General features: G+C 36.4%; 98 protein-coding genes, 4 tRNA genes and 2 riboswitches (2 of these 104 cut by a window edge). Of the genes, 53 read left to right on the top strand and 49 right to left on the bottom strand.

The features are described from left to right. From mfd to pth, 7 genes are all read left to right on the top strand, one after another. Positions 1-973: the 3' portion of a transcription-repair coupling factor gene (gene mfd / locus RAH34_RS13070; protein WP_306596428.1), read on the top strand. It extends 2393 nt beyond the left edge of the window; only the last 973 of its 3366 coding nucleotides appear in the window; its start codon lies off the left edge, out of view; the stop codon is at positions 971-973. Between the two features lie 373 nt (positions 974-1346). Beyond that, positions 1347-2168 carry a hypothetical protein gene (locus RAH34_RS13065; protein WP_114819843.1) on the top strand — a complete coding sequence of 274 codons (822 nt, stop codon included), beginning with the start codon at positions 1347-1349 and terminating at the stop codon, positions 2166-2168. A gap of 2 nt (positions 2169-2170) precedes the next feature. Then, the gene (locus RAH34_RS13060) at positions 2171-2995 is read left to right on the top strand and encodes a hypothetical protein (protein WP_306596427.1); all 825 of its coding nucleotides are present in this window, start codon (positions 2171-2173) and stop codon (positions 2993-2995) included. 8 nt (positions 2996-3003) lie between these two features. Beyond that, positions 3004-3741 carry a hypothetical protein gene (locus RAH34_RS13055; RefSeq protein WP_114819845.1) on the top strand — a complete coding sequence of 246 codons (738 nt, stop codon included), beginning with the start codon at positions 3004-3006 and terminating at the stop codon, positions 3739-3741. A gap of 152 nt (positions 3742-3893) precedes the next feature. Then, positions 3894-4769: a hypothetical protein gene (locus RAH34_RS13050; protein ID WP_306596426.1), complete on the top strand. Its 876-nt coding sequence runs from the start codon at positions 3894-3896 to the stop codon at positions 4767-4769. Between the two features lie 99 nt (positions 4770-4868). After that, complete coding sequence (locus tag RAH34_RS13045; protein ID WP_114819847.1) at positions 4869-5801, top strand: hypothetical protein; 933 nt, start codon at positions 4869-4871, stop codon at positions 5799-5801. Positions 5802-5888: 87 nt separating this feature from the next. Beyond that, positions 5889-6452 (top strand): aminoacyl-tRNA hydrolase, encoded by a 564-nt coding sequence (pth, locus tag RAH34_RS13040; protein ID WP_114819848.1) that lies wholly within the window; start codon positions 5889-5891, stop codon positions 6450-6452. An 89-nt stretch (positions 6453-6541) separates the two neighbouring features. On the opposite strand, the gene RAH34_RS13035 is transcribed toward pth, so the two are convergent. The 9 genes from RAH34_RS13035 to RAH34_RS12995 all read right to left on the bottom strand — a co-directional run bounded on the left by RAH34_RS13035 (position 6542) and on the right by RAH34_RS12995 (position 15634). Next, positions 6542-7189, bottom strand: a complete 648-nt coding sequence (locus tag RAH34_RS13035) for a hypothetical protein (protein WP_306596425.1) — start codon at positions 7187-7189, stop codon at positions 6542-6544. Positions 7190-7714: 525 nt separating this feature from the next. Then, positions 7715-8350 (bottom strand): carbonic anhydrase, encoded by a 636-nt coding sequence (locus RAH34_RS13030; protein WP_034691487.1) that lies wholly within the window; start codon positions 8348-8350, stop codon positions 7715-7717. Positions 8351-8401: 51 nt separating this feature from the next. Then, positions 8402-9994: a SulP family inorganic anion transporter gene (locus RAH34_RS13025; protein ID WP_306596424.1), complete on the bottom strand. Its 1593-nt coding sequence runs from the start codon at positions 9992-9994 to the stop codon at positions 8402-8404. Between the two features lie 147 nt (positions 9995-10141). Continuing rightward, complete coding sequence (locus RAH34_RS13020; protein ID WP_076595975.1) at positions 10142-10441, bottom strand: hypothetical protein; 300 nt, start codon at positions 10439-10441, stop codon at positions 10142-10144. Between the two features lie 21 nt (positions 10442-10462). Next, on the bottom strand, positions 10463-11131 hold the full coding sequence (locus RAH34_RS13015) for a carbonic anhydrase (RefSeq protein WP_114819851.1): 669 nt from the start codon (positions 11129-11131) through the stop codon (positions 10463-10465). A 321-nt stretch (positions 11132-11452) separates the two neighbouring features. Beyond that, entirely contained in the window at positions 11453-12946 is a 1494-nt protein-coding gene (locus RAH34_RS13010; RefSeq protein WP_306596423.1) for a phosphoethanolamine transferase, read from the bottom strand. Positions 12947-13404: 458 nt separating this feature from the next. Further along, on the bottom strand, positions 13405-13959 hold the full coding sequence (locus tag RAH34_RS13005) for a serine O-acetyltransferase (RefSeq protein ID WP_306596422.1): 555 nt from the start codon (positions 13957-13959) through the stop codon (positions 13405-13407). 11 nt (positions 13960-13970) lie between these two features. Then, positions 13971-15119, bottom strand: a complete 1149-nt coding sequence (locus RAH34_RS13000) for a glycosyltransferase (protein ID WP_306596421.1) — start codon at positions 15117-15119, stop codon at positions 13971-13973. Between the two features lie 38 nt (positions 15120-15157). After that, positions 15158-15634 (bottom strand): DapH/DapD/GlmU-related protein, encoded by a 477-nt coding sequence (locus RAH34_RS12995; protein WP_227941083.1) that lies wholly within the window; start codon positions 15632-15634, stop codon positions 15158-15160. Positions 15635-15780: 146 nt separating this feature from the next. Here RAH34_RS12995 and RAH34_RS12990 point away from each other — a divergent pair, with 146 nt between their 5' ends. The 3 genes from RAH34_RS12990 to RAH34_RS12980 are packed head-to-tail and all read left to right on the top strand — an operon-like array spanning position 15781 to position 17771. Then, entirely contained in the window at positions 15781-16752 is a 972-nt protein-coding gene (locus tag RAH34_RS12990; protein WP_306596420.1) for a 3-oxoacyl-ACP synthase III family protein, read from the top strand. A gap of 27 nt (positions 16753-16779) precedes the next feature. Further along, a complete protein-coding gene (locus tag RAH34_RS12985; protein ID WP_114819856.1) occupies positions 16780-17013 on the top strand; it encodes a phosphopantetheine-binding protein in 234 nt (77 codons plus the stop codon). Then, positions 17013-17771: an SDR family NAD(P)-dependent oxidoreductase gene (locus tag RAH34_RS12980; protein ID WP_306596419.1), complete on the top strand. Its 759-nt coding sequence runs from the start codon at positions 17013-17015 to the stop codon at positions 17769-17771. Before RAH34_RS12985 ends, RAH34_RS12980 begins: the two co-directional genes overlap by 1 nt. Position 17772: 1 nt before the next feature. Here RAH34_RS12980 and RAH34_RS12975 read toward each other — a convergent pair whose 3' ends face one another. From RAH34_RS12975 to RAH34_RS12965, 3 genes are read right to left on the bottom strand one after another with little or no spacing between them, the layout of a single operon-like run. Further along, positions 17773-18927, bottom strand: coding sequence for a glycosyltransferase (locus RAH34_RS12975; RefSeq protein ID WP_306596418.1), 1155 nt, complete (start codon positions 18925-18927; stop codon positions 17773-17775). After that, positions 18927-19766 carry a glycosyltransferase gene (locus RAH34_RS12970; protein WP_114819859.1) on the bottom strand — a complete coding sequence of 280 codons (840 nt, stop codon included), beginning with the start codon at positions 19764-19766 and terminating at the stop codon, positions 18927-18929. The genes RAH34_RS12975 and RAH34_RS12970 overlap by 1 nt, the downstream gene beginning before the upstream one ends. Further along, positions 19763-20326 (bottom strand): DapH/DapD/GlmU-related protein, encoded by a 564-nt coding sequence (locus RAH34_RS12965; protein ID WP_228411927.1) that lies wholly within the window; start codon positions 20324-20326, stop codon positions 19763-19765. Before RAH34_RS12965 ends, RAH34_RS12970 begins: the two co-directional genes overlap by 4 nt. 148 nt (positions 20327-20474) lie before the next feature. Between RAH34_RS12965 and RAH34_RS12960 the strand changes: the two genes are divergently transcribed. Then, positions 20475-21509: an acyltransferase gene (locus tag RAH34_RS12960; protein ID WP_306596417.1), complete on the top strand. Its 1035-nt coding sequence runs from the start codon at positions 20475-20477 to the stop codon at positions 21507-21509. A gap of 39 nt (positions 21510-21548) precedes the next feature. On the opposite strand, the gene RAH34_RS12955 is transcribed toward RAH34_RS12960, so the two are convergent. The 18 genes from RAH34_RS12955 to RAH34_RS12870 all read right to left on the bottom strand — a co-directional run bounded on the left by RAH34_RS12955 (position 21549) and on the right by RAH34_RS12870 (position 40466). After that, complete coding sequence (locus RAH34_RS12955) at positions 21549-22487, bottom strand: glycosyltransferase family 2 protein (protein WP_306596416.1); 939 nt, start codon at positions 22485-22487, stop codon at positions 21549-21551. Positions 22488-22587: 100 nt separating this feature from the next. Next, positions 22588-23415: a glycosyltransferase gene (locus RAH34_RS12950; RefSeq protein WP_114819864.1), complete on the bottom strand. Its 828-nt coding sequence runs from the start codon at positions 23413-23415 to the stop codon at positions 22588-22590. Next, positions 23412-24233: a glycosyltransferase family A protein gene (locus RAH34_RS12945; protein WP_306596415.1), complete on the bottom strand. Its 822-nt coding sequence runs from the start codon at positions 24231-24233 to the stop codon at positions 23412-23414. The genes RAH34_RS12950 and RAH34_RS12945 overlap by 4 nt, the downstream gene beginning before the upstream one ends. Positions 24234-24248: 15 nt before the next feature. Beyond that, positions 24249-24917: a hypothetical protein gene (locus tag RAH34_RS12940; protein ID WP_306596414.1), complete on the bottom strand. Its 669-nt coding sequence runs from the start codon at positions 24915-24917 to the stop codon at positions 24249-24251. A 29-nt stretch (positions 24918-24946) separates the two neighbouring features. Beyond that, entirely contained in the window at positions 24947-25792 is an 846-nt protein-coding gene (locus tag RAH34_RS12935) for a glycosyltransferase (protein ID WP_306596413.1), read from the bottom strand. Next, positions 25785-26909 (bottom strand): glycoside hydrolase family 99-like domain-containing protein, encoded by a 1125-nt coding sequence (locus RAH34_RS12930; protein ID WP_306596412.1) that lies wholly within the window; start codon positions 26907-26909, stop codon positions 25785-25787. Before RAH34_RS12930 ends, RAH34_RS12935 begins: the two co-directional genes overlap by 8 nt. A 2-nt stretch (positions 26910-26911) precedes the next feature. Further along, positions 26912-27526, bottom strand: coding sequence for a DapH/DapD/GlmU-related protein (locus RAH34_RS12925; protein WP_306596411.1), 615 nt, complete (start codon positions 27524-27526; stop codon positions 26912-26914). Positions 27527-27559: 33 nt separating this feature from the next. After that, on the bottom strand, positions 27560-28702 hold the full coding sequence (gene rffA / locus RAH34_RS12920; RefSeq protein ID WP_306596410.1) for a dTDP-4-amino-4,6-dideoxygalactose transaminase: 1143 nt from the start codon (positions 28700-28702) through the stop codon (positions 27560-27562). Beyond that, positions 28699-29838 carry an acyltransferase gene (locus tag RAH34_RS12915; RefSeq protein ID WP_306596409.1) on the bottom strand — a complete coding sequence of 380 codons (1140 nt, stop codon included), beginning with the start codon at positions 29836-29838 and terminating at the stop codon, positions 28699-28701. The genes rffA and RAH34_RS12915 overlap by 4 nt, the downstream gene beginning before the upstream one ends. 5 nt (positions 29839-29843) lie before the next feature. Beyond that, a complete protein-coding gene (locus tag RAH34_RS12910) occupies positions 29844-30476 on the bottom strand; it encodes an acetyltransferase (protein WP_306596408.1) in 633 nt (210 codons plus the stop codon). Continuing rightward, positions 30473-31597: an acetyl-CoA carboxylase biotin carboxylase subunit family protein gene (locus RAH34_RS12905; RefSeq protein ID WP_306596407.1), complete on the bottom strand. Its 1125-nt coding sequence runs from the start codon at positions 31595-31597 to the stop codon at positions 30473-30475. The genes RAH34_RS12910 and RAH34_RS12905 overlap by 4 nt, the downstream gene beginning before the upstream one ends. A 44-nt stretch (positions 31598-31641) precedes the next feature. Beyond that, positions 31642-33501: a DCC1-like thiol-disulfide oxidoreductase family protein gene (locus RAH34_RS12900; RefSeq protein ID WP_306596406.1), complete on the bottom strand. Its 1860-nt coding sequence runs from the start codon at positions 33499-33501 to the stop codon at positions 31642-31644. Then, the gene (locus RAH34_RS12895; protein WP_306596405.1) at positions 33494-34816 is read right to left on the bottom strand and encodes a glycosyltransferase; all 1323 of its coding nucleotides are present in this window, start codon (positions 34814-34816) and stop codon (positions 33494-33496) included. The genes RAH34_RS12900 and RAH34_RS12895 overlap by 8 nt, the downstream gene beginning before the upstream one ends. 3 nt (positions 34817-34819) lie before the next feature. Further along, entirely contained in the window at positions 34820-36055 is a 1236-nt protein-coding gene (locus tag RAH34_RS12890; protein ID WP_306596404.1) for a polysaccharide ABC transporter ATP-binding protein, read from the bottom strand. Positions 36056-36089: 34 nt separating this feature from the next. Then, entirely contained in the window at positions 36090-36938 is an 849-nt protein-coding gene (locus tag RAH34_RS12885; protein WP_306596403.1) for an ABC transporter permease, read from the bottom strand. Between the two features lie 174 nt (positions 36939-37112). Next, positions 37113-37976 carry a glucose-1-phosphate thymidylyltransferase RfbA gene (gene rfbA / locus RAH34_RS12880; protein WP_306596402.1) on the bottom strand — a complete coding sequence of 288 codons (864 nt, stop codon included), beginning with the start codon at positions 37974-37976 and terminating at the stop codon, positions 37113-37115. 92 nt (positions 37977-38068) lie between these two features. Further along, positions 38069-39148: a dTDP-glucose 4,6-dehydratase gene (gene rfbB / locus RAH34_RS12875; RefSeq protein ID WP_306596401.1), complete on the bottom strand. Its 1080-nt coding sequence runs from the start codon at positions 39146-39148 to the stop codon at positions 38069-38071. Positions 39149-39152: 4 nt separating this feature from the next. Further along, on the bottom strand, positions 39153-40466 hold the full coding sequence (locus RAH34_RS12870) for a UDP-glucose/GDP-mannose dehydrogenase family protein (protein WP_306596400.1): 1314 nt from the start codon (positions 40464-40466) through the stop codon (positions 39153-39155). Between the two features lie 214 nt (positions 40467-40680). On the opposite strand from RAH34_RS12870, the gene rimP reads away from it, so the two are divergent. From rimP to pckA, 11 genes are all read left to right on the top strand, one after another. Further along, positions 40681-41148: a ribosome assembly cofactor RimP gene (gene rimP / locus RAH34_RS12865; RefSeq protein ID WP_114819879.1), complete on the top strand. Its 468-nt coding sequence runs from the start codon at positions 40681-40683 to the stop codon at positions 41146-41148. Between the two features lie 16 nt (positions 41149-41164). Beyond that, entirely contained in the window at positions 41165-42400 is a 1236-nt protein-coding gene (gene nusA / locus RAH34_RS12860) for a transcription termination factor NusA (protein WP_034691439.1), read from the top strand. A gap of 77 nt (positions 42401-42477) precedes the next feature. After that, complete coding sequence (infB, locus tag RAH34_RS12855; RefSeq protein WP_114819880.1) at positions 42478-45456, top strand: translation initiation factor IF-2; 2979 nt, start codon at positions 42478-42480, stop codon at positions 45454-45456. A 305-nt stretch (positions 45457-45761) separates the two neighbouring features. Next, complete coding sequence (locus RAH34_RS12850) at positions 45762-48608, top strand: SusC/RagA family TonB-linked outer membrane protein (protein ID WP_114819881.1); 2847 nt, start codon at positions 45762-45764, stop codon at positions 48606-48608. A 12-nt stretch (positions 48609-48620) separates the two neighbouring features. Next, positions 48621-50390 carry a RagB/SusD family nutrient uptake outer membrane protein gene (locus tag RAH34_RS12845; RefSeq protein ID WP_306596399.1) on the top strand — a complete coding sequence of 590 codons (1770 nt, stop codon included), beginning with the start codon at positions 48621-48623 and terminating at the stop codon, positions 50388-50390. 92 nt (positions 50391-50482) lie between these two features. Continuing rightward, positions 50483-52420: a putative porin gene (locus RAH34_RS12840; RefSeq protein ID WP_306596398.1), complete on the top strand. Its 1938-nt coding sequence runs from the start codon at positions 50483-50485 to the stop codon at positions 52418-52420. Between the two features lie 12 nt (positions 52421-52432). After that, entirely contained in the window at positions 52433-54019 is a 1587-nt protein-coding gene (gene bshC, locus RAH34_RS12835) for a bacillithiol biosynthesis cysteine-adding enzyme BshC (RefSeq protein ID WP_306596397.1), read from the top strand. Between the two features lie 38 nt (positions 54020-54057). After that, positions 54058-56025 (top strand): LysM peptidoglycan-binding domain-containing protein, encoded by a 1968-nt coding sequence (locus RAH34_RS12830; protein ID WP_306596396.1) that lies wholly within the window; start codon positions 54058-54060, stop codon positions 56023-56025. A 70-nt stretch (positions 56026-56095) separates the two neighbouring features. After that, positions 56096-56971, top strand: a complete 876-nt coding sequence (fabD, locus tag RAH34_RS12825) for an ACP S-malonyltransferase (protein ID WP_079240177.1) — start codon at positions 56096-56098, stop codon at positions 56969-56971. Positions 56972-56980: 9 nt separating this feature from the next. Further along, entirely contained in the window at positions 56981-57886 is a 906-nt protein-coding gene (locus RAH34_RS12820; RefSeq protein WP_306596395.1) for a GYDIA family GHMP kinase, read from the top strand. 127 nt (positions 57887-58013) lie between these two features. Then, positions 58014-59630: a phosphoenolpyruvate carboxykinase (ATP) gene (gene pckA, locus RAH34_RS12815; protein ID WP_306596394.1), complete on the top strand. Its 1617-nt coding sequence runs from the start codon at positions 58014-58016 to the stop codon at positions 59628-59630. A gap of 149 nt (positions 59631-59779) precedes the next feature. Here pckA and RAH34_RS12810 read toward each other — a convergent pair whose 3' ends face one another. Next, a complete protein-coding gene (locus RAH34_RS12810) occupies positions 59780-60187 on the bottom strand; it encodes a type II 3-dehydroquinate dehydratase (protein WP_114819888.1) in 408 nt (135 codons plus the stop codon). Between the two features lie 244 nt (positions 60188-60431). Next, a riboswitch (SAM riboswitch) is annotated at positions 60432-60530 on the top strand. Positions 60531-60613: 83 nt separating this feature from the next. Between RAH34_RS12810 and RAH34_RS12805 the strand changes: the two genes are divergently transcribed. Together RAH34_RS12805 and RAH34_RS12800 are read left to right on the top strand one after the other, a co-directional pair. After that, complete coding sequence (locus RAH34_RS12805; RefSeq protein ID WP_306596393.1) at positions 60614-63547, top strand: TonB-dependent receptor; 2934 nt, start codon at positions 60614-60616, stop codon at positions 63545-63547. Positions 63548-63565: 18 nt separating this feature from the next. After that, entirely contained in the window at positions 63566-65059 is a 1494-nt protein-coding gene (locus tag RAH34_RS12800; RefSeq protein ID WP_306596392.1) for a RagB/SusD family nutrient uptake outer membrane protein, read from the top strand. Between the two features lie 149 nt (positions 65060-65208). On the opposite strand, the gene RAH34_RS12795 is transcribed toward RAH34_RS12800, so the two are convergent. Together RAH34_RS12795 and RAH34_RS12790 are read right to left on the bottom strand one after the other, a co-directional pair. Beyond that, positions 65209-65940, bottom strand: coding sequence for a hypothetical protein (locus RAH34_RS12795; protein WP_306596391.1), 732 nt, complete (start codon positions 65938-65940; stop codon positions 65209-65211). Between the two features lie 498 nt (positions 65941-66438). Further along, positions 66439-66771, bottom strand: a complete 333-nt coding sequence (locus RAH34_RS12790; protein WP_306596390.1) for a hypothetical protein — start codon at positions 66769-66771, stop codon at positions 66439-66441. A gap of 634 nt (positions 66772-67405) precedes the next feature. Here RAH34_RS12790 and RAH34_RS12785 point away from each other — a divergent pair. From RAH34_RS12785 to RAH34_RS12690, 20 genes are all read left to right on the top strand, one after another. Beyond that, a complete protein-coding gene (locus RAH34_RS12785) occupies positions 67406-67729 on the top strand; it encodes a DUF6660 family protein (protein WP_306596389.1) in 324 nt (107 codons plus the stop codon). Positions 67730-67877: 148 nt separating this feature from the next. Further along, positions 67878-72239, top strand: coding sequence for a CusA/CzcA family heavy metal efflux RND transporter (locus tag RAH34_RS12780; RefSeq protein WP_306596388.1), 4362 nt, complete (start codon positions 67878-67880; stop codon positions 72237-72239). Between the two features lie 82 nt (positions 72240-72321). Continuing rightward, positions 72322-73551, top strand: a complete 1230-nt coding sequence (locus RAH34_RS12775; RefSeq protein WP_306596387.1) for an efflux RND transporter periplasmic adaptor subunit — start codon at positions 72322-72324, stop codon at positions 73549-73551. A 132-nt stretch (positions 73552-73683) separates the two neighbouring features. Then, positions 73684-74565, top strand: coding sequence for a bestrophin family protein (locus RAH34_RS12770; RefSeq protein ID WP_306596386.1), 882 nt, complete (start codon positions 73684-73686; stop codon positions 74563-74565). A gap of 16 nt (positions 74566-74581) precedes the next feature. Continuing rightward, on the top strand, positions 74582-75478 hold the full coding sequence (locus tag RAH34_RS12765) for a cation diffusion facilitator family transporter (RefSeq protein ID WP_306596385.1): 897 nt from the start codon (positions 74582-74584) through the stop codon (positions 75476-75478). Between the two features lie 17 nt (positions 75479-75495). Continuing rightward, positions 75496-75915 carry a Fur family transcriptional regulator gene (locus RAH34_RS12760; RefSeq protein ID WP_306596384.1) on the top strand — a complete coding sequence of 140 codons (420 nt, stop codon included), beginning with the start codon at positions 75496-75498 and terminating at the stop codon, positions 75913-75915. A gap of 45 nt (positions 75916-75960) precedes the next feature. Next, positions 75961-77943 carry a heavy metal translocating P-type ATPase gene (locus tag RAH34_RS12755; RefSeq protein ID WP_306596383.1) on the top strand — a complete coding sequence of 661 codons (1983 nt, stop codon included), beginning with the start codon at positions 75961-75963 and terminating at the stop codon, positions 77941-77943. A gap of 437 nt (positions 77944-78380) precedes the next feature. Next, the gene (locus RAH34_RS12750) at positions 78381-80987 is read left to right on the top strand and encodes a T9SS-dependent M36 family metallopeptidase (protein WP_306596382.1); all 2607 of its coding nucleotides are present in this window, start codon (positions 78381-78383) and stop codon (positions 80985-80987) included. A gap of 447 nt (positions 80988-81434) precedes the next feature. Further along, on the top strand, positions 81435-81797 hold the full coding sequence (locus tag RAH34_RS12745) for a hypothetical protein (RefSeq protein ID WP_306596381.1): 363 nt from the start codon (positions 81435-81437) through the stop codon (positions 81795-81797). A gap of 210 nt (positions 81798-82007) precedes the next feature. Further along, positions 82008-82283, top strand: coding sequence for a YHS domain-containing protein (locus tag RAH34_RS12740; RefSeq protein WP_306596380.1), 276 nt, complete (start codon positions 82008-82010; stop codon positions 82281-82283). Further along, the gene (locus RAH34_RS12735; protein ID WP_185144315.1) at positions 82270-82947 is read left to right on the top strand and encodes an SCO family protein; all 678 of its coding nucleotides are present in this window, start codon (positions 82270-82272) and stop codon (positions 82945-82947) included. Before RAH34_RS12740 ends, RAH34_RS12735 begins: the two co-directional genes overlap by 14 nt. A 189-nt stretch (positions 82948-83136) precedes the next feature. Further along, positions 83137-83811 carry a superoxide dismutase gene (locus RAH34_RS12730; protein ID WP_306596378.1) on the top strand — a complete coding sequence of 225 codons (675 nt, stop codon included), beginning with the start codon at positions 83137-83139 and terminating at the stop codon, positions 83809-83811. Positions 83812-83815: 4 nt separating this feature from the next. After that, positions 83816-84184, top strand: a complete 369-nt coding sequence (locus tag RAH34_RS12725; RefSeq protein ID WP_228411929.1) for a hypothetical protein — start codon at positions 83816-83818, stop codon at positions 84182-84184. Between the two features lie 173 nt (positions 84185-84357). Continuing rightward, positions 84358-85188 carry an MbnP family protein gene (locus RAH34_RS12720; RefSeq protein ID WP_114819906.1) on the top strand — a complete coding sequence of 277 codons (831 nt, stop codon included), beginning with the start codon at positions 84358-84360 and terminating at the stop codon, positions 85186-85188. Beyond that, positions 85181-86230: a cytochrome-c peroxidase gene (locus tag RAH34_RS12715; RefSeq protein ID WP_306596377.1), complete on the top strand. Its 1050-nt coding sequence runs from the start codon at positions 85181-85183 to the stop codon at positions 86228-86230. Before RAH34_RS12720 ends, RAH34_RS12715 begins: the two co-directional genes overlap by 8 nt. An 11-nt stretch (positions 86231-86241) precedes the next feature. Next, positions 86242-87189, top strand: coding sequence for a transporter (locus tag RAH34_RS12710; protein WP_306596376.1), 948 nt, complete (start codon positions 86242-86244; stop codon positions 87187-87189). Between the two features lie 90 nt (positions 87190-87279). Then, positions 87280-87465: riboswitch (cobalamin riboswitch) on the top strand. A gap of 109 nt (positions 87466-87574) precedes the next feature. Beyond that, positions 87575-89608 carry a TonB-dependent siderophore receptor gene (locus RAH34_RS12705; protein ID WP_306596375.1) on the top strand — a complete coding sequence of 678 codons (2034 nt, stop codon included), beginning with the start codon at positions 87575-87577 and terminating at the stop codon, positions 89606-89608. Further along, the gene (locus RAH34_RS12700; protein WP_306596374.1) at positions 89605-90738 is read left to right on the top strand and encodes a YncE family protein; all 1134 of its coding nucleotides are present in this window, start codon (positions 89605-89607) and stop codon (positions 90736-90738) included. Before RAH34_RS12705 ends, RAH34_RS12700 begins: the two co-directional genes overlap by 4 nt. Positions 90739-90752: 14 nt before the next feature. Further along, positions 90753-91946, top strand: a complete 1194-nt coding sequence (locus RAH34_RS12695; RefSeq protein ID WP_306596373.1) for a cell surface protein — start codon at positions 90753-90755, stop codon at positions 91944-91946. Positions 91947-91982: 36 nt separating this feature from the next. Beyond that, entirely contained in the window at positions 91983-94241 is a 2259-nt protein-coding gene (locus RAH34_RS12690; RefSeq protein WP_306596372.1) for a DUF5074 domain-containing protein, read from the top strand. 164 nt (positions 94242-94405) lie between these two features. On the opposite strand, the gene RAH34_RS12685 is transcribed toward RAH34_RS12690, so the two are convergent. From RAH34_RS12685 to RAH34_RS12645, 9 genes are all read right to left on the bottom strand, one after another. Beyond that, entirely contained in the window at positions 94406-95194 is a 789-nt protein-coding gene (locus RAH34_RS12685; protein ID WP_114819913.1) for a T9SS type A sorting domain-containing protein, read from the bottom strand. A gap of 225 nt (positions 95195-95419) precedes the next feature. Beyond that, positions 95420-96193, bottom strand: coding sequence for a T9SS type A sorting domain-containing protein (locus RAH34_RS12680; protein ID WP_306596371.1), 774 nt, complete (start codon positions 96191-96193; stop codon positions 95420-95422). A gap of 288 nt (positions 96194-96481) precedes the next feature. Then, positions 96482-96553, bottom strand: a tRNA-Glu gene (locus RAH34_RS12675). A gap of 63 nt (positions 96554-96616) precedes the next feature. Next, positions 96617-96688: transfer RNA gene (locus RAH34_RS12670), tRNA-Glu, on the bottom strand. Positions 96689-96771: 83 nt separating this feature from the next. Continuing rightward, positions 96772-96843, bottom strand: a tRNA-Glu gene (locus tag RAH34_RS12665). Between the two features lie 10 nt (positions 96844-96853). Further along, positions 96854-97108: a 30S ribosomal protein S20 gene (gene rpsT / locus RAH34_RS12660; protein ID WP_002983073.1), complete on the bottom strand. Its 255-nt coding sequence runs from the start codon at positions 97106-97108 to the stop codon at positions 96854-96856. Between the two features lie 66 nt (positions 97109-97174). Next, positions 97175-97495 carry a hypothetical protein gene (locus tag RAH34_RS12655; protein ID WP_114819915.1) on the bottom strand — a complete coding sequence of 107 codons (321 nt, stop codon included), beginning with the start codon at positions 97493-97495 and terminating at the stop codon, positions 97175-97177. Positions 97496-97865: 370 nt separating this feature from the next. Further along, a tRNA-Glu gene (locus RAH34_RS12650) sits at positions 97866-97937 on the bottom strand. A 60-nt stretch (positions 97938-97997) separates the two neighbouring features. Then, positions 97998-99284, bottom strand: a complete 1287-nt coding sequence (locus RAH34_RS12645) for an N-acetylmuramoyl-L-alanine amidase (RefSeq protein ID WP_185144316.1) — start codon at positions 99282-99284, stop codon at positions 97998-98000. 53 nt (positions 99285-99337) lie between these two features. On the opposite strand from RAH34_RS12645, the gene RAH34_RS12640 reads away from it, so the two are divergent. The 3 genes from RAH34_RS12640 (at position 99338) to RAH34_RS12630 (ending at position 102902) form a co-directional block, all read left to right on the top strand. After that, the gene (locus RAH34_RS12640; protein ID WP_114819916.1) at positions 99338-101923 is read left to right on the top strand and encodes a putative LPS assembly protein LptD; all 2586 of its coding nucleotides are present in this window, start codon (positions 99338-99340) and stop codon (positions 101921-101923) included. A 143-nt stretch (positions 101924-102066) separates the two neighbouring features. Then, positions 102067-102447 carry a RidA family protein gene (locus RAH34_RS12635; protein ID WP_034694591.1) on the top strand — a complete coding sequence of 127 codons (381 nt, stop codon included), beginning with the start codon at positions 102067-102069 and terminating at the stop codon, positions 102445-102447. Beyond that, on the top strand, positions 102447-102902 hold the full coding sequence (locus tag RAH34_RS12630) for a hypothetical protein (protein WP_034694594.1): 456 nt from the start codon (positions 102447-102449) through the stop codon (positions 102900-102902). Before RAH34_RS12635 ends, RAH34_RS12630 begins: the two co-directional genes overlap by 1 nt. Before the next feature lie 68 nt (positions 102903-102970). On the opposite strand, the gene RAH34_RS12625 is transcribed toward RAH34_RS12630, so the two are convergent. Continuing rightward, positions 102971-104500: a trypsin-like peptidase domain-containing protein gene (locus RAH34_RS12625; protein ID WP_306596370.1), complete on the bottom strand. Its 1530-nt coding sequence runs from the start codon at positions 104498-104500 to the stop codon at positions 102971-102973. 340 nt (positions 104501-104840) lie between these two features. Here RAH34_RS12625 and RAH34_RS12620 point away from each other — a divergent pair, with 340 nt between their 5' ends. Genes RAH34_RS12620 through RAH34_RS12605 form a run of 4 tightly spaced genes read left to right on the top strand, consistent with a single transcriptional unit; the run spans position 104841 to position 108315 of the window. Then, positions 104841-106202 carry a rhodanese-related sulfurtransferase gene (locus RAH34_RS12620; protein ID WP_114819918.1) on the top strand — a complete coding sequence of 454 codons (1362 nt, stop codon included), beginning with the start codon at positions 104841-104843 and terminating at the stop codon, positions 106200-106202. A 57-nt stretch (positions 106203-106259) separates the two neighbouring features. Continuing rightward, complete coding sequence (locus tag RAH34_RS12615; RefSeq protein WP_306596369.1) at positions 106260-107504, top strand: peptidase U32 family protein; 1245 nt, start codon at positions 106260-106262, stop codon at positions 107502-107504. Continuing rightward, positions 107504-107734, top strand: a complete 231-nt coding sequence (locus tag RAH34_RS12610) for a ferredoxin (protein ID WP_114819920.1) — start codon at positions 107504-107506, stop codon at positions 107732-107734. The genes RAH34_RS12615 and RAH34_RS12610 overlap by 1 nt, the downstream gene beginning before the upstream one ends. Positions 107735-107739: 5 nt before the next feature. Continuing rightward, positions 107740-108315 carry a 5-formyltetrahydrofolate cyclo-ligase gene (locus tag RAH34_RS12605; RefSeq protein ID WP_114819921.1) on the top strand — a complete coding sequence of 192 codons (576 nt, stop codon included), beginning with the start codon at positions 107740-107742 and terminating at the stop codon, positions 108313-108315. Here RAH34_RS12605 and RAH34_RS12600 read toward each other — a convergent pair. Together RAH34_RS12600 and RAH34_RS12595 are read right to left on the bottom strand one after the other, a co-directional pair. Further along, on the bottom strand, positions 108264-108845 hold the full coding sequence (locus RAH34_RS12600) for a hypothetical protein (RefSeq protein WP_114819922.1): 582 nt from the start codon (positions 108843-108845) through the stop codon (positions 108264-108266). The genes RAH34_RS12605 and RAH34_RS12600 overlap by 52 nt on opposite strands. Continuing rightward, on the bottom strand, positions 108829-110010 hold the full coding sequence (locus tag RAH34_RS12595) for a hypothetical protein (protein WP_114819923.1): 1182 nt from the start codon (positions 110008-110010) through the stop codon (positions 108829-108831). The genes RAH34_RS12600 and RAH34_RS12595 overlap by 17 nt, the downstream gene beginning before the upstream one ends. 183 nt (positions 110011-110193) lie before the next feature. On the opposite strand from RAH34_RS12595, the gene RAH34_RS12590 reads away from it, so the two are divergent. Then, positions 110194-110523: a hypothetical protein gene (locus tag RAH34_RS12590; protein WP_034694620.1), complete on the top strand. Its 330-nt coding sequence runs from the start codon at positions 110194-110196 to the stop codon at positions 110521-110523. A gap of 121 nt (positions 110524-110644) precedes the next feature. Here RAH34_RS12590 and RAH34_RS12585 read toward each other — a convergent pair whose 3' ends face one another. The 4 genes from RAH34_RS12585 to rmuC all read right to left on the bottom strand — a co-directional run bounded on the left by RAH34_RS12585 (position 110645) and on the right by rmuC (position 114672). After that, entirely contained in the window at positions 110645-111412 is a 768-nt protein-coding gene (locus tag RAH34_RS12585) for an RNA methyltransferase (protein ID WP_306596368.1), read from the bottom strand. Between the two features lie 20 nt (positions 111413-111432). After that, positions 111433-112224, bottom strand: coding sequence for a CPBP family intramembrane glutamic endopeptidase (locus RAH34_RS12580; RefSeq protein ID WP_306596367.1), 792 nt, complete (start codon positions 112222-112224; stop codon positions 111433-111435). A gap of 90 nt (positions 112225-112314) precedes the next feature. Next, entirely contained in the window at positions 112315-113154 is an 840-nt protein-coding gene (locus RAH34_RS12575) for a LytTR family DNA-binding domain-containing protein (RefSeq protein ID WP_306596366.1), read from the bottom strand. A 12-nt stretch (positions 113155-113166) separates the two neighbouring features. Continuing rightward, positions 113167-114672, bottom strand: a complete 1506-nt coding sequence (gene rmuC / locus RAH34_RS12570) for a DNA recombination protein RmuC (RefSeq protein WP_114819927.1) — start codon at positions 114670-114672, stop codon at positions 113167-113169. Positions 114673-114872: 200 nt separating this feature from the next. On the opposite strand from rmuC, the gene RAH34_RS12565 reads away from it, so the two are divergent. Then, positions 114873-115343 carry the 5' portion of a response regulator transcription factor gene (locus RAH34_RS12565; RefSeq protein WP_306596365.1) on the top strand. The gene runs 204 nt beyond the window's last position, so 471 of the gene's 675 nt are visible here — the first part of the coding sequence; it begins with the start codon at positions 114873-114875; its stop codon lies beyond the right edge, outside the window.

Genomic DNA, 115343 nt, shown 5'->3' with positions numbered 1-115343 from the left:
AGGACATGGGCAAATGGAAGGAAAACAGCTTGAAAAGAATGTTCTGGATTTTATGGAAGGGAAATATGACGTTCTTGTATCCACTACCATAGTAGAAAGTGGGGTAGATGTTCCGAATGCGAATACTATTTTTATCAATGATGCCCAAAGATTCGGGATGGCAGACCTGCATCAGATGAGAGGAAGGGTAGGACGTAGTAACAGAAAAGCATTTTGTTATCTGATTACTCCGCCATATGATATGATGACTTCCGATGCGAGAAAGCGTTTGGAAGCCATTGAGCAGTTTTCAGATCTTGGAAGCGGTTTCCAGATTGCGATGAAAGATCTGGAGATCCGGGGTGCCGGTGATCTTTTGGGTGCTGAACAAAGTGGATTTATCAATGAAATGGGGTTTGAAACCTATCAGAAACTAATGCAGGAAGCTTTAGAAGAGCTAAAAGATGATGCAGATTTTGAAAGCCTTTTTGAAAATGAAGAAGACAGACAGAAGCTTTTCAAATCTGTGAAGGATGTAAATATTGATACTGATTTAGAGTTGATGTTACCGGATTTCTATATTTCCAATACGGAAGAAAGATTATTGCTGTATCAGAAAATTGCTGAAATCACTAATGAAGCAGATCTTCATCAGTTTGAACTTGAGCTGATTGATCGTTTCGGAGCATTGCCGAAAGAAGCTGTCAATCTTTTGAAGAGTGTCTCCTTGAAGTGGCTTGCCGCTGATATTGGCTTTGAAAAGATTGTGATGAAAAACGGTGTGTTTTTAGGATACTTCCCGGGAAATCCTCAGGATAAGTTCTATCAGACAGACAGATTCAGGCATATTATTAATTATCTGACCCGAAATCCGGCTGAAGCCCAGCTTAAAGAAAAGTCAGGAAAAGAAGGTAATCAATTGATGATGAGGAAAGAAAGAGTGAAAAATGTGGATGAGGTGAATCTATTATTAAAGGCAATTATTCATGATTAAATTTTAATTCCTTTTTTATGGAAATAATATCATAAAAGTTATTAGAAACGTGTAAAAAGATTAATTTTTACACGTTTTTTTTGTGATTGTTATCATGTTTTTCTTTTGTAATATTCCTGCTGAAGAGAATTAAGGCTGTTTTTGAAGGGCTAAAATCACTTTCCGATGATAAAAAAAAATCTGTAAAACCCCGTACAGTAAGGGTTTGAGACGTTGTATTGTTTTTTTTATAAGTCGAAAGTAGAGTTATGTAGTAATAATTCTACTTTTTGGTATTATTAATTCTATGTTGTAATGTGTTTATTTCTATAGGTTTATAGATGTATAACTGGAATTTTTTGAACTTCGTTGTGTAACTTTGCAGTCCTTAATTATGAAAACAATTATACATTGCTGCGTGGCTGGACTTTTTTCGTTCTACGCCAACGCACAGGTGGGAATAGGCACTGCAAAACCCAAATCTGTTCTTGATGTGAACGGAAAAACCACCTTAAGAAAAGAACTTAGAGTAGGCGGTACGTCAACTCAGGCTGGAGATGCCGGGTTGAATGGCCAGGTGTTGGTTTCCCAGGGCGAGGGTTTGCCTCCTGTATGGAAATCTTTGAATGTTTCCTTTATGGAAGAGGGACAGTATAAGCTGATTAATTCTTATCTGTCATCTGATCAAACGGGTATTATATCACTTACAGATGGTGTTGCCGGTGATGGTATCTATACCAATAAAGTTGGAGATGCTATGACTGATATCACAAAAGGAAATTGGAAAAAGATAGGCGGGCTCGACAATACTTTTACCATCAAAAATGGAAAGAACAGACTTACCTATCAGTTCCAGACCGGAATTGAAATGAAAGCATCCACATCTACCACAATACAAAGTGTCAGATTTGCGTGTGGTGTTTTCAGAAACGGAGCACTGGTAGCGGTACGCCCGGACAGAATTGCTTCCAACAACAACAGTGGAAAAGCTGGTCTTCAGGATTATATCTTTACTCTTAATTATACGGAACAGAACGTTCCTGTAGGAGTTCACAATATTGAAATCGCGTGCAGAAAAATTGACACTTCAAGTTCTACATCACAATTTTCCATCGGACGTAATGTAGAAGCTTCCAATGGTGCTTCCAGTGCATTTACTCTGGAATCTACGATGAAGATGGATGTTATCGAATACGTGAGCTATAAAAACAACTAATGATGAAAAAACTATTATCAACGCTGCTTCTTAGCATAGGTCTTTTGGCGACAGCTCAGGTAGGAATAAAAACGGAAACTCCCAATGCAAAACTTGATGTAAACGGAGATGTGAATTTCAGAAATAAAATTGCTGTCCTTAATGCTACTGATAACAGCATATTTCAGGGAAATAATGACCAGCTTCTTGTTTCTCAGGGAGAAGGTTTTGCTCCGATCTGGAAATCACTCCGTATTCCTGAATATGAACCCAATAAATTTTATCTGATCTACAACAACTCCTTTTCTGATAAACTGGGAATTACCTTTTCGTCCTCAGAAAACTCCTCAGTAAGCATGACTTCGAGAGGAGGAACCTTTACAAAAGGGAAGGAGTATAGCACCCTTACAAATTTTAAGAAAATAAACGGACTTTCACAAACCATCACCGTTTACAGTACCCAAAGTAAGGCTTATTTTCAGTTTGAAACTGTGGTACAGGCAGATTTTGGGGGAGCAGGAAGTACAGACAATTCCATAGATTATGCATGCGGCATCTTTGTGGATGATAAACTGGTCAACCTGAGACAGAGAAACCTAAAGGCTATCACCACTTCATATCCTTTCCTTACTCATACCCAGATCGGGATTGTAGATAATCTTTCCCAGGGAAATCATTCGGTTTACGTTGCCTGTACAAGACTGGGGTCTTATGGCGCTTCAGGTGCGGGAAATACTCTTTCCATAGGAACCAATGTATATACTAATATCAATAGCTTTATTTCACAATCTTCTCTTAAAGTGGACGTGTATGAAGTTCCAGAAGTATTTAATACCATTATAAACTAAGACGGATTATGAAAAAAATATTATTTGTAACATCATTTTTATTAGCTGTTGCAACAAATGCCCAAGTGGGTATTAATACTCCTAATCCGACTAATATGCTGGATGTAAACGGAGATCTTAATATAAGAAAAGAATTAAGAACAGGAGGTACTGATGTACTCAAAGGATCTGCCGGAACAGCGGGAGATATATTTCACAATAACACGGATTTAGGTGCTAATGACTGGAAAGCCATCAAAATTGCCGACGGGCAGGGAAGTATGTCTGTATTTTCCATCAACACCGTTTCAGACAAAACCGGAGTAAGTTTTTCTGGAAGTAGCGGGGCAACTAATCCTTATACTGATGGGGAAGCCCTGACTGGTGGCTGGACTGTAATTCCCGGAACTGTGGATACATTCTCCGTAACCAATGGTACCAATAAGGCCACTTTCTCATTTCAGACAACGATTCAGAAAACAGGAACCAATTCTGCGAGTTTTGCCTGTGGAGTTTTTGTAGATAATGCCCTTAGAGCAGTGAGAACGGATGTATTACTGGGAGACAGTGGTGCGTACAAGATTTTCAATCTTAATGCTACTCTTACAAATCTTACTCCTAAAAATCAATATTCTGTTAAAGTTGCCTGTATAAAAAGAGCCATTGCAGGAACAACTCTCGGGATAGGAAGAGCAGTGGATAGTGCTTTTCTCAACAGTGATATGTCACAGTCTGTTTTGACAACATCCATATTACAACCTTATTAATTTTCGTCATCATACAATAATAGGAAATCTAAAAACGTTATGTTTTTAGATTTTTTTTGTTTATTAACTCTATTTCTTGTGAATTTGTTCAGATAAAGTAAAGTGTATTATCGAAAATTGAATTATATTTGGACAAGCTAAAAAAATTCTATATGGTAAAAAACTATTTTTTAAAAATGTTTGCCGGTATTGCTTTTCTTGGGCTGCTGACAGCATGTACTACTACCTCGGATCCCACAGAATCTATCCCAAATCCGGATGACGGACCACCTCCCAAAAAGATTTTATCAAAGGTTAGTTCGAATAATGTTTCTCAGGAAGAATATGTTACAACAGCTGTAACAGGAGATCTGCAGAGTGCAGTGTCTAAAGACGAGTCTTTTTCCGGGAGTGCTTATTATACGGGAACGGTTACCTATACCAATAAAAATATTACTAAAGTTAAATATGTAAGTTCAGCAGCATCCAGCCTTAGTTATGAATTTAATATTGTTCCTGATGCTACAGGTAAAAAGATTTACAACGCCACTTCTACAGCTACGGGGGCAACTCCATCCGCATCTGTGGTAAGTGACTATGCATTTACCTATGATCCGGTTAACAGTAGACTTAGCAAAATTCTAGAGAAGAGGAAAGAAGGAGGAATCAGTGCTTATAACAGGTTTATTGATTATTCTTTTGTATATAACGGAGAAAATATCATTCAGGTTGTTTGTTCCAAAGGTCTCCTGGATATCAACGGAAACCCGAATATGAGTACGGCAGTAATAAGCAAGTATAGTTTTCAGAACTATGATGCTCAGAAAAGCCCTTATTCTACACTTCCATCAGTATATTTCATCACGCGAAGCCTGATCAATCCTGCTCAATTTTATAAAATATCTCCGAACAATCCTACTTCTATGTTTATAGAATTGCCAGCACCAGCGACTCCTGTTAATACTTCTCAAAGTTATTCTTATGATAATCAGGGGTATGTGGTTGCTGAAAAAAATCAGAATGTAACTTTTACCTATAAAAATTTATAGAAGAAATATAGTTATTAATCTTACCGGAATATAAATAATAATATACTTTTTAGGCAAAAAAAAATTATATTTGTCAAAAAAATAATCAATTACAAGGAAATGAAGCAAATTTTCTATTTTATTTTACTCATCGCAGGTTTTTCCTCAATACATTCGTGCAAGGATATGCTGGATGAGGATGGGAATCCATTGTTGGATCTTAACAATACAGGAGGTTTAAGCGGCCCCAGAGCATTATACAGAGAAATTACAGATAAAGATACGATCGCAGAATACCAGTACAGCGGACTTCTTGTGACGAAAGTAATTACAGACAGTGCTTCCATCACAGATATTATGTACAGTGGTGATAAAATCAGCCAGATCAATTTCAATGGTTTCCTTGATCTTGACGGAAACGGAAAACTGGATAAAGACAGTGTATCTTACACACAATTGTTCACTTATGCAAATAATAACAGACTGCAGCTGATTTCTGAAAACCGTTCTATTTTCAGAAGAACTCCGCCTGTAATACCGGGAGATCCTCCTGGACCACAGACATTACTGAAAAAAGAGAAAACAGCTTATCAGGTTAAATACAGTACTGCTACAGGAAAACTGGATTCAATCATTATGAGAAACGGACCAGATGTTCCGGGAGCTCCTCTTACTTTCACAGATTATTCTAAAACAGCTTATACTTATGTAGGAGACAATGTATCTAAAGTGGTAAGACACTACGGAACAATGACAGGGGGAACGTTTGGTGCTGTTACGGGGAAATACAGCTACGAATATTATGCCTATGATGAGCAGGTAAGCCCGTTCACATTGCTGCCGCATGTATATAAAATTTCAAGACTATTATCTACAGTAATCAATGATAAAGAAAGTCTTATCTTATCTCCGAACAACCCTAAGAGATGGTCGGTAACAGATCTTACACCACCCATTCCAACACCGGTTGTGAAGAGTACCAATTACGTTTATGATCCTCAGACTTACATGACAAAAGGATATGGCGTTAATTACATCTATAAACCACAATAGAAGAATTTTTTTAACAATAATCAAACTCAATCTTTCATAAGATTGAGTTTTTTATTTTTTATACCTTAATTTTGCAAAAAATTTCTGATGAAATATTTAATTGTCGGGCTTGGTAACAAAGGCTCTGAATATGAAAATACACGACATAATATAGGCTTTAAAGTAGCTGAGAAAATAGCGGAAACTCTGGAAGTATCATTCAACACCTCCAATTTTGGCTGGCTGGCTGAAGGAAAGCACAAAGGCAGAAAAGTTTTTATTCTGAAACCGGATACTTACATGAACCTTTCCGGTAATGCAGTGAAATACTGGATGCAGAAAGAAAATATTCCTTTGGAGAATGTTCTTATTATAACTGACGATCTTGCTTTGCCTTTCGGGACTTTAAGATTGAAAGGAAAAGGTTCAGATGCAGGGCATAACGGACTTAAAAATATCAATGAAGTATTACAGACTCAAAATTATGCAAGGCTTCGCTTCGGAATCTCTGCTGATTTTACGGCAGGAAGACAGGTAGATTATGTATTAGGAACGTGGAACGAAGAAGAATCAGAAAAGCTTACAGAAAGAATTGAAACTTTTGCTAAGGCCGGTCTTTCTTTTGTTTTTGCAGGATTGAATAACACAATGTCCACTTTTAACGGGAAATAATTTCAGAAGGGAAAAAACTGCAATTACCATATAGTTTATAGAATAAATGACTGCCTTAAAAATAAGGCAGTCATTTATTTATATGTCTTTTAAAGTTTTTCTGCTGGTTTTATAATTAATTTATCGTCTTTCCTGATAAATAATACCCATATCCAGGGAATGAATGATAATATAAAAGATAGAATACTATTCTTCATAAATATTTCATTTGCTGAGGGGTTGTTTTGAAACTCAAATATCGCTTGATTAATGGTGAGGCCTTGTTTTACCAATAAAGCAATTACCGTGATAACATTGGCTACAAATATGCTTACAATATTTGTGAAGAAGATAATATATCTTGTTAGTTTTCCACGAAATCCTTTGAAATAATCATAGCCTAAAAAACCAACAAGAGCAATGGCAAATGCCATTCCTGAAGAAATTTCTCCTAAATATACAGCAAGTAAGACCCAAAGTATAATGGCAGGAATTGAAAACATAATGGCTCCTAAAAATCCTGTCAGATAGTTTTTCTCTTTTGAAATTCTTTCTTTTTCAACTTTATTGAACTTATTATCTGTCTGTTTAAAACAATCATCACAAAGGAGTACACCAGTATGGTTCAGATCGTAATAGGTGATTTTTTCATTTGTTTCACAACTATGACATCTGTTTTGCTCCGGTATGTTTAGTTTTTTTAATAAATCAACCACAAAATCAAAAAGAGCATAAACAGTCTTTATCTTAGTAGGCATTAAATTTTCAGTGAATTTAAAATAAATGGTATTTTCTCTGATTTCGAAGAGAGTGAATTTTAGCCGTTTTTTATTGATGGTTAGTTCTGTTTTGATTTGCTGCCTTTGCTCCTCCGTTACATAGCCGGTTGTTACCGAAACATATTTGAATTGTGGAGTGTGTATGATACTTGCGTCTGAAACGTTGAAAAAATAACCTTTGTAAAGTCCGAACACCTTATGGTTTGTTTTATGCCATCCAAGGTCTCTGCCTATTTTTTTTGCTTTTGGAAAAATCATACTCTTTTGAATTTGTGGTCATGGTTTATTGAATATATTATTTGAATTGCGCCAATATATAATTATTTTCCGATAATGAAAACAAACTCTTTTTAAAATAAATATACTAACTGTTTAAGCCAGTTTATTAACAAGATAGGTTTATAATTATCTTATTTTATGATGATATACGATAAAAAAATAAATGCCATCGGATTCCGATGGCATTTTGTGTAAATTATAATTGAATTTTAAAGAGTTGTACTTTTATAACCAGGTTACTGCACCAGTTTCAACATCGTAATTTGCTCCAACGATTTTAATTTTACCCTCGGCTTCCAGGTTTTTAAGTGTTGAACTTTGTTTACGGATATCTTCAATCGCACTTTTTACGTTTTGGTGGTTAAGTCTTTCAAGAAGTGAGCTGTTTTTTGATGAACGTTCTTCATTCTCTTCAATGATCTCATTAATGATCGGGTTGAAGTGATTGATAAGGTGGTTCAGGTTATCCATTCCCAGTCCTTCAATTTGTGCCGCGTCAAGACCTCCTTTCAAGGCTCCGCATTTGGTGTGTCCTAAAACGACAATAAGCTTGGAACCTGCAACATTACAGCCGAATTCCATAGATCCAAGAATGTCCTGGTTCACAAAATTACCGGCAATTCTTATACTGAAAACGTCTCCTAATCCCTGGTCAAAGATAAGTTCTGCTGAAGTGCGGCTGTCTATACAGCTTAAAACTACTGCAAAAGGCCATTGTCCTTCGCGGGTTGCATTCACCTGTTCAAGAAGGTCTCTGTTTGCTTTAAGGTTGTTAACAAATCTCTGGTTTCCCTCTTTTAAGAATTCCAAAGCTTTCTCAGGAGTAATAGTTGACTGTGTTTCGTATGTATGTGCTTTCATATTTTTATTATTTTCGAATTTAAAGTTAAAAAAATTAATTAATTATTGAGATTACATGGCTCTTTTGTGAGTCACCAAAATGTGGGAATCCTCACTTCTTTCGTAATCTCTGTATGAAGTTTTAAAGCCTGTAAGCTCTACATTGATATCCTGTTCCTTTGCACGGATATTGGCAAAGTCCTGAATCATTTCCAGTACATCGGTTGCAATGTAGGATGTGTTTCTTGCATCAATGATCACTGTAGAGTTGGGTTTTATATTTTTAAGAGTTTTTTTGATGGCTGCCTTATTTAAAAATGATACTTCTTCAGCAAGCTTGATATTAATTCCATCAGCATCGTCCAGCCTTTCCCTGCTTAAATAATAAGCTCTTTTCATATTTCCCTGAAGAATATAGAAAACGGAGATGGTAAGACCAATTCCTACACCCTTTAACAAATCAGTGGCCACTACCGCTACAACAGTTGCTACAAACGGAATAAACTGGAATTTTCCCAAGTGCCAGAAATGTTTGAACGTAGCCGGCTTTGCCAGTTTATATCCTACTAAAATTAATACCGCAGCCAGTGTCGCTAATGGAATTAAATTGAGAATAACAGGAATAGAAAGAACACAGATCAATAAGAAGACTCCATGAATGATTGCCGAGATTTTTGAGGTGGCCCCCGCATTGGCATTGGCAGAACTTCTTACCACAACAGAAGTCATTGGAAGTCCTCCGATAAAAGAACTTACAAGATTCCCGATTCCCTGGGCCTTAAGCTCAAGATTGGTATCTGTAATTCTTCTCTGTCTGTCTAACCGGTCTGAGGCTTCAATACAAAGTAATGTTTCAATAGAGGCCACAATTGCAATTGTTGCTCCTACGATCCATACTTTTGGATTAGTGAAACCATTAAAGTCCGGAGTCGTGATCAGATTTTTAAAATCATCAAAAGACTGTGGAACCGGCAGAGAAACCAAATGCTGGGTTTCGATAGCCAGAGAGCTTCCGGACATCTTAAAGAGTTGATTCAAAAGAATGCTTACAATAACGGCAACCAACGCTCCCGGAAGCATTTTCATTCTTTTCAGTACGTGGATTTTGTCCCATGCGATAAGGATCGCTACAGAAACCAGCGTAATAACAATGGCTCCTGGATGGATAGCTCCCAATAATTCAGTAAAGTATCCGAAGTTTAAACCATTATCAAAAATAGATTCATGACCTTCATAATCTTTATCGAATCCTAAAGCATGAGGAATCTGTTTTAAAATAATAATGATTCCAATGGCTGCCAGCATTCCTTCAATAACGTTATTCGGGAAATAGTTGGAAATACTTCCGGCTCTTACAAACCCTAAAACCAATTGAATAAGCCCAGCAATAATCCCTGCACAAAGGAAGAGTTCAAATGCGCCAAGATCTGTAATTGCTGTTAAAACGATAGCTGTCAGACCTGCAGCAGGCCCGGAAACTGAAATATTGGAATTACTGATTGTTCCTACTACCAGGCCGCCTACGATACCGGCAATAATACCGGATAATGGTGGAGCACCTGATGCTAAAGCAATTCCTAAACACAACGGAAGTGCTACTAAAAATACCACGAGTCCTGAAGGAAAATTTTCCTTGATTCCTCCTATTAATGATGTCTTTTTCATAATGTGAAGCTGTAAGGTATAGCCGGCTTATTTGTTTTTAAATAAGTCAGTTATAAAAAGTTGAGAAAAAATAATTTTTAATGTACATGAGTCTCCGATATCAAAAAATGATATGGAAATGGTATCAAAAAAATCTAACTATAGGAGTTACGCTTCCGGAGGAGGAGAAAATATAGTAAGTAATGGTGAAAGATGAAAAGAATCATCAATCAGAACAAAAGACATACCCTGAACATCAGGTTCTGAAAACTTCAGATAATCGAATACATCTAAAGGTTTCGGAATGGTCTTTTCGTAAACAATGAATGAGGATGGGTGAGAATGAGGTTCTTCTTCATTGATTATTACATTCGTTCTTGCAATATCCCAGCCCGCAACCGCAGCAATGCCCGGCAGCGCTGTAAAATTCAGAAAAAACGTTAATACAATAATACTCCAGAATTTCATTTTACCTTCTTTTTAGAAAAACTATTTCGTCTTTCTGCTCATTACCCAATCTGAACCTGTAAGATTATAGATCTTTTGGATGTCTTTTAAGATTTTCTCAAAATCAATTTCCAGATCAATGATTTTACCTGTTCTAAGGTCAAATACCCAGCCGTGAACAATAGGATACTCTTCTAAAATGTATCTTTCCTGCACACAGGCCATTTTGATCACGTTGATGCACTGCTCCTGAACATTAAGTTCTACAAGTCTGTCATAACGCTTGTTTTCGTCCTGAATAGAATCCAGCTCTGCCTGGTGTAATCTGTACACATCACGAATGGTTCTCAGCCATGGATTCAGTAATCCCAGGTCCTGAGGAGTCATCGCTGCTTTTACACCACCACAGTTGTAATGTCCGCAGACAATAATGTGTTTTACTTTCAGATGTTCTACAGCGTATTGAATAACTGCAGTAGAACTCATATCTAAAGTATTGACAACATTGGCAATATTTCTGTAAACAAAGACTTCACCGGGTTTTGCTCCCATTAATTCTTCTGCGGTAGCTCTGCTGTCTGAACATCCTATATACAGATAATCCGGATGCTGAGTTTTGGCAAGTTCATGGAAGAAATTCGGATCTTCAGCTACTTTGGACTCTACCCATTTTTTATTGTTTTCAAAAATAACTTTGTACGATTGTGACATAATTTTTAACTATATAATTATTCATTTCGTTTAAATTATTTCCGAAATCAATAGACTAAATCAATAATTATACAAAAATATAATTTTTGCCAAAGAATTAATCACTTTTAACAAAGTTTAATATTAAAATATGCTTAAAATCATATTTGAGATTCCAATATTCTTTGTATACCATCTATTGAGGAAATCCAAAACGTTTAAAAGATCAGGATAAAATTACGAAGTATAAATCAAAATTTGAGATTCGTGAATTAAAATATTCTTAATTTTTTGCAGTAAAAAGTAAATCCTCCCGGAATCGCCTGAGGATAAACAGTTTCATTATTCCGGAACCTCATCATATTCCATACTTCTCATATTCAGGTTTAAGTATTTATTTTCCTCGTTTTTATAATGCTGAGGAGCCTCAAGACCCATATATTTCATGATCAGAGGATAGATGTAAGTGGTTTGGGTTTGTTTGGATTCATGCCCTGTAATTCTGTAGTTTGCAGGTACTTGATCTCCAAACCAGACAAAAAACGGTACCTGAGTAGATTCTTTAGAGTCTATATGCAGTAATTTGTCGCCCTGTATTTTAAGCCCATGATCTGAGGCATAGATGACAACGGAGTTGGTGTTTTTCAGTGTATTGAAAATATTCTTGAAAACATAATCGGTGTATTTGATAGAGCTGTCATAGCAATTCAAACCACCCGAATTCCAGTTGGGAGGAAGTCTGTTACATGGATTAGGGTGGCTTCCCATGATATGAAGAACCACAAATTTATTTTCCCTCTTCTGAATAACATTTTTAAGCTCAGGAACAATTACTTCATCGTAGCCATTGATCCATTTTTTATTTTTAGACATGGAAGCTATGGCGGTAATTCCTCTTGCACTTGCCTGGGTACTCAGCCAGAAAGAATTGTACCCGCTTTGATTTGCCATATTAATGATATTGTAAGACAATTTATCATAACGATATCTGAACTCATCCGGATGGATACTGGATAACATTAGCGGGACACTCAGATTGGTAATTCCTGCGGGAGAAATAGCATGATCAAAAATCATCATATTTCCGGCCTGCTCATCTGTATATGGCGTTGTTTTCTTGTTATAGCCATATAATGACATATTTTGCTTTCTCTCAGATTCTCCAATGATGAGAATTACATTTTCTATTCCCGGCTGTATTTTTTTGATATTGAAAACCGGAACATTCTTTTTTATTTCATTAATGTCTCTCTGTATATTCAAAGCGGTATTGAAATCGGATAAATGGTAGTACACATTTTTGATCATCCTGCCTCCACCTTTATTGCTTACATAGGTGTGTTTAAGATGGTATCCGAAAGGTAAAATAAGCCACAGCAAGGCAAAAAAGATAAATTTGGCATCGGCTTTTACTACATTTTTCTTAAGGTAATTCACAGAGTACAATACCATTCCCAGAAAAATAAAAAACAAAATGCCCGGAAGAATAAACATATAAGACATGCTCATTGCCTCATCAGGATTGGATTCAAGAATACTGATGGCCATTCCTACATTAAATCCGGAATGATAAATAAGGAAACAGGATACTGATATCAGAAAGTTAATACTTAATAATAAGCAAAGAATGACAGCAATTACAGAGGTATACCTGTTCTTAAAAAGAAGTGCATTGAATACGAGAAAAGAACAAAACATAATTCCATACTCAAAAATATTCCGGATACTATCCAGTTTTTCAGGCCCGAAAAGATTATCAAAGATATAGGGGAATGAAACCAAAAAACCTGTCAGGTATATTATAATGAGGAGGATGGGAACTATTTTTTTGAACATGTTCGTAGGTACTTGTGCTGTTAAAATAAATTTTATATCATTTTCTTTACAGTTTTCTGAGTAAGAGCCAACGGACTATCAGAACCGTCGATTGCATGAAAAGAATTAGTAATTCTCCCATGGTAAGGTCAACTCAAAAAAACTTTTGAAGCTAAATTGTTGCGGGTCGTGTTTCCTTTTTATAGAGTTGACTGCGTAGGTAGGAATGGAGATGGTTGGGTTTGTGTTTTTTTCATCAAAAATTATTTTTTAATTAATAATAGGCTGGAGTTGTGTTTTTAATATTAAGCGATTACTTTCAGATCAAGTGTATTGAATCCTGGGATATCATCCGGATATAAAATAGGGTATTTTATATAAAATTGAATGATTGTGAAGTTTAAACAATACAATTTTTCAAATGTACAGGAAATTACCGATAAATACAAGTAGAATTTTTACGATAACTGTTGGGTTTACTACACTTTACGGTTGATATAATCTTGTGTTGCATTTTCAGTAGGGATGATTTTTGCGGGATTTCCTATAACGACAGAACCGGAGGGAACATCAAAATTGACATAAGAATTCGGAACAATCAAAACATCATTTCCAATTGTGATATTTCCTACAATAACGGCATTGGTTCCTATCCAGACCTCGTCGCCAATTACAGGATACCCTTCATTTTTTCCGCGGTTTTGCTGGCCTATGGTAACTCCATGAGCAATATTGCAGTTTTTTCCGATCACTGTTTTAGGATTGATGACAAGGCTTCCAAAATGTCCTAAATAAAAACCTTCACCAATCTGAGTTTCAGGATAAATCTGAAAACCGTATTTGATCTGATAATGTCTCAGGACGATTCTCCAGAAAGTATTCAAAAGAGGAGTTTTCTGATACTTCTGCGCTTTTCTCAGAATGTAAACAAAGTGGAGGTTGGGATTAATGCATTTTTTCCAGATCTGAAATGTTGAAAGCCACTTTCCGCTTTCCCGGTAAAAGTCTTTTTGAATGATAGAATAATCGGCCATCGTCAATAGGTTTATACTTCGTCAATTATTTTCTGAAGGTGTTCTACAGATTTTTCCAGAACAAACGGAAGCTCTGTTTCCGAGATCTGCTTTTTGTATTCTTCGGTGATATTTTTATCGGTAAGGAACTTTTTCATTCCTTCATAAATCCCTTCTTCGGAATTGGGAGTGATATTCCCGAGTTTTCCATCCTGCAGAAGATCTCTGATGCCGGAAATATCCGTTGCAGAAATAGGTTTATTCAGAATAAGAGCTTCGGCAATAATGGTAGGAAATCCTTCATGGCGTGAAGACATTATATAGAAATCCGCCTTTTTCATATATGGGTAGGGATTACTGCTGAAACCAAGCATTTTTGCAGTATCCTGAAGACCAAGTGTATTGAGTTGATCCTGAATATTATTAAAATCATACCCGTCGCCGATGATCAGAAGCTGATGTTTCAACCCTTCATCAATAAGTTTTTTATGCACATTAAGCAATCTGTCATATCCTTTCTGAGGATATACGGTTCCTACTGTTACAAAAGTGGGAAGATCATTGTTGAAAGGATAGTCATCTACTTCAATATCCGCCTTTCTTAGCGTATCATTTTTGTCAATCGGATTGAAGATCTTAATTACCGATGCTTTTTCAGCTTCATTTTTAGCCAAATCATGCATTCCTTCCTGAAGTTTATTGGAAATTACCAGAATTCTGTCGAATCTGAAAAACTGTCTGATGACTTCAGGAGTATATTCTTTTAAATTGAAAATATCATTCTGTACCCAAATGATCTTTTTAGAATCTTTTTGAGGACTGGATAGAATTTCCTGATGCATCGCATGGATGGCAGCAATCTCTACATCGTATTTTTTATTCTTTAAAACAAATTTATAAAGAAGGGAGGGGAACCAAAGAAACATTTTCTGATAGAGAACCCTGTAGGCTTTCACAGGAATATCCTGCGGCCTGTTGGTGGTTATCATTTCTCCTTTTGTCAAATAGTACAGCGTCACCCATGAAGGAACCTCTTTAATGTACAATCCTGAGTAGAGATTTACCAGAAGGTCAACTTCATATTTGTCAGCAGGCAGATTCTTCAAAAAGTTGATTAATACTTTCTCAGCACCACCATGACGTAATGAACCTATACGAATGAGGAGTTTTTTCTTTTTCAATTTGTTTTTTTCTTTTTTATGATTTTACAAGATTAAATTTATTTAATTTTTCTTGCTTTTTTATACTTGTGAGGAAGATTTTCTTTGATATAAGCATCCAGCTTTTTTCTGTCTTTCTCCAATTCACGGGGATATTCCGGGTTGTTTTTAAGAACAATATCTCCATAGTCTTCAATAGTACACAGAAATTGTGCCGGGTTTCCGATAAAGACCGTATTATCCGGCATAGATTGTGACAATACAGAGTTGGCTCCCAGAATACAGTTGTTTCCAATTTGTACATCCTGCATAATAACAGCATTCAGCCCAATGGTACAGTTATTTCCGATTTTTATTCTTCCCAGGATTCTTGCATCTTCATAACCGGGAAGTTTTCTAAGCAGCGTGGTTGTTCCACCGTGGTTAACAAACCTTACATCTCCTGCGATATTCACATTATCACCAATTTCAATAAGGTATGGCTCGGTTCCGAAATACACTTTATCAGGCATATTAAAGTTTTTTCCTACTTTCATACCTCTATATTTAGCCACTTCAAGACTGCCCCTGTTCAAAAAAGTATGATAGAGGGAGTCTATTTTTAATAGGATTCTGAATATAAAAATCATCACAAGTGTAAATTTGTTTTCGTTACTTTTGCAAAGAAAGAGAATTTATTAATATGATGAAAATTTCAAAAATAGAATATTATCTGCCTCAGCAGGTGCTCACTAACGAGGACCTTGAAAAGCAGTTCCCTGAGTGGAGTTCCGAACGTATCCAGGAGAAAGTGGGGATTTCCCAGCGCCATATTTCTTCTGACAGCGAAACCGTACTGGATATGGCTGTACAATCTTCAGAAAAAATTTTCGAAAATTATGACAGAAACAAGGTAGATTTTATTTTGTTCTGTACCCAGAGTCCGGAGTATTTTCTTCCTACAACGGCCTGTATTTTGCAGGACAGATTGGGGCTCAGAAAAAATATCGGAGCTATAGATTTCAATCTTGGCTGTTCAGGATTTGTGTATGGATTGGCTTTTGCAAAAGGACTGATTGCCGGTGGAATTGCAAAGAGTATTCTTTTGGTGACTTCAGAAACGTACACCAAACATATTCATCCTGATGATAAGGGAAACCGAAGCATATTCGGAGATGCGTCCGCCTCTGCTATTATTGAAAAAGCTGAAGGTAATGATTATCAGTTCTGTCTGGGAACGGACGGAAGCGGTGCAGAAAATCTTATCGTGAAAAAAGGAGCTTTCAAAAAAGACTTTGAACTGAATCCTGAACACGAATTCAGCCCTGAAAATATTTATATGAATGGCCCTGAAATTTTTAATTTTACGATTGAAAATATTCCGGGACTGGTAAAAGAAACATTGGAAGTGAATGGATTGATTATGGATGATATTGATCACTTTGTCTTTCACCAGGCCAATTCTTTTATGCTGAATTATTTAAGAAAGAAAACAAAAATACCGGCAGAAAAGTTTTATATTGACATGGAAAAAACAGGGAATACGGTTTCTGCAACGATTCCTATTGCTCTTAAAAATATGATGGATAAAGGAATGCTGAAAGAAGGAGATAAGGTTTTAATGGCAGGATTCGGTGTTGGATATTCATGGGGAGCTACCATAATGGAAATTTAAAAAACAAAACATTTAAAATTATAAAATATGAAAACATCCGTTTTTTTAGAAAAACTACAGGAAGAATTGGAAGAAGATGAAACATTGACTACTGAAACGAACCTGAAATCTTTAGAAAGCTATGACTCTATCAGCCTACTTTCTGTTATTGCGTTTGTAGACGAAAATTTCAGTAAAAAAATTGATACCAAGCATTTTAAGGATGTGGAAACCGTTGCAGATCTGATGAATGTTATAGGAAAAGAAAATTTTGAAGATTAATGGATGCTTTCTCATTAAAAAATAAAATTATTCTCATTACAGGCGCTTCTTCCGGAATCGGGAGAAGCTGTTCTGTAGAATGCAGCCATAGCGGTGCTGATCTGATTCTCGTAGGAAGAAACCAGGAAGAACTGATGAAAACCGTTTCTATGCTCAATCCGGAAACAAAAGTTCAAACCATTACTGAAGATATTACCCAATCTGAAAACCTTGAAGCAATGATTGCAGATAAAGTATCAGCTTTAGGGAAAATATCAGGATTTATTCACTGCGCCGGTATCGAAAAAACCTTACCACTAAAAAAGCACAATCCTCAGCTCTATCAGGACATATTTGCTGTAAATGTCATTGCAGGACTTGAAATTGCTAAAATTTTATCTTTAAAAAAATACAAAGACGAAAACTCCAGTTTCGTATTTATTTCTTCTGTTGCAGGAATGGTAGGAGAGGCCGGGAAGGCTGCGTATTCCGCCAGTAAAGGTGCTGTAATTTCCGGAGCCCGTTCTTTGGCTGTGGAGCTTTCACGAAGTAATATTCGGGTCAACAGCATTAGTCCGGCAATGGTTAATACCCCGATTTTAGAGAAAATGTTTGAAAATATCGGAGAAGAAGCTTCATCAGAAATCATAAAAAAGCATCCGCTGGGAATAGGTGAACCTAAAGATGTAGCGAATGCCTGTATTTTTTTACTTTCTGATGCCTCGAAATGGGTAACAGGGAGCAACCTTGTGATTGACGGTGGATATTCTGCTCAGTAACTTACTTTTTGTGCAGCGTTTCTATAATATTTTCTACGCTGTCAAATATTTTCTTATTGTCAAACTGGCTTTCAATTGATTTAAGATTCTCTCTGATGTGGAGAACAAGGTCGGGATCGGTAAGGAATGTCTTCATGGCTGAATACATTTCATCTACTTCATAACTGATGAGGTATCCTGTCTCACGGTCTTTGATCATCAATCCTACATCTCCTACTTCTGTGGCAATAATAGGTTTCTGAAGAATTAAAGCTTCAGCAATCACCAATGGCCATGCTTCAGACTCCGAAGGCAGAACAAAATAATCCGCTTTTTTGATATAAGGATAAGGATTCATTTGGTTTCCTACCAGAATAAATGTCTTTTCCACTTTATTAGCGGCTGCCTGATCCTTAAGGTTTTTCATTTCACCACCATCACCTATGACTATGATAGTATGATGGAAACCATCATTGATAAGCCTTGTGTGAGCTTCTATAAGCTTATGATATCCTTTTCTTGAATGAAGCCTTCCTATAGATACAAAGACAGGTCCTTCAGGAAAATTTTCAAGTTTTTCTTCTGCTTTGCGCTTAATTTCTTCGATAGGAATAGGATTGATAATGACACTCTCCGCCGGATAACTGAGATTCGGGTAGTATTCATGCATCATATCCTTTATTTTATGAGAACAGTAGACCATATGATCAAACTGTGGGAAACTTTTTAAAATATTGGGCACCAAAGGCTGAAATTGAGGAACATTGACTTCTGAGTGAAACCATCCGATTTTTTTTGAATTCTTATTGGTTGAATTCAGAATGGCATCATAGTCTCTGTAATCCATCCCGATCTCAACATCAAAAGTATCATTGATAAGATGATCTGCAATGGCAGGTGTATTTTTCAGTTTTCTCAGCTTTATTCTTCTTTTAACGAGCTGAAGTTTCTGTAAGATAGAATTGTGGGAAAAATCTTCTTTTCCGTCTGTAAGGTATATTTTTCTTACATGCTTCGGAAGCTCATCACGCAGTTTCCCCTGATTCAGGGTAAGACATACCGTCATTTCAAATTTGTCAGGATCAAGGTTGTTGAGAAGTCCTAATAGTACTTTTTCTACACCTCCCATTTCCATGGAACGGTGCCTGAACAAAATTTTTATTTTTTTTTCTAACATTATCCGAAGATTGATTGTAACGTAATTTTTATTTTTTTCATGATACGGAAAGGCAACTGATGCTGATACTGCAGCAGACCGAATATTTCATCTGCACCGGTATACTTTTCCGGAACTTTTTTTCCATTGATGGTAGTAAGTCCTCTGCGCTTCATAGTATTGAAAATCACCTGAGCAAAATATTCATGGGATTTCTTTTTATTGTCATTCTGAGAAATTCCGCCCTGATGCGTTCTGTAAAGATAGTTCGTTTCATTTATAAACTGAACGTTTCCTTTTTCATACATTTTAAGATATAAATCCTGATCTTCCCCTATTTTCAGATTGGGATTCATTTTTTCCGTCTGTTCATAAACTGCTTTTCTGAAGGTTACAAAATGAGCAATCTGAATCGGGAAATTGAAAAAACAAGGATCCCCATTCGGTACCTGCATAGCCGATCTGAACGGCGCTATAGGCTTTAGATTCTGATCACAGGTCATAAACCTTGAATAGGTAAGGACTGTATTTTTTTTAGCCTGAAAAATCTCCATACCTTTTTGAATTGCGGTAGGGGAAATAGCATCATCCGGATCCAGAAAACCACAGATTTCACCTTCGGCCAGTTCAATCAACTTACTTTTTGTAACTCCTACACCGGAATTTTTTTCATTTTCAAAAAACCTGAATCTTTTGTCCTTTGAAATCATTTCCTGTATTATTTTCTTCTCATTTTCAGAAGAGCCATCGTCTAAAATTACAGCTTCCCAGTCTGTATAGGTCTGTTGAAGAATACTTTCAAAGCAATCTTTAAAAAAAATGGCGTTGTTGTAATGGGCAATAAGGATAGAAAACTTCATGAACGTCCCTTGAATATTAGATCCTGATGATTGATAACAGTAGTATCAGACGGAATATCTTTATGAATGACACATCCTGCACCGATGATACAGTTGTCTCCAATAGTAACTCCTTTTAAGACGGTCACATTACTTCCAAGCCAGCAGTTGCTTCCTATTTTGATAGGAGCTGTAGTGAACTCGGAGGAGAACAGCTTAAATTCCGGCTGAGTCTGGTAAGCGTGATTGTGGTCATACAGCTTTACCCCTTCTCCGAATAATGTATTGTCTCCTATTGAAATCCTGTCGAGACAATTGATAGAGCAGAAATTATTCATGAAAAAATGATCTCCGATTTCTAAAGTGGCATTCTGCTGTACAAGAATATGTACATAATTTCTGAAACTCATGGAGTTCCCGAGTGTAACGTTTTTTAGATTTTCGTGCAGAACAAAATGATTGCTGATCCCAAGCTTTATCCCTTTAAAAGAAACATTAGGGTGTTTTTTGAGACGAGAAATCTGGCTTTTCCGTTGAATTTTTGCTAAAATTTCATCAAGCATACCTGAATTTATTTTCACATTTGTAGTTTACAAATATAATTTGTTTTAAATAATTATAATAATAAATCTTATTTTTGTGCCTTAAAAATTAATACTTTATACTTAATACAACAACTTTTCAGGTTGAGGTTGCTGAGTTTAGATAAAGTAAATCATTTGGTGTTCTGTGAAGATAAGTCAGATTACATTTACCCGGTTTGTTGCCGCAATGGCTATTGTAATTTCTCATTTCAATAAAGATCTGTTTTTATATAAGATAGATTATATTTCCAATCTTTTTCTGAGGGCTAACGTAGGAGTAAGCTATTTTTTTATTCTTTCAGGATTTATCATGATCATTGCTTATCACAAGAAAGATAAAATTGATTACCTGGAATTTTACAAAAACAGGTTTGCCAGGATTTATCCACTTTATATGCTGGGACTTTTGCTCTATTTTATCACAAGATATGAGATGTTCGATGGGTATAAACTGCTTTTATATGGATTGGGCATCCAGAGCTGGATACCGGGAGAAGCCATGATCCTGAATTTTCCGGGATGGTCGATTTCTGTAGAGTTCTTCTTTTACCTGCTTTTTCCGTTTTTGTATAATTATTTTTATGCCAGGAAAAACAAAATGATCTGGGTGTTTGCCATTGGTCTCTGGCTGATTACACAGGTGTTTTCTAATCTTTATCCGGTGTATGGTGCTTATGAAGGGCCTCATACGAAAAGCCATGAATTTCTTTACTATTTCCCATTCTGGCATCTTAATGAATTCCTTATCGGAAATCTTGCAGGGCTATTTTTTGTGAAAAATTACAGGCAGAAAAATTATGACCGCCAGGTTATCATCGTGTTCTTACTGATCCTTGTGTCTCTGATGTTTGTCCCACTTTTCTACCACAATGGGTTAATGGCATTGCTGTTTGTCCCTGCAATCCTTTTGATCTCTGCTAATAATGGAAAGATTTCCCGGTTCTTTTCAATGAAGCCACTGGAGTATCTGGGAGAAATAAGCTATGGTATATACATCACCCATATTCCTGTGCTTTACCTTGTTAGGGAGTTTTTGAAATGGCAGGAGTGTACATTCAGCATAGATATCGTATTTTTAATTTATATTATTGTAATGCTGTTGAGTTCCGCCGTTTTTTACCAGTTTATTGAAAAGCCGATGCGAAATCTTTTGAGAAAGATCCATTTTGTAAAGCGTTGATAGATAGGTTTTATTTTGAACTAAATATTTAGTTTGTCGTTAGAATAATTCATTTCTGAAGTTGATATTGTACAACCCTGAGCGTATGCTTTTATAGTCCGTCAACAAATACTTTGTGATCATTCCCCATTTTTTCAGGAGGGGAGCATTGGCAATCTGGAAACTTCTGTATACCCTTTTAATGTGAAGCTTAATATCCTCAGGAATGGTATTTTCATTTTCTGCCCAGTGGTTAACTTCCTTCCACAATACCACTCGTGTGGAAGCCGGTTTCACTTCTCCGGAATCTACTTTGGTAATTCTGTTATTCTCGTGAACACCTCTCACAGCTACAGCTTTGTCAAGGATTCCCGGATACAGATTGAGATAGTAGGAGAGTCTGAACAGGAATTCTGTATCCTGGTGAAGTTTTAAATGGGTTTTGAAAAAATATTCCATATTCTGTAAAGAACTCTTACGGATCGTTAAAGCATCAATACTGAAAAGTCCGAAAGTTCCTCTCATATTCAGCTGTCCCGGAAATACATCTTTAGGCAGATGTTCTTTATAAACGGTAGTAAGGCGGTCTCCAAATACTTTATAATACTGCTCCTTTGCCTTTTCAGAATAATAATGAACCCCAATAGCGCCATACACTCCATCTACTTCATGATTGATGAAAAGTTTTTTTTCTGCATCAAAACGGTTGGGAAGATAGTAGTCATCTGCATCAAGGAAAGCAATAAAATCTCCTTCAGCTTTTTCCATTCCAAGATTTCTGCTGGCACCTGCCCCATGATTTCCTTTGTCCGGATGCTGAAAGAGTTTTACCCTGGCATTTTTTTCAGCAAGTTCCCGGCACACCTGCAAGGCATTGTCCGGTGATTTGTCTTCTACCAATACCACTTCATATACCTCTTCAAACTGAAGAGCGGATTCTACAGCCTGAGCAACATATTTTTCGGCATTGTAGACGGGAATGATGACTGAAATTTTCATTTTTCGGATTATGCTTTTAATTTAATTTTCAAATAACGGGTAGCAGTTCTTTTGCCCCTATATCATCTCTGCAGGCTGTTAAGTTTCAACCCTGATGAATCTATCTTTTAAAAACTTTTTTCAGAATAAGTCCCATTACAAAGGGTACTCTGGCAATATTATGCTGAAGTGTTTTGAAGCGGTCTATTGTAAATTTTGTGTCTTCAGTCATTCCATATTCTGAAAAATCAACCTCAGGAACAGCTTTATGTTTAAAGGTAACATTCATCAGATTGTATTGGTGGATAATCTGTATATACATTTCCTTGCTGTCTTCCACAGAGAAATCCGGATAGTGACGATAACTATTGTGAGCTCTTTCTTTTAACATGGTTTTGAAGTTATCCACACTTTCTGCCAGACTTACAAATGGGTTTACGACCGCATTATATACATTTACGACCGCTTTACGATCCGGAAGCATTGTCAGCTGATATCCTCTTCTTAAGTCAATCACAAGATCATGAATCGGTTTAAAATGTTCCTGAACTGTTTTTACATAGTCCTGATGAAGCATGTCATCATTATCAAGTTCACTGGTGATAACAAATTTTGTGTCAGGAGTGAAGAATTGAGGAATTACTTCTACTGCTTTGGTTTTCATTACATCAAAATCCTCTACGAAAACGGCTCTGAAAACAGGATATTCTGCTTCGATTTCTTTGATGATTTTTCTGAACTTATCAGACGTATTTACATCAAAAAAGGTCAGCCAGATATAGTTTTGATTGGTTTGGTTTTTATAGGAAGGAAGTACGTAAGTTCTGAATAACTTGAACCGGTCATCCAGCCATTCTTCCGTTAGAGGTTTATATCCTGAACGTGTTTCGTTCCAACCTTTTGTGGGAACATTGAATCTTGTCATGATCACGTGTACAAACTGACTCATCTAAATAAATTTTTTAAAAAGTTAAATATTCTGTAAGGTTTACTGTTGTATATATTCTCCAGTTTTTTTTCATAAAATGTTTTTCTGTTTAAAAGGGCTATATAACTGGGGAAAAACTCATGAAACAGTGCTTTGTGTTTTTCATAAACGGCATGGTAGATAAACTCTTTTTTATCATTGCTGCCGGTGATATCTTTTATCATGGAAGTGTCGGGGTGAGACCTGTAATTGAAAACAACGTAATCAATTTTTGTGACGGGCTGGTTTCTGTGTGAAGATATAAGCTGTATCCAGAATTCCCAGTCTTCAAATCCATGTCTTAATTTTTCGTCATAAATAATGCCTTCATCAAAATACTTTTTGGCAAACATGGAGGTACAGTATAATTTATTTCCCAAAAGCAATTCCTTAAGGGTGAATGTTTCCTGTAAATTTGATTTTTTGCTGGTATGCCCAAAAGTAACCGTATCTGAAAAAACGATTAAAGTAGCAGGGTTCTGATCAAATACAGCCACCATCTTTTCTAAAGCAAGCGGATTAAGCGTATCATCTGCATCAAGAGGCAGAATATAATCTCCTATAGCATTTCTGATTCCTGTATTTCTGGCTCCGGAAAGACCTTTGTTTTCCTGATAAACATAGCGTATTTTATCATTTTCAAGTTTTCTGGATACTATTGCAGTATCATCAGTAGAACCGTCATCTACAATAATGCATTCCCAATTCGTATAAGACTGGCTCATCACAGACTGTATGCATTCTTCCAGATATTTTGCATGATTAAAACAAGGAACAATAATGGAAACTTTATTTGTCATTTGATATGTTTTGCTTTATAAATAGGCTGAAAATAATTTTTTTAGATAATTCTCAGAAGAAATGCCCGCAAAAAAAGATTCCGTGCGGGGATTGAATTCTATATTATAATAAGAACCTTCGTCAATATTTTCAAATACTGCTTTTTTTCCCAAATGCTGCTCCAGCTGAAACAAAATTTCCGGGAGAGAATACTGATAAGGGTAGGTGAGATTAATAATTTCATTGTTCAGTACATCCATATACTGTTTGGTAAACAGAGCAATATCATCAGTACCGATGAGAATTCTCTTTGCATTGTTGTGTATTGTGAATTGAGTTCCGGCCAGAATTGAGTTCTTAAGGAAGTTAATCAATGTGTTTGGATTTCCCCCACGTCCTACTGCATTTCCAATTCTGAAAATGACAAAGTTTTTGCAGTGTTCTGTAATGAATTTTTCAGCGTTAAGCTTATGATTAACGTATGGACTATCCTTTTTTGTAGGATCATAAATACTGCAGGTTGAAAAGTAAACCAGTTTTTTCTCAGGAAATTCTTCTGTCACTTTTGTTAACAGAGAAATCTCTCTTTCAAATTCTGCAGGGTTCTTTTCCAGAGAATTGGAAACCCCCGATGCAAAAAAAAGGATATCTTCTCTGTCATAAGGTCTTACGGCTGCCGCCAAAATTCCATTGCCAATAATCATATATTTTTATCTAAACGGTTTAAAAAATCTTACAGGTACCTGAAGATTTTAAATAGTCCAAGTTTATTTCCCAGTTTTGCCCATCGTGAATTCTTCACACGGTCCAGCTTATCAAGGGTATATTTGTATTTGTTTTTCGGAATATAGTTTTCCAGAAAAAGATCTTCAATATTGATGTTTCTTCTTTCTGCCATTTTAATAAGGGCTACCCAATGCCAGAAGAGTGCTTTTTCTGTATTTTTGGTGGTAGATATTCCATTTTGATGAATTCTGTACAGGTACAAATCTTCATCGATATACTGTACCGGAGCTACCTCGCACATTTTCATGTACCAGTCTTTATCTTCAGCGATTTTTAAAAACGGGTCAATACCGGAAGTCTTCTCGTATATCTTTTTTTTGAAAGTAGCAAAATGTGAAATCTCACCATTAAAGTTATAGTAAGAATGGTCCAACTCTGTAATCTGCTTCGCTTTATGTACTGATTTCGGATTAAGATGTTCATCACAAAATACCAGATTGGAATACACCATACCTGCTTCGGGATATTCGGCATGAGTTTTAATAACAAGCTCCAAGGCATGTTTTGTCAACGCATCATCAGGATCTAAAAAACCGCAAATTTCAGATTCAGCAAGCTGTATTAATCTCTTTTTGGTATATCCGATTCCTCGGTTCTGATCATTTTGATTGATTTTAACCCGCTGATCATTGCCTATAATTTTTCTTATGACTTCAAGAGAATCATCAGTAGAGCCATCGTCCAAAATGACTGCTTCCCAGTCTGTTTCAGTCTGAGCCATTAAACTCTGGTAACACTTTTCAAAAAAGTGACCATTATTATAATTGGCAATAAGTACACTGAATCTACTCATTTCTACTGTGTTTATTCAAGATTTTTTTTAATGCATTCAAATAGCCGAAGCCATTTTTTCTGTCCGGCTCCAGGATGTTTCCTTCTGCCCACTCATTCCAGGATTTAACAATAAGAAACTGCTCCGGATAATTTTTTTTATCTTCGAGATATTCTACCGCTTTCTCAACCTGCTTTTCGAATAGTTCGGGAGAATTATTAGCCAATATGATGCCTCTGTATCCGCTTCTTGGGGTATTGTCCCAATTAGGTAGTATACATGGATAGGTAGGAACATTGCTTTCTTCAAACTTCAAGTCATTTACGACCTCTTGAGCATCCTGAATCCTTACTTTAGGCTGTTCTTTTTTCTTAAATCCGATTAATCCCTTTATTCTATTTTTATAATATTGAGAATGTGAAATGTATTCCTTTTTATTAATATGCGGTACCCAGGCTTTCTGAAAAGCATTGGAAATTTTACTGTCGTATCCCATAGATTGAAAATCAATGGCATCAGAAAGTTTATTGGAAGCCATCACGTACAATCCGTCAAATCCGTTTTCTCTGGCAAGCTCTCTGAACTTTGAGATATAATGGGGATCGCCATCATTTAAATGGTTGGGATCATAGATGATAAAAAGAGGTTTATTATCCACTTTGATATACCTTTCATCTTTAAAGAAAGGAAGCAGATATTCGAAATGAGCAATTAAATCCTGCTCGTCAGGATAGGTCTGTTCTGCCAGTATTTTCTCTGACAATCCATGCCATATCCCTGACCATGTTTCATTGGCCCAGCAGAAACAGAAAGGGAAATCCGGTTTCCCTGATTTCAGTACATCATTGGCAACGCGTTCCAGCAATTGTTTGCCGCTGCCAAACCAGTAATGATAAAAGATAAACCCATGTACTCCATAATCTTTTGCCATTTGGGCCTGCTGTTCTCTTACTTCAGGAACACGCAGATCATAATATCCAAGATCTGCAGGAAATATGGGCTGTTCATGTCCTTCGAATAAAGGCTTGGCTTTGCTTACATTGGTCCATTCTGTAAATCCTTTTCCCCACCATTCGTCATTTTCCGGAACAGGGTGGTATTGAGGGAGATAAAATGCAAGGGGCTTTATTTTTTTCATAATCAGTTTTCTAATGTTTTTATTAATCTGGCGGGAATTCCAGCAATGACTGAGTTTTTTGGAAAACTTTTATTTACTACAGCGTTGGCACCTATAATGGAATTCTCCCCAATGGTAACCCCGGGAAGTATACATACGCCTTCACCAATCCAGACGTTATCTTCAATAATAACAGGACCTTTGGAATATAAGGGTCTTGTAGCAGGAGTCTTTTCCAGATCTTCAATCGTTATACCGCCATGAGAATGGTCAGAAATATAAATTCTGCTGGCCATAAGAACATTATTTCCTATGATAATTTTATTGACTGCTCCGATATGAACATCGGAGTTGCATACCACATTATCTCCAATTACAATTTCAGGATGAAATTCCTGTCCCTGAAAACGATCCCAGGCCTCTAATCGTAAATGAAATAAAGAGCTGAAGTTTTTACCTATTGAAATATATTTAGGATTTTTTATCCAGTGTTCTTCAGGTAATGCAGAATTCGTTCCGAATTTTTTGAAGCTCTTCTGAGCCCATGCATTCAGTTTGTTTTGCTGATGGGTTTTGTAAGCATTCGAATTCAATACATCAAATAAAAAACTGACAATATGTTTTTTTAAAAAATTCATGTTTTGTGATTGAGAAGTGATGAGGCAGTTATATTATTTTGTAAAAAAACTGTTAATCAGTTCTATGATTTTATGCTGCTCATTTTCAGATAATTCATAATAAAATGGAAGTCTTAGCAGACAATCTGTAAAATGATCAGAGTTGGGAATATCTATTTCAGGATTATTGGCCAGGAAAAAATCACTTTTATTCAAACTTAAATAATGGAAGACAGGGTGAATATCCTGGGCCTTTAAATATTGAATCAGATTTGTCCTTTCTTCATAGCTTCTGCAAACAATATAGTACATGTGAGCGTTGTTTGTTGCATAAGAAGGCATGTCCGGTAAGGTAATGAAACCTTTTTCCTGAAGTGCGAAAAGTCCGTTCTGATAATGGTTCCAGATTTCTAATCTTTTTTTCTGAATGGTTTCCAGATTCTCCAGCTGAGCATAGAGGAAAGCCGAGATAATTTCTGAGGGTAAGAATGATGAGCCGAGATCTACCCAGCCATATTTGTTTACTTCTCCTCTGAAGAAAGCACTTCTGTTTGTTCCTTTTTCCCGGATTACTTCAGCACGGTCAAAATACTGAGGATCATTGATGGCTAGCATTCCTCCTTCTCCGGCAATGATATTTTTTGTTTCATGGAACGAAAAAGCAGCAAAATGACCTATTGAGCCCAATGCTTTTCTGGTTCCGTCTGAGAAAGTATAATAGCTGTCAATGGCCTGTGCAGCATCTTCCACTACAAATAAATTATGCCTGTGAGCAAGGTCCATAATCTTTTCCATATCACATGCTACCCCTGCGTAATGTACAGGAACAATTACTTTTGTTTTTTCGGTGATATGTTTCTCTATTTCTACAGGATCAATATTGGGATTATCATGGCAGGAGTCTACAAAAACTATTTTTGCTCCTCTGAGAGCAAAAGCATTAGCAGAGGATACAAAAGTATAGCTGGGAACAATTACTTCGTCTCCCGGTTCTACATTACATAAAATGGCAGCCATTTCCAGTGCATCTGTACATGAGGTTGTCATCAGTACTTTTGGAAAATGATATTTCTGTTCAAAAAACTGCTGGCACTTTTTTGTAAACATTCCATCACCTGAAATTTTACCGCTCTTTACAGCTTCTTCAATATATGTAAGTTCTTTACCAATAATAAATGGCTTGTTAAATGGGATCATAGTGTTTTAAATTTTGAATCTTTGATGTTTATAAATTTTTTCTCAATGTATCTATACGAGCCATAACTGACTAAAATAGTGATGCCTGGTATAAACATCAATACACCAATATTAAATACAAATATATTATTATAAAATGTTAGTAGCTTATAAAAAACAGGGAATATTAAAAACATAATAAGAGGATGGTACATGTAAATCCCATAAGAGATAGTTCCCAAGAACGAAAAAGATCTGCTCCTTAATACTACTTTATTTGATGAGTTTATCGTTATTAAAATCAGTAATAAAAATACAAAGCCTAAAATAATATTCTGAATATACAGCTTAAAAACAGGAACAGAAATTAGAATTGCTATGAGCATTAATACAATAATATATAAGGTATTACTCTTTGTGTATTGGGTAAATTTGTCTGCCTTTTTGAAGTAGAAATATCCTCCCAATGCTCCAATAGCCATAAATTCAAATGGAATAATAGTAACAATTTTTCCTATCAGTGAGTTTGAAAATTGAAGATTAATAATCGCAAAAACAATCAAAATAGATAAGAAAATAAGGAGCATTGTTTTTCTTTTAAAAAAGGAAACAATGATAGGCCAAACAATATAAAACTGTTCTTCAACACCTACAGACCATGATTGTGTAGCTCCTACAACAACTTTTCCTGCTTTCAGTGCGAAATTGGGCAGAAACATAAAGTAGAGAAGAAAAGATTTTAAATCATAGTTTGATGCATCTTTTATCATTCGATAATAGGATGGTGTAATAGAAAATAACGGAGAATAAAAGACTAAAACGGGGATAATAATAAAGGATATAAAAATAATTATATAGTATAAAGGCCAGATTCTGAAAATCCTTCTTAAGTAAAACTTTTTAAGGTATACAGTTCTGTTTTTTTCTTTTTCAGATAACAGCAGGTAGGTAATGAGAAATCCACTAAGTACAAAAAAGAGAAATACTCCATTTTTGCCTAAATGTTCAATAAAATACTGGGTATATTTATAATCAAATAAACTTCCGAGTTGATCACGGTGTTTAAATAATTCAATATGATGCAGAATTACAGAAAGAGCTGCTATTGCCCGTAACTCATTTAGCCCTCCAAAAAATATATTTTTTTTTATTTTCATTTGGATTATCGTATAAATCTTACCGGATTTCCTACATATAAACCAGATTCGGAAATATTTTTAATAACAACAGCACCGCCGCCCAACTGTACTTTTTCTGAAATATGAATATTGTCAATAACAGTACTGTTTATTCCAAGAATACATTGTTGCGAAACAGATACAAAACCTGCTACAGCTACAGCTGGAGATAGAAAACAATGATTCCCGATCAATGAATCATGAGCTATTGAACAGGAAATATTGATCAATACATTGTCTCCTATTTTTACATTCTGATCAATCATACAATCCGGATAAATTACTGAGCCTTCTCCGATTTTGGCCGAAGGATCAATATAGCTTGCAGAATGAATAAAAGTATAAAAAGGAATTTTATTTTTAAAAGTTTCAAATATCTGCTTTTTAAATTCCAGATGGTTGTAACCGATAGCAATGATGATCTCGTCAAAGATATCTTGCTGGAAAACACTGATTACATCTTCTTTACCTCCTAAAATGGGAAGATCTTTAACGCTATTCCCTTTTTCCAGAAAATCATCAAAAAAGCCAACGACCTTATCATCGGTATCGGTTTGAATATGATGTAAAATCTGCTGTCCAAGATGGCCTGATCCGATTATCGCAATCCTTTTCATAACAATTCAATTTTTTTGTCCGATTGATAAATTAAATACCCGGATCGGTCGTTACTGGAATGTACATTTTGTAATGAAGGGTTGGTTATTTCTTTTTTTACAATATAATCATCCCATTGGCTTTCTGTAAAAAACGGTAACAGCTCTTTGGTGTTTTCGGATAGAAAATAAACTCCCGAATATTTTTTTTGTGAAGTATCGACCGGGAACATAAACTGACCTAATGCAATGTCTAAAACAGCCTGTACATAATCAAATCCTGTAGAAAGCTGAACTAAGTCTGACCCTATAAAATCCCCACCCATACGGCTTCCTATTTCAATCGGATAAACATCACCATTTTCTGTTATCATAAGCTCTACGTGTGATGCTCCGTTTTCCACTTTAGTGGCATTGAGGATTTCGTAGGTCATCTCAATAATTCTGTCTTGGATAGGTTCCGGGAACGAGCTCGGCTGATGGTGTGCCAGTTCTACAAAATAGGGCTCTGTAGTAATCACTTTATCTGTAATAATTATAATCTGATGTTTCCCTCCGAAACTTATTGTTTCAACACTTACTTCCTTTCCTTTGATATATTCTTCCACAACGCACGTTTTAGAGAACGAGCAGCTTATTGCATTTTCAATGCCTTGCTTAGCTTCTTCAAGAGAAACTGCTTTTATCACTCCTAAACTTCCTGATCTGTCTGAGGGCTTGATGATTAAGGGATAACTAAAGCTTTTGAAATCATTGGCATTAAATTCTGAAACGGTGATGGAGCGCGGTGACCGAATGTTATTTTCTTCAAAGCACTTTCTCATCAATGATTTATTGGTTGTCAGTAAAGAACATTCAATACTGTTTCCGGTAAGATTGAGCTCATGGGCAACGGAGGCTATTGTTGGGATGCATATATCAGTGGCAATGGTAAGAATACCATCAATACCTATTTTTTTACATTCATCCAGAATCAACTCCTTTTCCAGAACAGAAATATCATAAAAATAATCTGCATATTCTTTGCATACCGCTCTTCCATCGTCCCATGCGAAACAATGTACTTCATACCCATTTTCTTTTGCCTTCTGAACAAGAGGCATCTGTAAGTAGCTGGCTCCTAATATTGCAATTTTTTTCATCAATGAATATTTAAGTTTGAAAGTTGATAATTTGTTTAAATAATTTATAAAGTTTCAATTTCCGGAATCTGAATAGAATATTTTTTATTAGTCCATGTTGCTATTCCTATATCAGTCCAGGGTTTTTCCATTTGTCTTTTTAAAAATCCTTTTTCCCAATGATAGGGTGTTGTATCTATTTTTTTAAGCTTAATAATGAATTTAGCATCATCCAGATTTATATTATTTTGATGGGCCCAGAAAGCTGTGAAATCCCGTATCCCTTTCTTTAAATTATGTTGATCAATTTCATTATTGTTGACTCTGAAAGACCATTTTACCCATACAGGACCATAATAAAGAGAGGTTCCGGGAGTTCCGTCTTTTTTTATGATCGGTAACCATGTTTCATTGCCCTTTTCGTCCAGGTAAGCAACAGCCACAATATGGTTATAGTTGCTGAAATGATAATCCATAAAGACAGCATGATGAGTAATTCCCAGAAAAGTTTTGGCAGGTCTTTCTAAAGCATCTGAGAATTTGTTTATTGCACGGCTTAGGGATGTTTTTTCAAAACCACCTTTATTCCCTATAGAATTGTATGAGACGATAATCTGTATCACGATAATGAGACCAAGTCCCCATTTAATCCCTGATATTTTCAGATCTTTTAAAGTGTAGTTCTGGAGAATTTTAAAGTTGTCTTCATCCTGAGGTAATGCCGGCGGAGTATAGCCACAGTTTTCTTCGGTACAGCGTTCTGTATTTCTGTTTTTTGCAACAAATTGATAAACAGATTTTCCTAAATGATAGATTCCCGGTATTCTTAAGAACCAACTGATTGGCCTTAGATAGCTAATAGCATTAAAAACCTGGATATAAGTATCTAACCCTTTATATATTTTTCCATTTCTGATAGAATGAATGTCATTTAAAAGATCATCGGTAGAAATATTTTTTAAGAGTTCTTCCTGTTCAGCATAATACTGCACTGTCTTAAAATCTACTCTTCCGGCAAGATCAAAATGCTGGATGATAATCTTCGTACGGTTACACAAAGGACATTCACCATCATAATAAAATACCATACTTGGCTTTTCTCTTTTTAAGGTAAATAATTTTTCCCAGCATGAGACAGGAACCATTAATAAATATATAGAACACATTCCTAGCCCAAACCAGGGGATAGGATAGCAGATCGATATTCCCAGATGCAGACCTAACCCGATAATAAGCAAAGGAACCCGCCATTTTTTACGGAAAAAGGTAAAAATAAATATCAGTTCAAAGACTAACGTAAGATACCCCAAAAATAGCATCAGGTACTCCTGATCCAAAACTTCAGGAATAGAGAAAAAATTGGTAAAAGGAAAACTGGTAGGATACCATACACCCAGACCCCTGGTCCAGTAAGAAGATGTGGATTTGTAAAATATAGAATCAAAATATACAAATGCAACGCCAATAAAAATGGGAATAAGATAGTTCAGTGCACTCACCTTTTTAGGAGGATCATAATTGAACCGGGTATTGGAGTATTTTAGTTTTGTAATAAGACGGTCTAATGAAAGATTCCTTGATACAGGCAAAAACAACATCAGAAAATTAATTCCCAGATAAGCATAAAACATATGGTATTCATACGTATTGATACTGCCAATGAGAATAATAGTCATTAGATAATTGATAATGGTGGCCAGTCTTGTAAAGAGACCGAAGATGATAAAGATAATGGCAATCATCCAGATTTTTATCGGGATTCCAAAATCAATTTCTGCCGGATTTATGAAAGGAATTTTATCAAAAATCAGGTGTCTGAAATAGTTGAACTGAGTGACTCCACACAGTAATACTAATGAATAAACAATTCTGAATACTGCAAGTCCCAGCCCGGAAATTTTTTTGTTATATAATCTTTTAATCATTCTGGTCTAATATTTTTGCAAAAATTGCAGTTGCATACTCATATGAAGAAAATTCTTCAACCTGTTGTACGGCGTTTTTGGAAAATACATTGTAAGAATCTTTATCTAGGTCAAAAATTCTTTTTATGCCGTCTGCTAGTTTCCTGCTGTCCTTCATTGGGGCTTTATAGCCGTTATAATCATTAATTACCATATTCATGATCACTCCCGTATCAAAACCTACAACAGGCGTTCCACAGGCCAATGCTTCTGAAACCATCATAGGACCGGAATCTTCAACAGACGAATTGATAAACAGGTCTGCGGCCTGATATAGTAATGACAGCAATCTGTAATCTTTTATATAATCTATTTTCTGCTTTTTAAAAGTTACTTTGTCAAATTCTTCATTAACCGTATTAGAAACAACAAGAAGTACAATTTTTTCTTTTAATTGCTGTGGTAACTCCTGATCCAACAATTCTAGCGCTTCAATCAGATAGGCAAAACCTTTTCTGGGATCTTCCATGTTCTGAGCACCTGTTAAAATGTAAAAACAGTCCTCTGATAAAGAAAAAACCTGTTTTGCTATTGCCTTGTTTTTATCATTGAGCAGAGTAGTATCAATTAAACTGTTGATATTATAAATTATTTTTTGATCTTTATAAATCTTCGAGTTTTGAGCCTGTATCAGTGTCAGTCCAGAGCCTGCAATAATTTTGAAATTTGCTTTTTGGGCATTTTCGTATTTTCTTTCAAAATTATTTTTCGCAGTTACTTTTTCATCTTGTATTGTAATGGCAGGACAATTTTCATCACATCCTCTGATATACCCTTCACATCCCCAGGAAAAATGACATCCTCCTGTGAAGTGGTTCATATCTACTGTGATGTTATATATTTTGGCCTTTGTGGCATTATAGAGGTTAAGGAGATCTGTGCTATTAAGAAAATCAATGGTCATTCCTGTAAAAATGAAATCCGGTTGGAAGCCTACTGTTTTTAATAAGCTGTCAACATTAATATTTTCTGTTATTTCATCTTTGCTGAAGAAAGAATATTTTCTGTCCGTACTGATTACTTTTTTAACCTTTTTAGGTTTGGCTATATTAAGTCTGGTCTTGACTTTATTAATAACTGAGGTGAGCAGGTTTTGTTTTACTGCAGCAGAAGTGGGATGATGATAGGCTTTTATGAATTCTTCATTCTTTGTTTTATGTTTTACACACATGACAACTTCATGACCCATATTTTTCATAATATGAGCTACTTTGTACATGGCTTCATAAGCACCATTTACGTCCCCTGTCGAAAGAATCAATATTTTTTTACCCATTTTTTACATCCATATTACAGGTGGGCTAATAATCCCGTTATCCGTATCTCCTGCAAGGAAATTCTCGTGTCCCGTTTCAATGATATTAAGTTGTATTCCTCCTTTTATAATATCATACAATTCTACTGACGGAGTATCTATAGCAACTGAAAGTACATAAGTGTTAGGTATTAATTTACCTCCTTCAATCTTTATTGTAAAGTTATTTTCATTTTTCTCTTCAAATACTTTTCTGGTGATGAAGATTACATTTTCAAACTTATCTAAAACAGCGATATTTACTCTGATGCCGGAAGTTACACTTCTGTTGATAAAACTCAGATCTACGTTGATGTCTTCATTGTGTCCGAATTCTGTAGTCTCTACAGATTTATCATTATATACCCTTACTTTTTGAATCTGAGCTTTTTTACTTATATCTTCTGTGTATTTGAATTCAATATTCGGAGACAGCTCGTTAATAATATAATTTTCCAGTACGGTATTGATATCTCCGCGATGGGCTACCTGTCCATTTTTCATTAATATACCTGAGGTGCAAAGCTGCTTCACGGCTGCCATATTGTGACTTACGAAAAGAATTGTTCTCCCTTCTCCTTTGGTTACATCATTCATTTTTCCCAGACATTTTTTCTGAAATTCGGCATCTCCAACAGCCAGTACTTCGTCTACAATAAGAATTTCAGATTCCAGGTGAGCAGCAACAGCAAAAGCCAGCCGAACATACATTCCGGAAGAATATCTTTTTACAGGTGTATCAATATACCTCTCAACTCCGGAAAAAGCTACAATTTCATCAAATTTGCTTTTGATTTCTTTGCGGGTCATTCCTAAAATAGCTCCATTTAAAAATACATTTTCCCTCCCTGTCATTTCAGGATGGAAACCTGTACCTACTTCTAACAAAGAAGCAATTCTGCCATTGGTGTATATCTTTCCTGTAGTGGGTTTGGTTACTTTACTCAATAATTTAAGTAATGTGGATTTCCCTGCGCCATTTCTTCCAATGATCCCTACAGCATCACCTTTTTCAATTTCAAAATTAATGTCCCGAAGAGACCACACATATTCAGAGTCTCCTTTTGTAGTTCTGTCATTGGCTTCTCCAATTTTCAGATAAGGATCTTCTTTTCCCCGTACTTTATGCCAGAATCGGTTTAAATCATGAGAAAGAGTTCCGGTTCCGACCTGTCCCAGACGGTATTGTTTAGATATGTTTTCTGCTTTTAAAGCCAGCATGTTTTTTGTATTTAAATTTTTTACCAAGGAATAATTACACCGTATCCATAAATGTTTTTTCAACCTTATTGAAAATAACAACTCCTATTGCCATGATAACAAGTATAATGGCAGCGCTTATGCCTAACATAAGGGGGGAGAAGTCACCGACACCTAACCATGCGTATTTAAAACACTCAAAAATACCTGTTAAAGGGTTATACAATGCAAGTTTTTTGAAAAATCCCGGTAATGATGAAACAGGATATATCACAGGCGTTGCATACATATATAAACTTACTCCAAAACCCAGCAGCATAGCAAGATCTTTATATTTTGTGGTAAGAGCGGAAAAAATCATACCTAATCCCAAAGAGAAAAGAGCCATCAATAAAATAAGTAGCGGTGTTGCCAGTACCCATATGTTTGGATGAATCTTTCCTTCGTTCAGGTAATAGGCCCACGCCAGTATAAATAAGAGGAATTGTACACCAAACCGCATCAGATTGGAGATGACAATAGATAATGGAGTAACCAGTCTCGGGAAATATACTTTCCCGAAGATTCCTGCATTTCCGGTGAAAGTAGAGGAGGTGGCCAATAATGATGAAGAAAAGTAATTCCAGAGAGTAACTCCAGCCAAATAAAAAAGGAGTGGCGGAGCTCCGTCTGTAGGTAATTTGGCAATCCTTCCAAAAATAACCAGATAGACAATGGTAGTTAAAATGGGATTAATAAAAAACCAGATTGGGCCCAAAATAGTCTGCTTAAAGCTGGATACAAAATCTCTTTTTACAAACATATAAACAAGATCTTTGTATCTCCAGACTTCTTTTAGCTTCAAGTCAAATAACGAATGATCTGCATCAATCGTCTCTGTCCACTTCTGTTGTGGTTCATTCATCTGTGTAAGTTTTTGCAAATTTATAATAATTAATTCTTACCGTATCTCTTAGTTTATGAATTTTCATAGTCAATAAAACTAAAAATCAACAACTAATATATTGATATTTGACGGTATGAACAAAAACTATTGGCCATAAAGCCAATAGTCTATGAATTTTATAAATTATAATTGTTATTTTCCGATAAGTTGTTTCAGATATTCGCCATATCCGCTTTTGCCATATTTGGTAGCAGTTTCAAGAAGTTTTTCTTCATCAATGAATTTGTTTCTGAAGGCAATTTCTTCAATACAGCCAATTTTAAATCCTTGTCTTTTTTCAATAACACTTACAAATTCTGAAGCGTCATGAAGAGAATCAAAAGTTCCTGTGTCCAGCCATGCAGTTCCTCTGTTGAGAACAGCTACTTCAAGTTTTCCACTATTTAAGTAAACATTGTTGATATCTGTGATTTCCAGCTCACCTCTCGCAGAAGGTTTGATATTTTTCGCAATTTCCACTACATTATTATCATAAAAATACAGACCGGGAACAGCATAATTTGACTTAGGATTTAAAGGCTTTTCTTCAATAGAAACGGCTTTCAGGTTTTTGTCAAATTCCACTACGCCGTATCTTTCAGGGTCTGCTACGTGATAAGCGAAAACAACTCCTCCTTCCGGATTGGTTTTGTTTTTCAGTAAAGTTCCCATTTCGGAACCATAAAAAATATTGTCTCCCAATACCAGTGCTGCGGGATCATTACCTATAAAATCTTCACCCAGGATAAAGGCTTGTGCTAAACCATCCGGGCTTGGCTGAACAACATATTCTATATTACAGCCAATTTGTGAGCCGTCGCCCAAAAGCTTGATAAAACCTGCCTGATCATGGGGAGTAGTGATGATCAAAATATCTTTAATTCCCGCTAAAAGTAATGTGGAAAGCGGATAATAGATCATGGGTTTGTCGTAAACAGGCATCAGCTGCTTGCTTACTGCAATGGTAAGAGGGTAAAGTCTTGTTCCGGAACCTCCGGCTAATATTATTCCTTTCATGTTTTGGTGCGTTTTGCGCTTATTTCTTTTGTGTTGTGAGTTGAATTTCTGTTGAGTACAAAGGCTTTTATTTCCCTGTTATCTCAATATATTTAGCTGTACTGCTTGTTGTAGTAATCCTGATAATTTCCTGAAGTTACATTCTCCAGCCATTCCTTGTTTTCCAGATACCAGTCAATGGTTTTTGCTAATCCTTCTTCAAAAGTTACTGAAGGTTTCCAGCCTAAATCTTTATTCAGTTTTGTGGCATCAATGGCGTAACGTTTATCATGGCCAGGTCTGTCTTTTACAAAAGTGATCAGTTTTTCTGAATAACCTTCCGGTCTTTCCAGTTTGGCATCCATTTGTTTGATCAGTTCTTTTACAAGATCAATATTCTGCCACTCGTTGAATCCTCCTATATTATAAGTCTCTCCTGTTTTTGCTTCCTTAAAAATCTGATGAATCGCTTTGGCGTGGTCAATAACAAATAACCAGTCTCTGGTATATTTTCCGTCACCATAAATAGGAAGAGGTTTCTCATTGATGATATTTGAAATACAAAGGGGAATCAATTTTTCAGGGAAATGATTCGGACCATAGTTGTTGGAACAGTTAGATACGATGAAAGGCATTCCATAGGTGTTTCCGTAAGCTCTTACCAAATGATCAGAAGCTGCTTTTGAAGCTGAATACGGAGATTGAGGGTCGTATGATGTAGTTTCTAAAAAGAATCCTGTTTCGCCTAAACTTCCATATACTTCATCCGTGGAAATATGATAGAAAAGATTGTTTCTTTTTTCATCCGGGAATCTGCCGTGAGTGTGATCAGGATTTAACGTCCAGAATTCTTTACAAAGATTCAGAAGATTAGCGGTTCCGTTCACATTCGTGTTGATAAACGCCATTGGATCTGTAATACTTCTGTCTACGTGGCTTTCTGCTGCTAAATGTACAACTGCATCCGGAGTATATTTTTCGAAAACTTTTCTAAGTTCTTCCGGTTTTGTGATATCTGCTTTTTCGAAAACATAATTAGGCTCATTTTCAATGTCCTTTAAATTTTCCAGATTTCCGGCATAAGTAAGAGCATCAAGATTGATGATGGTGGTGTCCGGATTGTTTTTTACAAATTCTCTTACAACATGGGAGCCAATAAATCCGGCGCCTCCTGTAATAATAATGTTTTTCATTGATTTATTTTGTGATGGTCTTTCTTCCTATACTTTTATAATGAAATCCGTTTTGTTCCGGGATTTCCAGCGGGTACATATTTCTGCCGTCAAAAATGACTTTGTTTTTCATTTTTTTAGCCATCAGTTCAAAATTAGGATTTTTGAATTCCGGCCATTCTGTAGCAATAAATAGTGCGTCCACATCATCCAGTGCATCATACATTCCTTTGGCGTATTGTATTGTATCACCTAAAAGCTTCTGAACATTCCTTTCCGCAACAGCATCATAAGCAATGATCTCTGCACCTTTCTCCAATAGTAGAGCGATGTTGTCTAAAGATGAAGCTTCTCTGATGTCATCTGTGTTTGCTTTAAAGGCTAGTCCCCACATGGCGATTTTCTTTCCTTTAATACTTCCACCGAAATATTTTTCAATTTCAGACACTAAGATAACTTTCTGGGTGGTATTTACATTTTCAGTAGCTTCCAGGATCTGGAAATTAAAATCTTCCTGTTTTCCGGATTTTATAAGTGCTTTTACATCTTTAGGAAAGCAGCTGCCTCCATATCCGATGCCCGGGAATAAGAATCTGTGCCCGATTCTGTCGTCGCTACCCATTCCCAGTCTTACCTTATCTACGTCCGCGCCTACTTTTTCACAATAGTTGGCAATTTCGTTCATGAAGGTGATTTTTACCGCTAAAAATGAGTTCGCAGCATATTTGGTAAGCTCTGATGATTTCTCATCCATGAAAATGATGGGAATTCCGGTATTGGTAAAAGGCTGGTATATTTTAGACATAATGTCTTTGGCTTTGTCCGAACTTGCCCCTACTACAACTCTTGATGGATTCATTGAATCTTCAACAGCAAACCCTTCTCTTAAAAATTCAGGATTTGAAACCACATCAAAAGGGATGTCTGTTTTGGAAGAAATTGTTTCTCTCACTCTGTCTGCAGTTCCCACAGGAACAGTACTTTTATTGACAATGACTTTGTATTCAGTCATCATTTCACCTATATTATTAGCTACCTGAAGTACATAAGACAGATCCGCAGATCCATCTTCTCCCGGAGGAGTTGGCAACGCCAGGTATATAACTTCGCTTTTGTCTAAAGCCTCTTTAAGATTGGTAGTGAAAAATAATCTTTCAGACTGGATGTTTCTTAAAAACATTTCTTCAAGGTTCGGCTCATAGATGGGAACAATGCCGTTTTTCATACCTTCTACTTTTTTTTCATCAATATCAACACAGTATACTGAATTGCCAAGTTCTGCCAGAGTAGTTCCTGTAACTAATCCCACATAACCTGTTCCTACAATCGTTATATTCAAAATGTCTGTTTTAAAATTCTAGAGACAAAAGTAATAAAAATCCTCCGACATATTCTTTTAATTTATTGTAAATGAATCTGCCCCTATTTACTTGATACTTAAGATTATTTTGCATTTTTAGAAAAAAAGCTTATATTTGCAATGGATTTACGGAAAAAATGGGAAGGCTTCGGAAGAAAGCCTTTTTTCGTACTGTAAATCAAGATAAAAATATATGGAGTTTAGAAAAAGAATTGAAGAATTATTAAATGAATTCCTTGAGACCAGAAAAGATCTGTTTCTTATTGATCTTAAAATTTCTCCAGGGGATGATATTACAGTGATTTTGGATGGTGATAACGGAGTTTCTTTGCAGGACTGCCTTGATGCAAGCCGCGCAATCGAATTTAATATGGATCGTGAAGAGCATGACTTCAGCCTTCAGGTGATGTCTGCCGGACTGAGCGAGCCATTATCCACACCAAGACAGTTCAGTAAAAACATTGGAAGAGAGATTGAGGTGATGCTGGAGGATTCTTCTAAAATTGAAGGGGAATTGTCAAAAGTAGACGATGAGAAGATCACACTTGTTTTACGTTACCGTAAGCCGAAAGATATCGGAAAAGGAAAAGTAGATGTGGAGGAAGAGAAAGAGATTTCTTATCCTGAGATCAAAAAAGCATTAGTAGTAATTAAATTTTAAAAAGAAAAAAGAATAGATGGATAATATAGCGTTGATTGAATCCTTTGGTGATTTTAAAGACGAAAAAGGGATCAGTAAGATTGATCTTATGGCAATTATTGAAGATTCACTGAAGACTCTTTTAAGAAAAAGATTCGATTCAGATGATCATTTTGATGTGATTGTAAACCCGGATAAAGGAGATTTTCAGATATTTTTAAATAAAACAATTGTAGAGGACGAAATGTCTGAAGATGACGATTTGGAAATTGAAATTTCTGAAGCGAAGAAGATTGACCCTACCTTCGAAGTAGGTGAGGACTTTACAATGGAAATTCCTGTTGCACAGTTGGGAAGAAGAAATATTCTTACCCTTAAGCAAATCCTTGCTACAAAACTTCAGGAACACAATAATGCAATGCTGTACGAACAGTTTAGAGATAAAATTGGTGAAATTGTTGTTGGAGAAATCCACCACATCCGTCATAAGCACGTGATTCTGCTGGATGATGAAGGAAATGAATTTATTTTACCAAAAGAAAACCAGATCCCATCCGATTTCTTTAAAAAGGGTGAGAATATCAGAGCTATTGTTGAGACAGTAGATTTTAAAGGTTCTAAACCACAGATTATTATTTCCAGAACTGCACCTAAATTCCTTGAGAAGTTATTAGAGCTGGAAATTCCTGAAATCCAGGACGGAACAATTATCCTGAAAAAGGTAGTGAGAATTCCTGGTGAAAAGGCGAAGATTGCGGTAGATGCTTATGATGACAGAATTGATCCGGTAGGAGCTTGTGTAGGAGTAAAAGGATCCAGAATTCATGGCGTTGTAAGAGAGTTGAGAAATGAAAACATCGATGTTATTCAGTGGTCTAAAAACCCTGAGATTTTGGTGAAGAGAGCATTAGGAAATGTTACAGTCAATAAAATTGACATCAATGAGGATCAAAACTATGCATTAGTATATACTCCTGTTGAAGAGATTTCTAAAGTAATTGGAAAACAAGGTCAGAATATCAGATTGGCTTCTTGGTTGTCAGGATATGAAATTGATGTATACAGAGAGTCCAGCGAGGATGACGATGTTGAATTGAGAGAATTTAACGATGATATCGAGCAGTGGATTTTGGATGAGTTTAAGAAAGTAGGACTTACGACTGCAAAATCAGTATTGGATAAAGAAACTGAAAGTCTTTTAAATATGGTAGACCTTGAAGAAGAAACCATCGAAGAGGTTAAACGTATTCTGAGAGAAGAATTTGAAGATTAAGATTTTAAATAAATTTTAATAAACAGTAAAAAGGAAATACTTTAATTTTAAAAATTAAAAAACAGTAAATAATATAAATGCCAAAAATTAGATTAAATAAAGCGGTTAAGGAATTCAACATTTCGATGTCCAGATTAGTAGAGTTTTTACAATCAAGGGGTTTTGAAGTTGAAAGCAATCCTAACGCTCAATTGGAAGAAGCGGCATATTCTGCATTGGAGGCTGAGTTTGCTAAAGACGGCGAACAAAGAAAGGCTTCCCATGAGGTGGTGATCACTAAAGTTCCGGAAGAAAAGCTGGAAATTGAAGAAAAGAAAACCCCTGAAGTGATAAGAGCTAAAGCAAATAAACCAGAAACTAGAATTTTAGGTAAAATAGACTTAGAACCTAAGAAGCCTGAAGTTGAAGAAGCTCCTGCAGCTCCTGTGGCTCCTGTTGCGACACCGGTTGAAGAAAAGAAAGAAGAAATCGTGAAAGAAGAACAACAGCCGGAAGTTAAAGCAGCGCCAGAAAAGCAGGAATTTAAAGTTTTGGATAAAATTGATTTGTCTCAAATAGAATCTAGAAACAGACCTGTGAAAAAAGACAAACCAAAAATGGAGGAGAAAAAAGAAGAAGTTAAACCTGTGGAACCAATAAAAGAAACTCCAAAACCAGTGGTTGCAGAGGAGAAAAAAGTGGAAACTCCAAAAGCTGAGGCTGAACCTGAATCTCAGGAACCACAAAAAATTGAGACAGTATATCAGAAACTTGACGGTCCTAAGATTGTTGGGGAAAAGATCGATTTGACTCAGTTTGCGCCAAAGCCAGGTGCCGGAGCAAAAAAGAAAAGAAAGAGAATTGAAAAACCTGGTGGCCAGAATAACCAACAAGGTCAGGGGAATAATCAAAACTCTGGAAATAATAACAACAACCAAGGTGGGCAAGGCCAAGGAAACCGTCAGCATAATAACAACGGTGGACAAGGTGGAAACCGCCAAGGTGGTCAGGGAGGACAAGGAAATCGTCCTCAAGGTCAAGGTGGCCAGGGCGGAAACCGTTTTGGAAATAACCAGGGTGGTGGAAACCGTCAAGGTCAAGGTGGTGGCTTCAAAAAAGGAGGTCAGAACAACAGACCTGGGCAAAGAGTTATGCCGGTTGAGCTAACTGATGAGCAAGTTAAGAACCAGATCAAGGAAACATTAGAAAAACTTACTAATAAAGGAGGGAAATCTAAATCTGCAAAACACAGAAAAGACAAGAGAACTTTCCGTAGAGAACAGGATGAGCGTCAGCAGGAGCTTGAAGCACAAGACAGAACTCTTAAAGTAACAGAATTCATCACAGTAGGTGAATTGGCAAGTTTGATGAATGTTTCTCCAACTGAAGTAATTTCTGCTTGTTTCTCATTAGGGGTAATGGTTACGATGAACCAAAGACTTGAAGCTGATACCTTATTATTAGTAGCAGATGAATTCGGTTATAAAATTGAATTCTCAGATGCTGATCTTGAAGATACAGATGCAGAAGATGAAGTAGATACTGAAGAAAGCTTATTGCAGAGAGCTCCTGTAGTTACTGTAATGGGACACGTTGACCACGGTAAGACTTCATTGTTGGACTACATTAGAAAAACAAACGTAATTGCCGGTGAATCCGGAGGGATTACTCAGCACATTGGTGCTTATAACGTGAAACTGGAAAACGGTCAGAGAATTACTTTCTTAGATACACCAGGTCACGAAGCCTTTACGGCGATGAGAGCAAGAGGTGCACAGATTACAGATATTGCCATTATCGTAATTGCTGCTGATGATGATGTGATGCCTCAAACAAAAGAAGCTATTGCCCACGCTCAGGCTGCAGGAGTACCAATGATTATTGCTATCAACAAAGTAGATAAGCCGAACGCAAACCCGGACAACATCCGTCAGCAGTTATCAGGATTAAATCCACCGGTTTTAGTAGAAGAATGGGGTGGAAATGTTCAGGCACAGGAGATTTCAGCTAAATTCGGTAATAACGTAGATGTATTGTTGGAAAAAGTTTTACTACAGGCTGAAATGCTTGAGTTGAAAGCAAATCCGGACCGTGCAGCAAACGGAGTTGTTATTGAAGCATCTTTAGATAAAGGTAGAGGTTATGTAGCAACAATGTTGGTACAGACCGGAACTTTAAGAGTAGGTGATTATGTAGTAGCAGGTAAAAATCACGGTAAAGTAAAAGCTTTGCTTGATGAAAGAGGAAAAAATCTAAAAGAAGCCGGGCCATCAATTCCTGCAACAATTTTAGGTTTGGACGGAGCGCCTACTGCAGGTGATAAATTCCGTGTATATGCTGACGAAAGTGAAGGTAAAGCTATTGCCAATAAAAGGGAACAACTACAAAGAGAATTATCCATCAGAACGAAGAAGCATACGACACTTGAAGAATTGGGTAGACGTATTGCTTTAGGAGAATTCAAAGAACTGAACATTATCCTTAAAGGGGACGTGGATGGTTCCGTAGAAGCTCTTTCTGATCAGTTACAAAGATTATCAACAGAAGAAATCAGTGTTAAAATTCTTCACTCAGGTGTTGGACAGATCACTGAATCTGATATCAACTTAGCGGCAGCATCAGATGCCATCATCATTGGATTCAATGTAAGAGCGGGTGCCAATGCAAAAGAACTTGCAGATCGTGAAGAAATTGAGATCAGAACTTACTCTGTAATCTATAAAGCAATCGATGAAGTAAAAGAAGCGATGGAGGGAATGCTTTCTCCGGAAATTCAGGAACAGGTAATTGGTAATGTTGAAATCCGTGAGGTATTCAAGATTTCTAAAGTAGGAACCATTGCAGGTTGTATGGTTCTTACCGGAAAAGTAACAAGACAATCTAAAGTACGTCTACTAAGAGATGGTATTGTTAAATTCGACGGTGAACTTGAAAGTTTGAAACGTTTCAAAGATGATGTTAAGGAAGTAACGAAAGGTTACGAATGTGGTCTGAATCTGAAAGGTTACAATGATATTGAAATCGGAGATATCCTTGAAGTTTACGAAGAAGTAGCAGTTAAGAAGAAACTGAAATAAATATATCCTAAATATGTGAAAACCACTTTTTTATAAAGTGGTTTTTTTATTTTTCCACCTCTATTAATTTATAATAGTTCTAAATAATTTTTCTTGAATTATTAATAATTTGTTAAAATGAATTTTATTAATGAAAAAAATATTTTTTATTGAATAAAAACTGTCTATTGTTATTGAATCCTATTTGATTTACGCAAATTTTAGATGAAACATTAAAAAAAACAAGCGTTTAAACGTTAGTTTAATTTGTGGATGTTAATATTTATTAACATATTTGCTCATTAAATATATTAAAATTTGTTAATATGAATGTTAAACTAAGTGTATTAACGGCTGGTGTCTTGTTTTTTTCAGGACAAGCTGTATTTGCTCAAACCGACACGACTAAAAATACCAAACAAATTGAGGAGGTAGTTGTTTTAGGGTATAGCAAAAAAAGTACCAAGGCTAAGTCTACTGCTGCATCAGTGACAATTGACTCTAAGGCTCTTGAGAATCGTCCGAATGTTTCGTTTATTAATTCTCTTCAAGGAAATGCTCCTGGTATCAGTATTAATTCAACTTCTGGATCACCAGGTTCTGGAAAGATTAATGTTATGGTGCGTGGTCTGTCTTCCATCAATGCATCGACAGATCCTCTTTACGTTATTGATGGATTAATTACTTCTGCATCCCAATTTAGAAACTTGAATCCAGAGGATATTGATAATATCAGTATTCTGAAGGATGCACAAGCTACTGCAATCTATGGTAACAGAGGGGCGAATGGTGTTGTTGTTATCAATACTAAAAATGCTAAATACAATAGTGGATTAAGAGTAACATATGACATGCTTACTTCATTCTCTGTATTACCTAAAACTAAATACAATATGTTAGGTGCAAAAGATTTATTGAATCTGGAACACCAATATGGAGTTGGAGATGGTGGAGATATGACTCAAGATGAAATTAATGCTTGGAAAACTGATACAGATTGGAATAAGCAATTCTTTCAGACAGCTATGTTACAACAACATACTTTAGGGATTACTGCCGGAGGGAAAAATATTAATAATTATACATCCTTAGGATACTTAAATACTGATGGAACATTCAGATCTACAGACTTCCAAAGATTTACTTTAAGAAATAACTTAACTGGTAAATCAGATAATGGAAAGCTGACTTTCGGAATGCAAATGGCTGTAGGATATTCTAAACGTCATCAGCTAGATCAGGAAACAAACGATAATATTTCTGCAAATATTATTCAAAACCCATTGTTCGGTTCTTTAAGAACACCAGGTTATTTAGAGCCATACCCATTCATTAATGGGCAGGATATGTTTAACCAGATCGGTGGAGCAGGAACAAATTACCCGGGTTGGGTTCTTGCAGATATTGTAAGAGGAGGAATTGTGAATTTATTCACTGAAACTTCAATACTAGCCAATGCGAATGTAAACTATAAAATTACAGATTGGTTATCTGTAGGAAACAGAACAGGTATGGATTTCAGAGAAAGTGACCGTACTTTTGCACGTAACCCTACAGGATATCTTTCCCTTGCAGCCAGAGCGTCAGGAGCTCAATACGGAGGTTTTGAACAGATGACAAATACAAAAGATTTGACATTTAACTCTGTATCTAATATTACTTTTGATAAAAAATTTGGTGAACATTCACTAACAGTTGCTGCTTATTTAGATTATCTGAAAGCTCATTATCTATTTAAGAGTAATACTCAGAATGGTTTAGATCCATTTAACTGGGCATTTGGTGCAGGAACTGGATATATTCCATTTAATCCGGCAACTCCATCTTTATATGTACCACAAGTATCTGCAGGTAAAATTAATGCAGGAACATTGGCTGTAATCGGAACATTAGAATATGATTATGCTGGTAAATATGGGGTAAGTGCAACAGTAAGAAGAGATGGATCTTATAGATTCCCTAAAGAAAACAGATGGGAAACATTCTGGTCAGTAGGAGGACGTTGGAATATTGAGAAAGAAAGCTTCCTTGAGGGGTCTACTGCTGTAAATATGTTAAAGCTTAGAGGATCTTACGGTACTACTGGTAACCAGAACTTAATACAACCAGCGAATAATGGTAACCCTTTATTTGTAGGTACAAACATTTATACTGACTTAATAGCTAGTAATACAGGATATATGAATTCTGTAGGATACAATGCTGTGATAGGTAACCCAAATGTTAAATGGGAAAAAGTAAGCCAGGCCAATATTGGAGTAGATTTTGGTTTGTTTAGAAATTTTGTAGAAGGTACTGTTGATGTTTATAGAAAAAAGACAGAAAGATTATTTAATTCGATCACATTATCTGCTGTTACAGGACAATATACAATCAATGGTAATAATGGAGAACTTGAAAATAAAGGTATTGAAGCTTCTTTAAGATTCAATATTCTGAAAAATCAGGACTACAGTGTTTCTATATTTGCAAACGGTGCTTACAATAAGAACAAGATTTTATCATTCGACGGAGCCGATCTTTCCGATGATAATGTAAATGCTGCAGGAGGTCCTATCGGACAATGGAATCTGTATCATTATGTAGGTGTTAACCCGGCTACTGGAGAGCAGCAATTTATTGGAAAAGATGGACAAGTGACAGAATCTCCTTCTCCAGATGATAAAGTATTGACAGGGAAATCTTATGTTCCTAAATTTACTGGAGGATTTGGTGTAAATGCTAATTACAAAGGATGGTTTGCTGATGTATTGTTTAGCTACCAAGCTGGAGGATGGATGTATGACAACGTTTATTCTTGGTTAATGGATCCTAGTTCATTAGGTACCGGAGCAAACTTTGCTGGGGATATCTTAAACTCTTGGACTCCTGATAATCCAAATACAAATATTCCGTCTATGACTGCAAATAATACAGGATTGGAAGGTTCTTCAGATAGATTCCTTTTCAAAACTGACTTTATTCGTCTGAAGAATATAACTTTTGGATATAACTTTAATAAAGATTTATTGAAAAATCTTCCTATTACAGGAATTAAAGTATTTGTTCAAGGTGAAAATTTAGCAACATTTACAAAGTGGAAAGGGTATGATCCTGAACCAATGTTTGCATATTCATTAGGTGTTTATCCAAATCCAAAAACGATTTCAGTAGGACTTAATGTGCAATTTTAATAATAAGTTGAAATGAAAAAATTAATTTTAAATATATCTATAATTGGTTCTGTTTTAGTTTCTTTAGGGACATTACAGAGCTGTAATGATGCAATTGAGACGAATTTGCAACCAGGAACTGTAGAGGACAATGGTGCTCCGTTTAAAACTACTGATGCCCTATACAATTATATGATGGGGAACGTATATGGGACATTAGAGCCTCAATATCCAATTCATGTTTCTGCAGTGCTTTCAGATGAAGTGAAACCAGGAGCGTCTAGTGGTGGGCAAGAATTTCAGTTACACCGTTACTTCTTAACTTCACAGGAGCCAAGAGTTGCAGAAATTTGGCAAAATAACTATGCTGTAATCAACCACGTTAACCGTTTGATTAGAGGTTCTGCTGGAATTACACCTGTTAGTACAGCAGACGCTACGAGATTAAAGCAAATTGTAGCTCAGGCAAGAGCGATGAGAGCGTATGCTTATCTGCAATTAGAGTCGCTATTTTCTACGAATATGACAGATCCTAATGCATTAGGGGTGATCTTGATTAAAGACGTACCTGAATTAAATACAAAATTACCAAGATCAAAAAATTCAGATATTTATGCATTTATTGAAGAAGATTTAACAGCAGCAAGAAGTGTTCTGACAGCTGAAGGAACTAATCAATATTTTATTGGTAAAAGTGCTGTTAATGCAATTTCTGCTAGATATTTCTTGTATAAAGGAGATTATGCAAAAGCTAAAACTTACGCACAAGCGGTAGTAGACGCAGCTGCCACTGGTGGTTTCCCATTAGCTAAAGCTACTCCTTTTACATTTGGACCTAATCCTGTAACTAGCTCTTACCACTCAGCAAACCCTACAGCGCAACCGAGAGATTATGTGGTTGATGGTCAGGAATTTCCTGCTACTATTACAATTACCGATGCAAATGGTAACCCACTTAATCAAGCTGTGGCAAATAACGGGAATGCATGGAGAAATTCATTTTACGGACAATTATCAACTAATGTAGGTACATCGTTCAATCCTTATCGTCAAATGTGGGTTGATCAGAATAGAGGAGAGTCTATCCTTTCTCTAGGACGTATTGCATTAGGTGGAAATGGGTTGCCTATTGGTGCTGTTTGGAATACGAATAGTTCTTCCCTTTCAGGTGCACCAATGTGGTTCTGGGGTCGTAACTTATATAACTTATTCCTAGAAGGCTACGGAGATGTAACAGGAGCAAATGTTGGTGCTAAAGGAGATATACGATTCCTTACTAATAGGGATCCTACTACTTCTCCTAATCCGAACTATGCAGCTTTATATCCTAATAACTTAGGTCAGACTAGATCTACCGATCGTTTAGTAGTTGATAAATATCCGGGTAAAGCAGGAACGAACACTAGAAATGATATTAAGCTTTTCAGACTTTCAGAAATGTACTTTATATTAGCTGAATGTGCAGTTAATGATGGTCAGCTTTCAACTGCTGCTAATTATATCAAAACTGTAAGAGACGCAAGAAACTTTAGAGGTACAACTACTGCTCCGACTTATGCTAGTGCACAAGCTGCATGGGCTGATGTCTTAAAAGAAAGACGTATAGAGCTTGCTCTTGAAGGGCATCGTTATATTGACCTTAAGCGTCTGGCGGTTAAAGCTGGTACAAAAATGGATAGAAACAATACAGATGATATTGTATTAACTTCTAATCTGGAGAACGGTGATTACAGATATACACTACCAGTGCCATTATCTGAGATTTCTGCAAATCCAAATGCTCAACAAAACCCTGGTTATTAATCATACAATAATCATATTATACAGAACCCCTGCTCAAAGCAGGGGTTTTTTATGTCCTTTTATTTCTTATTTTTGCTGTACAATAATGAATAATGAAGTACATCCTTTTCATACTCTTCTCTTTAGGTTTTGCAGCCAAGGCTCAGGTCGTGAATAAAGCAGAGACTAAACCTCAATCCCAAAAAGAAGACACTCTTGTGATAGATTCCGGGAAAAAAGATTCCCTGAAAATTTTCAAACCTACTATTAATGATTACCAGTATCAGACCCAGTTTTCTGAAAAGAAAGTTTTTGATACGGTAATGACCTTTGATAAAACCTATATCTTTTCACAGCAAAATAATAAAGACAATTTCGGAAGAATACAGCCTGCCAATATTGGATCAGGATTTAATCCCCTTGTATTCGAAGTCAATGCGGAGGAAAATCTTTCCCTGTTGCCATCCAATAAATCTTACATGATTATTGGAGCCAATGATGTGAAATACTATGATGTAAAAACACCTACTGCATCATTTATTTATCATAATGCAATGCGAAACGGGGCTGCTTTAAAGTCTACCTATACTCAGAATATCGGAAAAAGATTCAACTTTGCTCTTGAATATATGGGGCTTCGTTCGCAGGGACTTTACAGAAATTCCTTGTCAGCGAATAACAATACTTTATTTTCGGGACACTATGTTTCCAAAAGGGGGAATTATGAACTTTTTGCCCATTATCTTCATCAGAATGTAAATAATCAGGAAAGTGGAGGGATTACCGAAGATAATCTGTTTCAAAGTGGAGACAGCAATTATAGCAACAGACAAAATGCGCAGGTAAATCTCGCATCTTCAAGCTCCCAGTTTTCTTACAGAAGATACTACCTGAGTCATCAGTTTACGCCCTTTAATTCTGAGAAATTTCCTTTTAGTATAAGACATATTCTTTCTCATCAGGGAAACAAATATTACTATAACCAAACTGCTTTGGAGCCTTATTGGTATGATGATCCTGCTGAATTGGTGAACGGCTTTCCACTGACAACCAAAAAATACTCCGAGAATTTCAGTAATACCGTAAGCTTGATTTTTAATAATGAAAAATTCAAACTGGATGCCGGGGTACGTTATCAGATAATCAAATTCGGAATAAGAGATGTTGTTGCACTCAACAATGTACCTTTTCCGGGTGAGCTGAAAGAAAACAGAATCGGAGCTGTAGGAAACCTGCAGGTAAAACTTTGGGATAAAATTCAATTGAATTCATTCCTTGAGTTTTCAAACGGAAGTCAGTTTAAAAGTTATCTGAAGACAACCAATAATCTGAAGTTTGAGCCTATCAAAGATTATTTCGTGAATGCAAAGGTAAACTTCCAAAGTGCATATCCTTCATTCAATTATTTATTGAATACTTCTGTTTATAATAACTTCAATTATTATCTTGAAAATGCAAAAAACCAGTCTGTAATGGAAGTGGGAGGAAGCATTAATCTGAAATGGTTTAAAACTGAAATTTTTGCCAATTATTTCAGAATTGATAACTATACATACTTTGACAGCAATGGAAGCCCGAAACAAAGTGACAATTCAGTGAATATTTCTCAGATTGGAGGTGATGCTACATTCAGCTTCAACAAATTCCATCTGAATACAAGAGTGCATTTCCAGAATACCTTAACGAACAAAGATCTGCTTCCAATGCCAGGTTTCATCGGTAGAGCCAATTTCTTCTATCAGACCCAGGCTTTCAAAAAAGCAGCAGAAATTCAGGCAGGTGTTAAAGTATACTATTTCTCTAAGTTTGCATCAAGAGACTATTTCCCTGTTCTTAATGAATATATCCTTCCAAGAGCAGATTCATTTTCAATTGGAGGACAGCCTATTGCCGATATTTATATTAATATGAAAGTGAAAAAAATGTTCTTTTTCATAGAAGGACAGCAGATAGGAACTGTTATTTCCAATAACAAAGCATATGCATTTCCACATTATCCGGTGTATGATTTCAGATTGAATATCGGAATCGTGTGGTATTTGTTCAACTAAAAACGATACAGGTTGAAAACAATTAATAAAATATCATTTAACGATATAGAAAGTATTCCTCAGCTGGTAAAAGATTTTTTAAATCAGAAAATTGAGGGTTTTGAAAATAATACATTTTCCTTAGAACATTTCAGACAGCAGATTCATCTGAAGAAAGATTCTTTCACCTCTGAAAAAAGAAGCATTTTAGCTGATGTGTTTGAAGGACAATCAGAAAACTTTTCTCTTTCTTCAAAGCAGAGAGAAAATCTTGAGAATCTTAAACTGCCTAACACATTTACGATAACAACAGGACATCAGTTGAACCTGTTTTCAGGGCCTGTTTTCTTTGTGTACAAAATTCTTCAGACCATAAAGACATGTACCTATCTGAAGGAAAACTTCCCGGATTTTAATTTTGTTCCGGTGTATTGGATGGCTTCAGAGGATCATGACTTTGCGGAGATCAATCATTTTAAAACCGAAAATAACTATTACGAAACCAACGAAAAATCCGGAGGTCCGGTAGGGAGAATTGAAATCAGTGATACCTATTTTATTTCGGAATTTGAAAAAGAATTCAAAGATTCTGTTTTCGGTACAGAGCTGATCTTAATGATGAAGGAAGCTTATAAAGCTGGAAACACTTTAACGCAAGCTATTAAGATTCTTGTCAACCGTCTTTTCTCAGAATTCGGACTTTTGATTCTGGATGGAGATTCTAAAGAACTTAAAAACCTGATGAAGGAGATTTTTAAAGATGAACTTCTTCATTGCAGCTTACAGAAAACTTCTGAAGATAAAGTAAAGTTTCTTACAGAAAAATATGGAAAAGTTCAGGTAAACCCACGTGAAATAAATCTTTTCTACCTTTCTGAAACGAGAGACAGAATAGAATTTAACGGACAGAAGTATAGTATTGTAGATAAGCCTATCCAGTTTACAGAAGAAGAAATTCTTGCAGAATTGGAAAACCACCCTGAGAAATTCAGTCCGAATGCATTGATGCGCCCGGTATATCAGGAAAATGTACTTCCTAATTTAGCCTATATCGGTGGCAATGCTGAAATCATGTACTGGCTGGAATTGAAAGATTATTTCTCAAAAATTAATATCCCGTTCCCAATTCTGATTCCCAGAAACTCTATGCTTTTTCTGAAAGAAAAAACATTGGGAAAAATTGAGAAACTTGATCTTAAAATTGAAGATTTTTTTCAGAACTTCACCGTACTTACCAATCAGAAGATTTTGAAAGATAATCCGATTTTACAATTACTCGAAGAAAAAGAAGAATTATTGGTCAATAGTTTTTCTACACTGAAAGCTTCAGCAGAAACCACTGAAAAATCTTTCGGGAACATGGTGAAGGCGGAAGAAGTACGACAATTAAAATCATTTAAAAGAATGAAAAAACGTCTGCTTCATGCTGAAAAAATAAAACAAAATGAATTGCTGGAACGGCTTGAAAATCTGTTTTTAGATGTTCATCCCGCAAAAACATGGCAGGAGAGAGTCTATAACTTTAGTGTATTCTTTTCAGATTATGGCTATTCGTGGCTTGAAAATTGTTTGGAAGAAATGGTGGTTCAAGATTCAAAATTAATAATTGTTGCCATTTAATTTTAAAGAAGTATTTTTGTAAATTATAATTATCGAATATGATAAAGAGGTTTTTTATTCTATCCAGTTTATGTATGGTTTTGGGAGTTTCAGCCCAGAAATCACATACGGTTGTGCAAGGTGATAATCCTTACAATATTGCCAAAAAGTATGGAATGACTGTAGATGAATTGCTGAAGCTAAACCCAAAACATAAAGATGGCAAACTGGCGATCGGTGATGTTTTAACTATAAAATCAGATAAAGCTGCCACTCCGGTTGTAACAAAAGCAGTTCCGGTAGAAAAAGCAACTTCAACAACAAGTGCTTCTTCTTTGGGTAAAATTGTTTTACTGCCAAAACAAACGATCTATGGCATTACAAAACAATACAGAATTTCTGAAACTGATTTAAGAAAGCTGAATCCAGAACTGGATTCTCACATGAAAATCGGAGACGAAATTACCTTACCTCTTGCCAGCATTAAAAAATATGGTGGTGAGCAACAGGCTGTGACGGCAGAAAAACATACCGAACCCGCTGTAGAAAAAAACACAACTACGATGAACCCTACAACGGTTACCCCTGCTGTAGAAGGAGAGTCTTATGTGATTCAGGCGAAAGATAATTATTACAGAATTACAAAACAGTTTGGCATCAGCCAGCAGGACCTTTATGCCTTAAATCCGGGATTGGAAGAAAAAGGACTGAAACCTGGGGATACCATTAAAATAAAAAGAACAAATACAACTGCCAATACTGATGCCGTTGCAGAAACTACCAATCCAAAAGCAAAAATGGATTCCGGGAACGAAAAATCAACAGCTGCCTCCAATGTTGCAGTAGGTGATGATTATGTAACCTACACCGTTCAGCAGGGAGATACAGTATTCTCTATTGTTAATAAATTCGGTGTTTCTATTGATGAACTTATAGCACTGAATCCGGATCTTTCACACGGTCTGAAAACCGGAATGGTTCTAAAAATCAAAAAGCAGGATGCAGCATACGTGAAGAAAAACGGTGATGCTCTAAGTGTTATCTTAATGCTTCCTTTTGGGTACAGTACCAACGAAACCCAATACAGAGGAATGGCACTCGACTTTTTGACAGGAGCTAAACTGGCGATTGAAAGAAATGCAAGAGGAGGACAAAAGCTGGATATCAAAGTTGTAGATTCAGGAAATGAAGCTTCGTTCAAAAACTCTTTAACGCAGATCAATCCTGATAATACAGATCTTATTATCGGACCTTTCTTTAAGTCCAATGTCATTGATGTTCTTGATTTTACCAAAAATCAGAAAATTCCGGTTGTAGCACCATTTGCCAACTCTCCGGAACTCTATAACTACAGTAACCTTATTATCGTAGAAACAAACAATCAGACATATGCTGATAAGATTGTAGAAGAAGTAAAAGGAATTTATTCAGATCAGAAAATATATATAGTGGCAGATGCTAAAAAAGAAGATGCCAATTATATCAAAGCCGGCCTTGAAAAAGCGGTGAAAAACCCTAATATTATAATTGTTAATTCCCCGGCAGATATTCAGCCGGATCAGAATATGATGACAGGGCAGTCTGCACCGGTTATTGCTATTTTAGCAAATGATGATAATACTGCAGGAGATGCTTTTGCCAACAGAATGATTGCGATGTCCAAAGAAGTTCAGGGAATAAAAGCCTTCAGTATGTTCTATTCTCCTGTTTTTGAGAAGAAAGTGGATGAGCTGAGCCAGGCAAGTCTTGTATATCTGATGGATAGAAAGATTAACACCGACGGTAGCTTTGAGAAAGAAATTCTGGCAGCTTATAAAACTAAATACTGCAAAACTCCACCTAAATACGCGATCGTAGGTTTTGATGTGGTAAATGACATGTTAACCAGAGAAAATAAAAAAGGAGAAATCTTTAAACAAATGAATAAAGTTCAGACTCAGCTTGCTACCAAATTTGAGTTTGTAAAATCCAAAGCTAACGGTGCTTATGTAAATACCGGTTACAGAGTAATCAGGTTAGTACCTTAAATGATTTATAGCTATTTAAAAGAATATTGTTAACATTATAGTTATATTTGCATAATATTTAATTCAATACATGAAAGCACTTGTATTTCCAGGGCAGGGTTCTCAGTTCGTAGGAATGGGAAAAGAATTGTATGATTCTAGAAAAGATATTAAAGATCTGATGGAATCTGCCAATGAAATTTTAGGTTTCGACATTCTTTCCATTATGTTTAACGGTACGGATGCGGATCTTAAGAAAACAGAGGTTACCCAGCCTTCAATATTTATACATTCAGTAGCAGCATTAAAAGCCGTAAATGGTCTTGGTGCTGAAATGGTAGCAGGACACTCTTTAGGAGAGTTTTCAGCTTTAGTTGCCAATGGAGTTTTATCCTTTGATGACGGTTTGAAATTAGTTTCTGAAAGAGCAAAAGCGATGCAGGAAGCTTGTGATGCCAATCCAAGTTCTATGGCAGCTATCTTAGGATTAGACGATGCTAAGGTTGAAGAAATCTGTGCACAGATCAGCGGAATTGTTGTTCCTGCAAATTATAACTGCCCGGGGCAATTGGTTATCTCAGGAGAAACTCCTGCAGTAGAAGAAGCTTGCGCAAAACTGAAAGAAGCAGGAGCGAAGAGAGCATTATTATTACCCGTAAACGGAGCTTTCCACTCACCTTTAATGCAGCCTGCACAGGAAAGACTGGCCGCAGCTATTGAAAAAACAAAATTCAGAAAAGCAACTATTCCTGTATACCAGAATATCACGACAACAGCGGTAACCAATCCTGATGAGATCAAACAAAACCTGATCGCTCAGCTTACCGGTCCTGTAAAATGGACACAGTCTGTTCAGAATATGATTAAAGATGGTGCTTCTAATTTCGTAGAAGTAGGACCAGGAAAAACCCTTCAGGGATTGATCAAGAAAATTGACGGATCAGTAGAAGCTACTTCTGCAATCTAAACAAAAAATATGAACGCGATATTTTCACCGGGAAAGCTTATGCTTACTTCAGAATATTTCGCAATAGATGGAGCTCTTGTCTTAGCGGTACCTACCAGGCTGGGACAAGAGTTTTTCTTTGAAGAAAAAGAAGATGGAAAATCTCTTATTCTTTGGGAGGCCTATCATCAGAATACCCTATGGTTGAAGGCTGTCATTGATTATAAAACCTGGCAGATCTTAGAAACCAATATTCCATCAAGCGCTGAATTTATTACCAAAACATTACAAAATGTTCAGCAGCTTTCTAATAGTAAATTCAAAACCGACCTTACTTATCATTTAAAAACCAATCTTCAGTTTCCAGCAGACTATGGGCTTGGAAGCAGTTCTACCCTGATGAACAATCTTGCAGAATGGGCCGGAATAGATCCTTTTTACCTTAATACAATCAGTTTGGGTGGCAGCGGATACGATATCGCTGTGGCAAAAGAAAAATCTGCCATACTTTTTCAAAGTAAACCTGAGATAAAATATGAGAAAGTAGATTTTAATCCTTCTTTTAAAAATGAACTGATTTTTATTCATTTAAACCAGAAGCAGGATAGTAGAGAAGGAATCAATTTTTACAAGTCCAAAAAGAAGTCTCCGGAATTGGTTAATGAATTTTCAGATCTCACAAAAAAAATATTATTATGCAATGAATTGGAAAATTTTTCCGAATTAATGATGAGTCATGAGCATAAAATAGCCGATTTTCTTGAAATTCTCACAGTTAAGGAAAAATTATTCCCAGATTGCCCTTCATTTGTTAAAAGTTTAGGTGCATGGGGTGGAGATTTTGTAATGAGTGCCAAATTTGGGGACTATAAGAACTATTTTTGGGAGAAAGGTTTTCCCATTGTTTTGGAATGGGAAAATATAATTAGCTTGTAATCAGACGTTTGTAATCCTGTTTTTTTATTTGTCATTCTGACTTATATCAGTATATTTAAACCACCTTTAACAAATAATTAATATTATTTTTGTTGAAAGCAATAAAGAAATAGAAAATATAAGTAAAATGAAAAACACTAAAATCATCCAGGATTTAGAGAAATTAGGGATTAAAGGAAACTATGAAGTAGTGTATAATCCTTCTTACGAAGAATTATATCAGGCTGAAGTTTCTCCTGAAAATCAGGGGTTTGAGAAAGCTGAGCTTACAGAATCAGGCGCAGTATCAGTAAAAACAGGAATTTTCACAGGTCGTTCACCTAAAGACAGATATATTGTTCAGGATGATGTTACAAGAGATACAATTTTCTGGGATGGTAAAGTAAACTTACCTACAACAGCAGAAATTTTCGGTTCTTGTAAAGAACTAGTGATGAACCAGCTTTCTGAAGCTAAGAAGATTTATGTAGTAGATGCATTCTGTGGTACAAATGCAGATACAAGACTTAAAGTAAGATTTATTGTTGAAGTTGCATGGCAGGCACATTTTGTGACGAACATGTTTATCCGTCCTTCTCACTATGAACTGGAAAACTTTGGTGAGCCGGATTTCACAGTAATCAACGGATCAAAAACTACCAACCCGAACTGGGAAGCTCAGGGGTTACACTCTGAAAACTTTATCATGTTCAACCTTACTGAAAAACTACAGATCATCGGAGGTACCTGGTACGGAGGTGAGATGAAGAAAGGAATGTTTGCGATGATGAACTATTACCTTCCATTAAAAGGGATGGCTTCTATGCACTGTTCTGCCAACGTAGGAGAAAAAGGGGATGTTGCTTTATTCTTTGGTCTTTCAGGAACGGGTAAAACTACTTTATCGGCAGATCCTAAAAGATATCTTATCGGTGACGATGAGCACGGATGGGATAATAACGGAGTATTCAACTATGAAGGAGGATGCTACGCTAAAGTAATTGACTTATCAGAAGAAAAAGAACCGGATATTTTCAGAGCGATCAAAAGAGATGCACTTCTTGAAAACGTTGTTATTAACAATGGAGTAGCAGATTATACGGATGGATCTATCACAGAAAATACAAGAGTTTCTTATCCAATCTATCATATCAATAAAATTGTATTGCCTTCTAAAGCAGGTCATGCCAAGAAGATTGTTTATCTTTCAGCGGATGCATTCGGAGTACTTCCTCCGGTTTCTATCCTGAATGAAGATCAGGCTCAGTACCACTTCCTTTGTGGTTATACCTCAAAATTAGCCGGAACTGAAAGAGGAATTACAGAACCACAACCATCTTTCTCACCTGCATTTGGAGAAGCGTTCCTTACATTACACCCAACAATGTATTCTAAAACATTGATCGGAAAAATGCAGGAGCACGGAGCTAAAGCATATTTGGTGAACACAGGTTGGAATGGTACTGGAAAGAGAATTTCTCTTAAAGATACCAGAGCAATCATTGATGCCATCATTGACGGTTCTATTGACAATGCTCCTAAAACTCAGGTTCCGATCATGAACCTTGAAATTCCTACTGAATTGCCAAACGTTTCTACAGGTATTTTAGATCCTAGAGATACGTATGAGAACGCTTCAGAATGGGAAGAAAAAGCAAAAGATCTTGCTTCAAGATACATCAAGAACTTTGAACAGTACTGTGATACTGAAGAAGGTAAGAAATTAGTAGCTTCGGGACCTCAATTGCAGGAACAAACTATCTAATAGTTACCAATCAACATACAAAAAGCCTCATCATCGATGAGGCTTTTTTATTTTTTCCCTTAGAGGAATTATTGTATGATTCCCTGTTTACATTTACACAAAAAAATCTGTGAAATCGGTGTGATCTGCGGGAAAATATAAGTTAAAAATTACTTCAAGCTCAATAAAGCCAATCTATAACCATCCATTCCAAAACCAGATAAAACCGCATCTGTATTGGCTGCTGTCACAGATTTCTGTCGGAATTCTTCTCTTTTATAAATGTTACTGATATGTACTTCTACTTTTGGCTTTCGAATATTTTTCAAGCAATCAGCAATAGCGTAAGAATAATGAGTAAAAGCTCCCGGGTTAATTACTACGGCATCAAAATCATCCTCCTGAAGTCTGTTGATAAGTTCTCCCTCAATATTAGACTGATAATATGTTAATTCATGAGTCTGAAACTCGGATCTTAAATTTTCCAAATAGCTTTCCATAGAGACATTTCCATAGATTTCCGGTTCTCTTGTGCCCAACAGATTAAGGTTAGGGCCATTGATGATTAAAACTTTCATTCTATAAAATTAAAAAGTTTTTTTAATTAATTACATAAAAAATAAGTGATGCTGAATTTTTATTCCATTGAATTATTGATAATGATATTTATCATGTGTGAGAAAATGATAATAGTCGCAACTCCTTATTGTAATGGGTTTTATTAAAATTTTATGTTAATTATTAAAATATTATCATGAAAAATAAATAAGTCTACTTGTTTTGTAGACTAAAAGTTTTTAGCTTTGCAACCATATTTCGATCGGCTTATAAAGAAAGATGGAGGGAACTGACCCTGTGAAATCTTAACAACCTACCCGTGGGGCAAGGTGTTACGTTCAGCCTTTTAAGGAAAAATAAGCATTTGGTTTATCGTATTTATCGATGCCCTTTGCTGACTTTTTTGCAAAGGGCAAAATTTTAGTATATGATAAACAAAATTGATTATGATTAGTAAAAAATTATTTAGTACCCAAGTATGGATTCCTCCGGTTGCTGCTTTCTTTCTGGGAGTCACCAGTGTAAATGCACAGAATTCCAGACTGAAAAAAGATAGCCTTCATGAAAAGGAACTTGATGAAGTCGTAGTGGTAGCTTACGGAAAAGCTAAAAGAAATAGCTACACCGGTTCGGTTGCTACCATTTCCAGCGATAAAATCAATAACAGACCGGTCACCAATATTACCAAAGCATTGGAAGGGCAGGTTGCAGGGATTCAGACGACCAGTGCATCAGGGCAGCCAGGTGCCGTTTCTACCATTCGAATCAGGGGAATTGGTTCCATCAGTGCTTCCAGTGATCCTTTATATGTAGTAGACGGAATTCCTTTCGATGGAAATCTAAACTCCATCAGCCCAAGCGATATTGAATCCATCAGTGTTCTGAAAGATGCTACAGCAAGTGCTTTATATGGTTCAAGAGGAGCAAACGGGATCATCATCATTACTACAAAATCAGGTAAAAAAGGAGAAGCCAGAGTTAATTTTAATATCAGTCAGGGATTCTCCGGAAGAGCTGTAAAAGACTATGAACAGGTAAACACAGATCAGTACTTTCAATTATACTGGGAAGCATTAAGAAACGGATATCAGTCCGGGAAAGTTTCTTCCCAGCAGGCTGCACAAATGGCAACGGATAATCTTGTTTCTACCCTTGGAATCAATCCCTATGGAACAGCTTATCCAAAACCTGTAGGAACAGATGGAAAACTATTGCCTGGTGCTTCACCACTCTGGAATGACGACTGGAGAGATATTTTACAGAGAATGGCCTCAAGAAACCAGGTGGATCTTGATATCAGCGGAGGAAGTGATAAAAGTAATTACTTCTTTTCCCTTGGTTATCTGGACGACAAAGGTATGGCTATTGAGTCTGGTTTTAAGAGATATAATACAAGGCTTAAAATTAATTCCGAAGTAAAAAAATGGCTGAATGTTGGAGTCAACTTAAACTATACCAATAGTATTCAGCAGGCACCAACTTCTTCAGATTCCAAGGCGAGTAATATCATCAATGCCGCAAGGTTTATTCCTTCATTCTATCCTTATTATGAAAGAAATGCTGACGGAACTTATGTTTTGGATGCCGACGGAAATCCTATTTATGATTTTGGAAAATACAGGCCAACGAATGCGCTTCAAAACCAAAATGCTGCAGCAACTTTGCCATTAGATAAAAACGAAAATAAAGAAGATAACTTTTCAGGAAAAGGATTCATGGAATTCATTTTCTTGCCGGAGTTAAAATTCAAGACAAGCTTTTCTGTTGATTTGGTGAATTATAACGGACATTATTATTCAAATCCATTACTAGGACAAGGCGCGGAAATTGGAGGTTCGGTGACGAAGACCAATACCAGAACACTTTCCTATACGACCAGCAATATTCTGACGTACGATAAAAAGTTTGGAAAACACCATGTGAATGCATTGGCAGGGCATGAATTTTATAAATACGATTATCAGACCATTTCAGGAACAAGAAGCCAGTTTTCACTGCCTTATTATTATGAGCCGGATGCGGCTTCTTTACTAGGAAGTTTCAGCGGGAACAGTAATAAATTAAGCTTATTGAGTTTTCTGGGAAAAGTAGAGTATGATTATAACAATACTTACTTCTTATCTGCTTCAGGAAGGGCGGACAGCTCTTCTAGATTTGAAAAAGATAACAGGTGGGGAAGATTCTGGTCAGTAGGAGGTTCATGGAAAATTTCGAACGAGGAATTTATTAAAAACCTGAATGTTTTCAATCAATTGACATTGCGTGCCAGTTATGGAGGTCAGGGGAATGATAAATTACTTAGACCCAACGGACAACCGCTTTATTACGCGTATCAGGAACTATACAGATTTATCAGTCTTGGTGGAGAACCGGGAACAACCCTTGAAAAAACATCAACCAATAACGTGAAGTGGGAAACCAACCTTAATTTAAACGTAGGATTGGAATTCGCTGTTCTGAATAACAGGATTAAAGGTAATATTGAATATTTCAAAAGACAAAGCCAGGATCTTCTGTTTAACATGCCGGTGGCACCATCATTGGGAATCAGTGATTACCCTGCTAATATCGGAACGATTCAGAATACAGGATTTGAATTTTCATTATTTACAACACCGGTTAAGAATGATAATTTCCAATGGAATGTAGATGTGAACTTAAGTACTTTAAACAATAAAGTAACAAAATTACCTGGTGGTTCTCTTGTGGTAGGAACTAAGCTGTTAACGGTAGGAGGTTCTGTGTACGATTTCTTTATTCCGGAATGGGCTGGAGTAGACCCAAGCAATGGAAAGCCATTGTGGAAAACAGTTTCTACTGATGCCAGCGGAAACTCAGTGGAAGGAACGACTTCGGAATATTCAAAAGCGACAAAACTATTGCAAGGTTCTGCATTGCCTAAACTGACGGGAGGAATCAGTACGAGTATTACTTATAAGAATTTTGATTTTTCAGGATTATTGACATTCAAAATCGGAGGTAAAATTTTAGATACCGATTATACTTCCATCATGCATAACGGAAGTGCCGGAGGACGTGCATGGAGTTCTGAAATACTGAACAGATGGACACCGGATAATCCGTATACAGATGTTCCTGCATTAAGTACCACAACGAATAACTGGACATCAACCTCTTCAAGATTCCTTTACTCCGGAACGTATGCAAGACTTAAAAATGTAAGCTTAGGATATACACTTCCTGAGGATTATTTTGAGAAAATAGGACTGAAAAAATTCAGAATTTATATCCAGGCAGAAAACCTTCTGACCTTCTATAAACATAAAGGAATGGATCCTGAGCAGGCTTTGGACGGAACAACGTATTACAGATATCCTGCGATGAGAACGATCACTTTTGGTCTTCAGGCAACGCTTTAACCTTTTAAAATTGAAACAATGAAAAAATTAAAATATATATCGTTTGCACTCATTGGATTTTTGTCAGTGATAAGCTGTGAAAATGATTTGGATACCGCACCCACTGATCAGGCCAACAGCGTGGAGGTTTTTAAAACCGCAGAAAGTGCAGAAACAGTGGTGAATGGCACCTGGGCAAAATTTAATAATGACGGAACAACATATGCCAATATCGGTTATTCCACCGTTTTAAGAGCCAGTGATGCCATGGGAAGTGATGTAGCGGTATTGACGAATAAATATGGCTTTGCTTCTACCTATGCTTTCACAGAGATGGTGAACAGTACAGCAAGCCGTACGCTGTTTATCTGGACTATGTTGTATTCCACCATCAATAATATGAATAATGTGATTACAAGAATTGATGGAACGGAAGGCAGCCAGGAGAAAAAGGATCAGGTGAAAGGCCAGGCAAAAGCATTACGTGCTTTCTGTTATCTGAATCTGGCGAGCTTTTATCAGTTCAGCTACCTGAAAGACAAGTCTGTTTTGACGGCTCCCATTTACACTGAACCTTCCACAACAAGTACGGTAGGGAAGAAAAGAGCAAGTCTTGAAGAAATCTATACTTTGATTAAAAGTGATCTTACGGATGCTGATAACCTGTTGAAAAATTATACAAGAAATAATAAGGATAAGATCAACCGTTCTGTGGTGAACGGGCTTTTAGCAAGAACTTACCTGAATACAGGTGAATGGAGTAAAGCTTCAGCATCTGCGAAAATTGCAAGAGAAGGTTTCCCTTTGATGGCTCCGGAAAAATATAAGGATGGCTTCAATGATATCAACAATGCAGAATGGATCTGGGGACATGGACAGACTCAGGAGCAGTCGGATGCGAGTTATGCCTTCCACTATCTGGATGTATCATCATCAGGAAGTTATTATTACAGCTTTATGGCGGATCCTTATTTTAAAGACCTTTTTGATACCAATGACATCAGATACCAGTTGTTTTCATGGGACGGGCAGAAAGGAAGAGAAGGTTTGCTGAGGTATGCTAAGTTTAAATTTAAGCCAACTCTTATTGCAGACATTGTTTACATGAGAGCTGCAGAAATGTATCTGATCGAAGCTGAGGCCGAAGCCAGAAATGGAAATGTTCCTCAGGCAGTCGCAGTATTGAATCAGTTGAAATCTGCAAGAAATGCTAATATTTATTCTGGATCATTATCACAGAATGCGGTAGTAGATGCAGTTTTGATTGAAAGAAGAAAAGAATTATTCGGAGAAGGATTCTCTCTTTCAGATATCATCAGAACGCAGGGTACAGTAGTAAGAAAACCGTTTGTAGACGCAGAAGGAAAACCCATAAAAGTTCAGATAACCACACCGGACGGTACCGTGAAAACCGTAGATGGTAAAGGGCATTCTGTTCTTGATTTCCCGGATAAATCTGCTTTTACACCCAATAGTAATTATTATTTATTCAGTATTCCACAAAGAGAGTTTGAGAATAACCCGAATTTATAAGATATAGTCCATAATTAGATTGATTTTTTTTAAGCCACTGCCTTTGCGGTGGTTTTTTTATTAAAAAACCGTTGCTAAAAAAGCAACGGTTTTAGGGTTATTAAACCCATCACATTATATTAAATTAATATGATCCAACTACTATTATGTTACTGCATTTTAAAATCTAAATAATTACTATCAATTTTTCCACTAAAAAAAATATAATTTTTGAATCTGTCTTTTTGATTTTTAGTTAAATATTGGTAAATTGAGTTATTAATACATATTCGTAACCAAAATTGATATATTTTATTAGTTTCAATAGGGTAAGAATACGAACTTTTATATAGTTCACTGTAGTTATACTTTAAAGGATTAAAATATATTTCAAAAGAATACTCTTGTTTAGGGTTTAATAATATTAAGTTTGCTAATAAATATTGATTTATTTCTGCCCATTCTTTACTTACTTTATTAAGTTTATTATTTTTTATCCATTTGTGAAGTTTAGCACTTTTGCTTCTTTTGTATTTAGCAATTTCGGACTGATATTTTTTTAATGCCATTTTATTATTCGCTAGATGAGGGTAATTGATACCAGAGCCTTCTATATAAGTGTTTTCATTTCTAAATAATGGCAAAAAACCTAGATCAGGATAAGAATCAATTAGATTAAAGTCAGAACATGGTTCCTCACTCATATAATTTTTAAACCCAGTAATATCTAGTGGTAATATATATTTATGATTTGAATCATTAGATATTTTTATTAATAGTTTAAATCTTTTCTCATTGTTTATTTCGTAAGCAGTATTTTCAATAATATTTACATGCACTTTTATTTGAGAATTTAAAATATGAAATGTAAACATTAAAATAAAGAGCAATTTTTTTTTCATTATTAAGGATTTAAAATTGAATTATTTAATTTAATTATTGTAAACTTTATTTACTCCCGCTCTTCGAAGTCTCTTGACGTTGAAACATTATAAAGATATTGTTAAATAAAAGTATTTCATTTAGTGTGCAAAATTAAGATTTTGATTACTAATTGAGGGTTTAATGGCATTTTTGATACTCTTGTACATGGCTTTTCCTAAAGATGTTCCTCCATTAAAATATTTGTCGATTTCGCTCCCTATTTAACCATAAGCAAAATCGGGATCATAAAGAATATTCTGTTCTTAATTTACCGGATAAATCCGCTTTTCCCCAAAACAGTAACTATTATTTATTCAGCATTCCACAAAGAGAATTTGAGAATAACCCGAATTTATAGGATATAGTCCATAATTAGATTGATTTTTTTTAAGCCACTGCTTTTGCGGTAGTTTTTTTATTAAAAAACCGTTGCTTTTTTAGCAACGGTTTTGTTTTTTTTAATTATTTTTTACTATTTAAGAATTATTTATATTCTGAGCTTTTGTAATAATCATATTTTTTCCTAGAAATCTTAGAAGAGATGCGAGTTTAGATAGATCATAGTCTATCATCTCTCGTTTTCCATCTAAAATATTTTGCAAGAATTGCCAATCCTCAACTAAGCTCCCCATCGTCAATTCTATGGGATCCTTATATGGGTTGTATAATTCTTCATCTGTAATATTCCAATATAAGTCACTGTCAAAAGTAAAAGAAGTTGAATCATTTAATTTATCTAACTCATTAATTAAAGCCTCAATAAGTTTTTTAATGTCTGCTTTTTTTAATTCGGGTTTATTATTTTCCATTGGATTATTAAATAATTTGTTAATCTCCCGCTTTCCGAAAGCCCAGACTTTGAAAAAATATAAGATATTGTTTTTACATGTTCCGGATTTTGGGAAAGATTACATAAATATTATCTGTAATAAAATGTATAAACTTTATTTGGAAAACTAATGTAGACCGTGTCTTCAATTGGTTTTCCTTCAATTTTCTTGAGATAAATCTTCTCATGAGAAGAGGGAGGGATCTGTCCAAAAGTAGAAGATCGAATACTTGTAATAGTCATATTTTTACTTTTAAAAGAAATATATATAGAATAGTGGTTTTGTATATTGTAAAGAGTACTTAGACCTACTTCTACATAACTAACTTTACCATTTGCATCTATAATTTCATAATGTTTCTTATCTTTTTTTAAATTGTCAATTGATTGATAACTTTCAAAATTGGTGGCTACACAGCTTGTAATTGTGCATAATGTAAAGACAAAATATATATATTTAATCATGATTATAATTTCTATATCATTAGAGTATTTGTTATCAATTTTGAATTCTGCATTATACAAATTAATAAATAATGAAAGCCTGTAATTCGGTTTTTGAATTTTGAAATGAATTATCCCGCAATTTACAAAAAATCTCTACCTTTGTACCCATGAACATCTTAAGATGGATACTGGCAATTTATTTCATGGCACTCTCATTGATGCCATGTGCTGATGTGTCTCATCCGCAGAATTCCGGGAATAAAATAGTTTCCCTGAGTGTTCAGGAAAACCATTCAAAAGAAAAAGGAGATATCTGTTCTCCGCTGTGTGCATGCAGCTGTTGCCAGATAACAGTTTCAGCATTTAAAATGGATCCTTTATTGGAAATTCCAGAGCAGATTCCCGCTTACTTTTCAAAGAAGATCCTGTTCCACAAAAATGACTTTGCCTATCAGGTTTACGACCCAATCTGGCAACCTCCTAAAATTTAATTTTTATTGACTTTTAGAAAGCCTATGCTTTCTGATACTTAACAGTGCTTGAAACTTTGCAATACCATTGCAGAGGTTTTCAGGATATTTTTGCTGCAGTATTTTATACTGTGAGCATTTACTTTTCAATAAAAATTAAATATCAATCGTGTTAGATAAAATCATAAAATTCAGTATCAAAAACAAGGTGATCATTGGATTGATGACCCTGGTGCTGATCATCTGGGGAACATGGAGTGCCACCAGATTACCTATAGATGCTGTGCCGGATATTACCAACAATCAGGTGCAGATCATTACCGTATGTCCTACGCTGGCGGGACAAGAAGTAGAACAGTTGGTTACCTTTCCCATTGAACAGAGTATTGCCAATGTTCCCGATATTCAGGAGACAAGAAGTATTTCAAGATTTGGACTTTCTGTGATTACAGTAGTGTTCAAAGAAAATGTAGATGTTTACTTTGCAAGACAGCTCATTAATGAACAGCTGAAAAATGCAGTAGAAGAAATTCCCAAAGGTGTAGGAACTCCCGAGCTGGCTCCTGTAAGTACAGGTCTTGGAGAAGTCTATCAGTATATTCTTCACCCTAAAAAAGGAAGCGAAAAGAAATACAATGCTAAAGAACTCCGTACCATGCAGGACTGGATTGTTCGAAGACAGCTGAACGGCACACCCGGAGTTGCAGAGATCAATAGTTTTGGAGGAGAATTAAAACAATATGAAGTGGCTATTGATCCCAATCGCTTAAAGGCAATGGGAACAAGTATCACTGAAATATTTACAGCACTTGAAAAAAACAATCAGAATACAGGAGGAGCTTATATTGATAAAAAACCCAACGCCTATTTTATCCGTGGAATTGGCCTGGTGACTTCTTTGGAAGATATCAGAAATATTGCGGTTAAAAACGAAACAGGAAGCGTTCCGATCTTTATAAAAGATGTTGCCGATGTTCGTTTGGGAAGTGCCGTTCGTTACGGAGCGTTAACCTATGACGGGAAAGTAGATGCTGTAGGTGGAGTCGTGATGATGCTGAAAGGAGCCAACAGTAATGAAGTGGTAAGCAATATCAAAGCAAAAATTCCGACCATTCAGAAATCTCTTCCCGATGACGTTATCATTGAACCGTTTCTGGACAGAACAGACCTTGTAGACAGAGCCATCAATACCGTACAGAAAAACCTCATCGAAGGAGCTCTGATCGTTATTTTCGTTCTTGTGATTTTCCTGGGAAATCTGAGAGCCGGACTTATCGTTGCTTCGGCCATTCCACTTTCCTTATTGTTTGCATTAGGAATGATGAATGTTTTCGGAGTGAGTGCCAATCTGATGAGCCTTGGAGCAATAGACTTCGGATTGATTGTAGATGGTGCGGTGATTATTGTAGAAGCTACGTTGCACCATTTAGGCGTAAGAAAATCTACCCGTGCTTTGACACAGTCTGAAATGGATGAAGAAGTTTTCCTTTCTGCTTCAAAGATCAGAAGCAGTGCAGCCTTCGGAGAAATTATCATTCTTATCGTATATATCCCGATTCTTACCCTGGCAGGTGTAGAAGGAAAAATGTTTACCCCAATGGCAAAAACTGTAGGATTCGCGATCCTGGGAGCATTGATTCTGTCACTGACTTATATTCCGATGATGAGCGCCTTGTTTTTATCTAAGAAAATATCCCACAAAGAAACCTTCTCTGATAAAATGATGAACCGTCTTCAGAAGATATATCAGCCATTATTACAGAAAGCAATCAAGGTAAAATATATCATTGTTTCTGCGACAGCTGTAGTATTCCTTATCTCTGCTTTTATTTTTAAAAATATGGGTGGTGAATTTATTCCTCAGCTGCAGGAAGGAGATTTTGCCTTCCATTGTATTTTACCACAGGGAAGCTCTTTGAGTCAGAGTATAGAAACCTCCATGCAGGCCTCAAGAATTATCAAGCAGTTTGATGAGGTGAAAATGGTCGTTGGGAAAACCGGTTCCGCTGAGGTTCCTACAGATCCAATGCCACCTGAAGCAACTGATATGATCGTGGTATTGAAACCACAAAGCGAATGGAAAACCAAAAAATCCTACAACGAACTCGCGGATGAGATCAGTGAAAAACTGGAAACAATTCCTGGGGTATTCTTTGAGAAAAACCAGCCTATTCAGATGCGTTTTAATGAGCTGATGACAGGAATAAGGCAGGATGTTGCCGTAAAGATTTTCGGAGAAAACCTTGATTCTCTTGCAATATATGCAGATAAAGTTGGGAAAATTATTCAGACCGTAGATGGAGCGACAGCACCACAGATCGAAAGAGTAAGTGGTCTTCCGCAGATCAATGTTCAGTATGACAGAACGAGAATCGCCAATTATGGATTAAATATTGAAGATGTCAACAATGCTGTAAGCACGGCCTTTGCAGGAAAAGCTGCAGGACAGGTGTTTGAAAATGAAAGACGTTTTGATCTGGTTGTGCGCCTTGATAGTCTTCACAGAACAGATATTTCAGATGTGAATAATCTGATGATCACTTCTGCTACCGGAGCTCAGATTCCATTGTCACAGGTTGCTAATATCAGTTACAAACTTGGACCGGCACAGATCAGTCGTGAACAGGGAAAACGTAGAATCGTTATTGGCTTCAATGTGAAAGACCGTGATGTGGAAAGTGTAGTAAGAGACATTCAGGCAAAACTGGAGAAAGTAAAGCTGCCTTCAGGATACTACTTTACTTACGGAGGTCAGTTTGAAAACCTGCAGGAAGCAAGCCAACGTCTGATGATCGCTGTTCCGGTATCATTGCTTCTGATTTTTATGCTTCTGTATTTTACTTTCCGTTCATTCAAACAGGCTGCATTGATTTTTACTGCCATTCCTATGAGTGCCATTGGCGGTGTATTTGCGCTTTTAGTGAGAGATATGCCGTTCAGTATCAGTGCCGGAATTGGATTTATTGCCCTGTTTGGAGTAGCAGTTCTTAACGGAATTGTTTTGATCGGAACATTCAATCAATTAGAAAAAGAAGGCGAAACCGATATTCTGAAAAGAGTATTTGAAGGAACAAAAACCAGATTAAGACCTGTGCTGATGACGGCTACCGTAGCTTCATTAGGATTTTTACCAATGGCTATTTCCACCGGAGCCGGAGCTGAAGTACAGAAACCTTTGGCAACAGTAGTGATTGGGGGTTTGGTAACCGCAACATTCCTTACACTATTCGTTTTGCCGATGTTGTATATCATTTTTAACACAAAGATTTTGAAAAGAAAAAATAATAATACGGGTATAATTACTGCTGTTTTGGTTGTAGGATTCATGATGCTGGGACAAACTTTTAGTGCACAGTCCAGACCGATTTCTGTAGAACAGGCGGTAGAGCAGGCAGTGAACAATAATTTAACGCTGCAGTCAAAAGACTTAAGCATTAAATCCGCCGAAGCATTGAGGGCAACTGCAAAAGAGCTCCCGAAATTAAGTTTTGAAGCACAGCTTGGACAATACAATAGTCCGAAGTTTGACCAGTCGTTTGCCATCTCACAAAGCATTCCTTTTCCGACATTATTTAAAGCAAGAAAAGAATTAATCAATGAGAATATTAAAAGCAAGCAGATTGATAAGGAAATTACAACCAATGAACTGATAAAGCAGGTTCGTACCTATTATTATCAGATTGAATATCTTCAGTATAATAAAGCTCAGCTGACCAGTCTGGATAAATATTATGAAGAGTTTATCCGAATTGCAACCGTAAGATTCAAAGCAGGAGATATCAAGAAAATAGAAATCAGTACTGCAGAAACCCAGAAGGGGGAAATTGATCTGCTGCTCAGACAAAATGAAGTCTTTCTGAACAACGCCTACAAGAATTTAAAAACGCTGATGAATACGTCAGAAGATCTTGAAGTTCCGTTTAACAAAGATTATGCTCCTTTAAAAGCAGAAAATGTACTCGACAGTACTGTGGTTGCCAACAATCCTACGGTAAAAGCTTTTTACCAGGAAATGGAGATCGCCGAAAAAAATAAGAAAGTTGAAAAGTCTCTCGGACTGCCTGATTTTAGTTTAGGATATACCAACCAGTCTTTGATAGGTCTTCATACCATCAACGGACAGGAAAATTTTTATAATTCAGGAAAACGTTTTCAGTCGGCAACAGTAGGAGTAGCCATTCCATTAACATTTGGGGCTACGAAAGCAAGAATTCAGGCGTTAGAATATGAAAAGCAGGTCGCAGAAACCAATGCTAAAATGCAGCAGAAACAGCTTTCTGCTCAGTTGGAAAATGCTTTCAGCCAGTATCAGCAGGATTTACAGCAGTATGATTACTATACAAGCCAGGCATTGCCTAACGCAGAGAAAATTGTAAAAGCAGCTCAGCTAGGATATAAAACAGGAGAAATTTCCTATGTGGAATATCTTTTTGCCCTGCAGACTGCCACAAATATCCAGTTGAAATATCTGGAATCTATCCAGCAGGTGAACCAATCTGTAGTTACTATTAACTCCATCATAAACAAATAATATGAAACCGCTGTTTATAAAAATTTCTGCCAGATCAATGAAAATGAAGGCATACAGCATCAGACAAAATACATTTTTACTTATGAAACTCAAATATAATATCATCCCTCTCGCCCTGATCTCAATCTTACTAACAAGCTGTGGAAAAAAAGAAGCTTCGGAAGAAAAAGCTCCTGAAAAAACAGAACAGAAAGAACAGGCTCACGAAGAAGCTCCAGAAACAATAGCTTCCCTTACAGAAGAGCAGATGAAGTCTGTAGGAGTGGCTTTAGGAAATGTAGAAATGAAAGAGTTGACATCCACGATAAAAGCCAATGGTTTGCTGAGTGTACCCAACAGCAATAAAGCAACCATCACTTCCCTGTACGGAGGAATCATTAAAACCATCAATATACAGATAGGAAGTATCGTGAAAAAAGGACAGGTCATTGCAACGATTGCCAATCCGGAATACATCCAGCTTCAGGAAGATTATCTGACTACCAATAGCAGAATAACCTATGCAGAACAGGAATACAGAAGACAAAGAGAACTTTTTGATAATGATGCAGGTGCCAAGAAAAATCTTCAGAGTGCAGATGCTGAGCTTAAAACCTTAAGAACAAAAAGAGCATCTCTTTTGAAACAGCTTCAGATGATGGGAATAAGCCCGGGAAAAGTAAGCAATGGAAATATGAAATCAGGTTTGGTCATTACTGCACCTATCAGTGGAACAATCAGCAGTATTACCGCACAGATCGGAAGTTATGTGGATATTTCTTCTCCTGTTGCCACAGTGATTGATAACGGTTCTATTCATCTCGATCTTCAGGTATTTGAAAAAGATCTTCCTAAAATGAGAGTCGGGCAGATTGTTCATTTTAAACTGACCAACAATCCGGAAACCGAATATGACGCAAGAATTTACAGCATCGGATCTTCTTTTGAAAATGAAAGTAAAACTATCTCTATGCATTGCGAAGTGATCGGAAACAAATCCGGTTTGATTGACGGAATGAATATCACCGGAATTGTCAGCCTTGATAAAAGCACAACTCCTGCAGTGCCTACAGAAGCTATTGTAGAAGCAGACGGGAAATATTACGTGTTTATTCAGACTGATAAAAAGGTGGAAGAAGAACATGAAGAAAAAGGGAAACCTCATCCGAAAACCTTAAACTTTGAGAAAATAGAAGTGGTGAAAGGAACTTCCGATATGGGATACACTGCGATAACTCCCGTTGGAAATATTCCTGACAATGCAAAAATCGTAGTGAAAGGCGCATTTTTCGTGAATGCCAAACTGGTGAATTCAGGAGAGCACGAACATTAATGAAGGCAGCCGGAATCAGTAAAATGTCGATTTTAATCCTTAAATTAGAGCTGTTTACGGAGTTTTTATTGATGAAAGCGGCAGAAAAAAAGTAAAGATTATCTCACCGAATTTTTAATAAATGACCTGATTATGTTACTAAACAAAAAAATATCAGTCTGGTATTTCATCCGTGAAATAAAAACCCAAATTCTGTTCATCGGAATATTTGCTATCGCTATTGGTCTTTTGGACGAATTACCATGGTTTCGCAAGATCTCACTGCCTTTGAATATTCCTGCATTATTGGGTACAGCTGTATCATTGCTGCTGGCATTCCGTACTTCCCAGTCCTATGAAAGATGGTGGGAAGCAAGAACAGTTTGGGGCGCTATTGTCAATGATTCCAGAACTTTTGTGAGGCTGATCATTCAGTTTATGCCGGCAGGAGAAGACAAAGCAATAAAAGAATTTGCCGAAAGACAGATCATCTGGACCTATGCCCTTGGAGAATCATTGAGAAAACAGCCGTTTTCTGAAAAAGTTCAGCAGTATTTGGATCAACATCAGATCAAAGCAGCCAATATTCCCAACGCCATTCTGGATGAACACTCCAGACAGCTGAAAGAAATTGCGGCTTCAAAAGGTCTGACGGATTTTCAGCAGATGCAGCTGAATGATATCATCACGAGGCTCTGCGACAGTATGGGAAAATGTGAAAGACTTAAGAATACTGTTTTTCCACGTTCTTATAGTGTTTTAGTACATATCCTGATCTATGTTTTTGCGGCTATCCTTCCGTTTGGGCTTGACGATTCCCAGCTGTTGGTAGAAATTGCCATTACTTTCCTGGTTCCGGTGACATTCATTGCTATTGAAAAAACATCCATCATCATGCAGGATCCGTTTGAAAATGGACCTGTAGATACACCCATGACTTCTCTGGCACAGACCATCGAGATCAATATCAGACAGATGATCGGTGAGCAGAATGTTCCCCCTAAAAAAGAAAATACATCTTATTATGAAATGTAATTAAACCATACACAATATGGAAAGTAAACCAATACAAACCATTTCTGCAGGAAGCAGACATAAAAAGAACCTCCTGATTGTTCTTTGCCTCAGCGGAACCTATCTCATTGCTGAGGTAATAGGAGGAATAATTACCAATAGTCTTGCACTATTAGCGGATGCAGCCCATATGCTGACCGATGTGGTAGGATTATTGCTGGCATTTATTGCCATTAAAATAGGAGAAAGAAAAGCAGATCCTTCCAGAACATATGGTTATTATCGGACAGAAATATTAGCAGCTGTTATCAATGCAGTGGTGTTACTGGCCATTTCGATCTATGTTTTGTTTGAAGCTTATCAGCGTTTTCAGAATCCGCCCGAAGTACAAAGTAAATCAATGCTGATTGTAGCCGGAATCGGATTGATCGTCAATATTGTCGGAATGATGATTCTCAGAAAAGACTCAGAAGGCAGTCTCAATATGAAAGGTGCCTACTTTGAAGTTCTTTCAGACATGCTTACTTCTGTAGGAGTCATGATCGCAGGAGTAATTATGCTGACCACGGGCTGGTACTATGCTGATCCATTGATTTCAGCGGCAATAGGATTGCTGATCTTTCCAAGAACATGGAGACTGTTGAAAGAAGCCATTAATGTTTTGCTGGAAGGAACCCCTAAAGATGTAGATATTCATGCACTTCGCCAATCATTGGAGAATACTCCGGGAGTGAAAGATGTTCATGATCTGCATGTGTGGTCACTGACATCCAGTGTTAATGCGATGAGCGCACACGTTGTAAAAGAGAATGGGTATTCCCAGAATCAATTATTAAAAACATTGACAGATACAACGATGGCTGATTTTAAAATCAGTCATACCACTTTTCAGATCGAAGAAGAAGGCTATGAAGAAAATGAAGTCCATCTGTAACCATTTAAAATCGTACAATGAAAAAAGGTATCGAACACAAACTTATGGATAAAAATACCAAACCTACCAGTATGAGGATTTTGGTATATGATTTCTTAAGCTCTCAGGAAGCGGCTTTATCCCTTTCTGAAATAGAAAATCATTTTGAGAATGCTGACAGAATCACCCTCTACAGGACATTGAAAACCTTTGAAGAAAAAGGAATTGTTCACAGCATTCAGGAAAATACAACCACGAAATACAAACTATGCGAAGACGATTGTGATGAAAAGACACATAAAGACTGGCATCTTCATTTTTACTGTAAAATATGCAAGCAGACTACCTGCAAAGAAGATATTTCCTTCCCGGAAAACATCCAGACCAATTTCAGGATTGATGAAATAAGATTATTTGCCAAAGGAATCTGTGAAAACTGTCTTGAAAGTTTGCAATAGCATTGCATCAGTCTCATCTTTACATTTGTATAAAAATATTCAGTTATGGAAAAATGCTGTAGTACAACCCCGGAAAAACCTGATACAAAAGGACACAAACATAACCATGCAGAAGGAGACGGACATGACCATGACGGGCATGATCACTCTCACAACTCAGGAGATCAGACGGTCTTTCAGATGTTTCTGCCGGCCATTATATCCTTTATCATTTTATTGTTAGGAATTGCCTTTGACAACTATATAAAACCTGCTTGGTTTACAGGCTGGGTAAGTTTGGTATGGTTCCTTGCCGCGTATATTCCTGTGGGATTTCCTGTATTAAAAGATGCTTATAAAAGTATCATCAAAGGAGATGTGTTTTCAGAATTCTTTCTGATGAGTATCGCAACCATTGGTGCTTTTGCCATCGGAGAATATCCTGAGGGTGTAGCAGTAATGCTGTTTTATGCTGTAGGAGAAGTATTCCAGTCTATGGCGGTAACAAGAGCTAAGGGAAATATAAAAGCATTATTGGATCAGCGTCCCGATGAGGTAACGATTATGGAAAATAATCAGCCCAAGACCATGAAGGCCAAAGAAGCTAAAATTGGAGATGTCATCCAGCTGAAACCCGGTGAAAAACTGGCCCTGGATGGGGAATTGCTTTCAGATTCCGCTTCATTCAATACCGCAGCTTTAACGGGAGAAAGTAAACCCGATACCAAAAATAAAGGCGAAGTGGTTCTTGCCGGAATGATCAATATGAACAGTATTGCTCTGGTAAAAGTAAATACGGCTTATGAAGACAGTAAACTGAGCAAAATCCTGGAACTGGTTCAGAATGCTACGGCTCAAAAAGCCCCTACTGAATTATTCATCAGAAAATTTGCGAAAGTATACACGCCCATCGTTGTATTTCTTGCCATAGGAATCTGTTTGCTGCCTTACTTCTTTGTAAGCGATTATCAGTTCAGAGACTGGCTGTACAGAGCATTGATTTTCCTTGTGATTTCCTGTCCTTGTGCCCTTGTGATTTCAATCCCGTTAGGATATTTTGGAGGAATCGGTGCCGCTAGCCGAAACGGAATCTTGTTCAAAGGAAGTAACTTCCTGGACAGTATTGCAGAGATTCAAAATGTAGTGATGGATAAAACAGGAACCATGACAGAAGGGGTATTCAAAGTTCAGGAAGTAAGCATAAGCCCTGAATTTGACAAAGAAGAAATTCTTCAGATGGTTAATGCCCTTGAAAGCAAAAGTACTCATCCCGTTGCAACGGCTATTCACAATTTTGTAGGAGATATTAATCACAGCATTCCCTTGGAAAATGTAGAGGAAATTGCAGGCCATGGATTAAAATCAACGATCAAAGGAAAAGAACTTCTGGTAGGGAACTTTAAACTGATGGATAAGTTCAACATCCGTTATGATCTTAACCATGCTAATATTGTATATACGGTAATTGCGGTAGCTTATGATAAAAAATTTGCAGGCTATATAACCATTGCAGACAGCATCAAAGAAGATGCTAAAGAAACGGTAGACAATCTGCATAAAATGAATGTAAAAGCTACCATGCTGAGCGGTGATAAAAGTACCGTTGTGAAATATGTAGCACATCAGTTGGGTATCGACAATGCATTCGGAGATCTGTTGCCTGAAGACAAAGTAAACAAGGTTAAAGAAATCAAAGCCAGAAACCAGACGGTAGCTTTCGTAGGAGACGGAGTGAATGATGCTCCGGTAGTTGCTTTAAGCGATGTAGGAATTGCAATGGGAGGTTTGGGAAGTGATGCGACTATTGAAACGGCAGATGTAGTGATTCAGGATGATAAACCGAGTAAAATCCCGATGGCCATCAATATTGGAAAGCAAACGAAAAAGATCGTTTGGCAGAATATTGTGCTTGCCTTTGCCGTAAAAGCTGTTGTTCTCATCCTGGGAGCCGGTGGGCTGGCAACCATGTGGGAAGCTGTTTTTGCGGATGTAGGAGTAGCATTGCTGGCTATTTTAAATGCAGTGAGAATTCAGAGAATGAAATTTTAAGAAGCAAATAATAAACACAACTCAATTATATTCAATAAAAGCTCTGCTGGATTTCAGTAGGGCTTTTGTTTTTTTATATATTATGCTAATCATTCCGCAGATACTACAAATATGCAATATGCTATTTTTGTTAATCTAAGTAAAAGTGTGTTTAAATTAGAGTTTTTTCCCTATTGGCATGATCGTTCAGGAATTGGTAATTTCAATTAAAAGTCAATTGATAACACTTACTCATGTTTATAGGTTCTTATTTTCATACTTCATCCAATTTTACTCCAAAAAAATAATAGTTGAAAATTAATATATGTAAAATTTAATAATTTGTTAAATAATATTTCGAGAATATTTTATTGTAAAACAAAATGTTTGTTGAATTTTCAATCAAAATATATTTTTGATGATTATTATATTTAAATTGACGGGTAAAACAATCAAATATGAAAAATATTAAACTATCTGTTCTGGCTACCGCATTTGTAGCTTTTCCATCCTTACATTTATTTTCTCAGGATAATGAAAAACTAATCAGAGATTATATTTCACAAAATAAGATTAGAGAATATAAAAAAACAGATCTCACCAATTTTATTATTGATAATACAGATGTATCAAAATCATTAAATGGTGATTTGGTGAAGTTTCAGCAGGTTTATAATGGATTTCCGGTTTATAATTCTGTTGGGACAGCACTTATTCAAAATAATAAGATTGTTTATTACACAGATAATTTTGTGAAAAATTATACGCAGTCAACCTCTAATTTTGCAGGAATTAGTAAACCTATTATTCTTCAAAAAATAGCAGACGCAATTGGAAATCAGGAAATTCAAGCTTATCCTATTCTTGGTTTTTCAGATGCTGAACCCGAGAATGGTAATAATACAGCTAAACAAAGATTAGTATATGCAGAACATAATGGTGATTTAGTGCTGGCGTACGAATTCTCAATTAGGGAGCCAAAATCTTCCAATTTCTGGGATATTCTGGTTAATGCCCAAACTGGAGAAATTATAAGTAAGAAAAATTTGACTTTGTCCTGTAATTTCAATACAAATGCCTATCATCATGATATATCTCACCTTGGAAATTCAGAAGAAAATAGGAGTAGTGAAGTCCCGGATTTGAGAAATCAACAGCAGGTCTCTTCTTTTTTAGTTCCGGATAATGCTTCCTATAATATATTTCCGTTACCTACTGAAGCCCCTACATTTGGTTCAAGATCAATTGTTTCAAATCCTTGGATTTTAGCTTCTTCTCCGGAAGGATGGCATTCTGACGGCACCAATCACTACACTATTACCAGAGGTAATAATGTACATGCCTACGAAGATACCGCAAATGCAAATGCCCCGGGATTTTCTCCTGATGGTGGGGTTAACAGAAATTTTAATTTTCCTTATAGTACAAACGGAACTCCTGCAGCTAATCAAAGCGCTGCTATTACCAATTTATTCTATATGAATAATAAGGTGCATGACATATTTTACAAATTTGGTTTTACAGAATCTGCAAGAAATTTTCAACAAAATAATTTTGGCCTTGGAGGTGTTGGAAATGACTATGTAAAAGCTGAAGCTCAAGATGGAGGAGGAACAAATAATGCCAATTTCGCAACTCTTCCGGATGGGAACAGCGGAAGGATGCAGATGTACTTATGGTCAGCCCTTAACAGAATGTTTTTTTATAATGCACCCGATGTCGCTGTTCCACGACAACCGGCTGTTGCGACAGCACAGTTTGGCCCAGTCTTAAATGCAGCAGGAGTTACAGGAAATGTACAATTATCATCAGTTCTGGATGGATGCTCTGCTCTGCCAGCCGGCTCACTTACCGGGAAAATAGGATTATTAGAAAGAGGAACCTGTACTTTTGCGGTTAAAGTAAAAAATGCTCAAAATGCGGGCGCAATGGCAGCTATCATTTATAATACGCCAACATCTACTCCAACTAGCCAGATGGGGGGAACAGACGCTACTATTACAATTCCTTCTGTTTTAATTGATAATACTGAAGGAGAATATATTAAAAATTTGCTTTCTGCTTCAACGGTTGTAAATGTTACCTTAAAAAATGATCCTGCAACCGGAACAACCCCTGATGGAGATTTTGACAATGGCGTTATTACCCACGAATATGGACATGGAATTTCCACCAGACTGACGGGGGATGGATATTCCTGTTTAGACCCATCAGTCAATAAAGAGCAAATGGGAGAAGGATGGTCTGACTTCTTTGCCATTATGCTAACCAATAAAGTGGGAGATAATGCTTCTGTGCCGAGAGGAATGGGAACATATGTAATAGGACAACCTATTACAGGTGCGGGAATAAGACCTGCAAAATATTCACCGGATTTTGCTATAAACGATTATACATATGGAAATACTAATGGAATGGAATCAAGTTCCAATGGTAGTCCTGATGTTCATTCCATAGGTTTTGTCTGGGCAACCATGTTATGGGATCTGCATTGGAAATATGTTGAAAAATATGGTTATTCTTCAGATGTAACAGCTAATATGACCAATGGCAGTTCAAGAGTACTGCAAATAGTTACGGATGCATTAAAGCTTCAGGCTTGTAATCCTACATTTATTGACGGAAGAAATGCTATTTTGGCAGCAGATTTAGCTGCTACAGGAGGTTTGGATAAATGTATGATCTGGAATACATTTGCTAAAAGAGGGCTGGGAGTTAATGCTTCTGCGGGCAGTAAAACTGATATTAATGATCAGGTTGAGGATTTTACGGTTCCTGCAGAATGTGCACTTGCTGCAAACGATGTAAAGATTGCTAAAAATTCAATTTCAATTTATCCCAATCCTGCTAAAAATGAATTTTACATTAATTTCCCAAATAATATTTTAGGAAAAGTAAGTGTTGATATTTACGATATGTCTGGAAAATTAATTTTTTCGGAAGGAAAAATATCAACAAATGCTAAAAAATCAATTTCCACTGATCAATTAACAAATGGGGTGTATATGGTAAAAATAAAAGGGCTTGGAATTGATACGGTTTCCAAGCTTATCGTAGAAAAGTAAATGACTCACTCATCAATATTATCTCACTCCAGGTTTTTCCTGGAGTGATTTTTATTTTCTAAAAGTAATAAGAGATTGAATAGAAAAACGATTTTTTAGCAAAGATGTGTTAGCTTTGATCTTGGTTCAAAAATATAAAATTGGAGTACAGCTTTTTGAAAGATTGACACAAAACAGTGATGCTCATTATGTGGTGGTAAATAGTTGTGTTTAAAAAAAACTCTGCCAAAAATATCAGCAGAGTTTTTATTAACAAGATTAAATTGTATATAAAGAACTAAATTTTCAGATCTTAACCTACTCAAAGTTCGGGATAATATGATGATAGTAACAGCCACAGTTTTGTAAATTTTAAAGGTAACAGATAAAAACTTTCCAATGACATTCATCATAAATCATCCAGAAAACAGTTTTGAAGTAGTATATTTGTAACAGAGAACAAAATCGTTGAGGTTATTTATTTCCATATTCGTCATCTTTACCGTTGCATTACGTCCCGTTTTGCCATTGGTAAATTATGCGATGAACTATGATTATATTGTGAAAAACCTTTGTGAGAACAGAAATGTACCACAATCAACCTGTAAAGGAAAATGCTATGTGGAAAAAGAACTGGCCAAAACAGAAAAACAGTCCAATAGCTCCCAAACCATAAAGATTGCAGGCTTGGATGTTTTTATTGCTCATGATATCCTTTCCTTTTCCTCTCAACTGAACTCGGAATTGCTTACTGAAATTCCCGATTCAAGTTATTTTAATTCTCATTCTTCAGAATACTTTTCCAGGATATTCCATCCTCCATTGGCTTAATTTTTTTAAAAACTAAATTATTAGTTTAAAAAAAACGAAGTTTGCAAAGGCTTTCATTACAAGCCATTAAAGATACATGCTGCAATAAAAATCAACTATTGTAAACAATAAGAGATCCATCGGTTCTTCTTGAGGAATGCTGTGCTTTTTCAGACTTGTTTATTGTATCATAACTTTATTTAACATTATTAATTTCAATTTAACATTAAAATGAAATCTCCTATTATTTTGACTGCCCTGTTGTCAATATCATTACTATCGTGTGCCAAAGAAACTCCTCAGGTAAAGCATGCAAGCCATATGGACTCTTCGGGAAAGAAAATAGAAAATGTACAGGTAGTAAATGAAGAAGACCCTATCTGCCACATGAAAACGGCAGGATCTATTAACGATACAGCCGTATATAAAAATAAAACGTATGGTTTTTGCAGTGTATCCTGCAAACATGAATTCAAAAAAAGCCCTGAGAAATATGCCCAAAAATAAAAAGAACAATAATAAAAGTAAAGTGATTATACCCATCGCTTTATTTGCATTGCTTTTCCTTGGAATAGGGGTAGGAATGGGGTATTTTAAAAAGAATCTTTATACCGTCATGAAAGTTCCTGATTTTGAACTTACAGATCAGAACAGTAAAAAAATCACCAATAAGGATATGTTGGGAAAGGTATATCTTGTGGAATTTTTCTTTAGCAAATGCCCTACTATATGCCCGGTGATGAATACTAATATGAAGGCGATTCAGAACCAGATTAATGATCCGGACTTCGGGATTATCTCTATCAGTATCGATCCGGAAAATGATACTCCGGAAGCCTTGAAAGAACATGCTCAAAGAATAGGGGCAAAATCTCCGAACTGGCATTTCCTGACCGGTGATCGTGCCTATATTGGAAATCTTGCTAATCAATTTAATATCTACGTAGGTGATAAAGAAGATGAAGGAGAAAGCCTGAACCACAGCGGAATGATTGCGCTGGTAGATCAGGAAGGAAATATCCGATGCAGATACAATAAAGAAAACATGCCTATTCTGTATTATTCAGGATTGAATTACGAAGATCCGGAAGGTAAAACACCCATGCTGACAGGAAAATATCACCCGGACAGAGAAATCCTGATCGAGGATATTAAGAAATTATTGAAATAGAGAGGAGGGGAGCTGGATGCTAGGATCTGGAAGTTATTCCGGACGGTGAAGCTCTAGCAGTTTTTTGAGATGGCTATAAAAGCAAATAGAAGTTGAAGAAGTTAGGTTATGACATCAGTAACTTCCAGCTTCCATCACCCATCCTCCCGCTTAATAAGAAAACATTGTTCAACCATAAACAAAGAAATTATGAAGATTTTGAAAATAGCTGCTTTAAGTGCAGTTTTCGCAGCCCAATTTACACTGGCTCAGTTTAAGCAGACGCCTCTGCCATATGCTTATAATGCTCTGGAAGGAAATATTGATGCCCAAACGATGGAAATTCACTATTCAAAACATGGAGCGGCTTATGCCTCCAATTTGAATAAAGCCATTGCAGGAACTCCACAGGAAAAAGAAACTTTGTTTCAGATTCTTTCCAATGCTTCAAAACTGCCTGCTGCTGTAAGAAATAACGCAGGAGGACATTACAACCACGAATTGTTCTGGACGGTTCTTACGCCTCAGAAAAACACGCAGCCTTCAGCAAAATTAGCAAAGGCCATCACTGAAACTTTCGGAAGCATGGATGCTTTTAAAGAAAAGATGAGCAAAGCAGGAGCAGACCGTTTTGGTTCCGGATGGGCCTGGCTTTCTGTAGGAAAAGACGGGAAATTGTTTGTTTCCTCTACTCCTAACCAGGACAATCCTTTAATGGATGTAGTAGAAGAAAAGGGAACTCCTATCTTCGGAATTGATGTATGGGAGCATGCTTATTATTTGAAATATCAGAATAAAAGAGCAGATTATCTTACCGCGATCTGGAATGTGACCAACTGGAAAGAAATCAGCAGAAGATATGACGAAGCGATAAGCAAGAAATAATCTGATGAAAATATTGTACAGCATACTTTTTACCTTCTATATGGTGCTAAGACCTTTAGTACCTATGGTTGAGTATGCTGTAAATTATGATTATATTGTTAAAGTTCTCTGTATTAATAAATCCAGGCCGGAGATTCACTGTAACGGAAAATGTTACCTGAGTAAAGAACTGTCCAAAACCTATGATTCTGAATCTTCACCTTTTCAGAAACTCAAAAACTCAGGACAGAAAGTTCTGGATACCTATATTCTGCCGGAGACTACAGAGATCAACACTACTGGAAAAATTTCGTTTTTCAATTTCAATTTTACCTACGAAACAGCTTATTCTTTTCTGTTTCTTACCCATATTTTCAAACCACCGGTTTTTTAAGTTAAACGATCACTATTCAACCACAAAATTCACAAAAGCATAGATAAATAAAAAAGCTGAAGTGTTCTTATTGTGTATAAAACTTTTCACTTAATAAACTTAAGTGTAAGAACTTTTGTGTCTTTTGTGGTAAAAAAGCCATTCAAATTATAATTCAACTTAAAAAATCAACAATGAAAATTTATAAATTTTTATCACTATTCTTTATTGCCTTTACTTTATTCTCTTTTGTAGCCTGCGAAAGCAGCAGGGATGACGAAAATCCCCAGGATACTACCCCTGGGAAACTTCAGATCAAATTTGAAAACGGATTTAATAATGTAGGAGACATCGTTTTGAATCAGACGGTTCAGACCTCTTCCAACGGACAAAAGCATAACTTTTCTGCCTTAAAATATGTCATCAGTAATATTGCATTGATCGACGAAAACGGAAATGAGTTTAAATACAATGAAAACAACCCTGATAAAGGTGCTTTTATCGTAGATCAGGCAGATGCTGTAGCCGGAATTGTTTATCTTAATCTGGATGGCGTTCCGAAAAACAACTACAAAAAAATAAGATTCGGATTAGGTGTGAGTCAAAAAGCGTACTTGCTGGGACAGGACGGGCAGGCTGAATTCTGGACAAAAGCCAAGCAGAAGGGAATGTCATGGTCATGGGCAGCGGGTTATGTTTTTGTAAAACTGGAAGGGAAATACGGGAATGATACCCCTTCAAAAGAATTCATGAACCATACCGGCAATATGGGAAATGTTACTGCTAATCAGCAGCCTGATTTATACCGTGAAATCACATTGAATCTTCCGACAACGGCAAGGGTGACGGCAAAAATTCGTCCTTCTGTTCATATTCTGGCAGACCTGAACCAGTTTTTGAGCGGAGATAAAGCGCTTACTCTTACTACAGCTAATGACATGCTGATGGGCTCCAACCAACACCTGGTGGATGTTACCAACAATCTCACAAAAATGTTTAAAGTAGACCACGTTCACAATGATTAATTTCTTTTTAAAAACATTATTGGTTCTGTTTGTATTGGTATTAAGCTGTATTTCCTGTTCTGATGAGGTTATACAGCCACTGGAAAAAGATGAAGCCTATAACCTGAAGTTTCCCTCTTATTTTCCGGAAATGACTTTTGATAAATCGATCAATCCGGTAACTAAGAACGGCGTGGAGCTGGGAAGAAAATTATTCTATGAAGGCAGGCTTTCAAGGAATAATACCATTTCATGCGGTTTCTGCCATATCCAGGAAAATGCCTTTACCCATCACGGGCATACCGTAAGCCATGGGGTGGATGACAGAATAGGAATCAGAAATGCACCACCCATCCAGAATATGGCTTTTTTGAAAAGATATATGTGGGACGGAGTGATTCATAATCTGAATGAACAACCCATCAGCCCGATTACCGACGTCAATGAAATGGACAGTTCCATACCGGAAGCTATTTCGAAAATAAAAGATGATCAGAAGTATAAAAAACTATTCAGAGAAGCTTATGGAGATGAAACCATTACCGGAGAGAGAATTCTGAAAGCATTGTCGCAGTTTATGGCTTCTTTAATTTCTGCAGATTCAAAATACGACAGATTCAAACAGGGAAAAGAACCATTGACTTCAACAGAATCTCAAGGGATGGCTTTATTCGGACAGAAATGTGCTTCCTGTCATAGCGGAGAACTGTTTACGGATGAGAGTTTCAGAAATACGGGAATGTATTACAATACAGAATTCAAGGATGCAGGAAGATATAGAGTTTCCCTTAATCAGGTGGACTGGATGAAATTCCGTGTTCCCAGTTTAAGAAATGTAGAATACACCGCACCTTATATGCATGACGGAAGATTTTACACCTTAGAGGCAGTACTCAATTTCTATTCGGATCATGTGGTAGATAATGCCAATCTTGATCCACAGCTGAAACAGAACGGCCACATAGGAATTGCCATGAACAGTCAGGAAAGACAATCAATCATTGCGTTCCTGAAAACATTATCGGATAAAAGTTTTATATCCAATCCAAAATTTGCAGAATAATTTATAAAAACATGAAGAAGATTATAGTGATAGTAAGTTTGATCCTGTTGAGTCAGTATCAGGCGAAAACGATCAGAGACAGTGCATATAGTGCTCCGGAAACCTTTAGCAGATTCAATTTTGATGATGATTGTGATGCCTGTGGCTGTGCAGCAGGAAACGGATCTTCCGGGTTTGAATCTTTACTGAACCCGCAGTTTATCGGAATCAAATACTTTGCCCAGCATTATAAAGCGAAAGAGAACTTATTTGTAAAAGACCTTACCCAGGATCAGTATTTCAATACGCTTCAGCTGTGGGGGAAAATTCCACTGACTAAAAAGCTGAGTGTGTATGCGAGCCTTCCATTCCATTTTCATGAAAAGAAAACCCTCCAGGGTGATATCAGAATCAATGGAATAGGAGATCTGAACCTGATGGGAATTTACCAGCTGATGAGCTCTAAAGATAATTTCCATCACCTTAGCGGAGGTTTGGGCGTGAAAATTCCACTTGGGAAGTTTGATGAAAAAGGAGCATCCGGAGTGAATCCGAGTTTTCAGCTGGGAACCGGAAGCTGGGATTATCAGGCAGCTTTGAATTATAAATTTCAGAAAAATAAAGTAGCCGTATTGGTCAATACAGACTATACGATCAAAACAGAGAATAAAAAAAATTACCGTTTTGGAAACCAATGGAACTATGCTGCAACGGGTTTTTATCAGGTTGCAGGAAATGAAAAATCTATTTTTTCTGTAAAAACGGGAGTTCAGGGAGAAGTTTACGCTCAGAATAAACAATTTGATGAAGCCCTGCCCAATACTGCAGGAAGTGCTTTGTATGGAAAGCTGGGATTTGAAGCCTCTTATAAAAAGCTGAGCCTGGGAAGTGAAATCATGCTTCCCATGTACACTCATCTGGCGGGAGGAGATATTGAAGCTAAATCGAGATTCAGTGTTTTCCTGAATATTGGAATTTAAAGTGACACCCCAATAAATGATGTTAAAGCTCCTTCGGGAGCTTTAATTGTTTATGAATCATGATTTTAATTGGGGATTAGGAATAATTATTTATCTTTGCCGAAATTTGGTGAGCCCTAAAAAGCTCTTAAAAGGGAATCCGGTGAAAATCCGGAACAGACCCGCTGCTGTAAGCTCCGCACCAAAGTTTTTGAAGAATATATCCACTGTTTTTTAATGGGAAGGATTTCAAAAATGGAGTAAGTCAGAAGACCTGCCAGAAAATAATCGTTTGACGCTTTCGTGGAATAAAGCTTAGGACATCAATGATTCTGTGCAGTGACAGCTGTGCTTTGTCGTTGTATTCTTATACCCCATTAGCGTCTTCATTACCCTAAATGAGCTAATGGCGGCAAAACTAACTACTTCTGCAATTCATAAAGCTGTTTTCACAATATTGGTGATCACATCTCAACTTTTGTCTTCTCAAAACAGGAAAAAAGACAGCCTTCAGGAAGAGACTATTAAAGGAATCAATCTTTACAAAAAGAATTTTAAAGAAATCCTCCCGGCACAAATCCTACAGGGTGAGCAGTTGGAAAGACTGAACAGTCATTCCGTTGCAGATGCTTTACGATATTTTTCAGGTGTTCAGATTAAAGATTACGGCGGATTGGGTGGTTTGAAAACTATTAATATCCGAAGCATGGGAAGCCAGCATGTAGGGGTTTTCTATGATGGAATTCAATTAGGAAATGCCCAAAACGGGCTGGTGGATCTTGGACGATATTCTTTAGACGATCTGGAAGAAATATCATTGTACAACGGTCAGAAAAGTGAAATTTTTCAGCCGGCAAAAGACTTCGGCTCTTCGGGGTCTATCTATTTACAGCCAAAAACACCCGTATTTAAAGGAAATAGAAAAACCAATTTGGTTGTAAGAGCAAAAAGTGCATCCATTGACCTTTTTAATCCATCATTCCGATTGGAACAGAAAATTTCTGACAGGATTTCTGCCAGCTTCAGTGGAGAATTTATGCAGAGTGATGGAATTTACAGATTTCGTTATGCCAAGAAATATCCTGATGGACAACAGGCTTATGATACCATTGCCAAAAGACAGGATTCAGATATTCGGGCAAAACGTTTTGAAACTTCTCTCAACGGAACTTTAAATAACGGAAGCTGGAATATCCGTGGCTACGGTTATATTTCAAACCGTGGAATGCCGGCACCTATTGTGAATGGACGTTTCGGAGGAAGAGGAGCAAGGCTTTCCGATGAGAATTATTTTGTACAGGCCAATCTGAGAAAGAAACTGTTCCCGAAATTTGAAACACAGCTGAAAGCAAAATTCGCTTACGATTATACCCATTTTATGGACACGGTTCGTTCGCAGTCTATTATTTATACTGATAATACCTACATCCAAAGGGAGCTTTACCTTTCCTCTTCCAATATTTACTCAATCACACCCAATTGGGATGTCAGCCTGAGTGGTGATTTTCAGTACAATAATCTGGATGCCAATCTGGATAACTTTTCTTATCCTACCCGATACACTACATTGGTCGCATTGGCGACAACCTATCAGTGGAACAGATTCAAAATTCTGGGAAGCCTTTTAGGAACTTTTACATTTGAAGAAGTAAGAAAAAATAAAAGGCCGGGAGATGCCAGAGAGTGGACACCTGCCGTTTTTATGAGCTATCAGCCGGAAAAAATTCCGGAGCTTACCCTCAGAGCTTTCTATAAAAGGATTTTCAGACTTCCGACCTTCAATGATTTGTATTATACCAATATCGGAAATACCTACCTGAAACCGGAATTCACCAATCAATATGATATAGGATTTACCTATCAGAAGAATTATAACAACCGTTTCTTTAAAACATTTTATGCTAAAGTAGACGGTTACTACAATAAAGTACAGGATAAAATTGTAGCTGCTCCAAATGGAAGCATGTTCCGCTGGCTGATGATGAACCTTGGATTGGTTGAAATCATTGGAGCTGATGTTAATGTACAGACTGAAATGCAGCTTGGAAAAGTAACCCTCCGACCTTTGCTTTCTTATACATACCAAAGTGCAAGAGATATCAGTGATCCGGAAGACACTTTCTATCGCAATCAGATTCCTTATACCCCATGGCATAGTGGATCTTTCAGTCTGATGGCAGATTATAAAGACTGGAGTTTCAATTACAGTGCAATGTACGTAGGGGAAAGATATGATGTGAATCAGGATAACATTCAATACAATTATGTTCAGCCCTGGTATACGCACGATCTCTCTGTTCAGAAAAAATTCAATTGGGCGAATCATCAGTTTAAAGTAAGCCTTGAGATGAATAATATTTTCAATCAATACTATGATGTTGTCCTCAATTATCCGATGCCCGGAAGAAATTTTAAACTTATTCTAAACTTCACCCTATGAGAAAACTAAACTTTTATTTTTTATTTCTGGTATTAGCTTTTCTTACCTCTTGCCGTACCGATGAAATTATTGTCCGTCAGGAAGTGGTGGAAGGACTCCCTTCAGAAAATACAGCAATAAAAGGCTTTTATATGCTCAATGAAGGAAACATGGGAAGTAATAAATGTACCCTGGATTTTTTTGATTATACCAAAGGAACCTATTACCGGAATATTTACGCAGAAATTAATCCCAATGTGGTAAAAGAATTGGGTGATGTAGGAAATGATATCAAAGTGTACGGAAGCAAACTTTATATTGTTGTCAATGTTTCCAACAAAATTGAAGTGCTGGATGCTAAAACGGCCAAACGTATTACTTCGATTCCATTACAAAACTGCAGATATCTGGCTTTCAAAGGCGGGAAAGCTTATGCCAGCAGCTATGCAGGTCCTGTAGCCATTAACCCCAAAGCCCCAAAAGGAAAAGTCGTTGAAATTGATACCACTTCTCTTTCCATCCAGCGTGAAGTGGTGGTAGGATATCAGCCGGAAGAAATGGAAATTGTGGGTAATCAATTGTTTGTTGCCAACTCCGGAGGATATAAAGCTCCCGATTACGACAATACAGTTTCCGTCATCGATCTTAATACTTTTACAGAACTTAAAAAAATAAATGTTGCCATCAATCTTCACCATATTAAAAAAGATAATTACGGTGATCTCTATGTAACCTCAAGAGGAGATTATTATAATATTCCTTCCAGTTTGTATTTAATAGATGCAGCTACAGGAACTGTGAAGAAAAATTTCAATCTCTCTGTGAGCGAAATGACGATCGTGAATGATAAACTGTATTTCTATGGGAATGAATTCAATTACAATACCCACAGTTATAAAAAAACATTTGGAATCATTGATGTGAAAACAGAACAGATCATCGCCAACAGAATTTTTGATAAAGAATATGAAGATGCCATTAAAACCCCTTATGGAATTGCTGTAAACCCCATCACAGAAGATATCTACATGACAGATGCCAGAAATTATGTATCCATGGGATTTGTGTATTGCTTCGATAAAAACGGACACTTTAAATGGAAAACGGAAGGCGGAAATATCCCTGCCCACTTCGCTTTTTTATACAAATAACCAAACTTTAAGAAATGAACAGAAATAGCTTTACTTATTTGAAAATCGGATTTCTATCCTGCTTCCTTGTAGGAGTGATAGCCTGTAAACATGATGATGAAGATGAATTTACATTTAATGGCCTTGATGATTCCTATACCATTGAACGTTTAAAGGTTTTGAGTATTCCTACCAATGCTTCAGGATCGGTTACATGGAGTATTAATGATTCTATTATCTCTCAAAATTCAGAACTTGAATTCATCAGTCCTACTGCAGATGCGTATCCTTTGACTTTAAAGATTAACAATAAAGGAAACGAGCAGGTTTTTCATTCTAAAATCATTGTTACCAAAGAAAAAACACCTTATAGTAAATATATTTCCAAAGTATTGGAGTTCCGCCCTGCTGTAGGGCAGTTCATGAACGAAATTCCGGAATATTTACCTGGAAATACCACAGCGAATATGCTTCAAAAAGCCAACGAATCGTTGGTAGGAGGGAACTCTACCATGATCAGTCTTGGTGGCTATGGCGGATATGTAGTGTTCGGTTTTGATCACACCATTCCCAATCTGAATGGACGTGATTTTAAAGTACTGGGAAATGCATTCTTTGGAAATGATGCCGCAGATCAACGTTCAGGATCTTGTGAACCGGGAATTATTATGGTAGCCTACGACAGAAATAAAAATGGAAAACCAGATAATGACGAATGGTATGAAATTGCAGGCAGCGAGTATTTCAAAAATGCTACAGTTAAAGACTACAGCATCACCTATCATAAACCTAACGAAAATAAAGCACCTGTACCCGGAACTGAATTCTGGCAGACCGACGTGGAGTATATCAAATGGAATGACAATCTGGGAAATCAGGGGTTTAAAACAAAGAATACTTTTCACGCCCAGAGCTATTATCCTTTATGGTTTACAGATGCTTCTTACAGCTTTTCAGGAACCAGACTGGCAAATAATTTTTACGATCAGAACGGTGACGGGTCGTATTGGGTAGGAAAATCATATGAGTTCGGATATGCAGACAATGCTCCGAATAATGATGAAGCCTCTAATATTGATATTTCCTGGGCGGTAGACAGAAACGGAAAATATGTGAAACTTCCGGGAGTAGACTTTATGAAAATATATACAGGAGTCAATCAGGAAGCAGGATGGCTGGGAGAAGTTTCTACAGAAGTAGCGGGAGCTTACGATCTGCATTTTAAATAATAATTCAATAATACAATCTATTTAAATTAATAAAAAATGAAAAAGTTTTATCTTTTTATGATGCTTTTTCTGTTTGCATGCGTATCGAATGCACAGATAAAAGTTCAGGGTGTGCCCAGAAATGATATTTCAGGGATCAGCAAACTTAATACCACGACTATCAGTTTTTCTGATATTCAGTATTGGGTTGGATCAGGAACCAATCAGGCTGCTTTTGTAGTACAGTGGAACGACAGTAAAAACCCTGATGCCATGGTTTGGGGATTCAAATGGAACGGAAATGCTACCGGAGAAGACATGCTGAAAGCTATTGCTAAAGCAGATCACAGATTATATACATTGCTGTATCAGGGAACACAGTTTGGATCAGCTGTCGGAGGAATTGGTTTTGACCTTAACGGTCAGGGAACCAATGCACTGATCAAAAGCGGAAATACTACGTATCCGTTATATCCGGTAAATGGTTTTGTCAATACGACAGCTTATGATTTTGACAGCTACACGATTGTAGATGCAGCCAACGACCACTGGCAGTCCGGATGGACGGTTAACGGGTACTGGTCATATTGGGTAAAGAATCCTGCAGATGCTGATTTCGGATATTCCAATGTTGGAGCTTCTTCACGTGTATTGGAAAACGGTTCCTGGGATGTCTGGAATTTCAATGTAGGATTTAATGAAACACCTGTTTCTTCTACCATGACTCCGGTTTCTCCATATGTAGCTTCTACAAACTATACCAACGGATATTTTATGGTGAACGAAGAATGGTTTGGCCATACCAACGGTTCCGTAAACTTCATTGATAATAACGGACAGATCAATTACCGTGTGTACAGTAATGCCAATAATAATCAGGCTTTCGGTGCAACTACACAATACGGAACGATCTATGGTGATAAATTCTATTTCGTTTCAAAACAAGCTGCTGATGGAGGAGATACTCAATATACTCCTGGAGGTAGATTGGTCGTAGCCAATGCGCAGACCATGCAGAAACTTGCGGGTTTCAATACTATCGGAGGTGGTGATGGTAGATCATTTGTAGGAGTAAATGAACATAAAGGATATATCGGAACTTCCACTGGAATTGTTACTTTCAATATTGATAATTTACAGGTAGGTTCTCTAATTACCGGTACAGGTGGAAACGGGCAGATCGGAAATATGATCCGTACTTCACAATATGTTTTTGCTGTGAAGCAAGGAGTAGGAATTTTAGTAATTAATCCTAATACAGATACGATTGTGAGTACTGTTGCCGGAGGTTTCTATTCAGTTGCTCAGGCTAAAGACGGAAGTGTATGGGGAATTCAGGATCAGAAACTGATCAGTATCAATCCTACCACTTTTGCCACACAGATTTACAATATCCCAACTACAAAGTATATCGGAGACTGGGGAGCATGGAATGCTGGTAAATTTTCAGCAAGTGGTAAAGAGAATGCTTTATACTGGATCAATTCGATCAGCAGCTGGAGCTCAGGAACACAGATCGTAAGATTCGATGTAACAACGAAAACATTTAATGAAAACTTTGCTGCCATTCCTGGACAAACAGGTCAGTTTAAACAAATTCCGTACGGAGCAGCTCTTCGTGTAAACCCTATTACCGGTGAATTGGTTCTGAATACCACAGAAAGCGGATATGGAGCACACTACCAGAAAAACTGGATTCATACCTATGATATGACTGGTGCGCTTATCAATACGAAAACTCTGAACGACTACTATTGGTTCCCTTCGCTGACGGTATTTACCAATAATTCAGTTCCTGTTGTAAGTAACGTTTTACCTTCACAGGTTACTGCCGGAAACACAACAACGATTGATCTGAAATCAGTAGTTTCTGATGCTGATAATCTGGCTGTGTCAGTAGTAAAGTCAATCAAATCAAACAGCAATCCTACAATCGTTTCTGCTGTGATTAATGAGAATGATGAACTGGTTCTGACACCACTTGTTTCAGGTACATCTGATATTGTGATCAGCTTTAATTCAAACGGTAAATTAGTTGAAAAAATGCTTACAGTAAACAGTACTACATCAACTTTAGCTACCGCTGAGGTGAAGAAACTGGAATTCAGCATTTATCCGAATCCGGTAACTGATATTCTTACGATTAAAACTCAGGAGAAAATCCAGAATGTTTCTATTTATGATGCATCAGGAAGAATTGTGAATGCTCAGCTGAACAATGGACAGGTCAATGTAAGTGCACTTCCAAAAGGTATTTATATTTTAAAGGCTGTTACAGAAAAAGCAGTATACCAGCAAAAATTAATCAAAAACTAATACTATTGCAGATAGTAATCTTGTTAATAAAGCCTCTGGTCAATTTTGATCAGAGGTTTTTTTGATCATCAATATGATTTTATATGGGATATTCTAATCAATGGGCAAATAAAAACCCGGCAAGCTTGTAAAGCTTGCCGGGTTCAATGTGTTATGTATCTTTTTTATTTGATAATCACTTTTTTAGAGTATGTCTTTCCTTCTTTTGTCTGAAGTTTCATAATATATACTCCTTGCGGCTGTTTGGTTTCAAAAGAATTTGATGTCAGCTTGGAGCGGTATACTTCTTTTCCTGAAGTATTGGTAAGAGTTACCTCTGAACCTTCAGCAGAAACATTTTTATCTAGAGTAAACTGTCCATCCTTGCTGTGTGCCATGAAATTGATAAAAGGATCTTTGTATTGGTAAGCATAATATACTCTAAGCTCTCCGCCAATATTCAATAATCCTGAATTAACATTAATTTTGATACGGTCAAAAGGAATGTTCATCGTCATCTCAATTTCACCTTTGCTTGGATCTCCAGCTCCAAGGTTGATCAGCTTTGTGGCAAGACTTGTGTAATCGTTATTGGAAACATCTCCATTAAATGTTTCAATAGAGGCTCCGCCCAATACCTGAGCAGATAGTGGAGTTCCGTTGGAACCAATAGCAAGAACAAGTTTGTTGGTATTGTTTGCAATATTGGTAGTAGGGAAGATTAGTGTCTGCTCCGTTCTTGCAAGAAGACCCACTGAAACCTGCAACGTAGAATAGTCATTTTCATTGCTTCCAACAGCATTCTCAGGATTCAATACACCACAACCTAAACAAACTCCAAGAACCTGGCTGGTCTGGCTGCTTGCATAGGTTTTGACAATCTGAGCAAAAGACATTGTGCTGGTTAAAAATAAGGATGATGCCAGAATTGCAGCTTTTATCGTGCGTTGGCTAAGTAATAAATAAGTTTTCATATGTAGAAAAATTTTGGTTTTAGCTTTTTTGTAAATTTATAAATAAAATAATTATGTTGCCTATTTTATTTCATAATTATGTGAATTGTTAATAATTTATTGATATTTGCAATTAATAATTTGTTATTATTTAAAGCGAGGTCTGGTTTCTATCGGTTTGAAAATGAATGAAAAAAATACGGCAAGCTTGAGATGTCTGCCGTATTTATTTTATCAATGATTCAATTATTTGATTACAATTTTTCTGGAATAGGTCTTACCTTCTTTTGTTTGTACATTCATGATGTAAACGCCTTCCGGTTGTTTCGGCTCAAATGTATTTGATCTCAATGCAGAGCGGAATACTTCTTTTCCTGAAGTATTGAACAGAGTAACTTCCGATCCTTCTAGAGGAACATTTCCAGCAAGGGTAATTTGTCCGTTTTGACTGTGAGCCATAATGTTCATCAATGGATCCTGATAAGCATAGTAAATTCTGAAACCACCACCAAGACTGAGAACACCGCCGGTTAATCCGATTCTTATCCCATCATAAGGTTTTGCAGGTTTGAATTCTACTGTACCTCTGTTAGGAGTTGCGCCCAGTTTTAGTAGACTTACATCGATTGTTCTTCGATCGTCATTAGACATACCGCCATTCATCGTTTCAAGAGTTACTCCGCTCAGTAGCTGTACAGATAAAGGGATGTTGTCTGTTCCGATTCCTACTACCAGCCTCGTGTCTGATCTCAGATCCGGGAAAATCAACGTTTGCTGAATTCCTCCCAAAAGCACTGTTCCCAATACCATTGTGGAATAGTCATCTTCATTATCGCCTACAGCATTAAGGGGATTGTCTATACGGCATCCCAGGCAGGCTACTCCGAAGACCCCAGAGCTTTGTGCGTGTGCGTAAATTCTGTTTTGTGCTAATGACATGGTGCTGGCAGAAAATAAAAATAAAGCCATCAATCCGGCCTTGAGTGAGGATGGGCTTCCCGAAAATAAATTGAATTTCATGTTATATATTTTAGAATGAATAGTTTTATTCAAATTTAAGCATTAATGGATGAAGTATAAAATAATATTTCCATAAATGGTGATATTTTTAATGAAATTTAATATGACATTTCTGTTGGGGTGAAAATTGTACAAGAAGTCAGTTGGGTAGGCTATTGTATCTGAAGAAATTATCGCTTAGTTCCTTAGGGTAGGAATAATGAAACTATAGAAAGCTTAAACCTTGGGAAGAATTCCCCGAAATCTGTATATAGAAACGAAAAAAGGACTTTCGAAAAAGTCCTTTTGTAGCCCGTAGGGGAATCGAACCCCTCTTACCAGAATGAAAATCTGAGGTCCTAACCGATAGACGAACGGGCCCTCTATCTTCCATTACCAAAGTAATGTGTTAGTTTTTGTTTTTATAAGTATCAACTCTTATTGTAGCCCGTAGGGGAATCGAACCCCTCTTACCAGAATGAAAATCTGAGGTCCTAACCGATAGACGAACGGGCCGGTTAGATTTATTTTTAATATAGCTTTTTCTACTTTGATCTTTATAAAACCACCGTTGTTACAGTGGTCTTATAAGATGTAAGTAGCCCGTAGGGGAATCGAACCCCTCTTACCAGAATGAAAATCTGAGGTCCTAACCGATAGACGAACGGGCCAGCTATATTGTTACGCTAATTTATTAACGTGCTTTGTTAATTTGCTTTTCAAGTTAGCTGCTTTGTTTTTGTGGATAATATTTTTCTTAGCTAATTTATCCAATAAAGCGATAACTTTTGGCAATTGTTCTGTAGCAGCAGCTTTGTTCTCTTCATTTCTTAAAGCTTTTAAAGCTGTTCTAGCAGTCTTGTGGTAATATCTGTTACGAAGTCTTCTAGTTTCGTTTTGTCTGATTCTCTTTAGTGCTGATTTATGATTTGCCATATCGTTTAAATGTGAGTGCAAAACTATAAACTTTTTTTTAAACTACCAAATTTATTTTTAAAAATTTTAATTTTCTTCTGATAGGTACTTTCTCAGTTTATTTATTGCTTGTTCTATTTTTAAATTTTCTTGTTCTTTCTCTATTTTTTTGATCGTATTTCCCAGCATGATCAGTGCATTATTCCATTCTCCAGTGGTATTGGTGAAAGTAAGTCCGTCAATTGTTACTTCAAAAGCAACCCTTTCTCCAGTCCTGTAAAGCCTGAAACTGATTTTATCATCTCTGCCTGTAATCCCGCCTTCATTGATTTGTAAATCGTAACTTTTTGGGTTAGAGTGGATTTTCTTAAAAAGCAATTTCGCTTCTTGTATTTTTAAATCCGGCATGATATAAAATTTGATGGTCTGTAGAAAACTACAAACAATGATTTATCAATAATATTTTTCATCAGTGTTACCATATTGGTATAACCAACTATGGATAAATTTTTTGCAAATATAATGCTTTTGTGACATATAACATATAGGGATTGCTTTTTTCAAATAAAAGTCCCTACCTTTTCAGTATAATGATAGTAATTATCAGACTGTCAGTATCCTAAAATTCGGATATTATTTCATCTGTTATTCTATAATCACAAAATTTGAAAAGCTCTTCAAAGCTGTAGTGCTTAAAAATAATTTTTTAAAAGCAGAATACAGAAATGAGGTCCTCATAAAAAAACCTTTAACTTATCAGCTAAAGGTTTGTAAATTGTAGCCTATAGGGGAATCGAACCCCTGTTGCAAGAATGAAAATCTTGAGTCCTGACCACTAGACGAATAGGCCAAATTTTGAGGTCGCAAAAGTAAGAATTAACTTTGAGACTTCAAAATTATTTTTCTTGATTTATTTGTAGACTTTTTGTATCACGGTATTTTTGACACCTTTAGCTTCAAGTTCTTTTTGAAGTTTTACAGCATCTTCCAAGGTGTATACTTTTCCATACGTATAATAAAAGACTCCATTATCCTTGTTTCTTTCTACATCTTTTAAATTCTGTAGGATATAAGAATTGCCATTCAGCTTATCGCCTGCATATACTTCAATAGTATAATATCCCATGCTGATTCTCTGATTAGGCATAAATCCTACGGCAAATGCATTTCTGAAACCTGCATCTTTTGCTGTTTTAAGGTTAATATCTTTTACCGAAGCCATATTGGTTACAGCATAGTAATACTTGTACTGTCCGTTTTCTTTAAGCGTAAGAATATAGTTCAGACCTTTCAGGGCAGGGTCATTTTCGTTGTATTTCGTAGGAGAACTCATCAATAGAATTCTGAAATCATTTTTCAACGGAACTTCTGCCGGTTTTTCAGGTTCTGGCTTTCTTGTTGCAATAGAACCTCCGGATTTTCTGTCAACCGCTTTCTTATAATCAATAATAGCATTGTAGATACTTTCTGCAATTTCAGTCTGTCCTTTGTCTGATGCAATATAGTGGCTTTCCTCAGGGTGATTGATAAAACCGGTTTCTATCAGTACAGATGGCATGGCATTCATACGGAGAACGTGAAGGTTTTTCTGAAATACACCTCTTGAAGATCTTTTATCTTTATTTACAAAGTTATCTTCTACCAATCCTCCCAGAAGAAGACTTGATTCCAGGTATTTACTTTGCTGAAGTTTCAAAGCAATTAATGACTCCGGGGAATCCGGATTATAAGAACCAAAGATCTGCTTATCTTTTTCATCCAGGAAGATTACGTCATTTTCCCTTTTGGCGACTTCAAGGTTTTCGTTATTCTGGTTAGGTCCCTGTACATACGTTTCAGTTCCATAAGCTGTAGGTCTTTGAGAAGAATTACAGTGAATAGATACAAAAAGGTCTGCCTTGCTTCTGTTGGCAAGATTGGTTCTGTCGGATAAAGAAGGATACTCGTCTATTTTACGGGTATAGATAACTTTGAAGTCTCTGTTTTTCTCCAACATGGCCCCTACCTTTAATGTGATGGCAAGTGTAATGTCTTTTTCTGCAACTCTTCCGATATCAGAATACGTCCTGTTGGCTCCATGATCACTTCCTCCGTGTCCCGCATCCAGAACGATTGTAAACTTCTTTTGAGAGAAAATAAAGTTGCTGATAAGGATAAGGAGAAATGATAAAATTATTTTAAAATTTTGTTTGTACATCTTACAGTTATAAAAATTATATTAATTTTGGGCCTTAATTATATAGTATAAAATTGGCCAAAACCGTCTTCAAAAATATATTACAAATTTTAATTATCCTAATTTTTAACAATTTTTTAGCACAGAAAACTCCTGAAAAATTGCCTAAAAATGCGGTTAATGATACTATTTCCAAAAAGGATACCATAGTTGTAAAAAAAGAACCCTTAAATGATGTTCTTCGTACAAAAGCGGATGATCAGAGAAGAGATGTTCCGAAAAAAATGACTTTTCTGAACAAGAATGCTCAGGTAAAATATCAGGATATGCAGATTGATGCAGATTACATCTCTATTGATGATAATAAAAATCTGATCTATGCAAGAGGGAAACAAGACTCTTTAGGGAAAATTGTAGAACCTGTAATTACTACGCAGGCAGGGAAAAAATACGAAACCAACGAGTTCAGCTATAATACAAAAACGAAACAGGCCATTGCCTTCAATGCAAGAACAGAAGAAAGTGAAGGGGTAATTATAGCGCAGAAAACTAAAAAATACAATGATTCCGTATTCGCGATGAGAAAAGCGGATTACACAACGGATGATTATTTCATTAAGAAAAAAGATACAGCAGCGGATTATTTTATGAGAGCTTATAATATTAAGCTGATTAAAACCAAAACAAAATCCCAGATCGTTACAGGACCTATTCAGATGTTTATTGAGCAGGTGCCTACACCACTTTATCTTCCATTCGCTATTTTACCATTCTCAGATAAAAGAGCCGCAGGTATTCTGATTCCAAGTTTCGGGGAAAGAGAAGATGTTGGTTTTTTCCTGAATGGAATTGGATACTACCAACCTATTGGAGAGCATTTTGACCTTAAAGTTTTAGCTGATATTTACACAAAAGGAAGCTGGAATTTACGTCCTCAGGTGAATTACCAGAAAAAATACCGTTACTCCGGAAACTTTACGGCAGATATCGGTACAATGGTGAGAGGAATCAAAGGTCTGGACGATTATACTAAAAACAGTACCTACCGAATCAACTGGACGCATTCACAGGATTCTAAGGCCAATCCTTTCCTTACATTCAGTGCTTCTGTAGATATTGTAAGTACCAAATTCTATAACAACCCGCTGAACAACAACTACATTTTCAACCAGAATGTATTAAATACCCAGCAGAACTCTACGGTAACCCTTACCAAAAGATTCCTGAAACTGCCGATGACTATTACCGGAACAGCTTCCTATTCTCAGAACTTTGCCACAGGATTGGCAGATCTTCGTCTTCCGCAGATGAACGTGGCCATCAATCAGTTCTATTTGTTTAAATCAAGAACAGGAATCAGACAAGGACTTCTTGAAAATATTACAGTGAATACCGGTTTCAACCTTACCAATTTCGTGAATACTCAGGAGAACGAGTTATTTAAAAAAGAAATGTGGGATAAAATGCAGACAGGGCTTAAAAACAATATCGCATTGGCTACCAATACAACGCTGGCCAAATATTTTACTTTCAGTTTAAGTGCGAATATTGATAATGCTTTGACTACAAAAACGCTGAACAGGTATTATGATCCGGTAAAAAATGTTACGGTTGACGAGATCAATAAAAACTTTACAGGATATTCTACATTCTCCACTTCTGCCAGTCTTCAGACCACCCTTTTCGGAATGATGAAATTCAAAAAAGGATCTGCAGTGGAAGCGGTAAGACATATGATGACTCCAAGTGTGAGTTTTACTTATTCACCAGACTTTTCAAGTCCTAGCTTCGGATATTACAGAAACTATTATAATGCAACCGGAGCGCTGACGCCATATTCCATTTTTGAAAAAGGAATCATCGGAAGTCCTTCAAGTGGTATGCAGGGAGCTTTAGGTTTCAATATCGGGAACAATATCGAAATGAAAGTAAAGTCTAAGAGTGATTCCACGGGAGTGAAGAAAATCAAAATTTTTGAATCTTTAAACCTTGCAGGAAGCTATAACTTTGCTGCTAAAGATCACCCTTGGTCCGTGTTCTCCATCAACGGACAATCTTCATTTTTCAACAATAAGCTGACCGTAAATACCAGCCTTGCACTGGAACCTTATAAAATTGAGTTCTTACCAGGACAGGATACAGGAATCAGAACAGAGCAGTTCGGACACTTCAGTGTACAGGGTTTCAACGTTCAGTTATCTTATCCTTTAAGCAGCGAGATTTTTGGAGAAAAAACAGATTATGCTAAAAAGTACTCCTCGAAGGGAGAAGTCCGAAATGAAAATTACTATTTTGATGATGATCATTATGCGCACTTTGATCAGGCATGGACTTTAAATGTCAGTGCCAATTATGCTTACTCTAAAGGCTTGAGCAGGTTTGGTAATAAAATTGCATCCTTAGGTTTGGATGGAAGTATCAAATTAACTCCATACTGGAATATCAACGGAAGTACCCATTATGATATGGTGACCAAAGAATTGGCCTACACAAGGATTGGTTTTTCAAGAGATCAGCGGAGCTTTACGATCAATTTCAACTGGGTTCCATTCGGACAGTATAAAGTATACGACTTCTTTATCGGTATCAAAGCCAATATCTTAAGTGACGCCTTGAAGTACAAAGACAGAAGCTTTACCCAGCCTAATGCACCTTTCTAATATCAGATTGGCATTTGAGAATATAAATTTTATATTTGCAGGCAGAATAAATTCTAATGAAATCACTGTTGGCAGAATTCAAAGACCAACATATTGCAGATAGTGATCGCTTATGAACTTAGAAAAAAATTAAATATCCGCATATGAAACAAATAATCAACACAGTTAATGCACCCGCAGCTATCGGGCCTTATTCACAAGCTAATATGGCCAACGGAGTTTTGTATATCTCCGGGCAGATTCCTGTAGATCCTGCAACTGGTAAACTGGTAGAAGGTATTGAAAAAGAAACACATCAGGTAATGAAAAACCTTGAAGCGATTCTTACTGAAGCTGGCATGACTTTCAAAAATGTTGTAAAAGCGACCATCTTCCTTAAAAGTATGGATGATTTTGCTGTAATGAATGATATCTATGCATCTTACTTAGATTCAGAAAGCTATCCAGCCCGTGAAACAGTACAGGTTTCATGTTTGCCTAAAAATGTGGATATCGAAATTTCTATGATTGCACATCAGGATTAATGAACTTTATAAGAAATACAATTGCGGTTCTGATAGGTCTTGGTATTGCAGGGCTTATTATTACTCTTGGTATAAGGGCTTTTCCGCAATGGGTAACTTTTGAGGCTTTTGCTCCGTTTGAGCACTGGCAGCGGTTTCTTTTCAGCATGAAAGATGATAAGGCGTTTTTCGGCTTCCTTTTGTTTATTTCCGGATTAGGAACTACCATTGGAGGAGTTGCAACTGCCATTATCGTTAAATACGCTAAAGTAGCCTATGCTATTCTGATTGGCTTTATTATGCTTTTTATTGCCATGTTGGATGTTATTATTTTTCCTTATCATCCTACGTTTTATAAGATCTCCATTTTCCTTACGTTCTTTCCGTTTTCCTGGATCGGAGGTAAGATTGTTGAAGTGATCTACGAAAGAAATAAAAAGAAAAGTATTGCTGATAAAATGAACAAGTCTAAATAAACAATAAAAAAACGCTGCAGATCTTTGCAGCGTTTTTTGTTGATATGAAAAACTGATTTGTTTTCTGATTAAGGCATTTTGAAACCTTTGGTATAAATTCTTCCGTAGTCATCCACAAATTTCACCTGTACATTCCCCTGATATTTCTCAAGGATCTTTTCGACATCTTTCTGTGAATTCACCGGTTTACCATTTACCTCGATGATGATATAGTTGTCCACGATTCCGATTTTAGCCATTTCGCTGCCCTCAGATACGTTTTTAGCCACGACACCACTGTTCAGTCCATATTCTGTTTTGAAACGTTCTGTAAGAGGATCAAATTCAGCCCCGATTTTTTCAGTTACAGTAAGATCTGCTTTCGTTCTGGTAGAAGTACCTCCTTTCTGGTCTCTAAGGGTTACAGTAGTAGTACCTTCTTTACCATTTCTTGAATACGTTACCTGAACTTTATCACCAGGACGTTTGCTTCCGATAGACATAGAAAGATCCGCAAAATCTGTGATATCGTAGTTGTCTACTTTAGTAATTACATCTCCTTTTTTCAATCCTGCATCTTCAGCACCACTGTTTTCACCAAATCCTGTAACATAAATTCCGGAACCTACCTTCAGGTTAGTTTTGAACTGTTTGTTATAAGAAGATACCAATTGATCATTTGAAAGGTCTAAAGACTGAACGCCCAGGAATCCTCTCTGTACAATTCCGAATTTCTTGATATCCTCAACAATTTTTCTTGCTAAGTTAGAAGGCACTGCAAATCCATATCCCTGATAATAACCTGTAGTAGACTGAATCGCAGAGTTGATTCCGATAAGCTCTCCATTGGTGTTCACTAAAGCTCCTCCTGAGTTACCCGGGTTAATAGCAGCATCCGTCTGAATGAAACTTTCAATAGGATTAGTAGCTTTTCCCTGACTTCCCAAAATTCCGATACCTCTTCCTTTTGCAGAAACAATACCCGCTGTTACCGTAGAATTTAATCCCAATGGATTTCCTACTGCAAGTACCCACTGTCCTACATCAATATTGTCAGAATTTGCAAAATTCAGATAAGGAAGACCCTTTTCTTCAATTTTTAATAAAGAAATGTCCGTGTTAGGATCTGTTCCTACTAAAGTTGCAATATATGATTTCTTGTTGCTTAATACCACTTCCAGTTTATTAGCACCTGCTACCACGTGATTGTTGGAAATTATATAGCCGTCCGGAGAGATGATGACCCCCGAACCCATTCCTGATGGCATGTTGTCTGGAGTCTGCTGCTGCTTTTGTCTCTGCTGTCCTCTTCCTCCAAAAGGATCTCCGAAGAAAAAGTCAAACAAATCCTGCTCTGAAGCACGGCTTGATGTTCTGTTTTGGTAGTTTTTAATGGTCACTACAGCCGGAACAGTTGTTTTAGCTGCCTTTACAAAATCTTCACCTACCGCTCCCGTATTCATTCCTGCGAATGAGGTGTTGGGGGCTGCTGTTGTGAAATAAGATTGATCTCCATTGTTGGAGCCGTGTCCGAAATATTGTAAAGCTCCAACGGTAGTAGCTCCGGAAATGACTCCAACTACTGCAAATGGTAATAGTTTTTTTAAAGTACTCTTCATTGTATATCTTTCTTGTTTATTAATTAATTTTTCTTTTTATGTTTTTGAGTAAACAAATTTAATGTTAAATAAGTAAGCAATTAGTATGCTATGTTTCAATTTTAACTAAAATTTAACGGCTATTATATCATTTTATGCCTTATGTCATAATTGTTAATGCCACAGTTAACAAAACTTAAAAAAAAATTAAAGAAAATATGGCAGACTTATGATATAAAGTCGTGTGTTTTTCATCGTTGTCATGTCATTACTCACTGTTCGTGATTGTTGTCATAAATATACTTAATTCTAAAATTATTATCTTTGCAAAAATTTTATTCTCACTTAAAACGTTTATAGCATGCAACTGTATAACACCTTAAGCGCAGAAGAAAGAGCTCAGCTTATTGATGAAGCCGGTAAAGACCGTCTTACTTTGTCTTTCTATGCGTATGCCAAAATCGAAGACCCTAAAAAATTTCGCGACGAATTATTTATAGCCTGGAATGCATTGGATGCACTCGGCCGTATTTATGTTGCAACAGAAGGAATCAATGCTCAGATGAGTGTTCCTGCTGATCAGTTTGAGGCTTTTCGTGATACGCTGGAAGTATATGACTTCATGAAAGGAATCCGTTTGAATGTAGCGGTAGACCAGGACAATTACTCATTTTTAAAATTAACCATAAAAGTCAGAAATAAAATTGTTGCTGACGGTTTGAATGACGAGACTTTTGATGTGACCAATAAAGGAATTCACTTAAAAGCTCAGGAGTTCAATAATATGCTGGATGATCCCAATACCATTGTCGTAGATTTCAGAAATCACTACGAAAGTGAAGTGGGGCATTTTGAAGGAGCGATTACTCCGGATGTGGAAAACTTCAGAGAAAGTTTACCAATCATTAACGAACAGCTGCAGGATTTTAAAGAAGATAAAAACCTATTGATGTACTGTACCGGAGGAATCCGTTGTGAAAAAGCAAGTGCGTACTTCAAACACCAGGGTTTCAAAAATGTATATCAATTGGAAGGAGGTATCATTGAATATACACGTCAGATCAAAGAAGAAGGAATAGAAAGTAAGTTTATCGGTAAAAACTTTGTATTTGACCACCGTTTAGGGGAGAGAATTACAGATGATATTATTTCACAGTGCCACCAGTGTGGAAAACCTTGTGATAATCATACGAACTGCGCAAACGATGCGTGCCACCTTCTATTTATCCAATGTGACGAATGTAAAGCGGCAATGGAAAACTGCTGTTCTACAGAATGTCTGGACACCATCCATTTACCTTGGGATGAGCAGGTGAAATTAAGAAAGGGACTTCAGGTTGGAAATAAAGTATTCAGAAAAGGAAAATCTGATGCTTTGAAATTCAAAAACTCCGGAGACTTATCAGACAAACCTTTAGCAAAAGCTGAAACAAAAAATATCCGTCAGAAGATTGCTGTCAAAAAAGAATTGATTGGAAAAGCAGAACATTACTATTCCAAATCAAAAATTGCACAGTTTTTAATTGAAAATAAAGATCTGTCGGTAGGGGATAAAATAATAATTTCAGGTCCGACAACAGGAGAGCAGGAAGTTACTGTTACTGAAATCTATGCTAACGGAGGCCCTTGCGAAACAGCAAAACAAGGAGATCAGATTACTTTTGCATTACCATTCAGAGTTCGCTTATCTGATAAGCTGTACAGAATTGTGCAAAATTCATAATTCAGGGCTTTCAGTAAATTATTTCTGTTTTAATAACCTAGTAATTCCGGACTCAAAATGACAAAAAACGGAACAATAGAGTTGATGTCTCCTGCAGGAGATTTCATATCACTTCAGGCAGCTATAGATAATGGTGCAGACTCTGTCTATTTTGGAGTTGAGCAGCTCAATATGCGTGCCAGAGCCACAATGAACTTTACCATTGATGATCTGCCGGAAATTGCCGCAAGATGTGCTGAAAAAGGAGTAAGAACGTATCTTACCCTTAATACCATCATCTATGACCATGATCTCTCCATCGTCAGAACACTTCTTGATAAAGCGAAAGAGGCAGGTCTTACAGCAGTAATTGCAATGGATCAGGCTGTAATTTCTTATGCAAGGCAAATTGGTATGGAGGTGCATATTTCCACCCAGATTAATATAACCAATATTGAAACGGTAAAATTCTATGCTCTTTTTGCTGATACAATGGTAATGAGCCGTGAATTAAGTATCAGCCAGATCAAAAAAATCTGTACCCAGATTGAAAAAGATCAGGTAAAAGGACCTTCCGGTAATCTTGTTGAAGTGGAAATTTTCGGACATGGTGCCTTATGCATGGCAGTATCCGGGAAATGTTATCTGAGTCTTCATTCCCATAATTCTTCAGCAAACAGAGGTGCCTGCAAACAGAACTGCCGGAAAAAATATACTGTGATTGATCAGGAGTCAGGTTTTGAAATTGAACTTGACAACGAATATATGATGTCTCCCAAAGACCTTTGTACGATTGGTTTCCTGAATCAGATTGTGGATGCCGGAGTGAAAGTCTTGAAGGTAGAAGGAAGAGGAAGGGCTCCGGAATATGTAGCAACAGTTACAAAATGTTATAGGGAAGCAATCGACAGTATTGCCGAAGGAACATTTTCTCAGGAAAAAGTGGATAAGTGGATGAAACTTCTGGAGACCGTCTACAACAGAGGTTTCTGGAGTGGTTATTATCTTGGCCAGGAGCTGGGTGAGTGGTCTTCAAACTCAGGTTCCGGTGCAACACAAAAGAAAGTTTATATCGGAAAAGGACGACACTTCTATCCGAAAGCCAATATCGCAGAATTTGTGGTTGAAGCGTATGATATTTCTGTAGGAGACAATGTGCTTATACAGGGACCCACTACAGGATCACAGGAAATGGTCATCGAAAGCATGATGGTTGATGAGAAGGAAGGAGCGGACAAGGCAACAAAATCTGATATGATTACTTTTCCTACGAAGTTCCGCATACGCCCAAGTGACAAATTATATAAAATTGTGAAAGCGTAATGGTCATTGCTACACTTCAAAGAGATAAATGTATTGGGTGTAATTACTGTGTCGAATTCGCTCCGGAATATTTTAGAATGTCCAAAAAAGATGGTAAATCAGTATTGCTTAAGACCATTGATAAAAAAGGCTTCTACACGTTAAAAACACCAGACCAGGAAGCGTTTGAATATTTGGAGAGAGCCGCCAACGCCTGTCCTGTGAAAATTATTTCTGTAAGAATCACTTAATCATTATGCTGAAAGCTGAGCTTAGAAAAAAATATACCCAAAAAAGGAAAGCCTTGTCTTCAGATGAGGCTTTTCTGTTATCTGAGAAGATTTTTGAAAATTTCATTCAATATTTTAAGCCAAAAGAATCAGAAAAAGTACATATTTTTATCCCGATTCCGGCAAGAATGGAAATTGATACCCGGATCTTCATTCAATATTTTTTAGCGCAGAACATCCGTGTTTATGTACCTAAAATTGTTGCTGATAAGCTGATTAATATTGAAATTTTTGAAGATACTGTTTTTGAAACCAACAATTGGGGGATTTCGGAACCTGTTTCCAATGATGATTCCGGAGAAAATTATTTTCATTATGTGATTACGCCTTTATTGTACTGTGACAAAAAAGGGAATAGAGTAGGATACGGTAAAGGTTTTTATGACGGATTGTTTCAAAGTATTTCTCCTGAGACAAAAAAAATCGGAGTCAATTATTTTGACCCCGATGAATATGTGGATGATGTCTGGGAAAATGATATTCCATTAGACTATTTGGTTACTCCTACTGAGGTGCTGTCTTTTTTAAGCGGTTTGGAATAAAAATCCAGAAAGTAGAATTTAAATTCTTTTTTAAGCTTGGACGTAGAAAGCAGGATGTATTGTGCGTTCTTTTCAAAGCTTCCCAAAGATTTATTTTTACTGTCAAAGTACTCCACATCGAACTTGGCGTAGTCCAGCGTATCTTTTTTATAAAACTCTTTATACACATTCAGGTTGCTTACTTTAGCTGTTTTTGCTTTCATGCTGTCCAGCTCTTTTAGCAATGTTTTAAATGTCAGAGAATCCGGTTTGTGGAAATAACTTTCCATTTGTGAATAAATCACGGTATCTATTTCTGTATTTCTGTTTCCGCTAAGGTATAGGGTAGACAGATCAAGAAGTTCCTGAACTTTTTGTTTGGTAATGGAATTAATCGCCTGCATACTATCCATCTGTACAGCAGGATAGCTTTTTTCGTTGGTGCTGTTTCGTAGTTTATCGAGGTCGCTTACCTCTGAGGTTTTATTGTTACAGGCAATAAATAAAGTCAGAAGCACGGTGAAAATTAAAAAATTACTTATTCTTTTCATCTGTGGTAGCAATTTTAAATTTGATGGATACAATTTTACCTTTGATATCCTTTTTCATTTCTATTACATTCAGGTTTTTCAGAGAGGTTGTAGGAGTCGTTACCAGCGTGATATACTTCTGCTTATCCAGCCTTTCAATACCATAAGTATCATTATCATATACCTGATAGATCACTGCATTGTTGCTGATCAGGTTTTCAAGCTGATTTCTTTTTTGCTTGATAAGAGCCACCTGCTCATCAGGATTTCCTCCTTTGATGTCTTTTATAGAGAAATAATAGACCGCCATCTTATAATCATCCGGCTTTAGTTCTATTTTCTCTTCTTCAGGAGCATTTTCAAGGTTTCTGTTAACTTCCAGCGGTTCGTAGAAAGGAGCGCTGATTCTCATTTTTAAATTTTTATCCTTGGTCGAATAATAGAAACACTCGCCCGGCTTTATTTTATACATCAATGGAGATTCATTTTCTTTCACTACCATTATTTCTAAGGTATTGATCACAGAAACTCCTCTGTCTTTGTCGATGAAACAATATTTGTAAGTTTTTGAAAAAAGAACATCTTTAAATCCTAATAGACCGGTAATCGTAATTAAAACTGAAGTAACAAGTGCCCAGGCATTCTTTTTGAAGAAATTTTTCTTAGGATGAACAGCTGGAATTTCAATTTCGTTGGTTGCTGTTTTATTTTGTGTAATTGTCTGGTTTTCAGTGTTCGATTTTTGTAAATCAGTATTTTCTTGAGCTCTGGTATCAACTTTTTTAGGTTGAAATTCAATTTTTGGAAGTTCAGGAGCTTCAGAAACTGTTTTTTCAAGTTCGTCCAGATCTTCGTCATCAAAATTTTCATTTTCCTGGAGTAATTCACCAGCAAAAAGATGTTGTTTCTTGAAATCGTACCATGAGTCATAACCTGCATAAATACTCAATAAATTGAGCATATCTATTCTTGGTAATTTAGTAACCGGTGAAGTTTTAAAGTAGGTGTAAAATGACTTTTCACTGATGTTTCCTTTCGCCTTTTTTCGAAGGTCTTCCTGAAAATATATAATATCTATACCCTTCCACTTGGATATGTCATCCTGCGAAGGGGTATATTCTTTTAAGTATTGACCCTGAACATCCTTTTTTAGCTGCTCAAAGTGTAATAGATCTAAATCTGTCAATTTTTCAAAAAATAATTAAATTGTTGATTATCAGCTATGTTTTTTTGTAAAACTATTTTACAAAGGTATTACAATTATTTTTCATAGACAAATTTTCTAACTGCTCTACCTTTGTCTTGTTCAAATAACAGAACAGAAGAAAATTTTATAAAACAATATTAACAAAATTAAATTTAATTTATTATGAAAAAGTCATTATTCGTAGCTGCTATCGCTGCAATCTCTCTAGTTGCTTGTAAAAAAACTGAAGCTACTGCTACTGAAGGTACAACTGATTCTGCTGCTGCTACTGTAGCTGATTCTGCTGCTGTAGTTTCTGATTCAGCTGCTAAAGTTGTTGATTCTGCTGCAACTACTGCTGTAGAAGCTACTAAAGATGCTGCTGCTGCTACTACTGCTGCTGGTGCTGAAGTTGCTAAAGATGCTGCTAAAGGTGCTGCTGACGCTGCTAAAGGTGCTGCTGATGCTGCTAAAGGAGCTGCTGATGCTGCTAAAGATGCTGCTAAGAAATAATTCTAGCATACGCTTAACAATAAAAGAACCGTTTCACCCAGTGAAACGGTTTTTTTATGCTTAGTCATTGGAGCCGAAGGCGAAGCAATCACTTTTATATCAAAATCAGATCGGGAATAGATTATCCCTTCTTCTGTTTCAAAGATTCATAGCAGGTAATAGCTACTGCATTACTCAGGTTCAAAGAATCAATACTTCCAGCCATAGGAATTAACGTGTTTTTTCCTTTTCCAATCCAGAAATCACTCAATCCGGAATGTTCCGTCCCGAATAATACTGCAGAACGCTGTCTGAAATCTCTCTTATAAAGGTCTTCAGCACTTTCATCCATAAGTGTAGTGTAAATATTGAAACTGTTTTTTTGCAGAAATTCCAAGGTTTCTTCATTCTCAGCCTGATAGACTTCCATTCCGAAAAGGCAGCCAACACTGGATCTGATGACATTGGGATTATAGAAATCGGTTTTTCCGTCTGCAACAATCAGTGCATCGACTCCAAAAGCTTCACAGCTTCTTAAAATAGCACCAAGATTTCCTGGCTTTTCTACGCCTTCAACAATAATTACCGTAGAATCTTCTTTAGGAACAAAGGTCGAAAGTGGAGTTTCTTTTGCCTGGTAGATGCCGATAATTCCTTCAGAACTTCCTCTGTAAGCAATTTTTTCATAGACTTTTTCACTTACATAATGGATTTTCCCATCAGGAAGAGTTCCTTTGAAGATATTTTCAGAGATAAAGAACTCCAGCGGCTCAAAATCATACTGCATGGCTCTTTCATTTTCCTGCTGGCCCTCTACCACAAAAACTTTTGATTTTTTACGAAACCTGTTGTCAGTAAGGAGCTTAGTGACGTTTTTTATTTTATCGTTTTGAAAACTTTCTATCAACATGCTGCAAAATTATGCAAAATTTATGATTGAACTTCTCTGGTTTTGATAAAAAGACTTTTCCATGTAACCTCAAATGGAGTTTTGTTTTTCCTTTTATAATAGATGACCGTTAAGATCAGGACGATAATGGATAGAAGTTTATAGAGATTTCCATAGAGGTTTCCGGAAACATTTTCCGATACATTAAAGATTTCCCAGTACAGATTCATAAAAAAATGAAGGAAAATTGCGGTCCATAAGTTGTATTCCGATTCAAAATACGCCCAGGCGAAGAATATTGATCCTAAAAATGTAATGGCAAATATCTCAACAAGTTCCGTTATATTTTGACTTTGGTAGATATGTACCTGTGCAAATAATAGTGAACCCAATAAGGCAGATGATAAAAATCCAAGCCGTGTAAATCTGTATAGTATTCCAATAAGAAAAGCTCTGAAAATAAATTCTTCAAAAAATGCTGATGAAAGAGTATTGATAAACAAGGATTCAAAATTTATTTTTGAGATTGGTTTAAAATGAATCAGGTATCCAATGAGCATAGGAGTAGTTCCGGTAAGTGCTAACACAAATCCTTTGATAATGGGTTTGTTTAATGAGAACAGATCAAGGATCTGTTTTTGGGGTAACAGAATTTTTAAGGTGACTATCAATGGAATTAATGTTACCGAATAAGCAATTATATGGGCTATTGCTTTACTGTGAAACAAATCTTTTGAGAAAGTCTGTATGGTTTTAAAAAAGAGAAAATCAAAGAAATAATAGGTTGTAAATCCTAGAATAAAGATGAAAAAGAAGCGGATGTTTTTACTCATAACTGTTAATTTTGAGCAAAAATGTAGCTTTAAATCAATGCTTTCAACTTAATGTTATGAATGACAAAGAATAGTGACGAATGACAAAATTTATAGATTTTGCTGCTGTAACTGAGGAATAATTGAAGGAATAAAACTTCTTGAAACAGGAATTTCAAAATCAATTTCCGGAAGAATTAATTTATAACCCTGAGCATTTCCTTTGATTTTCTTTACCCTTCCAAGGTTGACAATATAAGAACGGTGGCATTTTTTGACAGAACCAGTTTCGATTTGTTGTAAAACATTGGCTAAACTTATTCTGATCAATGCTTTTTGTAAGCTGTTGTTCTCTAAAAAGTAAAATGTACAATAATTTTCCATAGACTGAACGAATAGAAAATCGTTCTCATTGATTATAAGTTCTGTATTTTGTGCCGTTATTTTTAACAGATTTTGTCGTTGTTCAGAAGCCGAAACGGGAAGATGTTGAGAAATATCGCGGGCTTTCTTTTCATGAATATTCTTTAAATAGATGTACCGTGATAAAATATAGATGATTGAAATAGGAATTCCGACAGCCAAAGTATACAGGAACATATAAAAGTAATTGACTATATCCAGCTTTACATGGCTCAAGAATAATGAATTGTAAAAGTAGGATAAAACAGAACCCAGAAATAGGATGAGAGTTATTTTTAGGAGTTCAGAACCAATATTCCAGTTGCTGAAACGGGAAGTTGTAAGATTGGCCATTAAAAATGCCATTCCAAAAATAATGCAATAGGGAAAAAGTAATACAAATTTATAGGGATGCTGAAAATTTTCTGTACCAAAAGGCTGAAAAATAATCAGAAACAAATAGACAGCAATTCCTGCTCCCAGTGAAGAAACGAAAATTTCTTTGAAAGATTCAGACTTTGGGTATGGATATGCAGCAAATGAAAACATAAAACCTGGGATTTAGCTTTCTGATGGTTCAATAAAATTGCCATTGTCAATAAGACTTTGAGGGAGGTCTTTTTTATTTTTAATTCCAAGTGACTTCAATTTCTGCGTCTGGATCACCAGGTTGTCATTTCCGGTATGAAGCTGTTTGTAAGCATCATTGAATACATTTTTCGCCTGATCCAGATTTCGTCCTACTTTTTCCAGGTTTTCTACAAAACCTACGAATTTGTCATAGAGTCTGGCTCCGCGATCAGCAATTTCAATAGAATTCCGGTTTTGATATTCACGCTTCCAAAGATCGGCAATCAGCTTAAGAGAAGTGATCAGATTACTTGGATTCAACAACAGGATTCTTCTTTCGTAAGCATAGTTCCAAAGATTCTGGTCTGCCTGCATTGCTGCAATATAAGCCGGTTCACTCGGAATAAACATCATCACAAAATCCAATGATTTTCCATAATCGTCATATGCTTTTTGACTGAGTTGATTAATATGATTTTTTATTGAACCAAGATGCTGGCTTAATTTTATAGCGTAAACATCAGCATCGGTTTCATCTACCAATTCTGTGAAAGCGGTCAGAGATACTTTTGAATCAATAATAACATTCCTTTCGTCAGGGTATTTTACAACGGCATCAGGACGCATTTTCTTTCCGGAGAATTCTGAGAATAAAGCTTTATTATCTTCATCGCGTAATTCATGCTCAAGGAAATATTCTCTTCCTTTTACCAGTCCGGATTTTTCAAGAATGCTTTCCAGAATCATCTCGCCCCAGTTCCCCTGGGTTTTGCTTTCTCCTTTCAGGGCACGGGTCAGTTTTTTGGCATCTTCGGAAATCTGCTGGTTCAGTTCCGCCAGTTCTTTTACTTTTTCCGCAAGGGAGAAACGTTCTTTATTTTCCTTTTCATAGGCTTCGTTGACTTTATTTTTTAAATCCGCGATTTTCTCCTGAAAAGGTTCAAGGATATTTTTTAAGTTATTTTGATTTAAGGCAGTAAACTTTTCAGTTTTTTCTTCTAAAATTTTATTGGCAAGGTTTTCAAACTGAAGTTTAGAATCTTCCTGAATCTTGACAATTTCTTCTTTCTGGGTGTCAAGAGATTGCTGAAGACCTTCATTTTTAGCCGAAAGCTCAGAATTTTTAGCAAAAAGAGTCTGTTTTTCAAGAATGTGAGTGTCTATCTGAGAAGTCTGTCTCTGATTGATTTGTTTTAATTCCTGAAACTGAAGGTTTAACGATGAATATTCGGCAGATATTTTAGAAAATTCATTTTTCAGGTCATCCAGCAGGTCCTGCTGCAGCATATTGGCTTCTTTTTCTTTACTGATATTCTGATGAAGCTCCTGAATTTTAAGGTTTGAATTTTCAAGATCAGATTGATTTTTAATAGATAAGGTGTTCAGTGCATCATAAGAACTTCTTGAGACCATTGATGATTTCAAGGCAAAATATAATATAACAGCGCCAAGTATACCACCGGCAATCAATCCAATAATTAAATATATCATCTCCATCTTCCAAAATTATGAAAAAAGGTCGGAAGCTGGAAGCGGGATGTCGGAAGTTCCTTTTGGACAGATAAGAACTGACTACTTTTTTAAAGGTAAATAAAATGGAAACTATTGCTTTATAAAATTCTATGATTTCTCTCTTCCAGCCCCCATCTTCCTTTCTGAATTAGAATACCTATATTTATGGGAAATTTCAGAGACTTATGAATATTTTGTTGGTAGAAGATGATCAAAGAATCAGCAATTTTCTGATTAAAGGCCTTTCTGAGGCTGGCTATAATACGACCCTTGCAGATTCCGGTGAAAAGGCGCGTGAGCTTATTCATATCTATGATTTTGATATTATTTTAATGGATATCATGCTTCCCGGATTAGACGGAATGCAGCTTACCCAGATTATCAGATTTAAAGGAAACTATACCCCGATTTTGGTTTTAAGTGCCCTGAACAGTCCTGATGATAAAATCAAAATGCTGGATATGGGCGCTGATGATTATTTATCCAAACCCTTCCATTTTGAAGAACTGATTTCAAGGATTAAAGCCTTAACCAGAAGAAATAAAATGAGCTACCAAAAGGAGGATCAATATTTATCATGTGGAAATATCGTCATTGATACGGATCTTCATAAAGTAACTCAGAATGACAAGGAAATAGAATTTTCCCCTACGGAA

The sequence above is a fragment of the Chryseobacterium sp. WLY505 genome (assembly GCF_030846215.1).
Lineage (GTDB): Bacteria > Bacteroidota > Bacteroidia > Flavobacteriales > Weeksellaceae > Chryseobacterium.
The sequence above is the reverse complement of the archived record's forward strand: the minus strand, read 5'-3'. Positions and strand labels throughout refer to the sequence as shown.

Bases quoted from the DNA above. Each gene is read 5' to 3' on its own strand.
- RAH34_RS12950 (WP_114819864.1), bottom strand. From the start codon at position 23,415: ATGAGTCAGTTTGTACACGTGATCATGACAAGATTCAATGTTCCCACA.
- RAH34_RS12685 (WP_114819913.1), bottom strand. From the start codon at position 95,194: ATGAAAACTTATTTATTACTTAGCCAACGCACGATAAAAGCTGCAATT.
- rimP (WP_114819879.1), top strand. From the start codon at position 40,681: ATGGAGTTTAGAAAAAGAATTGAAGAATTATTAAATGAATTCCTTGAG.
- RAH34_RS13045 (WP_114819847.1), top strand. From the start codon at position 4,869: ATGAAGCAAATTTTCTATTTTATTTTACTCATCGCAGGTTTTTCCTCA.
- RAH34_RS12735 (WP_185144315.1), top strand. From the start codon at position 82,270: ATGCCCAAAAATAAAAAGAACAATAATAAAAGTAAAGTGATTATACCC.
- RAH34_RS12615 (WP_306596369.1), top strand. From the start codon at position 106,260: ATGACAAAAAACGGAACAATAGAGTTGATGTCTCCTGCAGGAGATTTC.
- RAH34_RS13005 (WP_306596422.1), bottom strand. From the start codon at position 13,959: ATGGCCGATTATTCTATCATTCAAAAAGACTTTTACCGGGAAAGCGGA.
- RAH34_RS12680 (WP_306596371.1), bottom strand. From the start codon at position 96,193: ATGAAATTCAATTTATTTTCGGGAAGCCCATCCTCACTCAAGGCCGGA.
- RAH34_RS12765 (WP_306596385.1), top strand. From the start codon at position 74,582: ATGGAAAGTAAACCAATACAAACCATTTCTGCAGGAAGCAGACATAAA.
- RAH34_RS12830 (WP_306596396.1), top strand. From the start codon at position 54,058: ATGATAAAGAGGTTTTTTATTCTATCCAGTTTATGTATGGTTTTGGGA.
- rfbB (WP_306596401.1), bottom strand. From the start codon at position 39,148: ATGAAAAACATTATTATTACAGGAGGCGCCGGATTTATTGGCTCCCAT.
- RAH34_RS12655 (WP_114819915.1), bottom strand. From the start codon at position 97,495: ATGCCGGATTTAAAAATACAAGAAGCGAAATTGCTTTTTAAGAAAATC.
- RAH34_RS12885 (WP_306596403.1), bottom strand. From the start codon at position 36,938: ATGAATGAACCACAACAGAAGTGGACAGAGACGATTGATGCAGATCAT.
- RAH34_RS12840 (WP_306596398.1), top strand. From the start codon at position 50,483: ATGAAGTACATCCTTTTCATACTCTTCTCTTTAGGTTTTGCAGCCAAG.
- RAH34_RS12935 (WP_306596413.1), bottom strand. From the start codon at position 25,792: ATGAGTAGATTCAGTGTACTTATTGCCAATTATAATAATGGTCACTTT.
- RAH34_RS12810 (WP_114819888.1), bottom strand. From the start codon at position 60,187: ATGAAAGTTTTAATCATCAATGGCCCTAACCTTAATCTGTTGGGCACA.
- RAH34_RS12985 (WP_114819856.1), top strand. From the start codon at position 16,780: ATGAAAACATCCGTTTTTTTAGAAAAACTACAGGAAGAATTGGAAGAA.
- RAH34_RS12805 (WP_306596393.1), top strand. From the start codon at position 60,614: ATGATTAGTAAAAAATTATTTAGTACCCAAGTATGGATTCCTCCGGTT.
- RAH34_RS12995 (WP_227941083.1), bottom strand. From the start codon at position 15,634: ATGAAAGTAGGAAAAAACTTTAATATGCCTGATAAAGTGTATTTCGGA.
- RAH34_RS13010 (WP_306596423.1), bottom strand. From the start codon at position 12,946: ATGTTCAAAAAAATAGTTCCCATCCTCCTCATTATAATATACCTGACA.
- RAH34_RS12725 (WP_228411929.1), top strand. From the start codon at position 83,816: ATGAAAATATTGTACAGCATACTTTTTACCTTCTATATGGTGCTAAGA.
- RAH34_RS12620 (WP_114819918.1), top strand. From the start codon at position 104,841: ATGCAACTGTATAACACCTTAAGCGCAGAAGAAAGAGCTCAGCTTATT.
- RAH34_RS12990 (WP_306596420.1), top strand. From the start codon at position 15,781: ATGATGAAAATTTCAAAAATAGAATATTATCTGCCTCAGCAGGTGCTC.
- RAH34_RS12980 (WP_306596419.1), top strand. From the start codon at position 17,013: ATGGATGCTTTCTCATTAAAAAATAAAATTATTCTCATTACAGGCGCT.
- RAH34_RS12895 (WP_306596405.1), bottom strand. From the start codon at position 34,816: ATGGGTAAAAAAATATTGATTCTTTCGACAGGGGACGTAAATGGTGCT.
- RAH34_RS12785 (WP_306596389.1), top strand. From the start codon at position 67,406: ATGAACATCTTAAGATGGATACTGGCAATTTATTTCATGGCACTCTCA.
- RAH34_RS12645 (WP_185144316.1), bottom strand. From the start codon at position 99,284: ATGTACAAACAAAATTTTAAAATAATTTTATCATTTCTCCTTATCCTT.
- RAH34_RS12730 (WP_306596378.1), top strand. From the start codon at position 83,137: ATGAAGATTTTGAAAATAGCTGCTTTAAGTGCAGTTTTCGCAGCCCAA.
- RAH34_RS12845 (WP_306596399.1), top strand. From the start codon at position 48,621: ATGAAAAAATTAATTTTAAATATATCTATAATTGGTTCTGTTTTAGTT.
- RAH34_RS12635 (WP_034694591.1), top strand. From the start codon at position 102,067: ATGAAACAAATAATCAACACAGTTAATGCACCCGCAGCTATCGGGCCT.
- infB (WP_114819880.1), top strand. From the start codon at position 42,478: ATGCCAAAAATTAGATTAAATAAAGCGGTTAAGGAATTCAACATTTCG.
- pth (WP_114819848.1), top strand. From the start codon at position 5,889: ATGAAATATTTAATTGTCGGGCTTGGTAACAAAGGCTCTGAATATGAA.
- RAH34_RS12820 (WP_306596395.1), top strand. From the start codon at position 56,981: ATGAACGCGATATTTTCACCGGGAAAGCTTATGCTTACTTCAGAATAT.
- RAH34_RS12915 (WP_306596409.1), bottom strand. From the start codon at position 29,838: ATGAAAATAAAAAAAAATATATTTTTTGGAGGGCTAAATGAGTTACGG.
- RAH34_RS12630 (WP_034694594.1), top strand. From the start codon at position 102,447: ATGAACTTTATAAGAAATACAATTGCGGTTCTGATAGGTCTTGGTATT.
- RAH34_RS13030 (WP_034691487.1), bottom strand. From the start codon at position 8,350: ATGAAAGCACATACATACGAAACACAGTCAACTATTACTCCTGAGAAA.
- fabD (WP_079240177.1), top strand. From the start codon at position 56,096: ATGAAAGCACTTGTATTTCCAGGGCAGGGTTCTCAGTTCGTAGGAATG.
- RAH34_RS12925 (WP_306596411.1), bottom strand. From the start codon at position 27,526: ATGAATTTTTTAAAAAAACATATTGTCAGTTTTTTATTTGATGTATTG.
- RAH34_RS13035 (WP_306596425.1), bottom strand. From the start codon at position 7,189: ATGCCTACTAAGATAAAGACTGTTTATGCTCTTTTTGATTTTGTGGTT.
- RAH34_RS12795 (WP_306596391.1), bottom strand. From the start codon at position 65,940: ATGAAAAAAAAATTGCTCTTTATTTTAATGTTTACATTTCATATTTTA.
- RAH34_RS12975 (WP_306596418.1), bottom strand. From the start codon at position 18,927: ATGTTAGAAAAAAAAATAAAAATTTTGTTCAGGCACCGTTCCATGGAA.
- rpsT (WP_002983073.1), bottom strand. From the start codon at position 97,108: ATGGCAAATCATAAATCAGCACTAAAGAGAATCAGACAAAACGAAACT.
- RAH34_RS12955 (WP_306596416.1), bottom strand. From the start codon at position 22,487: ATGAAAATTTCAGTCATCATTCCCGTCTACAATGCCGAAAAATATGTT.
- RAH34_RS12770 (WP_306596386.1), top strand. From the start codon at position 73,684: ATGTTACTAAACAAAAAAATATCAGTCTGGTATTTCATCCGTGAAATA.
- RAH34_RS12760 (WP_306596384.1), top strand. From the start codon at position 75,496: ATGAAAAAAGGTATCGAACACAAACTTATGGATAAAAATACCAAACCT.
- rffA (WP_306596410.1), bottom strand. From the start codon at position 28,702: ATGATCCCATTTAACAAGCCATTTATTATTGGTAAAGAACTTACATAT.
- RAH34_RS13060 (WP_306596427.1), top strand. From the start codon at position 2,171: ATGAAAAAACTATTATCAACGCTGCTTCTTAGCATAGGTCTTTTGGCG.
- pckA (WP_306596394.1), top strand. From the start codon at position 58,014: ATGAAAAACACTAAAATCATCCAGGATTTAGAGAAATTAGGGATTAAA.
- RAH34_RS12905 (WP_306596407.1), bottom strand. From the start codon at position 31,597: ATGAAAAAAATTGCAATATTAGGAGCCAGCTACTTACAGATGCCTCTT.
- RAH34_RS12970 (WP_114819859.1), bottom strand. From the start codon at position 19,766: ATGAAGTTTTCTATCCTTATTGCCCATTACAACAACGCCATTTTTTTT.
- RAH34_RS13065 (WP_114819843.1), top strand. From the start codon at position 1,347: ATGAAAACAATTATACATTGCTGCGTGGCTGGACTTTTTTCGTTCTAC.
- RAH34_RS12580 (WP_306596367.1), bottom strand. From the start codon at position 112,224: ATGAGTAAAAACATCCGCTTCTTTTTCATCTTTATTCTAGGATTTACA.
- RAH34_RS12940 (WP_306596414.1), bottom strand. From the start codon at position 24,917: ATGATTATTGGCAATGGAATTTTGGCGGCAGCCGTAAGACCTTATGAC.
- RAH34_RS12585 (WP_306596368.1), bottom strand. From the start codon at position 111,412: ATGTTGATAGAAAGTTTTCAAAACGATAAAATAAAAAACGTCACTAAG.
- RAH34_RS12610 (WP_114819920.1), top strand. From the start codon at position 107,504: ATGGTCATTGCTACACTTCAAAGAGATAAATGTATTGGGTGTAATTAC.
- RAH34_RS12625 (WP_306596370.1), bottom strand. From the start codon at position 104,500: ATGAAGAGTACTTTAAAAAAACTATTACCATTTGCAGTAGTTGGAGTC.
- RAH34_RS13055 (WP_114819845.1), top strand. From the start codon at position 3,004: ATGAAAAAAATATTATTTGTAACATCATTTTTATTAGCTGTTGCAACA.
- nusA (WP_034691439.1), top strand. From the start codon at position 41,165: ATGGATAATATAGCGTTGATTGAATCCTTTGGTGATTTTAAAGACGAA.
- RAH34_RS13015 (WP_114819851.1), bottom strand. From the start codon at position 11,131: ATGTCACAATCGTACAAAGTTATTTTTGAAAACAATAAAAAATGGGTA.
- RAH34_RS12700 (WP_306596374.1), top strand. From the start codon at position 89,605: ATGAGAAAACTAAACTTTTATTTTTTATTTCTGGTATTAGCTTTTCTT.
- RAH34_RS12720 (WP_114819906.1), top strand. From the start codon at position 84,358: ATGAAAATTTATAAATTTTTATCACTATTCTTTATTGCCTTTACTTTA.
- RAH34_RS12900 (WP_306596406.1), bottom strand. From the start codon at position 33,501: ATGATTAAAAGATTATATAACAAAAAAATTTCCGGGCTGGGACTTGCA.
- RAH34_RS12590 (WP_034694620.1), top strand. From the start codon at position 110,194: ATGAAAAAGTCATTATTCGTAGCTGCTATCGCTGCAATCTCTCTAGTT.
- RAH34_RS12930 (WP_306596412.1), bottom strand. From the start codon at position 26,909: ATGAAAAAAATAAAGCCCCTTGCATTTTATCTCCCTCAATACCACCCT.
- RAH34_RS12690 (WP_306596372.1), top strand. From the start codon at position 91,983: ATGAAAAAGTTTTATCTTTTTATGATGCTTTTTCTGTTTGCATGCGTA.
- RAH34_RS12850 (WP_114819881.1), top strand. From the start codon at position 45,762: ATGAATGTTAAACTAAGTGTATTAACGGCTGGTGTCTTGTTTTTTTCA.
- rmuC (WP_114819927.1), bottom strand. From the start codon at position 114,672: ATGGAGATGATATATTTAATTATTGGATTGATTGCCGGTGGTATACTT.
- RAH34_RS13025 (WP_306596424.1), bottom strand. From the start codon at position 9,994: ATGAAAAAGACATCATTAATAGGAGGAATCAAGGAAAATTTTCCTTCA.
- RAH34_RS12945 (WP_306596415.1), bottom strand. From the start codon at position 24,233: ATGACAAATAAAGTTTCCATTATTGTTCCTTGTTTTAATCATGCAAAA.
- RAH34_RS12715 (WP_306596377.1), top strand. From the start codon at position 85,181: ATGATTAATTTCTTTTTAAAAACATTATTGGTTCTGTTTGTATTGGTA.
- rfbA (WP_306596402.1), bottom strand. From the start codon at position 37,976: ATGAAAGGAATAATATTAGCCGGAGGTTCCGGAACAAGACTTTACCCT.
- RAH34_RS12575 (WP_306596366.1), bottom strand. From the start codon at position 113,154: ATGTTTTCATTTGCTGCATATCCATACCCAAAGTCTGAATCTTTCAAA.
- RAH34_RS13050 (WP_306596426.1), top strand. From the start codon at position 3,894: ATGGTAAAAAACTATTTTTTAAAAATGTTTGCCGGTATTGCTTTTCTT.
- RAH34_RS12775 (WP_306596387.1), top strand. From the start codon at position 72,322: ATGAAACTCAAATATAATATCATCCCTCTCGCCCTGATCTCAATCTTA.
- RAH34_RS13020 (WP_076595975.1), bottom strand. From the start codon at position 10,441: ATGAAATTCTGGAGTATTATTGTATTAACGTTTTTTCTGAATTTTACA.
- RAH34_RS12705 (WP_306596375.1), top strand. From the start codon at position 87,575: ATGGCGGCAAAACTAACTACTTCTGCAATTCATAAAGCTGTTTTCACA.
- RAH34_RS12750 (WP_306596382.1), top strand. From the start codon at position 78,381: ATGAAAAATATTAAACTATCTGTTCTGGCTACCGCATTTGTAGCTTTT.
- RAH34_RS12800 (WP_306596392.1), top strand. From the start codon at position 63,566: ATGAAAAAATTAAAATATATATCGTTTGCACTCATTGGATTTTTGTCA.
- RAH34_RS12910 (WP_306596408.1), bottom strand. From the start codon at position 30,476: ATGAAAAGGATTGCGATAATCGGATCAGGCCATCTTGGACAGCAGATT.
- RAH34_RS12755 (WP_306596383.1), top strand. From the start codon at position 75,961: ATGGAAAAATGCTGTAGTACAACCCCGGAAAAACCTGATACAAAAGGA.
- RAH34_RS12710 (WP_306596376.1), top strand. From the start codon at position 86,242: ATGAAGAAGATTATAGTGATAGTAAGTTTGATCCTGTTGAGTCAGTAT.
- RAH34_RS12740 (WP_306596380.1), top strand. From the start codon at position 82,008: ATGAAATCTCCTATTATTTTGACTGCCCTGTTGTCAATATCATTACTA.
- RAH34_RS12605 (WP_114819921.1), top strand. From the start codon at position 107,740: ATGCTGAAAGCTGAGCTTAGAAAAAAATATACCCAAAAAAGGAAAGCC.
- RAH34_RS12790 (WP_306596390.1), bottom strand. From the start codon at position 66,771: ATGGAAAATAATAAACCCGAATTAAAAAAAGCAGACATTAAAAAACTT.
- RAH34_RS12695 (WP_306596373.1), top strand. From the start codon at position 90,753: ATGAACAGAAATAGCTTTACTTATTTGAAAATCGGATTTCTATCCTGC.
- RAH34_RS12890 (WP_306596404.1), bottom strand. From the start codon at position 36,055: ATGCTGGCTTTAAAAGCAGAAAACATATCTAAACAATACCGTCTGGGA.
- RAH34_RS12600 (WP_114819922.1), bottom strand. From the start codon at position 108,845: ATGAAAAGAATAAGTAATTTTTTAATTTTCACCGTGCTTCTGACTTTA.